95 protein-coding genes and 4 pseudogenes (2 of these 99 running past the window's edge) are annotated in these 114,757 nt (G+C 73.2%); 52 read left to right on the top strand and 47 right to left on the bottom strand.

What is annotated here, in order from left to right:
• From SVTN_RS35080 to SVTN_RS35070, 3 genes are all read left to right on the top strand, one after another.
• Positions 1-951, top strand: partial view of a fumarate reductase/succinate dehydrogenase flavoprotein subunit gene (locus SVTN_RS35080; RefSeq protein WP_041134568.1) — the end only. 1,779 nt of this gene lie to the left of the window's left edge; the window shows 951 of its 2,730 coding nt (coding positions 1,780-2,730); its start codon lies off the left edge, out of view; its stop codon occupies positions 949-951.
• A gap of 93 nt (positions 952-1,044) precedes the next feature.
• Positions 1,045-1,866, top strand: a complete 822-nt coding sequence (locus SVTN_RS35075; protein WP_342669699.1) for a VOC family protein — start codon at positions 1,045-1,047, stop codon at positions 1,864-1,866.
• Between the two features lie 144 nt (positions 1,867-2,010).
• Positions 2,011-2,967, top strand: a complete 957-nt coding sequence (locus tag SVTN_RS35070) for an SMP-30/gluconolactonase/LRE family protein (protein ID WP_041132700.1) — start codon at positions 2,011-2,013, stop codon at positions 2,965-2,967.
• Positions 2,968-2,985: 18 nt separating this feature from the next.
• Here SVTN_RS35070 and SVTN_RS35065 read toward each other — a convergent pair whose 3' ends face one another.
• Together SVTN_RS35065 and SVTN_RS35060 are read right to left on the bottom strand one after the other, a co-directional pair.
• Entirely contained in the window at positions 2,986-4,170 is a 1,185-nt protein-coding gene (locus SVTN_RS35065) for a M20 family metallopeptidase (RefSeq protein ID WP_041132699.1), read from the bottom strand.
• A complete protein-coding gene (locus tag SVTN_RS35060; RefSeq protein WP_078908626.1) occupies positions 4,167-5,612 on the bottom strand; it encodes an MFS transporter in 1,446 nt (481 codons plus the stop codon). Before SVTN_RS35060 ends, SVTN_RS35065 begins: the two co-directional genes overlap by 4 nt.
• 128 nt (positions 5,613-5,740) lie before the next feature.
• On the opposite strand from SVTN_RS35060, the gene SVTN_RS35055 reads away from it, so the two are divergent.
• Complete coding sequence (locus tag SVTN_RS35055; RefSeq protein ID WP_245727759.1) at positions 5,741-6,874, top strand: Lrp/AsnC family transcriptional regulator; 1,134 nt, start codon at positions 5,741-5,743, stop codon at positions 6,872-6,874.
• Between the two features lie 223 nt (positions 6,875-7,097).
• Here the strand turns inward: SVTN_RS35055 and SVTN_RS35050 are convergent, their stop codons facing one another.
• A complete protein-coding gene (locus SVTN_RS35050; RefSeq protein WP_041132697.1) occupies positions 7,098-8,567 on the bottom strand; it encodes an MFS transporter in 1,470 nt (489 codons plus the stop codon).
• Positions 8,568-8,693: 126 nt separating this feature from the next.
• Between SVTN_RS35050 and SVTN_RS35045 the strand changes: the two genes are divergently transcribed.
• The 3 genes from SVTN_RS35045 (at position 8,694) to SVTN_RS41270 (ending at position 12,110) form a co-directional block, all read left to right on the top strand.
• A complete protein-coding gene (locus tag SVTN_RS35045; RefSeq protein ID WP_041132696.1) occupies positions 8,694-9,149 on the top strand; it encodes a MarR family winged helix-turn-helix transcriptional regulator in 456 nt (151 codons plus the stop codon).
• A 73-nt stretch (positions 9,150-9,222) separates the two neighbouring features.
• A complete protein-coding gene (locus tag SVTN_RS35040; protein WP_159026551.1) occupies positions 9,223-10,278 on the top strand; it encodes a helix-turn-helix transcriptional regulator in 1,056 nt (351 codons plus the stop codon).
• Between the two features lie 131 nt (positions 10,279-10,409).
• Entirely contained in the window at positions 10,410-12,110 is a 1,701-nt protein-coding gene (locus SVTN_RS41270; protein WP_052499475.1) for a PLL family lectin, read from the top strand.
• A gap of 81 nt (positions 12,111-12,191) precedes the next feature.
• Here SVTN_RS41270 and SVTN_RS35030 read toward each other — a convergent pair whose 3' ends face one another.
• On the bottom strand, positions 12,192-12,560 hold the full coding sequence (locus tag SVTN_RS35030; protein WP_041132694.1) for a YrdB family protein: 369 nt from the start codon (positions 12,558-12,560) through the stop codon (positions 12,192-12,194).
• 398 nt (positions 12,561-12,958) lie between these two features.
• Here SVTN_RS35030 and SVTN_RS35025 point away from each other — a divergent pair, with 398 nt between their 5' ends.
• The 3 genes from SVTN_RS35025 (at position 12,959) to SVTN_RS35015 (ending at position 17,595) form a co-directional block, all read left to right on the top strand.
• Positions 12,959-14,725 carry a S8 family serine peptidase gene (locus SVTN_RS35025; protein ID WP_041132693.1) on the top strand — a complete coding sequence of 589 codons (1,767 nt, stop codon included), beginning with the start codon at positions 12,959-12,961 and terminating at the stop codon, positions 14,723-14,725.
• A gap of 254 nt (positions 14,726-14,979) precedes the next feature.
• Positions 14,980-15,882 (top strand): AurF N-oxygenase family protein, encoded by a 903-nt coding sequence (locus SVTN_RS35020; RefSeq protein WP_041132692.1) that lies wholly within the window; start codon positions 14,980-14,982, stop codon positions 15,880-15,882.
• Positions 15,883-15,933: 51 nt separating this feature from the next.
• Entirely contained in the window at positions 15,934-17,595 is a 1,662-nt protein-coding gene (locus SVTN_RS35015; RefSeq protein WP_041132691.1) for an FAD-dependent oxidoreductase, read from the top strand.
• A 113-nt stretch (positions 17,596-17,708) separates the two neighbouring features.
• Here SVTN_RS35015 and SVTN_RS35010 read toward each other — a convergent pair whose 3' ends face one another.
• Positions 17,709-18,287 carry a type-2Aa cytolytic delta-endotoxin gene (locus SVTN_RS35010; protein ID WP_041132690.1) on the bottom strand — a complete coding sequence of 193 codons (579 nt, stop codon included), beginning with the start codon at positions 18,285-18,287 and terminating at the stop codon, positions 17,709-17,711.
• 89 nt (positions 18,288-18,376) lie between these two features.
• The gene (locus tag SVTN_RS35005; protein WP_041132689.1) at positions 18,377-19,192 is read right to left on the bottom strand and encodes a LysR family transcriptional regulator substrate-binding protein; all 816 of its coding nucleotides are present in this window, start codon (positions 19,190-19,192) and stop codon (positions 18,377-18,379) included.
• Positions 19,193-19,256: 64 nt separating this feature from the next.
• Between SVTN_RS35005 and SVTN_RS35000 the strand changes: the two genes are divergently transcribed.
• The 4 genes from SVTN_RS35000 (at position 19,257) to SVTN_RS34985 (ending at position 22,371) form a co-directional block, all read left to right on the top strand.
• Positions 19,257-19,658, top strand: a complete 402-nt coding sequence (locus SVTN_RS35000) for a DUF5997 family protein (RefSeq protein WP_063782361.1) — start codon at positions 19,257-19,259, stop codon at positions 19,656-19,658.
• A gap of 85 nt (positions 19,659-19,743) precedes the next feature.
• Positions 19,744-20,703: a universal stress protein gene (locus SVTN_RS34995; protein WP_041132687.1), complete on the top strand. Its 960-nt coding sequence runs from the start codon at positions 19,744-19,746 to the stop codon at positions 20,701-20,703.
• Between the two features lie 268 nt (positions 20,704-20,971).
• Positions 20,972-21,472 carry a nucleotide triphosphate diphosphatase NUDT15 gene (locus tag SVTN_RS34990; protein ID WP_041132686.1) on the top strand — a complete coding sequence of 167 codons (501 nt, stop codon included), beginning with the start codon at positions 20,972-20,974 and terminating at the stop codon, positions 21,470-21,472.
• 98 nt (positions 21,473-21,570) lie between these two features.
• A complete protein-coding gene (locus SVTN_RS34985; RefSeq protein WP_041134565.1) occupies positions 21,571-22,371 on the top strand; it encodes a VOC family protein in 801 nt (266 codons plus the stop codon).
• Positions 22,372-22,413: 42 nt separating this feature from the next.
• Here the strand turns inward: SVTN_RS34985 and SVTN_RS34980 are convergent, their stop codons facing one another.
• On the bottom strand, positions 22,414-24,003 hold the full coding sequence (locus SVTN_RS34980) for a hypothetical protein (protein ID WP_041132685.1): 1,590 nt from the start codon (positions 24,001-24,003) through the stop codon (positions 22,414-22,416).
• Between the two features lie 99 nt (positions 24,004-24,102).
• Positions 24,103-25,044, bottom strand: a complete 942-nt coding sequence (locus SVTN_RS34975; protein ID WP_245727758.1) for a transposase — start codon at positions 25,042-25,044, stop codon at positions 24,103-24,105.
• A gap of 379 nt (positions 25,045-25,423) precedes the next feature.
• On the opposite strand from SVTN_RS34975, the gene SVTN_RS44480 reads away from it, so the two are divergent.
• Complete coding sequence (locus tag SVTN_RS44480) at positions 25,424-25,801, top strand: hypothetical protein (RefSeq protein ID WP_162494304.1); 378 nt, start codon at positions 25,424-25,426, stop codon at positions 25,799-25,801.
• A 301-nt stretch (positions 25,802-26,102) separates the two neighbouring features.
• Here SVTN_RS44480 and SVTN_RS34965 read toward each other — a convergent pair whose 3' ends face one another.
• The 3 genes and pseudogenes from SVTN_RS34965 to SVTN_RS42690 form a co-directional block, all read right to left on the bottom strand.
• Positions 26,103-26,492 (bottom strand): hypothetical protein, encoded by a 390-nt coding sequence (locus tag SVTN_RS34965; RefSeq protein ID WP_041132683.1) that lies wholly within the window; start codon positions 26,490-26,492, stop codon positions 26,103-26,105.
• Positions 26,493-26,531: 39 nt separating this feature from the next.
• Complete coding sequence (locus SVTN_RS34960; RefSeq protein WP_041132682.1) at positions 26,532-26,807, bottom strand: hypothetical protein; 276 nt, start codon at positions 26,805-26,807, stop codon at positions 26,532-26,534.
• A gap of 501 nt (positions 26,808-27,308) precedes the next feature.
• Positions 27,309-27,428, bottom strand: a pseudogene (locus SVTN_RS42690) (cold-shock protein); the annotation flags it as partial.
• A 127-nt stretch (positions 27,429-27,555) separates the two neighbouring features.
• Here SVTN_RS42690 and SVTN_RS41260 point away from each other — a divergent pair.
• From SVTN_RS41260 to SVTN_RS41250, 5 genes are all read left to right on the top strand, one after another.
• The gene (locus tag SVTN_RS41260; RefSeq protein ID WP_052499474.1) at positions 27,556-28,002 is read left to right on the top strand and encodes a hypothetical protein; all 447 of its coding nucleotides are present in this window, start codon (positions 27,556-27,558) and stop codon (positions 28,000-28,002) included.
• Between the two features lie 245 nt (positions 28,003-28,247).
• Positions 28,248-29,180, top strand: coding sequence for a WD40 repeat domain-containing protein (locus SVTN_RS34950; RefSeq protein WP_052499473.1), 933 nt, complete (start codon positions 28,248-28,250; stop codon positions 29,178-29,180).
• A 24-nt stretch (positions 29,181-29,204) separates the two neighbouring features.
• Positions 29,205-30,260 (top strand): hypothetical protein, encoded by a 1,056-nt coding sequence (locus SVTN_RS34945; RefSeq protein WP_159026548.1) that lies wholly within the window; start codon positions 29,205-29,207, stop codon positions 30,258-30,260.
• 1 nt (position 30,261) lies between these two features.
• Positions 30,262-33,096 (top strand): toxin glutamine deamidase domain-containing protein, encoded by a 2,835-nt coding sequence (locus SVTN_RS41255; RefSeq protein ID WP_052499472.1) that lies wholly within the window; start codon positions 30,262-30,264, stop codon positions 33,094-33,096.
• Between the two features lie 7 nt (positions 33,097-33,103).
• Positions 33,104-34,813 (top strand): YrhB domain-containing protein, encoded by a 1,710-nt coding sequence (locus SVTN_RS41250; RefSeq protein WP_078908622.1) that lies wholly within the window; start codon positions 33,104-33,106, stop codon positions 34,811-34,813.
• Between the two features lie 4 nt (positions 34,814-34,817).
• On the opposite strand, the gene SVTN_RS34925 is transcribed toward SVTN_RS41250, so the two are convergent.
• Positions 34,818-36,566 carry a serine/threonine-protein kinase gene (locus SVTN_RS34925; protein WP_052499470.1) on the bottom strand — a complete coding sequence of 583 codons (1,749 nt, stop codon included), beginning with the start codon at positions 36,564-36,566 and terminating at the stop codon, positions 34,818-34,820.
• A 261-nt stretch (positions 36,567-36,827) separates the two neighbouring features.
• On the opposite strand from SVTN_RS34925, the pseudogene SVTN_RS45875 reads away from it, so the two are divergent.
• Positions 36,828-36,920: pseudogene (locus tag SVTN_RS45875) on the top strand (carboxymuconolactone decarboxylase family protein); the annotation flags it as partial.
• Positions 36,921-37,137: 217 nt separating this feature from the next.
• On the opposite strand, the gene SVTN_RS34920 reads toward SVTN_RS45875, so the two are convergent.
• A complete protein-coding gene (locus tag SVTN_RS34920) occupies positions 37,138-38,070 on the bottom strand; it encodes a transposase (protein ID WP_245727754.1) in 933 nt (310 codons plus the stop codon).
• 198 nt (positions 38,071-38,268) lie between these two features.
• On the opposite strand from SVTN_RS34920, the pseudogene SVTN_RS34915 reads away from it, so the two are divergent.
• Positions 38,269-39,063 (top strand): annotated as a pseudogene (locus SVTN_RS34915) (IS701 family transposase); the annotation flags it as partial.
• A gap of 534 nt (positions 39,064-39,597) precedes the next feature.
• On the opposite strand, the pseudogene SVTN_RS43425 reads toward SVTN_RS34915, so the two are convergent.
• A pseudogene (locus tag SVTN_RS43425) lies at positions 39,598-40,121 on the bottom strand (hypothetical protein); the annotation flags it as partial.
• 149 nt (positions 40,122-40,270) lie between these two features.
• On the opposite strand from SVTN_RS43425, the gene SVTN_RS34900 reads away from it, so the two are divergent.
• Positions 40,271-40,936, top strand: a complete 666-nt coding sequence (locus SVTN_RS34900) for a response regulator transcription factor (RefSeq protein WP_041132676.1) — start codon at positions 40,271-40,273, stop codon at positions 40,934-40,936.
• Between the two features lie 202 nt (positions 40,937-41,138).
• On the opposite strand, the gene SVTN_RS34895 is transcribed toward SVTN_RS34900, so the two are convergent.
• The 8 genes from SVTN_RS34895 to SVTN_RS34860 all read right to left on the bottom strand — a co-directional run bounded on the left by SVTN_RS34895 (position 41,139) and on the right by SVTN_RS34860 (position 49,029).
• Complete coding sequence (locus SVTN_RS34895; RefSeq protein ID WP_245727753.1) at positions 41,139-42,308, bottom strand: sensor histidine kinase; 1,170 nt, start codon at positions 42,306-42,308, stop codon at positions 41,139-41,141.
• A 154-nt stretch (positions 42,309-42,462) separates the two neighbouring features.
• Positions 42,463-43,839 carry an FtsX-like permease family protein gene (locus SVTN_RS34890; protein ID WP_041132674.1) on the bottom strand — a complete coding sequence of 459 codons (1,377 nt, stop codon included), beginning with the start codon at positions 43,837-43,839 and terminating at the stop codon, positions 42,463-42,465.
• The gene (locus SVTN_RS34885; protein ID WP_041132673.1) at positions 43,836-44,588 is read right to left on the bottom strand and encodes an ABC transporter ATP-binding protein; all 753 of its coding nucleotides are present in this window, start codon (positions 44,586-44,588) and stop codon (positions 43,836-43,838) included. The genes SVTN_RS34890 and SVTN_RS34885 overlap by 4 nt, the downstream gene beginning before the upstream one ends.
• A gap of 89 nt (positions 44,589-44,677) precedes the next feature.
• On the bottom strand, positions 44,678-44,872 hold the full coding sequence (locus SVTN_RS34880) for a hypothetical protein (RefSeq protein WP_041132672.1): 195 nt from the start codon (positions 44,870-44,872) through the stop codon (positions 44,678-44,680).
• A gap of 195 nt (positions 44,873-45,067) precedes the next feature.
• Positions 45,068-46,207, bottom strand: a complete 1,140-nt coding sequence (locus SVTN_RS34875; RefSeq protein WP_041132671.1) for an acyl-CoA dehydrogenase family protein — start codon at positions 46,205-46,207, stop codon at positions 45,068-45,070.
• Positions 46,204-47,385, bottom strand: coding sequence for an acyl-CoA dehydrogenase family protein (locus SVTN_RS34870; RefSeq protein ID WP_041132670.1), 1,182 nt, complete (start codon positions 47,383-47,385; stop codon positions 46,204-46,206). The genes SVTN_RS34875 and SVTN_RS34870 overlap by 4 nt, the downstream gene beginning before the upstream one ends.
• Positions 47,382-48,350 carry an NADPH:quinone oxidoreductase family protein gene (locus tag SVTN_RS34865; RefSeq protein WP_041132669.1) on the bottom strand — a complete coding sequence of 323 codons (969 nt, stop codon included), beginning with the start codon at positions 48,348-48,350 and terminating at the stop codon, positions 47,382-47,384. Before SVTN_RS34865 ends, SVTN_RS34870 begins: the two co-directional genes overlap by 4 nt.
• A gap of 91 nt (positions 48,351-48,441) precedes the next feature.
• Positions 48,442-49,029: a helix-turn-helix domain-containing protein gene (locus tag SVTN_RS34860; RefSeq protein ID WP_041132668.1), complete on the bottom strand. Its 588-nt coding sequence runs from the start codon at positions 49,027-49,029 to the stop codon at positions 48,442-48,444.
• A 168-nt stretch (positions 49,030-49,197) separates the two neighbouring features.
• Between SVTN_RS34860 and SVTN_RS34855 the strand changes: the two genes are divergently transcribed.
• Positions 49,198-49,974: a VOC family protein gene (locus SVTN_RS34855; RefSeq protein ID WP_041132667.1), complete on the top strand. Its 777-nt coding sequence runs from the start codon at positions 49,198-49,200 to the stop codon at positions 49,972-49,974.
• Between the two features lie 25 nt (positions 49,975-49,999).
• On the opposite strand, the gene SVTN_RS34850 is transcribed toward SVTN_RS34855, so the two are convergent.
• The 7 genes from SVTN_RS34850 to SVTN_RS34820 form a co-directional block, all read right to left on the bottom strand.
• The gene (locus tag SVTN_RS34850; RefSeq protein WP_041132666.1) at positions 50,000-50,752 is read right to left on the bottom strand and encodes a PIG-L deacetylase family protein; all 753 of its coding nucleotides are present in this window, start codon (positions 50,750-50,752) and stop codon (positions 50,000-50,002) included.
• Positions 50,749-51,681, bottom strand: coding sequence for an SIS domain-containing protein (locus tag SVTN_RS34845; RefSeq protein WP_041132665.1), 933 nt, complete (start codon positions 51,679-51,681; stop codon positions 50,749-50,751). Before SVTN_RS34845 ends, SVTN_RS34850 begins: the two co-directional genes overlap by 4 nt.
• A 130-nt stretch (positions 51,682-51,811) precedes the next feature.
• Positions 51,812-52,939 (bottom strand): GntR family transcriptional regulator, encoded by a 1,128-nt coding sequence (locus SVTN_RS34840; RefSeq protein ID WP_041132664.1) that lies wholly within the window; start codon positions 52,937-52,939, stop codon positions 51,812-51,814.
• A 77-nt stretch (positions 52,940-53,016) separates the two neighbouring features.
• Positions 53,017-54,324, bottom strand: coding sequence for an alpha/beta fold hydrolase (locus SVTN_RS34835; protein ID WP_041132663.1), 1,308 nt, complete (start codon positions 54,322-54,324; stop codon positions 53,017-53,019).
• Between the two features lie 88 nt (positions 54,325-54,412).
• On the bottom strand, positions 54,413-54,802 hold the full coding sequence (locus SVTN_RS34830; protein ID WP_041132662.1) for a VOC family protein: 390 nt from the start codon (positions 54,800-54,802) through the stop codon (positions 54,413-54,415).
• 105 nt (positions 54,803-54,907) lie between these two features.
• Positions 54,908-55,738, bottom strand: coding sequence for an ammonia-dependent NAD(+) synthetase (gene nadE / locus SVTN_RS34825; protein ID WP_041132661.1), 831 nt, complete (start codon positions 55,736-55,738; stop codon positions 54,908-54,910).
• A 66-nt stretch (positions 55,739-55,804) separates the two neighbouring features.
• On the bottom strand, positions 55,805-56,956 hold the full coding sequence (locus tag SVTN_RS34820) for a sulfite oxidase (RefSeq protein ID WP_041132660.1): 1,152 nt from the start codon (positions 56,954-56,956) through the stop codon (positions 55,805-55,807).
• A gap of 716 nt (positions 56,957-57,672) precedes the next feature.
• Between SVTN_RS34820 and SVTN_RS34815 the strand changes: the two genes are divergently transcribed.
• Complete coding sequence (locus tag SVTN_RS34815; RefSeq protein ID WP_041132659.1) at positions 57,673-58,890, top strand: GNAT family N-acetyltransferase; 1,218 nt, start codon at positions 57,673-57,675, stop codon at positions 58,888-58,890.
• Between the two features lie 16 nt (positions 58,891-58,906).
• Here SVTN_RS34815 and SVTN_RS34810 read toward each other — a convergent pair whose 3' ends face one another.
• The 5 genes from SVTN_RS34810 to SVTN_RS34790 form a co-directional block, all read right to left on the bottom strand.
• On the bottom strand, positions 58,907-60,502 hold the full coding sequence (locus SVTN_RS34810) for a molybdopterin-dependent oxidoreductase (RefSeq protein ID WP_078908621.1): 1,596 nt from the start codon (positions 60,500-60,502) through the stop codon (positions 58,907-58,909).
• A gap of 71 nt (positions 60,503-60,573) precedes the next feature.
• Positions 60,574-61,476: an amino acid ABC transporter permease gene (locus tag SVTN_RS34805; RefSeq protein ID WP_041132658.1), complete on the bottom strand. Its 903-nt coding sequence runs from the start codon at positions 61,474-61,476 to the stop codon at positions 60,574-60,576.
• The gene (locus SVTN_RS34800; RefSeq protein ID WP_041132657.1) at positions 61,473-62,138 is read right to left on the bottom strand and encodes an amino acid ABC transporter permease; all 666 of its coding nucleotides are present in this window, start codon (positions 62,136-62,138) and stop codon (positions 61,473-61,475) included. The genes SVTN_RS34805 and SVTN_RS34800 overlap by 4 nt, the downstream gene beginning before the upstream one ends.
• A 10-nt stretch (positions 62,139-62,148) precedes the next feature.
• Entirely contained in the window at positions 62,149-62,994 is an 846-nt protein-coding gene (locus SVTN_RS34795; protein ID WP_041132656.1) for a glutamate ABC transporter substrate-binding protein, read from the bottom strand.
• A 54-nt stretch (positions 62,995-63,048) separates the two neighbouring features.
• Complete coding sequence (locus SVTN_RS34790; protein ID WP_041134559.1) at positions 63,049-63,804, bottom strand: amino acid ABC transporter ATP-binding protein; 756 nt, start codon at positions 63,802-63,804, stop codon at positions 63,049-63,051.
• Between the two features lie 215 nt (positions 63,805-64,019).
• Between SVTN_RS34790 and SVTN_RS34785 the strand changes: the two genes are divergently transcribed.
• Positions 64,020-64,478 (top strand): Crp/Fnr family transcriptional regulator, encoded by a 459-nt coding sequence (locus SVTN_RS34785; protein ID WP_041132655.1) that lies wholly within the window; start codon positions 64,020-64,022, stop codon positions 64,476-64,478.
• A gap of 96 nt (positions 64,479-64,574) precedes the next feature.
• Here SVTN_RS34785 and SVTN_RS34780 read toward each other — a convergent pair whose 3' ends face one another.
• Complete coding sequence (locus tag SVTN_RS34780; RefSeq protein WP_159026547.1) at positions 64,575-67,250, bottom strand: helix-turn-helix transcriptional regulator; 2,676 nt, start codon at positions 67,248-67,250, stop codon at positions 64,575-64,577.
• A 178-nt stretch (positions 67,251-67,428) separates the two neighbouring features.
• Here SVTN_RS34780 and SVTN_RS34775 point away from each other — a divergent pair, with 178 nt between their 5' ends.
• From SVTN_RS34775 to SVTN_RS34750, 6 genes are all read left to right on the top strand, one after another.
• Complete coding sequence (locus tag SVTN_RS34775; RefSeq protein WP_052499469.1) at positions 67,429-69,063, top strand: cytochrome P450; 1,635 nt, start codon at positions 67,429-67,431, stop codon at positions 69,061-69,063.
• 40 nt (positions 69,064-69,103) lie between these two features.
• Complete coding sequence (gene lanKC / locus SVTN_RS34770; protein WP_041132653.1) at positions 69,104-71,710, top strand: class III lanthionine synthetase LanKC; 2,607 nt, start codon at positions 69,104-69,106, stop codon at positions 71,708-71,710.
• A 170-nt stretch (positions 71,711-71,880) separates the two neighbouring features.
• A complete protein-coding gene (locus SVTN_RS34765; RefSeq protein ID WP_052499468.1) occupies positions 71,881-73,656 on the top strand; it encodes an ABC transporter ATP-binding protein in 1,776 nt (591 codons plus the stop codon).
• A 21-nt stretch (positions 73,657-73,677) separates the two neighbouring features.
• Positions 73,678-74,889: a cytochrome P450 gene (locus SVTN_RS34760; RefSeq protein ID WP_052499467.1), complete on the top strand. Its 1,212-nt coding sequence runs from the start codon at positions 73,678-73,680 to the stop codon at positions 74,887-74,889.
• A gap of 10 nt (positions 74,890-74,899) precedes the next feature.
• Positions 74,900-75,913, top strand: coding sequence for a radical SAM protein (locus SVTN_RS34755; RefSeq protein ID WP_041132652.1), 1,014 nt, complete (start codon positions 74,900-74,902; stop codon positions 75,911-75,913).
• A gap of 106 nt (positions 75,914-76,019) precedes the next feature.
• Positions 76,020-77,369 (top strand): carboxyl transferase domain-containing protein, encoded by a 1,350-nt coding sequence (locus SVTN_RS34750; RefSeq protein WP_041132651.1) that lies wholly within the window; start codon positions 76,020-76,022, stop codon positions 77,367-77,369.
• A 69-nt stretch (positions 77,370-77,438) separates the two neighbouring features.
• Here the strand turns inward: SVTN_RS34750 and SVTN_RS34745 are convergent, their stop codons facing one another.
• The 3 genes from SVTN_RS34745 to SVTN_RS34735 form a co-directional block, all read right to left on the bottom strand.
• Entirely contained in the window at positions 77,439-77,765 is a 327-nt protein-coding gene (locus SVTN_RS34745) for a hypothetical protein (protein ID WP_041132650.1), read from the bottom strand.
• 64 nt (positions 77,766-77,829) lie between these two features.
• On the bottom strand, positions 77,830-78,300 hold the full coding sequence (locus SVTN_RS34740) for an ATP-binding protein (protein ID WP_052499466.1): 471 nt from the start codon (positions 78,298-78,300) through the stop codon (positions 77,830-77,832).
• Between the two features lie 136 nt (positions 78,301-78,436).
• A complete protein-coding gene (locus SVTN_RS34735; protein ID WP_041132649.1) occupies positions 78,437-79,645 on the bottom strand; it encodes a serine hydrolase domain-containing protein in 1,209 nt (402 codons plus the stop codon).
• Between the two features lie 191 nt (positions 79,646-79,836).
• Here SVTN_RS34735 and SVTN_RS34730 point away from each other — a divergent pair, with 191 nt between their 5' ends.
• The 3 genes from SVTN_RS34730 to SVTN_RS34720 all read left to right on the top strand — a co-directional run bounded on the left by SVTN_RS34730 (position 79,837) and on the right by SVTN_RS34720 (position 82,420).
• Positions 79,837-80,238, top strand: coding sequence for a hypothetical protein (locus tag SVTN_RS34730; RefSeq protein WP_041132648.1), 402 nt, complete (start codon positions 79,837-79,839; stop codon positions 80,236-80,238).
• Positions 80,239-80,360: 122 nt separating this feature from the next.
• Complete coding sequence (locus SVTN_RS34725) at positions 80,361-81,755, top strand: MFS transporter (protein WP_052499465.1); 1,395 nt, start codon at positions 80,361-80,363, stop codon at positions 81,753-81,755.
• Between the two features lie 128 nt (positions 81,756-81,883).
• Positions 81,884-82,420: an SgcJ/EcaC family oxidoreductase gene (locus SVTN_RS34720; RefSeq protein ID WP_041132647.1), complete on the top strand. Its 537-nt coding sequence runs from the start codon at positions 81,884-81,886 to the stop codon at positions 82,418-82,420.
• Here the strand turns inward: SVTN_RS34720 and SVTN_RS34715 are convergent.
• The 3 genes from SVTN_RS34715 to SVTN_RS34705 are packed head-to-tail and all read right to left on the bottom strand — an operon-like array spanning position 82,383 to position 85,043.
• Positions 82,383-83,819: a sensor histidine kinase gene (locus SVTN_RS34715; RefSeq protein WP_041132646.1), complete on the bottom strand. Its 1,437-nt coding sequence runs from the start codon at positions 83,817-83,819 to the stop codon at positions 82,383-82,385. The two genes, SVTN_RS34720 and SVTN_RS34715, sit on opposite strands and share 38 nt — an antisense overlap.
• Positions 83,816-84,493: a response regulator transcription factor gene (locus SVTN_RS34710; protein ID WP_041132645.1), complete on the bottom strand. Its 678-nt coding sequence runs from the start codon at positions 84,491-84,493 to the stop codon at positions 83,816-83,818. The genes SVTN_RS34715 and SVTN_RS34710 overlap by 4 nt, the downstream gene beginning before the upstream one ends.
• 58 nt (positions 84,494-84,551) lie before the next feature.
• On the bottom strand, positions 84,552-85,043 hold the full coding sequence (locus tag SVTN_RS34705; protein WP_041132644.1) for an SAM-dependent methyltransferase: 492 nt from the start codon (positions 85,041-85,043) through the stop codon (positions 84,552-84,554).
• Positions 85,044-85,374: 331 nt separating this feature from the next.
• On the opposite strand from SVTN_RS34705, the gene SVTN_RS34695 reads away from it, so the two are divergent.
• The gene (locus SVTN_RS34695) at positions 85,375-87,189 is read left to right on the top strand and encodes an FAD-dependent monooxygenase (RefSeq protein ID WP_052499770.1); all 1,815 of its coding nucleotides are present in this window, start codon (positions 85,375-85,377) and stop codon (positions 87,187-87,189) included.
• Here SVTN_RS34695 and SVTN_RS34690 read toward each other — a convergent pair.
• Together SVTN_RS34690 and SVTN_RS34685 are read right to left on the bottom strand one after the other, a co-directional pair.
• Complete coding sequence (locus SVTN_RS34690) at positions 87,166-88,815, bottom strand: glycosyl hydrolase family 8 (RefSeq protein WP_041132642.1); 1,650 nt, start codon at positions 88,813-88,815, stop codon at positions 87,166-87,168. The two genes, SVTN_RS34695 and SVTN_RS34690, sit on opposite strands and share 24 nt — an antisense overlap.
• A 108-nt stretch (positions 88,816-88,923) precedes the next feature.
• Positions 88,924-89,976 carry an AI-2E family transporter gene (locus SVTN_RS34685; RefSeq protein WP_041134552.1) on the bottom strand — a complete coding sequence of 351 codons (1,053 nt, stop codon included), beginning with the start codon at positions 89,974-89,976 and terminating at the stop codon, positions 88,924-88,926.
• A 209-nt stretch (positions 89,977-90,185) separates the two neighbouring features.
• Here SVTN_RS34685 and SVTN_RS34680 point away from each other — a divergent pair, with 209 nt between their 5' ends.
• Complete coding sequence (locus tag SVTN_RS34680) at positions 90,186-90,884, top strand: hypothetical protein (RefSeq protein WP_159026546.1); 699 nt, start codon at positions 90,186-90,188, stop codon at positions 90,882-90,884.
• Positions 90,885-90,909: 25 nt separating this feature from the next.
• On the opposite strand, the gene SVTN_RS34675 is transcribed toward SVTN_RS34680, so the two are convergent.
• Complete coding sequence (locus SVTN_RS34675) at positions 90,910-91,140, bottom strand: acetylxylan esterase (RefSeq protein ID WP_041132640.1); 231 nt, start codon at positions 91,138-91,140, stop codon at positions 90,910-90,912.
• Between the two features lie 263 nt (positions 91,141-91,403).
• Here SVTN_RS34675 and SVTN_RS34670 point away from each other — a divergent pair, with 263 nt between their 5' ends.
• The 7 genes from SVTN_RS34670 to SVTN_RS34640 all read left to right on the top strand — a co-directional run bounded on the left by SVTN_RS34670 (position 91,404) and on the right by SVTN_RS34640 (position 102,866).
• Positions 91,404-92,486, top strand: coding sequence for a phytanoyl-CoA dioxygenase family protein (locus tag SVTN_RS34670; protein WP_041132639.1), 1,083 nt, complete (start codon positions 91,404-91,406; stop codon positions 92,484-92,486).
• Positions 92,468-93,781, top strand: a complete 1,314-nt coding sequence (locus SVTN_RS34665; RefSeq protein ID WP_041132638.1) for a DUF6271 family protein — start codon at positions 92,468-92,470, stop codon at positions 93,779-93,781. Before SVTN_RS34670 ends, SVTN_RS34665 begins: the two co-directional genes overlap by 19 nt.
• Entirely contained in the window at positions 93,778-95,457 is a 1,680-nt protein-coding gene (locus SVTN_RS34660; protein ID WP_041132637.1) for a condensation domain-containing protein, read from the top strand. Before SVTN_RS34665 ends, SVTN_RS34660 begins: the two co-directional genes overlap by 4 nt.
• Before the next feature lie 16 nt (positions 95,458-95,473).
• Positions 95,474-96,709 carry an MFS transporter gene (locus SVTN_RS34655; protein WP_041134551.1) on the top strand — a complete coding sequence of 412 codons (1,236 nt, stop codon included), beginning with the start codon at positions 95,474-95,476 and terminating at the stop codon, positions 96,707-96,709.
• A gap of 100 nt (positions 96,710-96,809) precedes the next feature.
• The gene (locus SVTN_RS34650; protein WP_245727752.1) at positions 96,810-97,787 is read left to right on the top strand and encodes a hypothetical protein; all 978 of its coding nucleotides are present in this window, start codon (positions 96,810-96,812) and stop codon (positions 97,785-97,787) included.
• A 220-nt stretch (positions 97,788-98,007) separates the two neighbouring features.
• Positions 98,008-99,870, top strand: a complete 1,863-nt coding sequence (locus SVTN_RS34645) for an HSP90 family protein (RefSeq protein ID WP_041132636.1) — start codon at positions 98,008-98,010, stop codon at positions 99,868-99,870.
• A 2-nt stretch (positions 99,871-99,872) separates the two neighbouring features.
• On the top strand, positions 99,873-102,866 hold the full coding sequence (locus tag SVTN_RS34640) for a hypothetical protein (RefSeq protein ID WP_041132635.1): 2,994 nt from the start codon (positions 99,873-99,875) through the stop codon (positions 102,864-102,866).
• Positions 102,867-102,906: 40 nt separating this feature from the next.
• On the opposite strand, the gene SVTN_RS34635 is transcribed toward SVTN_RS34640, so the two are convergent.
• The gene (locus SVTN_RS34635) at positions 102,907-103,707 is read right to left on the bottom strand and encodes a sulfite exporter TauE/SafE family protein (RefSeq protein ID WP_041132634.1); all 801 of its coding nucleotides are present in this window, start codon (positions 103,705-103,707) and stop codon (positions 102,907-102,909) included.
• A gap of 84 nt (positions 103,708-103,791) precedes the next feature.
• Between SVTN_RS34635 and SVTN_RS34630 the strand changes: the two genes are divergently transcribed.
• Positions 103,792-104,559, top strand: coding sequence for an AraC family transcriptional regulator (locus tag SVTN_RS34630; RefSeq protein WP_041134549.1), 768 nt, complete (start codon positions 103,792-103,794; stop codon positions 104,557-104,559).
• A gap of 144 nt (positions 104,560-104,703) precedes the next feature.
• Entirely contained in the window at positions 104,704-105,204 is a 501-nt protein-coding gene (gene tpx / locus SVTN_RS34625) for a thiol peroxidase (RefSeq protein ID WP_041132633.1), read from the top strand.
• A 119-nt stretch (positions 105,205-105,323) separates the two neighbouring features.
• Here the strand turns inward: tpx and SVTN_RS34620 are convergent, their stop codons facing one another.
• Entirely contained in the window at positions 105,324-105,734 is a 411-nt protein-coding gene (locus tag SVTN_RS34620) for a Fur family transcriptional regulator (protein ID WP_041132632.1), read from the bottom strand.
• Between the two features lie 197 nt (positions 105,735-105,931).
• On the opposite strand from SVTN_RS34620, the gene katG reads away from it, so the two are divergent.
• The 6 genes from katG to SVTN_RS34590 all read left to right on the top strand — a co-directional run bounded on the left by katG (position 105,932) and on the right by SVTN_RS34590 (position 114,669).
• Complete coding sequence (gene katG / locus SVTN_RS34615) at positions 105,932-108,157, top strand: catalase/peroxidase HPI (RefSeq protein ID WP_041132631.1); 2,226 nt, start codon at positions 105,932-105,934, stop codon at positions 108,155-108,157.
• 213 nt (positions 108,158-108,370) lie between these two features.
• Positions 108,371-111,163, top strand: a complete 2,793-nt coding sequence (locus SVTN_RS34610) for a hypothetical protein (RefSeq protein WP_041132630.1) — start codon at positions 108,371-108,373, stop codon at positions 111,161-111,163.
• Positions 111,164-111,375: 212 nt separating this feature from the next.
• The gene (locus tag SVTN_RS34605) at positions 111,376-111,891 is read left to right on the top strand and encodes a toxin-antitoxin system HicB family antitoxin (protein ID WP_041132629.1); all 516 of its coding nucleotides are present in this window, start codon (positions 111,376-111,378) and stop codon (positions 111,889-111,891) included.
• Between the two features lie 96 nt (positions 111,892-111,987).
• The gene (locus tag SVTN_RS34600; protein WP_041132628.1) at positions 111,988-112,830 is read left to right on the top strand and encodes a DUF4097 family beta strand repeat-containing protein; all 843 of its coding nucleotides are present in this window, start codon (positions 111,988-111,990) and stop codon (positions 112,828-112,830) included.
• A 61-nt stretch (positions 112,831-112,891) separates the two neighbouring features.
• Positions 112,892-113,887 carry a daunorubicin resistance protein DrrA family ABC transporter ATP-binding protein gene (locus SVTN_RS34595; RefSeq protein WP_041132627.1) on the top strand — a complete coding sequence of 332 codons (996 nt, stop codon included), beginning with the start codon at positions 112,892-112,894 and terminating at the stop codon, positions 113,885-113,887.
• Positions 113,884-114,669: an ABC transporter permease gene (locus SVTN_RS34590; protein WP_041132626.1), complete on the top strand. Its 786-nt coding sequence runs from the start codon at positions 113,884-113,886 to the stop codon at positions 114,667-114,669. The genes SVTN_RS34595 and SVTN_RS34590 overlap by 4 nt, the downstream gene beginning before the upstream one ends.
• 85 nt (positions 114,670-114,754) lie before the next feature.
• On the opposite strand, the gene SVTN_RS34585 is transcribed toward SVTN_RS34590, so the two are convergent.
• Positions 114,755-114,757, bottom strand: the 3' portion of a protein-coding gene (locus SVTN_RS34585; RefSeq protein ID WP_041132625.1) for an SOS response-associated peptidase. The gene runs 732 nt beyond the window's last position; the window shows 3 of its 735 coding nt (coding positions 733-735); its start codon lies beyond the right edge, outside the window — the gene reads right to left on this strand; its stop codon occupies positions 114,755-114,757.

Below are 114,757 nucleotides of genomic sequence, written 5' to 3'. Positions count from 1 at the left end.
CCAGCGGCCTCGACGACCTCGGATCCCCGCCCGGCCGCCGCCGACGCGCCGGCCGAGGCTCCCGCGCCCGCGGGACCCCACCCCCGGCTGCTGCGACTCCTCGCGCTCGTCGAGGACTCCCCCGGCCTGGAGGCGCTCGGCCCGTATCTGGACGACGCCGATCCGGCGGTGCGGGCGGCCGCCGTGACCGCGCTCGGGGAGACCGCGCCGGCCGGGGCGGGACCGGCGCTCGCGGCCCGGCTGCGGGACGGCGCGGCGCCGGTCCGGGCCGCGGCCTCGGCGGCCCTGCGGGAGCTGGTCGAGGTGCTGCCCGCCGAGCCGGCGCTCGGGGACGGCCTCCGGGAGGCCCTCGGCGTGCCCGATCCGGCCGTGCGCGCCGCCGCGCTCGACGTCCTGCGGGCGCTGCGGCTCGGGGACGCCCCGCTGTACGCGGACGCGCTCGGCGACGCCTCCGTGGAGGTACGCGTCCAGGCCGTACGGGCGCTGGTCTCGGTGGACGCGGTCGCGGAGCTCGCGCGGGCCGCCGCCGACCCGGCGCGCGAGGTCCGGGTCGCGGTGGCCCGTGGTCTCGCGGCCGTACGGGCTCCCGCGCCGGAGCCGCTCGCGCCGCTGCTCGACGATCCCGACCCGCTGGTCAGGGGCGCCGCCCTGGCGGCGCTCGCGGGCACCGGCTGCCCTCCGGCGTACGCGGCGGGGGCGGGGGCGGCGCTCGGCGACGGCGCCTGGCAGGTGCGGTCCGGCGCGGCGACCGCGCTCCGGGCCGCGGCGCCGGGCCTCGCCGTCCCCGCGCTCGCGGGGGCGCTCGCCGATCCGAACGCGGACGTGCGCAAGGCGGCCGTCCTGTCGCTCCTGGCCCACCGGGCCGAACCGGCTGCGCGCGCGGCGCTCGCCGGAGCGGCCGACGACCCGGACGCCGATGTCCGCGCCTACGCCTCCCGCGCGGCCCGCTGAGCCGTTCGGCGTACCCGGGGTGTGGTGGTCGGCGGGGCGGGGAAGGGGCGCACGGACTCGGGACGACGAGGAGACGACGAGGAGGTGGTGCCGGTGTCGGGGCCGACGACCGGGGACGTGATGGGAGCACCGTGCTGGCTGAACCTGTCCGCGCACGATCTGGAGGCGGCGCAGCGCTTCTACGGGGCCGTGCTCGGGTGGACGTTCCGGCGGGGCGCCTTCGGCGAGTCGTACATGGTGGGTGAGCGGGACGGGGTGCCGGTGGCGGGGATCGCGGCGGTGTCCGCGCAGCCGGCGGGGCCGGTGGCCTGGACGGTGTTCTTCGCCGTCGACGACGCCGACGCGGCGGTGGCGCGGATCCGGGAGCGCGGTGGCACGGTCGGGGTGGGGCCGCTGGCGTATCCGCCGCGGGGCCGGGCGGCGCTCGCGACGGATCTGGAGGGTGCGGTGTTCGGCGTGTGGGAGGGGCGTCTGGTCTCGCGCTGGCACGTCGGGGAGCGGCAGGCGCCGGCATGGGTGGAGCTGCACACCCGCGACGCGTTCGACGCGGCCGTGTTCTACGGCGGGGTGCTCGGCTGGGCGGACGAGAGCCAGGGCGGCACCGAGGTGTCGTACGAGCACGAGGGGGTGGTGCTGCGGCGCAACGGCCAGGCCGTCGCCCGGCTCGACAGCGGCCCGGTCGAATCCGAGTCGCCCCGCCCGGAGTTGCGGCCGCGCTGGCTGGTCCGTTTCCGGGTGCGGGATCTGGAGGCGGCGCGGGAGGCGGTCCTGGCGCACGGCGGGTGGGTGGTGCCGGGCGGCGAGTGGGCCGGGGTGCGGCCGCCGGGCGGCGACGACGAGCGCCGTCTTGTGGTCCGCGATCCGGAGGGGGCGCTGTTCGCCGTGGAGGCGGAGGAGACGGAGGAGACGGGTTGATCCGGCTCGCGGGCGCGCGCCGCGCCATGTGATCCACAGCTCTCCGTTCGGAAGCTCCTTGTGTGACTGAAGATGATCCTGCAATTCTCATCTAGCACAGGATCAGGTTCGGCACAGGCGATGGCTTCACGAAGGGAAGGGCCCATGAGCGGCGAGCGCCCCGAGCTGTACGAGATGTTCGACGAGCGGTTCCTCACGGGACGGTGCATGTACGGGGACGACCACCTCGAAGTCCTCCACACGGGCTGCCGTTGGGCCGAGGGGCCGATATACCTGCCCGCCTGGAGGCAGTTGATCTGGAGCGACATCCCGAACGACCGGATGCTGCGCTGGGACGAGGAGACGGGCGCCGTCGCCGTCTTCCGCCGCTCGGCCGGGCACAGCAACGGCAACACCCTGGACCGCGAGGGCCGGTTGATCTCCTGCGAACAGGGCAACCGGCGCGTGACGCGCACCGAGCACGACGGCACGGTCACCGTGCTCGCAGACCGCTGGCAGGGCAGGCGCCTGAACAGTCCGAACGACGCGGCGGTGAAGTCCGACGGCTCGATCTGGTTCTCCGATCCGGACTTCGGCATCACCAGCGACTACGAGGGCCATCGCGCGGAGAGCGAGATCGGCTCCAACAACGTCTACCGGATCGACCCCGACAGCGGAGAAGTACGCCTGGTGGCCGACGAGTTCGCCGCGCCGAACGGTCTGGTCTTCTCCCACGACGAGAAGCAGCTCTTCGTCTCCGACACCCGGGCGGGCTTCATCCGGGTCTTCGACGTGCGCGAGGACGGCACGCTCTCCGACGGCAAGGTCTTCGCCGACGCCTCGGCCCGCGAGGAGGCCCGCTTCGACAACCTGCGCTTCGACGCCGACGGCCGTCTCTGGGCCGCCGCCATGAGCGACGGGGTGCACTGCTACGACCCCGACGGCACCCTGATCGGACGGCTGAACATCCCGGAGCCCGTCGCCAACATCTCCTGGGGCGGAGCCAAGCGCAACCGTCTCTTCATCGCCGCCCAGACCAGCCTGTACTCGGTGGTCATGAGTGCCACGGGCACCCACCCGACCGGCCCCGGCCGCCGCCCCTGGTTGGGCGCGGCGGCCTGAAGTCCGTTCGGCCGGCGGTCAGTTCGCGGCGGCGCGGGCGGCGACTCGGGCGAGGAGCCGCTCGCGCTGGGCCGGGTCGGTCGCCAGGTCGATCGCGGTCCACGCCATGGCCAGGCCTCCGTCGAGGACGGCACGGTCGGCAGCGGCCGTGGTGCCGTACCGGGTGAAGTCCGGGTGGTGCATGATCGTGTCGCCGCAGTCGTACCCGATGGACGGGTGGATCGTCGGGACGACGTGCGAGACGTTCCCCATGTCGGTCGAACCACCGCGCACGTCGGGGTTGTCGGGGAGGACGGTGCGGCCGAGGGCCTCGGCGGCGGCCTGGTAGCTCCGGCCCATCGCGAGGTCCTGGCGGAGGTCGGCGTAGTCGTTGCCGACGGTCTCCAGGAGGAGCTCGGCGCCGGTGGCGAGGGCGCCGGCCTCGAAGCAGGCCCGTACCCGTGCCTGGAGTTCGGCGAGCTCCTCGCTGGTACGGGCGCGGACGTCGTACGTCGCGGTGGCGCGGGCCGGAATGACGTTCGCCGCGTCGCCGGCCGAGGTGACGACGCCGGAGACGACGGCGCCGGGGACCATCTGCTGGCGGTGGGCGGCGATCGCCACCTGGGCGATCATCATCGCGTCGGCGGCGTTCACGCCCCGGTGCGGCATCGCGGCGGCGTGCGCGGGGACTCCGGAGTACGCGACGGAGAGGCTGCTGATGGCGAGGGTGGTGAGACCCACGGTGTCCTGCGGTGCGGCGTGCACCATCATGGCGGCCGCCACGTCGTCGAAGGCCCCGGCGCGGATCATGTCGACCTTGCCGCCGCCCGACTCCTCGGCGGGGGTGCCGAGGAGCGCGACGGTGATGCCGAGGTCGTCGGCGAGCGGCGCGAGGGCGAGGGCGGCGGCCACGGACGCCGAGCCGTTGACGTTGTGGCCGCAGGCGTGGCCGATCCCGGGGAGCGCGTCGTACTCGGCGCAGATCGCGACGACCAGGTCGCCGGTGCCGGCGGTGGCGCGGAAGGCGGTGGGCAGCCCGTACGCCCCGCGGGTCACGTCGAAGCCGGCGCGCTTGACGAGGTCGGTGATGCGGCGGGCCGCGCGGTGCTCCTCGTAGGCGAGTTCGGGGTCGGCGTGCAGGGCGTGGCTGAGCCCGATGACCGCGTCCTGGTGGCGGGTCAGGGTGGCCCGGCTGTGCTCGCGGGCCGTGGTGGTGGTCGTCACTGGTGGTCCTTGGACGGGGTGCGGTAGAGGAGGGACGCGGCGCCGCCGACGAGGGAGATCACGACGCACACCACCCACGAGGTGGTGTAGGCGCCGAGGTCGGGCAGGGTGTGGCCGGCGGGGGTGTGCCCGGCGAAGACGGTGAGGACCGCGGCGGCGCCGAGCGAGCCGCCGACGTTGATGAGCAGCTCGTTGATGCCGGAGCCGACGGAGGTCCGGTCGTGGGGGACGGACTCCACGGCGAGCGTGCGCGTGGAGTGCTGGAGGAAGCCGCTGCCGAGTCCGGCGAGCGCGGTGCCGAACAGGAAGACCGGCGCGGAGGCGTGTGCGGCGAGGGCGATCACGTATCCGACGGCCATGAGGCCGGAGCCGGTGACGAGGGTGAGGCGGTCGCTGATCCTGGCTGCCACGGCGGGGGCGGCGAGGGCGCCGAGGGCCATGGCGAGGAGGTTGGGGAGCAGTCCGAGGCCGATCGCGATGGGGTCGTAGCCGAAGCCGTAGCCGGTCTCGGCGGGGCTCGTGCCGAGGAAGACGGAGTGGGCGACCTGGAGGCCGATCATGCAGAAACTGAAGGTGAGCGTCACGACGGACACGACGACCACATTGCGCCGACGGAACATCCGGACGTCGATCATGGGCGCGGCGGTACGGAGTTCCACGAGCACCCACAGGGCGGTGAGGAACACGCCGCCGATCAGGGTGGCGAGGGTCCGGGTGGAGGTCCACTCCCAGCCGGGTGTGCCGCCGAGACCGAGCGCGAGCATCAGGGCGACGAGGCCGAGGGAGAGCAGGACCGCCCCGGTCCAGTCGACGGAGCCGCCGGGGCGGTCGTCGGACTCGGGCAGCAGGGGCCAGGTCACGGCCAGCGCGAGGCTCGCGCCGATGGCGGGCACCCAGAGGGCGGCGGTGGGGCTGTCGACGGTGGAGGCGATGAAGCCGCTGGACAGCAGGCCCAGGCTGAGGCCGCCGATCAGCGCGGCGACCATGAGGCTGATGCCCCGGCGGCTCTCCCCGTCGCCGCCGTCGGGGCGGTTGCGGAGGATGCCGACGAGGAGCGGGAAGAAACCGGCGAAGGCGCCCTGGAGGATCTGGCCGGCGAGCAGCATCGGGAAGGAGCGGCTCAGCCCGACGAGGACGGAGCCGGCGAGGACGATCGCGAGGTTCCAGCGCAGCAGCCGGCGGTGGCCGTAGAGGTCGCCCATGCGGGCGAGGACCGGGGTGAACGCGACGCTGGCGAGCAGGTTCGCGATGCTGATCCAGTTCAGGTCCGCCGCGGTGACCTTGAGGGTGTCGGTGAGGCCCTTGAGCAGCGGGGAGAGGAAGCCCTGGGTGATGCCGCTGGAGAGCTCGACGAGCGCGACCGAGGCGATGACCGCGCCTGCGGGCACGGGACGTACGGCTCTTCTTCGTACGGGGGCGGTGCGGGTACCGGCGTCCGTCATACGTACTACCTCTTCGGGAGGGCCGCGTGGGCTCGATGGGGAGGGGGGCCGCCCGGCGGGTGGGGGTGCGGGGGCGGAAGATGCACCACAATGTGGCGAGCGAGCGGCACTTCGGGCAAGAGTTGACCGTGAAGACGGCCGAATGCGGCAGGGGGTGGGGGGCTCTCGGCGGATTCGGGCACGAGGAGGTCGAGCGGGACGCCTTCGGGCAGGCCCGCGACCGGGAGGAGCAGAGGGGAGGAGACGGGATGACGACGGAGCGGGCGGCGCGGCACGGAGGCGGTGGCGGTGGCGGTACCGGCGGCGGCCTGGACGCGCTCGACCACGGGATCCTCAAGGTCCTGCACCGTGACCCCCGCGCACCCTTCGCGGAGGTCGCCGCGGCCGTCGGGGCGCACGAGCGGACCGTCGCGCGCCGCCTGGAGCGGATGACCGCCGACGGGCGGGTCGCGTTCGCTGCGGCGCTGATCCCCGAGTACCGGTACGAGGGGGTGACGGCCGAGATCGCCGTACGGTGCGCGCCGGGCCGCGTCCACGAGGTGGCGCTGACGCTCGCCGCCCTGGACGAGACGCGGTCCGTGGAGGTCGCCACCGGGGCGCTCGACGTGTTCGTCGAGCTCCACGCGGCCGACCACGACGCGCTGCTCACCCTCGTGGACACGGTGATCGGCCGGCTCGACGGGGTCGTGGACATCCACTCGGCGATGGTCCTCCGGCTGCTGCTCACGGCCAGCGACTGGGCACCGTACGACGACGAGCCCACGGACGTGCGGCGGCACGCCATCGAGGGCACCGCGCTCCCGGAGCCGCCGGTCGTGGACGAGCTCGACCGGCGGCTCGTCGAGCTCCTGCGGCGCGACGCCCGCATGTCGACGACCCGCCTGGCGCGGGAGCTGAGCGTCGGCGAGACGACGGCCCGGCGGCGCCTGGCCCGGCTGACGGCCTCGCACGTGCTGCACCTGCGGCTGCACGCCGATCCGGCGGTCCTCGGCTACCCGGTGGAGGCGCGGTTCCGGCTCGGGGTGCCGCACCGGGAGCTCGATCCCGCGATCCGGCTGCTCGCGCGGGAACCGGCCCTGCGCCATCTGGTGGTGACGAGCGGCGGGACGAGCCTGCTCGGGTATTCCAGCCACCGCGACACCCGGGACTTCCAGGAGTTCACGGCCCGGGTCTTCGCCCGCCTGGAGGGCGTGACGTCGACGGAGACGGCGCTGCTGATGCGTACGTACAAGAGGGCGGGGTTCACGGCGGTCCAGGGCTGACCGCACGAAGGACCGGGCACCCGCGAGGGCCCGACCGGTCGCGTTCCGGCGGCCGCCGGACGGGCCCCAGGGCCCGGACACCCGGGAAGGCCCCGCTGGTCGCGTCTCCGCGGCCGGTCGGGGCCTTCCCGGGGTTCGGCGGGTGCCTCCGTGGTCCGCCCGCCGGACGGGGTGGCGCCGCCGCGGGGCCGTCCCCACGTACCCCGCGGCGCGCCGGTCGCCGTCAGGCGGTGGTGGCCTCCGAGGCCGCGTGCGGGCCGGTCTCGGGGGCGGCCCCCCGGGCGTCGGCGGGAGCAGGTGCCGCGGCCTTCGCGGGGATCAGCGCGGCGACGACCGCGGCCACGAGGCCGACGCCGCAGCCGATGAGCATCGCGACGCGGAAGCCGTCCTCGGAGGGCAGGGCGTGGCCGCCGAGGACGGTGGTCATCTGGGCGAGGACGACGCCGATGACGGCGGCCGAGGCGGAGGTGCCGATGGAGCGCATCAGGGTGTTGAAGCTGTTGGCCGAGGCGGTCTCCTCCTGCGGCACCGCGCCCATGATGAGCGCCGGCATGGCCCCGTACGCGAGTCCGACGCCCGTGTTGCAGATGAGGGTCACGGTGAGCAGGCCCCAGGTGGAGCCCATCAGGGCGAGGGAGGAGCCGTAGCCGGCGGAGATGACGAGCGCGCCGACGGAGAGCGTGACCTTGGGGCCGCGGGCGGCCGAGAGCTTGGCGCCGAGGGGCGCCAGGATCATCATCATGAGGCCGGCGGGTGCCATCCAGAGGCCCATGGCCATCATCGACTGCCCGAGGCCGTACCCGGTCGCCTCGGGCAGCTGGAACAGCTGGGGGACGACCAGGGACTGCGCGTACATCGCGAACCCGACCAGGACCGAGGCCGCGTTCGTCATCAGGACGACCGGGCGGGCGGTGACCCGCAGGTCGACGAGCGGGTCGCGGGTGCGCAGCTCCCAGGCGCCCCAGGCGAGCAGCACGACGGCCGCGACGGCGAACAGGCCGAGGGTGGTGGCGCTGCCCCAGCCCCAGGTCGCGCCCTTGGACACGGCGAGCAGCAGGGCGACGAGCCCGACGCCGAGGCCGAGGGCGCCCGGCAGGTCGAAGCGGCCGGGGGCGGCGGCGCGGCGGCCGGCGGGGGCGACGCGCCAGATCAGGAGGCCGACCAGGAGGCTGAGTCCGGCGGCGACCCAGAAGAGGACGCGCCAGCTGGCGTTCTCGGCGACGGCGGCGGAGAAGGGCAGGCCGAGGGCGCCGCCGACGCCCATGGAGGCGCTCATCAGGGCGATGGAGCCGCCGAGCCTCTCGGGCGGGAGGATGTCGCGGAGCAGGCTGATGCCGAGGGGTACGACGCCCATGCCGAGGCCCTGGAGTCCGCGTCCGACGATCATCGGGACGACGGAGGAGGCGAGCGCGCAGACGATCGAGCCGGCCACGAGCGGGATCACGGAGACGAGCAGGACGCGGCGCTTGCCGAGGGTGTCGCCGAGCCGGCCGGCGACGGGGGTGGCGACGGCTCCGGCGAGGAGGGTGGCGGTGATCACCCAGGAGGCGTCGGATGCGCTGGTGTCGAGCAGTCTCGGGAGGTCGCCGATGAGCGGCACCACCAGGGTCTGCATGAGTGCGGCCACGATGCCGGCCATGGCGAGGACGCCGACGACGCCGCCGGGGCGGGCGTCGGGCTTGGAGCCGTCCACGAGTTCTCCCTCGGTACTTCTTCGGTACTTCTTCGAAGTTCGATGCTTGTGCATCATGCACATCGATTGCAGCATGCACAAGATATGCATGATGCATATAGGCTCGGGACGGGAGAGAATGCCCTCATGGACAAGCCCACCCACCTGGTCGAGTTCGAGAGCATGCTGATCGGACGGCACGCCCTCCTGTACGGGCCCCGCTCCCGGGCGGCAGGCGGCCAGCTCGACCGCAGCGCGTACGTGCTCCTCACCCGCATCCGCATGCACGGGCCGATGTCCATCGGGCAGCTCAGCGAGGCCTTCGGCCTGGACGCCTCCACCCTCAACCGGCAGACCGCCGCGATGCTGCGCGCCGGAGTCGTGGAGCGCATCCCCGATCCGGACGGCGGCATCGCCCGCAAGTTCCGCATCACGGAGGAGGGCGAGCGCCGCCTGGAGGCCGACCGGGCCTCGAACGTCGAGGGTCTGGAGCGGGTGATGGAGGACTGGTCACCGGAGGACGTGACCCGCTTCGCCGCCTACCTCGAACGCTTCAACCGGGACATCGAGCGACTCGAAGGCCGCCCCTGGCCCAGGCCCTGACCAGGACCGTCAGGGGGGCGAGGGCCGGTCGGGCGGCAGGCGCGGCAGCGGTGCCGCTGAGACAATGACCTGCGTGGGCCTGACGTTCTTCGACGACGAGCGGCTGGCGCGGGACGTGTACGCGGCGGTGAGCCTGAGCGCCGGCGGCGAGGATGCCGCCGCGGGGATCTCCCGACTGCTCGCCCCCATCGTCGCGCACGACGCGCTCTGCCTGCGGGGCACCGATCCCGTCCTCGGCACCGAGCTCTGCTGGTTCAGCTTCTGGCACGGGTACGAGCCCGCACTGGCCCTCGCCCTCCTCACCCACCGCATCGCGGGGGCGGGCGAGCGCCGACCGGTCGGCACCGCCCGGACGGACAGCGCCGTCGCCGTCGTCGGCGGGCGGTCGCACGACCGGGAGGCAGACCGGATCCTCGCCGCTCACGGGGCGGGCTCGGAGCTGTGGCTGAGGCTCGCGGACCCGCGCGGGACCTGGGGAGAGCTGCGGTTGCTGCGCGCCTCGGGCGGGCGGCGGTTCGGCGAGGACGAGGCCCGGCGGGCCATGCGGCTCGCGCCGGCCCTGCTGGCCGTCCTCCGGCGCTACGGGACGTCCGGCCCGCTCTGTCCCGCCCCGGATGCTCCGGTCCTGCCCGCCGGAGTGGCCGTCGTGGGCGCCGACCACCGGGTCAAGGCGGTCAGCCCGCAGGCGAGGGCATGGATCGAACACGTGGTGGCGCGGAGCGAGCCCGCCGTCGCGGCGGGGGCGTCCGACGCCTGGTTCCGAGCGCTGTCGCTCGCCGCCCGGGCCCGGCACGATGCCCCGGGCCCGTTGATCTGCATGCCGCCGGCGCGCTGCGGCAGGTGGTTCACCGCCCAGGCCGAGCCCCTCGGCGAGGACGGTGCCGGCGATGTCGCGATCATCCTGCAAGGGGCGACCGGAGACACGGTCACGCCGTCCTTCTGTGCCTGGTACGGGCTCACGCCCCGGGAACGCGAGATCGTCGGCGAGCTCCGGGACGGGTCGCCCGTGAAGCGGATCGCCCGGCGCCTCGGGGTGTCCCCGTACACGGTCAACGACCACCTCAAGGCGGTGTTCCGCAAGACGGGCGCGGAAGGCCGCGACGAACTCGTCGCCGCGCTGTACCGCTGACGACGCCGGCTCTCCGGCCCCTGTCCATCCCCAATGTCAGGGATCCTCTGCGGCCCGGCCCCGGCGCACGCTGGAGGTCGGGTCCGAACGAGCCCCTTGTGGGCCTGTTCCCTCCGGAGAGGAGTGATCGTATGGGTACGTGGAACGCCGACTGGTTCACGGTGCCGGGTGCGGCCGTGTTCGACACAGGCAGGCAGATCACGTCGGTGTCTCGTTCCGAGGAGAACGTCGACCTGTTCGTGGTGGGCAACGACAACCGGGTGTGGTCGCAGTTCTGGAACGCACAGGCCGGATGGAACCCGGACTGGTTCGCCGTACCGGGGACGGCCGTGTTCGGGGAGCAGCCGGTGGCGGCCGCGGCGCGGGACGAGGAGCACCTCGACCTGTTCGTGGTCGGCAACGACAACCGCGTGTGGTCGCAGTTCTGGAGCACGCAGGCCGGATGGCACTCGGACTGGATGCCCGTCCCCGGCGCAGCCGTCTTCGACAAGCAACCGGTCGCGGCCGTGGCCAGGGACGCCGACCACCTCGACCTCTTCGTCGTCGGCAACGACAATCACGTCTGGTCGCAGTTCTGGAACGCACAGACCGGATGGAACCCGGACTGGATGCCCATCCCCGGCGCAGCCGCCTTCGACAAGCAGCCGGTCGCGGCCGTGGCCCGGGACAAGGATCACCTCGACCTCTTCGTGGTCGGCAACGACAACCGCGTGTGGTCGCAGTTCTGGAGCGCCCAGGCCGGATGGAACTCGGACTGGATGCCCATCCCCGGCGCAACCGTCTTCGACAAGCAGCCGGTGGCGACCGTGGCCCGGGACAAGGATCACCTCGACCTGTTCCTCATGGGCAACGACAGCCGCGTCTGGACGACTTACTGGGGCGCCGACGGCGGCTGGAGCGCGGACTGGTTCCCCGTACCGGGAAGCGCCGTCTTCGAAAAGGGCCGCCCCGTCACGGCGTCCTCCCGGGTCCCCGGGCACCTGGACCTGTACGTCGTGGGGAACGACAGCCATGTCCGGACGACCTACTGGAGCGCCGAGACGGGCTGGGCCGCCGACTGGTTCGCGGTGCCGGGGCAGGCGGTCTTCGACAAGCGGCAGCGCGTGACGGCCGTGTCCCGCCGGGGCAACCACATCGACCTCTTCGTCCTGGGGGCCGACCACCATGTGTGGTCGACGTACTGGCACCACCGCACTCTGCAGTTCCGGCTGCGGTACTTCATCGAGAAGGAATCGACGGACGACCTCCTGCAGGGCGGTGACGACGAGGTGTACGTCTCCGCGCTCGGCATGGACTCGGCATCGGTCGTGGCACGACCGGACGGCACGTACGGCGCCGACGTCCTGAGGGGCGGCGAGATCGGTGACGTGTCCAGCGACGACGTGCGGGACCCCTGGCGCGACCGTCCGCACGTGCTCATGGAGTTCGACATCGACAGGCCCGGCCCCTGGCCCCGGTCGTACACGACCACCCTGCTGGTGATCGAGCACGACGACGGCGACCTGAGGAAGGGGTTCGACACGCTCTACGGCGCCTTCGGCACACAGATCAGGGACGCCGTCGTGAAGGCCGCGAGCACGACCGGGGCGGTCATCGCCGGCCCCCTCGTCGCCGGGGCGATCGGCGCACTCGTCGGCGACGTCTTCGACGCGGTGAACGAGAAGATCAGGTCCGGACTGGCGGACGAGTCCTTCACGCCGATCCCGGTCACGCTCCATGTCGACGGCCCGGAGCGGTTCGCGCGACACGCTTCCGCGGAACGCCAACTCACCCAGAAGGTCGAGCAGTTCGGAGGGTCCTACGAGATCCTCTACGACTGGCACGTCGGCTGACGACGGGAGGAGGCCTGCCCGTCACACAGGCGCCCGGCCGGGCTTCCCGGCCGGGCGCCTGCTCCCGGTTCAGGGAGTCGATCAGGCGTCGCGATGCATCGCGGCCTGCCGGTCCGCCGTCGCCAGGGCGGTGTTGACGAGCGCCACGGCGGCGAAGACGACGGCCCACACCGGCCGGTCGACGCCGAGGAGCGCGAGCGCCGCCGCGCCGAACACCAGGGCCTTCACGGCCAGAACACCCGCGAGCGGCACCCGGAACCGCGCCTTGGGCGCGGCGAACAGGCCCCAGACGACGGCCGCGACGGCCGGCGCGGCGACCGCGAGCAGCAGCCGGAGCGCCACGTTCTCCGCGCTGTCCCACCCCCACCAGGCCAGTGCGGCCAGGGCGGCGAGTTCGAGCAGGAACGCCAGGCCTTCGTTCAGTACGTGCAGCGGCGCGGGCAGTTTCATCGGAAGCCTCTCGACGTCGATCACGCGTGCGGCCGCCCGCGACCGCCCGAGTATAGAAACCGCTTCCGCCGGAAGTCTTCACCTCCGGCCCCGGCGGCAGCGCACGGCAACGGCACCTGGGACAACAACGGCGGCTCCGACTGCGCGATCGGCACGGCGGGCCCGTACCTGAAGCAGGAGCAAGGCCCGACGAAGGGGCGAAGGAACGGAAATCGCCCTCTCGTCGGCATGTTCAAGTCAAGATTTTGTTACACGAACGGGCTTGTCGGACAGAAGACTTCCTTCCGCCCCGCCCGTCTGGGATCTTGCGTCCACCCCACACATCACAGGGCCCGGCCGGCGCCACCCGCGCCACCGGGTCATCGGAGGACGCATTGTTTTCCCACATATCCGGCCGCATGAGACTCGCGGCGACGGTTCTCGGTACGGCTCTCGCGCTCGCGGGACCCGTCTCCCTCGCCCAGGCCGCCCCGCTCGACAACGAGCCGCTCGCGACCTTCACCGCGAACGCCCGGACCAACACCGCGGCCCCGGCCGCCTGGGCCGCCGGCACCCGCGCCTACCTGGTCATCACGGCCCCGGGCGACACCACCGCCGTCCGCACCGCCGTCGCCGACAACGGCGGCTCGGTCTTCGCCTCGTACGACGCGATCGGCGTGATCGTCGCGCACTCGACCTCCGCCTCCTTCGCCGCCACGATGCGCGGCGTCGCCGGCGTCCAGAAGGTCGGCGCGACCCGTACCTCCGATGTCCCCGCCGACGCCTACAACCCGGCGCTCCCGGCCAACCCGGCGCAGGCCACCGCACCGACGACGGAGCCCGTCCGCTCGGACATGACCCAGATCAAGGCCGACCAGGCCTGGGCCGTCAACCCCGGCTCGTCCACGGTCAAGGTCGGCATCCTGGACACCGGCGTGGACGACCAGCACCAGGACCTGGCGCCGAACTTCAACGCCGCCGACTCGGTCTCCTGCGCGTACGGCAAGACCGACACCCGCGTCGGGGCCTGGCGCGACGTCGACCAGCACGGCACCCACGTCGCCGGCACGGTCGCGGCCGCCAAGAACGGCAAGGGCGCCATCGGCGTCGCGCCGGGCGTGAAGATCTCCTCGGTGCGCATCGCCGAACCCGGCAGCACCCTGTTCTACGCGGAGAACACCATCTGCGGCCTCGTGTGGGCCGGTGACCACGGCTTCAAGGTCACCAACAACAGCTACTACACGGACCCGTGGCAGTTCAACTGCCCGAACGACCTCGACCAGGCGGCCATCCTGGAGGGCGTGGGCCGCGCCCAGGCCTACGCCGAGAGCAAGGGCTCGCTCCAGGTCGCGGCGGCCGGCAACTCCAACGTCGACCTGGCCAACAAGACCACCGACACGTCGAGCCCGAACGACTCGACGCCGGTGACCCGGACCCTCACCAACGACTGCCTCGACATCCCGGCCGAGCTGCCGGGCGTCGTCACGGTCGCGGCGAACGGCACCAGCGGCACGTCCAAGGCCTCGTTCTCGAACTACGGCAGCAACGTCATCGAGGTCTCGGCCCCCGGCGAGTCCGTCTACAGCACCGCCCCCGGCGGCAAGTACGCCACGCTGAGCGGCACTTCGATGGCTTCCCCGCACGTGGCGGGCGTGGCCGCGCTGCTCGCCAGCGCCAACCCGGCGTACACCCCGGCGGACATCCGGGCGAAGCTCGGCGAGCAGGCCACCGACCTGGCCTGCCCGGCTGACGCCCGCTGCACCGGCACCACGGCGAAGAACAGCTTCTTCGGCGAGGGCCGCGTGGACGCCCTGAAGGCCGTCGGCGGCTCCACCCCGCCGGCCGGGGCGTACTTCGAGAACCTCACGGACTACGCGATCGCGGACAACTCCACGGTCGAGAGCCCGATCACGGTCAGCGGCGTCACGGGCAACGCGCCGGCCACCCTCAAGGTGGGCGTCGACATCAAGCACACCTACATCGGTGACCTGAAGGTCGACCTGGTGGCCCCGGACGGCACCGTGTACACGCTGCACAACCACACCGGCAGCGGCACGGACAACATCCTCCAGACGTACACGGTCAACGCCTCGGCGGAGGTCGCGAACGGCGTCTGGAAGCTCCGCGTGAACGACAACGCGAGCCAGGACACGGGCAAGATCGATGCCTGGAACCTGACCTTCTAGTACGCAGGACCAACCTGACCTTCCAGTACGCAGGACCAACCCGGCCTTCCAGTACGCCGGGACCCGGGGAACGGGGCCGGAGCCGCCATGGCTCCGGCCCCGTTCGCGTACCCGCGGTAAGTTCGCGGGCAAAAAGTCCGTACCGAGGGGTAGGCCTCCCGGGGGCCCTTGCTATACGTTCCGTCTAACAAGCTTGCTAGACGTGATGTCTAACAAGCGCCCGAGCCGCACACGCGACCCCGAGGAGCCGCACCATGGCAAGCAGCACCGTTCGCCCGGACCACGAAGACGACGACGTCGCCGCGCGGCTGCTCCTGTCGGCCGCGAAGCTCTCCTACGACCCCGCCGTCGAGGTCGACTGGGACACCCCCCTCGACAAGGACTTCCACGGCCAGAGCCCGGAGTGGAACAGCCTCTACGGCACCGCCTACTGGAACGAGATGACCGAGGAGCAGCGCAAGGAGCTGACCCGTCAGGAGTCGGCCTCGGTGGCCAGCACCGGCATCTGGTTCGAGATGATCCTGCAGCAGCTGATGCTCCGCGACATCTACCGCATGGACCACACCGACCCCCGGTTCCAGTGGGCCCTCACCGAGATCGCCGACGAGTGCCGGCACTCCATCATGTTCGCCCGGGGCTCCCAGAAGCTCGGCGCGCCCGGCTACAAGCCCAGGCGGGCGGTGCTCGAGCTCGGGCGCCTCATGAAGACCGTCGGCTTCGGCGAGGCCGCGTACGCCGGGATCCTGGTCGCCGAGGAGGTCCTCGACGTCATGCAGCGCGACTGGATGCGCGACGAGCGGGTCGTCCCCTTCGTCCGCACCATCAACAACATCCACGTCGTCGAGGAGTCCCGGCACATGAAGTTCGCCCGGGACGAGACGCGCCGCCACCTCGCCCGCGCGAGCAGGCCGCGCCGCCACTTCCAGGCGCTCGTCGTCGCCATCGCCGCGTACTACATCATCACCAGCCTGGTGAGCCCGGAGGTGTACGTGCGGGCCGGACTCGACCCCGAGCGCGCCCGCCGCGAGGCCGCCGCCAACGAACACTACAAGGCGCTGCTCCGCGCCAGCTGCGCCGGACTGATGGAGTTCCTCGCCGACGTCGGGATGCTGACCCGCCCCGCGCTCTTCTTCTACCAGCGCGCGCACCTCCTCTGACCCGCCGCCCCCGTCCCCCGGATCCGAGCCGAGCTGAGCTGAGCCGACGCCATGACCTACGCCATCACCCAGACCTGCTGCAACGACGCCACCTGCGTCGCCGTCTGCCCGGTCAACTGCATCCACCCGACGCCCGACGAGCCGGACTTCGGCACGACGGAGATGCTGTACATCGACCCCAAGTCCTGCATCGACTGCGGCGCCTGCGCCGACGCCTGCCCGGTCGACGCGATCTTCCCGGCCGACCGGCTCACCGCACGGCTGCGGGAGTACGAGGGGATCAACGCCGCCTACTACGCGGACCGCGAGCCCGCTCCGGTCCTCGCCTCGCCGACCTTCCACCCCTGGGGCGAGCCGGACTTCGACCGCTCGATCCCGGCCGACTTCGCACCGATCCGCGTCGCGATCGTCGGCACGGGACCGGCCGGCATGTACGCCGCCGAGGACCTCCTCCTGCACACCAACGCCGAAGTGACGCTGATCGACCGGCTGCCGGTCGCCGGCGGTCTCGTCCGCTACGGCGTGGCACCGGACCACCCGGCGACCAAGGGAGCCGGGGAGACCTTCGCCCGCTTCCACGCCCACCCCCGGGTCCGCATGCGGCTCGGCGTCGAGATCGGCAAGGACGTCACCCCCGGCGAACTCGCCGCGCACCACGACGCGGTGGTCTACGCGGTGGGCGCCCCCTCCGACCGGCGGCTCGGGATCCCCGGCGAGGACCTGCCGGGCAGCGTCTCGGCGACCTCCGTCGTCTCCTGGTACAACGCGCACCCGGAGACCGGCGCGGACGCGGTGCGGCTCTCCGCCGGGCGGGTCGTCGTGGTCGGCAACGGCAACGTGGCGCTCGACGTCGCCCGCGTCCTCGTCACGGACCCCGACTCCCTCGCCCGTACGGACATCGCCGACCACGCCCTCGCCGCCCTGCGCGACACCCGGGTCCGGGAGGTGGTGCTGCTCGGCCGCCGTGGCCCCGAGGACGCCGCGTACACGAGGTCCGAACTGCTCGCCCTGAAGCACCTGCCCGGGGTGGACCTGGTCGTCGACGACCGGGATCCGCGCACCGGCGCGGCGATCGACGCGGCGGAGTCCGGGGCGAAGGCCGCACTCCTCCAGGGCGTGGCCCGGGAGGCGGTGGACTGGACGCGGGCGCCCGCTCAGGACCGGCGCCGGATCGTGCTGCGCTTCCACTCCGCCCCGGTCGAGGCGCTCGGCACCGACGCCGTGCGGGCGGTCCGGGTGACGGAGGACGGTTCGGCCTCGGGGACGGAGATCGGGGCGGGGCTTCTCGTCCGGGCCATCGGCTACCGGGGCGTGCCGCTCGCGGGGCTGCCGTTCGACGAGGCGACCGGCACCGTGCCCCACGAGGCGGGGCGGGTGGTGGGGCTGCCCGGCAGCTATGTCGTGGGCTGGATCAAGCGGGGGCCCTCCGGGGGCATCGGGGCCAACCGGGCCTGCGCGGAGGAGACGGTCGGGACGCTGCTCGCGGACGCGGTCGCCGGGGCGCTGCCGAAGCCGACGGGCAGCTCGCAGGAGTTCCGGCGTCTCGCGCGGAGCCGCAGCGGGCGGGGGCTCGTCGACGCGCGCGGTCTCGCCTCCATCGACCGGGCGGAGCGGGCGCGGGGCCGGGACGCGGGGCGGCCCCGGGTCAAGCTCGCCACGGTGCCCGAACTGGTCGCGGCGGCGCGGGGCAGGCGGCTGCGCCTGCCGGGCTGAGCGGTTCCTCCGGCTGGGATCCGGCCCGGGACGGCGGGCCGGTACGAGGCCGGTACGAGTCGGCCGTACGGGGTCGGCCGTACGGGGTCGGCCGTACGGGGTCGGCCGTACGGTCAGACGGAGACGCTCAGGGCCTGGCGGAGCACGATCGCGTTGAGCCGCACCGCGAAGGGCACGGTGTCCGTCAGGGCGAGCGCGAGGGTCTCGGCCTTCGGCAGCTCGACGGTCACGTCGACGCAGAAGGCCAGGGCGTACATGTGGTCCCCGGTCTCCTCGTCCTGGAGGGCGAAGAACAGGTCCCGGTAGAAGCGGGTGCGGTCCCCGGACTCCTCGTAGAAGGAGAGTCCGGGCTGCCCCTCCTGCGCGGCGAGCCCGGTGAAGGCCTGGACGAGCTCCCGCTCGACCGTGGCCCAGAAACCGGCCTCCGCGCACTCCTGCGGCAGCGCCTGGCGGACGGCCTCCTTGAGGGAGAGGACCATGACGAGGACGGGGGCGTGCTCCTGGAGCCCCCAGCCCCGGACCATCTTCACCACGTCGCTGTCCGGGACGGCGGAGGCCGCCCGGTGGATCGCCTCGAAGTCGAAGTTGACGGTCGCCGGGGCGATCGCCTCCTGGAACACCCGGTCGATGGACCGGGCCTGGTCGAGGTGGTCGGGTGCCACCTCGACGACGGTCCTGAAACTGGCGGCCAAAGCTCCTCCTGTGTGATCTCGGTGATCAGGAGGGGTCAGTATGCCGAGGCGCGGAGGGCCGGGCTCCGGGCGTCCGCCGTGCGGACGGTTCAGCCGCGGCCGCGGCGCGGCTTCCCGCTCCGGCCGGAGCCTCCGGTGCCCTTGCGGGACGCCGAGGGCTTCCCGCCGGTACGGGAACCACCGCCCGGCTTCCCGCCGGTGCGGGAGCCGCCGCCGGGCTTCCCGGACCGTGCCGGCTTCTGCTCCCTGGGCTGCTTCTGGCCCTTCTTCTCCTCGGCGCGGCGCCCGCGGGTGCTGTTCACGGTGCGGCCGCGGACGATGCCGATGAACTCCTCCACCAGGTCGGGCGCCTCGTCCGCCTTCGGCCACGACAGGCCGACCCGGGACTGCGGGACGTCGACGAGGGTCCGGTAGGTGAGGTCCTTGCGGTGGTGCAGCCGGGCCAGCGACTGCGGGACGGCGAGCACGCCGACGCCCGCGGCGACCAGCTCGATCGCGTCGGCGGTCGTCTCCGGGCGCTCCATGGCGGGGCGGCCGGGCGGCTGCTCCCAGCCGAGGGTGTCGTCGAGGGGGTGCAGGACGAGCTCGTCGGCGAGGTCCTCCGCCGACACCTCCTCCACCGCCGCGAACAGATGGTCCTTGGGGACGACGACGACCGTCGTCTCCGTGTAGAGCGGGATCGCGCTGAGGTCGTCCCGGTCGACGGGCAGCCGGACGAGGCCCGCGTCCGCGGTGCCCTCCCGGAGCGCGCCGAAGGCCTCGGCCGGCGTCACGGCGAGGAGGGTCAGGGGCACGTCGGGCAGGCGCTCGTTCCAGATCCGCACCCACTTCGCGGGTGTCGCTCCCGGCACGTAGGCGAGCCGGAAGGAAGGGGAGTCAACGGGGGAAGCGTCCGAGCCTGTCACCCCGCCAGGTTACCGGTAGCCGCCGTGGTCGGAGCTCGGCCACATGCTCGATACCCTTGACACCATGACGTCGCACCAGAACACCCAGACGATGAAGCCCGCGACCGCGGCGAAGAAGCTGGGTGTGTACCTCGAGGCCACCCCCGCAGAGTTCCAGGAGGGTGTCGTCTCGCGCTCCGAGCTGGCCGAGCTCCAGGCCAACCCGCCCGCCTGGCTCCAGGAGCTGCGCGAGAAGGGTCCGCACCCCCGCCCGGTCGTCGCCAACAAGCTCGGCGTCTCCATCGCCGGCCTCGCGCGCGGCGGGATCACCGAGCCGCTCACCACGGAGCAGATCGACGCGATCAAGCAGGAGCTCCCCGAGTGGCTGAAGAAGGAGCGCGCCACCCAGTCGGAGGTCCGCAAGGAGACCGTCCGCATCAAGGAGCGCGACGCCGAGCGGGCGCGCCGCCGGCAGCAGGGCGCCTGACCCTCCCTCTCCCACGCCGGTCCGGTCCGAAGCCTTTCGGACCGGACCGGCGTGGCGTTTCTCCGCATGAGGGAGTCATCTCCTCATGAGTGACACCAGCACCGCGTACGAGCCGGCGGTCGTCGTCGGCGTGGACGGGTCGGAGCACAGCCTCCGGGCCCTGGAGTGGGCGCTGAGCGCCGCGGAGGGCCTGGGCGCGCCGCTGGTGGTGGCCCATGTGCGGTCCGAGGCCCTTCAGCTCGGCGCCGCCCGCATCGCCTCCCTGGGTACGGCGGGTACGGCGCCGGAGCTTCCCGACACGGTCGTGCAGGCCGTACGGACGGTGGTGGAGGAGCGCGGGCACCGCGTTCCGGTGCGGTACGAATCGCTGGACGGGTCCGTGACGGACGCCCTGCCGGCGGTGGCGCGGGGGGCGCGGCTCCTGGTGACGGGTTCCCGGGGGCACGGCGGCTTCGCGAGCCTGCTCCTGGGTTCCACCAGCCGGACGCTGGCCATGACGGCGCCCTGCCCGCTGGTCGTCGTCCCGCACGAGGCGCGCGCCGCCGCCCTGGAGGACGGGGCGGAGGCGGGCCGGGTGCTGCTCGGGCTGCACCCGGAGGAGACTCCGGACGAGGTGGTGGGCTTCGCCTTCGAGGCGGCTCACCACCGGGGCGTACCGCTGGAGACGGTGACGGCGCTCCGGCTGCCGCCGTCGCAGGCCGCGCTCCTCGCGGCTCCTTCGCCCGCGCTCCAGGTGCCGCCGCCGCTGCCCCTCGCGGACGACACGCAGGATCTCCTTGAGGAGGCCGGGCGGGAGCAGGAGGAGCGGCTGCGGCCGTTCGCCGCGCGGTGGCCGGGGGTGGAGCTGGTGCCGGTGGTGGTGCCGGGGGACGCGGCGGGCCGGCTCGTGGAGGGTTCGCAGGACGCGGGTCTGGTGGTCGTGGGGCGGCATCACCGCCACCACCTGGGGTCCCTGCTCATCGGTTCCGTCGCCCACGCGGTGCTGCATCACGCGCACTGTCCGGTGGCGGTGGTGCCGCCCGCATCCGCAGAACCCCGGACATGACAGTCCCCGGCGGTCCATGTCGGTTCGCGCGGTCGTCGGCCGTCGCCGACGGCTCCGTGCCCGACCGGCCCCGCCGGGGGCCTGGCCAGAGCCTGGATCAAAGTCACGCGGGCCTTCGGACGTCTCCGTCGGCGGGTGCGGCTCTCTCCGGTTATCCGGTGTAAGAACGAGTGTCCTCCCTTTTTCACCCGTTTCAAGAGGTTTCCTCCTTTTTATTACGCGATCGCGTGTCGGGGTGCGTGTCAGCGGCGCCTGGTAGACAGGGCCCATGACGACCGCAGATCACGCCGCCACCGCCCGCCGCAATCTCCAGCCGCCGTCCGCCGGAGCCTCGCTCGGCGCGGGGATCGTGGTGCTCGACGGGGCGGGCCGGGTCCTGCTGGGTCTGGACCGCTCCGGGGTGTGGGAGCTGCCGGGCGGCAAGGTCGAGCCGGGCGAGTCGATCGAGGAGGCGGCGGTGCGCGAGCTGGCCGAGGAGACGACGCTCGTCGCGGAGGCCTCCGACGTGGAGGTCCTCGGGCTGCTCCTGGACACCGTCACCTCCACGCGGCTGACCCGGATGACGGCGGCCACGGTCGTGCGCGGCTTCCGGGGCGTGCCCGCCGTGGCCGAGCCGGAGAAGATCGAGCGCTGGGAGTGGACGGACCCGGACCGGCTGCCGGAGGCCCTGTTCCTGCCGTCGGCGCAGGTGCTGCGGATCTGGCGGCCCGGGCTCCCGATCCCCGGCGGCCCGTTCCACCGCTACGCCCTGGGCCGGCTGCCCGACTGACCCGACCGGTGGCGGTGCGTCACCGAGCGGGCCCCGGCGAGCGTGGCTAGCGTGGCCGGAGGAGCTACGTCATCGAAGCGGAAGTGGGAGTCACCGTCATGGCCGCACGACCTGAAGGCACGCCGGTCTGGACCGACGCGATGTTCACCGACGTCGAGGGCGCCAAGGCGTTCTACGGCGATGTGCTCGGCTGGACCTTCGGCGAGTCCTCCTCGGAATTCGGCAACTACACGCAGGCGTACAAGAACGGCAAGGCGGTCGCGGCCGTCGTCCCGCCGATGCCCGGGCAGGACGGGGAGCCGCAGTCGGCCTGGTGTCTGTACTTCGCCTCGCCGGACGTCGCGGCGACGGCGGAGAAGATCCGGGGCGCGGACGGCACCGTCCTGATGGAGCCGATGCAGGTCGGCGACTTCGGCTCGATGTGCATCGCCCAGGATCCGGCGGGCGTCACGTTCGGTGTGTGGCAGGCGGGCGAGCACGAGGGCTTCGAGCTGGAGAACGAGCCCGGCGCGTACGCCTGGGCCGAGGTCTTCACCCGGGAGCCGGCGAAGTCCGACGCCTTCTTCACCGAGGTCTTCGGCTACGGCTCCAAGAAGATCAAGGACGAGCACATGGACTACCGGGTCTTCGACCTCGGCGGTCCGCAGCCGGTGCTCGGACGGATGGTGATGTCGGCCGAGGACTTCCCGGCGGAGATCCCCTCGTACATCCAGATCTACTTCGCCGTCGACAACTGCGACCTGGCCGTCGAGCGGGCCGAAGCCCTCAAGGGGAAGAAGGTGTTCGGGCCGATGGACAGCCCGTTCGGCCGGTTCGCTGCGATCGTGGACCCGCAGGGCGCCGCGTTCGCGGTGATCGACGAGAGGACGACCGTCGGGGACATGCCCGAGTTCGAGTGAGCGGTACGGCGCGGCGCCCCGGTGGCGCCGCGCCGCCGTGCGTCAGGCGGTGTCGCGGACGGCGACGATGCCGTTGAATACCCCCACGTACGCGGTGCCGTCGGGGCCGATGGTGATCGGCGCCCAGTTGTTGTCGTAGGACAGGCCCGTGCCGGTGAAGCGGGAGAAGGCGCGCTGTCCGGTGCGGAAGTCGACGGCCGTGAGGTACCAGGCGTCGATGCCCCAGAAGTTGGGGCGCTTCTCGTAGAAGTAGAGCAGGCCGTTGGCGGTGGACAGCTTCGGGACCGTGGACGGCGAGCGGACGTCGCTCTCCCAGACGGTGTCGCAGCCGCTGCCGTCGGCGCGGACGTCGATCCGGGCCGCGCCGCCGACGACGCTGCGGCCGAGGAGGAGCGTGCTCGGGTTCTCGTAGCCGTAGTTGTTCTCGACGACGAGGCTGTTGCCCCAGCTGATCAGGGAGTTGTCGGTGGTGGACGCGCCGGATCCGAAGACGGGCACCTTGCAGACGAGCCGCTCGGCCGCGGGGACGCCGGCGCCCCGGCGGTAGACGAGGACGTTCATGCGGTCGTCGGCGTTGTCGGTGATGGCGACGTACTGGTCCTCGGTGCCGAAGAGGTCGGGGGTGGTGCCCGAACCCTGGTTCACCGAGCCGGGCTTGGTGCCGGTCCCCCGGTCGTACGTCTCGCGCCACTGGACGCGGGGGACGCCGTCGGCGTCGGCGCGGAAGCTGTACAGGGCGTGGTCGGTGACGATGGAGACGCCGTCCTCGGCAACGGAGAAGGAGTTCTGGATCTCCTCGCCGTCGAGCCGGATCGCGCGCAGGGCGCCCGTCGCGGGGTCGACGGTGCCGACGCGGCCGAGGCGGGTCACCCACCAGATGCGGCCGTCCCAGTCCGGCATGACGGAGGTGACGGGGTCGCAGACGCCGCTGGGGAAGAGGTTGGTCCAGCTGACGCAGTCGTGCGGGACGAGGGAGGTGAGGTCCCAGTCGTTCTCGACGGCGAACTCCCAGGACCCGTCCGCCTTCTGACGGTGGGCGATGCGCAGCACGTGCTGGCGGGAGTCGGCGAGGACGACCCGGTCCCGATTGTCCAGGTAGAAGTAGGCGCCGCCGGAGGTGTCCTTGAAGATCTTCTCGAAGTCGAGGCGGGTGATGGCCTCGACGGTGGAGGAGCGCTGCGGCAGCTTGTACTCGGCGAGGGTGCCGAGGGTGCGCGGGTCGAGGAGCTTCAGGAGGAAGCCGCTGAAGGTGCCGCAGACGGTGACCAGGCGGCCGGCGGCGTCGAAGGTGACGGTGGCGCACTCGCCGCCGACGGCGGCGATCTTCTCGCTGGAGACCTCGGGGTCGCGCCCGAGCGGCCCGGACCAGGGGTAGGTGGCGCTGCCGGCGCCGTCGGCGTGCATGCCGCTGCGGCCGTTGGGGGCGAGATACGGGTGCTGGACGGGGCCCTTGCCGGGGACGGGCCGAGCGGTGGCGGGGGCGCCCTCGTAGTGGTCGACGAAGCGGAACCCGGGGGCGAGGGGTATCTCCGCGGCCTGGGCGACGGGTGCGGCGCCCGTCAGGAGGGTCGCCGCGAGCGCGGTGATCAGCGCGAGCGCGCGTGCTCGTCTGCGGGGCGGTGGGGTGGTCAAAGCGGCTCCTCGGGGTCCTGACGGGTGTCGCGCCGGCGGCCGACGCTAGGCCCGAGTCCGTGAAATGTACATGGCACCGCTCTGTGTTTCACGGGCAGTTCACGATGCTGAAACGATCAAGGTCGGAGGCTGGAGATCTCGTCGAAATGCGGCGCCCCGGAGCCCTGGGGAGAATCTGGGGAGAATGCGCGACCCTGTGGAGTGAACGGCTGACCGCCCGGCCTGCGACTTGTGGTCGGCGAGCGCGTGCTCGACGGTGATGCGTTTCGATGAGTGGTTGCGCCGGGCTTCTTCTCTGGCGGCGTGTACGTGCGGCAAAGCGATCTTGTTCGGTTTTCTGGGCGGCGTGATCGCCCGGCCAGGATGGTCGCATCTGAGGCCGAGGTATCCGTCGTCCAGAAGCACTTCCACGTCTGGGAAGTGCTGGAAACAGATCCCGATGCGTTCGTTGCGTGCAGCGGTCGCATCGTGCATCCGCCCCGGTCGCAGGGCATCGACCCAGAGCGTGCGGCCATGGTGGTCGGCGATGACGGTGGCCTTCATGGTGTTCCGCTTCTTCTTGCCCGACACGAACGCCCGCCGACCGCCCCGGCCCGCGGTGGGCCTGCGGACCAGGACCTCGGTGGCGTCCAGCCGCAACCGGACCCCTTCGGCCTGGGCGTAGGCGAAGACGTCTTCCAGCGTCCGCAGTCGCAGCCCGGGCCGTTCCGGGACGGCAAATCCTCTCCCGGCCAACAGACGGCGCACCTCACCGACCGCCCGAGTCATGGTGGAACGGTCCACTTCGTAGAGGAGGGCCAGGACCGCGTGCGGGAGGTCGTGACGCAGGTGGATGAGCGTGGCGACAAGCCGGTCCACGAACACCAGCCGATGACGGGCGCCGGCCCCCGGCGCCCTTTTTCTGGCGCCGCCTCGAGCCTGGTGCCGGCGGCCTTCGACCCCGGCCACCCACGGCCTGGCCAACTCTGCCACCAGCGACGACAGATGACTCCTCGAGACACCTGTGAACAACGGATGCGCCAGGACCGAACGATCCACCATGCCTTCCACCAGCAGAGCACGCCACCCGCTATCACGCACCAACTCGTTAGAGCAGGTCGGCGCCCGGACGGAGGACGTCCGCATAGATCCGGGCGCGCATCGCCGTCGGCTACCAGGACTTGCGGGCATGTCATGCAGGCTTGCGTATTCGAGGAGGTGCCCAGTTGAGCGACCTGAGTCGTTGTCTGGGCGAGGCACTGGGCCTGATGGGGACCAGACCTCCTGGGGAGCGGCTCTCCCGTCGTACGGATATCCGCATGTCATGCAATAGTTCTATATAAAAGCAATTTGAGCGAAAGTCGGACAACCGTGTGACCGATATGGGAGGCTGCTGCGCGCGGCGGCGCACAACGCGCGCAGCCGTCACTGGGGAGGTCGTATGCGTGGATCACTGTTGCGGAAGTCCCGAGCCGTACTGGCGGGCTCGCTCATGGCGCTTGGGGTCGTCGGCCTGGGCGCCGCCCCGGCCAGCGCCTGGTCGGGCGGGAATGTCTGGGTCAACTTCGGCAGCTGGAACTGTCCGGCGGGCGGATCGGTCGTCGGCGTCTACTGGGCGGTGGACACCTACTCGAGCGGTCCGGCCGGCGGAGACTGGGGCGACAACGTCATCTACCCGCGAGTGCGGGTGGGAACGGGGGCGTACAACACCCTGAGCTACCAGACGATGTGCAAGAAGTGGGGCTGGTACACCTACCGCGGTGTGGTGTCCCAGCGCACCCTGACACCGTACAAGTCGGGCCTGAGCTATACCTACTGACCGGGGGGACGGACCGGCGGCGGCCCCCCTTCCAAGGGGGCGCCGCCGCTCTGTCGTTCAGCGCCTCGAGGTCGGGGTGTGGCCCCCCACCCCGGACAACGGACACCCTGACGGCGCTGCGGGCGCTGGACCGCTGCGGCCGGAACGCTGGCCGGTGGGCAGCGCTCGCCGCCTCGATGAACTTCCAGTACGACGACGAGAAGCTCACCTTCGGACAGCTCCTCGATTCCCTGGATGCCGCATCTGCCGATGCACAGACCTCCTGACGGGCCCGTTCGGCGCGGGACGGCTTCACCTGCGGTCAGGCGTCGGGGTCGACTTCGGGGTGCGTGAACCGTAAGGGCTTGCCCAGCGACCGGGCGTAGGTGATTTCGGCGCGGGTGCTGTCTCCGATGTAGTCGCCGACGACGAGCACCTCATCAGCGAGCCGGATCTTCGCCCGGTGCAGGTCGTCGAGTCGAACCTTCAGCGCCTCAGCCTCGACCGGGTCGGACCAAAGTTCGTGGGGCGACTTCATGTCGATGCCCGGCTTGACGACGATCTTCCCGGCTCTGGTCTCCCGCAGATCGGCCTCATTCATCTCAGTCATGAAGCGGGTGGAGCCGCAGATCACGACGATACGCGGAAGGCTCAACAGCTTCTTCGCGTCGGCGAGCTTCTCCTCGGGGGTGAACGGCTGCGGGTGTGACACGGGCTCCTCCCGGTGGTGCGGACCAGGCCGGCTACTTCCTCATCCCCACAGCATCGTCTCTGAAGCGGCCGTCGCCCCCACGCCCGGGTCTCGGGGGATGTAGGCGAACGTCCCCTTCCAGACCACGGTCCGGTCGTCCGGAAGTTCGACGTCGGCAATCCGGCGCACGACCTGACGCAGGAAGTGCCAGTCCTGTGCCAGGTTGGACAGCACCGACCAGCCCGGCACGGTTTCGGCATCCAGCCGTGCCAGCTGCTCGCGTACCCTTCCTGCGGCGTGTGCGGGTTTGCCCCGGAGCAGGTGGCGGACGTTCACGCCCCCCAGCCGTGCCCAGTTCATGCCCAAGCAGACCAAGACTCTGTACGGGCAGTGGAAGACCGAACATCCCGACCGCGGCCCACAGGCCGCCGCGTTCACAGTGGCCCGCACCGACTCGGTGCGGGCCGTTCCTCCACTCAAGGACCAGCCGGAGGGGGAAACCGGCCGGCCCCACATATCCAGAGCGCCCCCAAGCGCTCAAGACCCGCATGCCCCCGACCCCGTGATCCACACCCCGCCCTCTCGGGTACCGGACCGGACTCCGGCCCCGCTTCCGCTGCCCCGGCACCGGCGACCGGGAAGGCCTGTGCCGATCGAGGAGTCCTCGACGGGGTTCCGCGACGCGATTGAGTTGTTCGCGCCGCCTACATTTCTGACCCGTCACGGGAAGCACGCCGGGTACTGGCCGTTCGCACGGCGTTTGCCGACGGCCCTTATCGGCCACTGGAACCGAGGCGCTGCATCTGCTGTGGTTCTGCCGACGGGGTCTGGGGCGGGTCAGGCGAGGTTGATGTTCTCCGCCTGCGGGCCCTTCTGGCCCTGGGTGACGTCGAACGTCACGCTCTGGCCTTCGCGGACGAACTGTTCTACGCCGAAGGCATCCGGGCCGTCGGCATCGACCGGGTGATCGCGGAGAGCCGCGTCGCCAGGTCGACGATGTACGTGCACTTCCGCACCAAGGAAGACCTGGTGGAGGCCTATCTGCGGCGCCGCCCGAGACCCGGCCGGCGACCCGGCCGCGCGGGTGCTCACCGTCTTCGACCTCTTCCACGAGACGCTCTCGAAACCCGCCTACCGCGGCTGCCCGTTCACCAACGCCGCCGCCGAGTATCCCCACCACGAGGGCATCCAGGCCGTCATCGAGTACCACCGCAGTTGGCTCCCCGGCCTCTTCTCCCGCCTCCTTCGACCACTCGGCGCACCCGGCGACCTGGTCGCCGGCCTCGTCCAGCTCTGCGACGGCGCCATGACCGCCGCACACCTCGACCACTCCGGGACCAGCGCGAAAACCGCGCGCGACTGCCGAGCTGCTGCTGGCGGCCCGGCTGCCGTCACCCGCCTGACAGCTGCCGGACGCCGTGAGGGCGAGTGGGTACGTCTCGTGGCCGTACGACTCCGGCCCGGAGGCAGGCTGCGCCACTCGCGGCGGACGATTTGCGGACGGTTTGCGGACGGTTTGCGGTCCTTTTGAGGGGGAGTAGCGTCGATAGAGGTAGTGGCTCGCCGAGCGGAGGCGGCAGGCCGGCAGTGGGGTGCGCGCGGGGGGGTGGCGCGGGACATGCCGTGCGGAGCCCGGGACCGGCCAGAACTGTGGCACACCGGCAGGGAGTTGACATGGGACCGCCTCCCGCAGCGCAGGAGAGCGGGTGGGCGCCGCCTCCGGGGCCACCCCCGGGGCCGGCTTCAGGGCCGCCTCCCGGGCCGTCGTCGGGTGAGGTGCGCAGCTTCACGGGGCACACGGACGCGGTGACCTGTGTGGTGTTCTCCGCGGACGGACGGTATCTGCTGAGCGGCAGCGACGACGGCAGTCTGCGGCTGTGGGACGTGGCCGGCGGGACCGAGATCCGCGGGTGGGCGGCCGAGGAGAGCGGGGTCAGGTGCGCCGCGCTGTCGCCGGACGGCAGGCTCGCGGTCTCCGGTGGGGACCGGGGCCCCGCGCGGCTGTGGGAAACGGCCGGAGGAACGGAGATGCGGCGCTTCGAGGGCCAGGATTCCGGCACGTCGGCAGCGGCGTTCTCCCCGGAGGGGCGGCTCGTCGCCACCGGTGGCGGGGACGGCACCGTGCGCTGCTGGGACCCGGCGACCGGGCAGGAGCTGCGCCGCCTCCTCGGCCACACCGCCGACGTCACGTCCGTGGCGTTCTCGCCCGACCGGCGCCTGGTGCTCTCCGGCGACGCGAAGGTCGAGAACGGCGACGACCATGTCCGCCTGTGGGATCTGCAGGAGGGCCGGGAGCTGCGCCGGTTCGGCGAGCGGCTCTTCGTGGTCACCGCCGTCGCCTTCTCGCCCGACGGCCGGCTCGCCTTCGCCACCACGATGGACGCGCGGCTGCTTGCGTGGACCGTGGCCGACGGCCGCGAAGCGGGCCGGTTCAGGGTGGGCACCGGGAACGTCCTGTGCCTGGCCGTCGCCCCGGACGGCCGCCGGCTGCTCACCGGCAGCGGCTCCGACTTCTACGAGACGGACCGGGCCACAGGGCTCGGCACCGACAACACCGTGCGGCTGCTGGACGTCTCCGGCGGCCGCGAACTGCGCCGTTACGACGGGCACACCGGCAACGTGTCCGCCGTGGCGTTCGCCCCCGACGGCCGCCGCGCGGCCTCAGCGGGCGCCGACCGGACCATCCGCCTGTGGGACGTCGCCCTCTGACACACATCCGTCCAGGGAGACCGGATGACAGCACACCCCCCGAGAGCACGCGGCGCACCGGCGATTCCGGTCCCGGGGCCGGCCGCCGGGCCGGCAGCGGCGTCCTCCAGGGGGCTGGCCGCCGTGTGCGCCGTCCTCGGGCTGCTCCCGGTGGCACCCCTGCTGGCGTGGGCGTACGGGCTCGGGGCGTTCGCCGTCTGGTTCTGGGCGGTGACCGTGCCGAGCCTGCTGCTGCTCGCCGTCATCGGCGTGGCGACCGGCCGCTCGGCCCGCCACCGCCGGCTGCACAACGCACTCGTGGCGGGCACCGTCGGCGGGCTGCTCGGCACCTTCGCCTACGACGCGTTCCGGCTGCCGTTCCTGCTGACCGGGCACCGCCTGTTCGCGCCGATCGACTCCTACGGTGTGCTCATCCTGGGCGCCGACTCGTCCAGCCCCTGGACAGGGCTGGCCGGCTGGGTCTTCCATTTCGGCAACGGCATCGGATTCGGCATCGCCTACGGAGTCGTCGCGCGCGGCCGCCGCTGGTACTGGGCGCTGCCCTGGGGGATGGCCATCGAGACCCTGGCCGTGGCCACGCCTGTCGCGGGCGTCTACGCGCTGCGCGGTACCGGGCTGCTGGTCATCGCGTACGGCGGGCACCTGGCGTACGGCGTGCCGCTCGGCATGCTGGTCGCCGACCCCGAGCACACGTCGCGCCGTCTCCGCGAGGTGAGCACCCACACCACGGCATACGCGCTGCTCGGCGTCCTGGTGGCCCTGGTGGTCTGGCAGCGTCCGTTTGTGACGCCGGCCCCGGTCCGGGCGGGCGAGCAGGTGGCCCCCGGGCCCAGCGCGATCGTGGCGAACGGCCGGTTCTCCCCGCAGTGGCTGCGGGTGCCGCCGGACGGCTGCGTGAGCCTGCGCAACGACGACGCGGTGACGTACGCGCTGTCCGGGGCCGGTACGTCGCCGGCCCCGCGCCTCGAACCCGGCAGGACGACGCGGGTGTGCTTCGCCGGGCCCGGTGTGCTGCGGGTCCGTACGTCCGGGCGGCCGTACTCGGGTGGATTCGTGATCGTGGACAGGGCGGAGGGATGAGATGACTGTTCCTGCTCCGCAGCCGCAGACGGCGCCCCCGGGCGCGCGGCAGGTCGTCCGGCAACTGCCGCGCTGGCTGCACGACCATGCGCTGACCGCCGTGGTCACCGCGGTGGTGGGCGGCCTCTTCGCCTACATCAGCAACGTCTGGCTCATCGCCGTGCGCTACGAGGGGACGCAGGTGCCGTCCGGGTCCCCCACGACCAGCAACGGCAGCTTCTTCCAGGGCGCCCTGTTCTGGGCCCTGTTCAGCGCCGTGATCTTCGGGGTCGCCGGCTACTGGCAGGCGGTGGGCACGTCCACGTTCCTGGCCGGCCTGCGCGGGCTGCCCCGCGCCCTGGCCGGCCTGGTACGCGGCGACCGTGCGGCGTACGTGCACCTGCTCTGGGGTGCGGCGGTCAGCATGCTCGCCGCCGTGGTCCTGTCGCCCTCGGTGGGCGCGGTCCTCGCGATCGGCCTGCTCGCCGTCATCCCCGGCGTCATCGGCAGCATCCTGTCCAGCGGGATCCACCAGATCTGGTCCTCGCTGGTCAGACGGATCGCCCCCACCCGGCACCAGAAGGTCACCGGAATCACCGGCATGACCGTGGGCCTCCTCGGGTCGGCCGCCGCGCTGCTGGTCGCCTTCTTCGTGGCGCAGACGTGGGTCAAACTGATGCTGGCCGGGGTGTGCGCCGTGCTGGCGATCGTGATCGCCACGTTCGGCCGGCCCGCCGCCGCCGCGATGATCCTGCTGCTGCTCGGGGTGGCAGCCGGGGCGTACCAGCTGACGGACGCGACGCCCGCCTTCGCGGACGACGGCGGGTGGACCGAGTGCAAGGGAACGCCCTGGCTGGACTGCGATGGCAGCAAGGCCGTGCTGGTCAACTCCGCCATCGGCGCCGCCGTCGCCGCCGTGGGCTCCGTCATCGGGACCTTCGCCGGCTGGCTGTCCGGGGCCTTCAGCGGGTTCACCGGCGGCGGGCCCCCGGGCGGCGGCCCCTCCGGGGAGTCCCCGCCGGGCGCCGGGCCGCCGGCTCCGCCGACGGAGACAGCCCCCTCGGCGGGGCTGCCCGGCCTGCCTCCGCTGCCCGGTCTGGAGCCCGTAACGCTCGGGGCACCGCTGCCACCGGGGCCGGAGGCGGCGACAGGGGAACCCGGGGCCGGAGCGGAAGGGGAACCCGCGCGGAAACCGGCTGCCGGGCAGCCGGAGGCGCCGCCCGGTCCCGGCGGGGACCGCATCCCCGTCGACGCCTCGATCCGCGCGCGCCTGCACCAGATCGACCTGGAAACCCCCGACCCCCGCAACCCCGCATACGGCCAGATCCAGGACCTGATCGCCGGCATCGACCCCACGAAGGGGCTCACCCCACAGCAGCTCGCCACCCTGCAGCAGCTGGAAGGCCAGCACGACGCGGCATACCAGGCCAACGTGCAGAAGCTCAACGTCGAGCGGCAGGCGATCGCGGACAAGGGCATGGTCGACCTCGTCGACAAGATGCAGAAGGGCCGCAAGGAGGAGCAGGAATACACCGAGTACGTCAAGACCCTCAACCGGATCGAGAACCGTACGAACGTCCTCAACGACCTCATCGGCAAACTGCCGCCCAGCCAGCAGGAAGCCGCGAGCCGGGTTCTGACGAAAATCCAGGAGGGCCCGCCCGGCACCGACAAGGAAGGACAGATCCGCAACCTCACCAGCGTGGTGTTCCAGCAGGCCCAGGGCAAGGCGGAAGCAGCCGCGGCAGCCGCCGAGGGCGACATCGCGAACCTCGACGCGTTGGCGGCGACCGCCAAGCAGGCCGCAGCCCAGGCCGTGCTCGCCGCGCTGCCCGGCGCTGCCGTCGCCGCCGGACTGGCCACGGCCGCCCAGGTGGGGGCGATCTCGCTCGCCGCCGGAGTCGTCCGGGGAGCCACGACAGCCGTCCAGGCGGCCACGACGGGCTATGCCCAGGGCGGAGTCTCCGGAGCGATCTGGGGGACCACCAAGGCAACCATGCCGGTGAACGCCGTCCAGGCCACCGTCGACCTGGCCCACGGGAAGGGCAGCCTGGTGGACGTCGCGATTGGCGTCGTGCAAGACGTGGGCAACGTGGCGACGCTCGTCGCGGTGGGAGCGGGGCTGCGCAACATCCTCCCGGGCACCGCCCCGTCCGTACCGAAGCCGGTCGTCCCCAAGGCGGCGGCGCCCCCGCCGCCCTCAGTGCAGCCTGCCGCTCAGGGACCCAAGCTGTTCGGCGCCGGCGGGACACCCAAGGGGGGTGGCCCCCCCGCGCAGCCCCCGGGTTCGGCGTGGGTACCGCAGACCCCCTCAAAGGTCCTCGGCCAGGAGGGAATCAAGGACATCAAAGGGTTTCTGCGGGGCACCAATCCCACCTCGTCGAGCAAGAATCTCGGATACACGAAGGAGAGCTTCTACGACGCCAAGGGAAACCAACTGCCCATGGACCGGCAATTTCCGATCACCACTGACATGAACTGCAACAACACGGTCGCCGCGGTCGAGGCAAGACTCAAGGGTCAGTTCACGCCACCCGCCCCGCCCAGCGTGGGGAAACCGATGCACGAGACGCCAGCGTATTACGGAAAAACGGAAGCCGATATCAAGCTGCTGTCTTATCAGGGGAAGACCACGGTGATAAAGGCCCGGCTGGACATGCAGAAGGAGGTGCAGGCGTGGGGTCCTGGATCGCGGGGCATCGTGTTCGCCGACCGGCCGGACAACCTCCCCGGCCACCAGTTCAACGTGGTCAACGACGGTGGGGTGGTGAAATTCCTCGACGGCCAGAGCGAGAGCCGTGCGCAATTCGCGGGCAAAGGGTACAGCGAATACTGGCTGCTGAAGACGTCGGAGTGATGAAGCCATGATCGAGTTTGCGGAAGCGCGCCAGTTGGCTCTGGACTACGTGCAGAACCTATCGGCCAGTATGCAAACAGAATTGGTTCTCGTAGACGACGCCATCAGGGACGAGGAAGGGGTCTGGCTCTTCATTTTCGATTCCCGCGCACACCTGGAGAGCGGGGACATGCGGGACAAACTGGTGGGGGTGGGTCCTATCGTCGTCGTCAAGGAGACCGGAACCCTGCATCCGCTGGGCAGCGGCACACCGGTCGACGACGCTCTCGAAGCGCTGCGCTCACCGTCCGATGCCACAGCGATCCCCACGACCGCCACTGCGCCTCCGGCGCCGATCCCCATGGGCCTCACCCGGACCGTCGCCCTGGACCGGGCCGAGCTCGACGCGGTCGTCCGGTACGCAGGACTGCCGCCACCGGCGGTGCTCTCGCCGCTGTCCGACATGTCCACCGACGGGGCCGACGGCAGCACGGCCCGCGATCCCGCCGAGCTGCTGCGCGATTTCCGGGAGCTGCCGGAGGCCACCACACGCACCGCGCTGCTTCCGCTGGCGATCCCCGACCGCGTGGTGGACGCACGGGCAGCCCTGTTCGACGGCGCACCGACCCCGTGCCGGCTGTACGCATCACGCCGGGCCGGTGATGTCTTCACGGGCCTGCGGCCCGCTTTCGACCATGACTACGAGCTGCTGGCTCCGTACGTGGCGGACGATCTGGCCGAGTGGGTTCAGTCGCAGGTGCAGTTCTCGGCCGCGGCGCCGATACCGCCGCCGGAGGAGGAGATGGGCGCCGAGCAGCTGGCCTTCCTCCTCACGCTGATCGACGCCTACAAGACCCGTTTCTTCCGCTCGTTCACCGGACGCCGCCCGCTGCCGACGCCCATCGCCCTCTCCCTGGCCGACGTGCTGGAGGCGCAGAACGACGCCCTCCTCGTCGCCGACCGGCGCTGGCTCACCCGTGCGGTCACGGAGCTTTTCGCGCTACTCGTCCATCCGGGCGGACGCACCGGTGTGGGCCTGCCGCTCGTCACGCAGGAGATCGCCGAGCGGGAACTGCGCCGGTACACGGACGCCGGGCACCTGGCGCGGACGGGAACCGCCGCCTCGCCGCGCTACGAGCCCTCGCTCGCCTTCACGGTGTTCGCCAGCACGCTGTTCACCTGGACGAGTTCCCTGTCGCTGCATGACATCCAGCTGACCGGATGGGAGCGGGGCCGGGCCACGGGCCAGGAGGAACTGCTGGTCTTCATCGTCACGCAGCCGGTCCTGTGGACCATCCTCAGCGATGGCCTCACCCAGGCACCGGACGACTGGTCCCGGGTCCGCTTCGCCCTGCGGTCGCTCAGCCTGGCGGACGCGGCAGTGCTGGCCGGCGACTTCCTGCGGCCGCTCCCCATGGGACCGCTGCCCGACGAGGTCTACGCACCGGCCCCGGCGCCCGCCCTGGCCACGACCACGGCCCGCGAGGCCCCCGGTCCGGCGAGCGGGCCGCCGGCCCCGCCGCCGGACCGGGGGCCGGTCTGGCGGCCCACGCACCTGGTCCCCGAAGGCGGGATGCGGGCCTGGGCCGAACCCGACCCTGCCGGTGAACCGGTGGCCCGCATCGATGCCGGCGTCGAGCTTCAACTGCTGGAACGTGCCGGTGACTGGGTCCATATCGTCTGCAACAACGGCTGGTCCGCTTGGGTCGACGGCCGCGCGGTGGAACCGCTTCGGTAGGTGCTCACGTGAGGCTGAAGGTACTCAGCGCCGTGTCGAAGACCTGTCGGCCCGCCGCCCACTCGCCCTCCGGGTATCCGACGTAGATCAGGTGCTCGGTGCCGTCCGGGGTGACGAAGGACTGGTCGATCGCGTGCCGCAGCCCGAACTGCTCGGCGTTCCAGCTGAACTCCCACAGAGCGCCCGGGTAACCCTGGTAGGTGTTGGCCCCGAGGACGAGCCGTCGGTAGTCGCGGAAGTTTCCGACGGTCTGCTCCAGCCCGAGGAAGTGATCCAGGGAGTTCTGTGGCGCGTTGGGGTTCACCGCGAAGCGGAGCAGGTGGGTTCCGTCGTCCGGCGAGTAGTTGACCTGCCCGCTCGTCACGCTGCGCGTCCAGCCCTGTGGCACGGCGACGCGGAAGCCGGCCGGGTCGCTGGCCCATTGGTACCCGGCGGGCGGCGCCGGGGTCGCCGGGGGCTGCGCGCGGGTCGCCGGCGGCTGCGCGCGGGTCGTCGGGGGCTGCGCGGGGGTCGTGGGGGGCTGCGCGCGGGTCGTCGGGGGCTGCGCGGGGGTCGTGGGGGGCTGCGCGGGGGTCGTCGGGGGCTGCGCGGGGGTCGTCGGCGGCTGCGCCGGCGTGGTCTGCGGCGGTTGGGTGGGCGACGGGGTCGGCGAGGCGGGCGGCTGCGTCGGCTGGGTGGTGCCGACCGGGGGCTGCGCGGTCTTGTCCTGGCCGTTGTTGTACAGCGCGACCCCCAGTCCGCCCCCGGACAGGAGCAGTACGAGCAGCGCGACCGTGACCAGCAGCGCGGTACGCCGCTTGTGCCCGCCGTCGGCCGGCGTCGTCGGCACGGTCGGGCTCTCCCCGCCCGTGTACGGGCGGACCGGCGTCGACGGCGTCGACGGCATCGACTCGGTGGGCATATGTGCCCGCTCCGCGGCGGCCGACGGCGCGGGCCCGGGGCCTGCGGCCGACAGCTGGGTGGGCGGGTGCGGTTCGGCCGCCCGCAGGGGCGTGCCCAGCACGGACCCGGACGCCACCGCGGCCAGCACGCGCCGCGCCTGGTCGGCCGTCGGACGCGCGTGCGGGTCCTTGCGCAGCAGCGCCTCGATGACCGGGCCGAGCGGACCCGCACGGCGCGGTTCGGGCAGCGGGTCGGCGACCACGGCATGCAGGGTGCTCACCGCCGACGGACGGCTGAACGGTGACCGGCCCTCCACGGCGGTGTACAGCGTGGCGCCCAGCGACCACAGGTCGGAGGCCGGACCCGGGCCGTCGCCGGAGATCTGCTCGGGCGCCAGGTAGTCGGGCGAGCCCACGACGTCACCCTCGCGCGTGTAACGCGTGGAGCCCTCGAACGCCGCGATGCCGAAGTCGCTGAGCACCACGCGGCCGCCCTGCTCCAGCAGCACATTGGCGGGCTTGACGTCCCGGTGGACCACCCCCCTCTTGTGCGCCTGCTCCAGGGCGGACAGCACCTGGGCGCCGACCCGGGCGGCGTCACGGGGCGGCAGCGGGCCGTCCGAGGCGATCACGTCGGCGAGCGCCCGTCCGTCGATCAGCTCCATGACGATCCACGGCCGGCCGTCCTGCTCCAACACGTCGTACACGGTGACGACGCCGGGGTGCTTGATCCGTGCCGCCGCCCGCGCCTCCTGCTCCATCCGCGACTGCAGCACGGCGAGCTCATCGGCCGACAGCCCGCCGACGTTCAGCTCCTTCACGGCGACATCCCGGTCGAGCACCACGTCATGAGCCCGCCACACCGTGCCCATTCCGCCGCGTCCGAGCCGGTCCCCCAGCACGTACCGCCCGCCCAGAACGTGTGGCTCGTGCGGGCTCCCCCCGCCTGGAGCCGGTCCGGATCCGTCCTGTGTGCTCACCGCTCACCCCTAACGGAATCCTGTTTCCAGTCTCCCGCGGCCCGTACGGGGTGACCACCGCTGGGATCAGGCGCGTGCCGAAGGCTCCGCGGTTCAGACGCCCCAGGTGCGGGAGCACAGGACGAGGCGGTAGCCGTCGGGGTCGGCGACCAGCTGCCGGCCCTGATCTTCACCATCAACACCTGGAACCGCGTCGCCATCAGCACCGCCAAGATCCCCGGCACCGACGAGCGCGCGGCCCGGTAACCGAACCAGCGGCCGCAGCGCCCGGACCGGCCCTCCTGACAGTGCCGCCCGTTCCGTTGCGGCCCGGCGGGACCGCCGAGCAGCTCACCGACCAGCACGCGCTCGCCTGACCACCCAACCCGGCAAAGGTCGCGGTTACAGCCGACTACGTCGACGACCTTACGAGCTCCTGCACGGTAAGCGGTGAGACGCCGAGGCCCTCAGCGGGGCTTGGCCATCACACCTGCCGTGCCGGGATCAGGTCCGCGGTCTGCTGGTGGGACAGCAGACCAGCGACGGCTTGCACGGTGTCGCTCATGTGCTCGCGGCGGCCGAGGTGGCGGGCCAGCGCCCGCCAGTTCTTCAGGTGTGCAATGCCATGCTCGACGCGGATACGCCGCGAGGAATGCGCCTTGCGCTGCCGCTCGTGCATCTCCTCGTACCAGTCCGGGGCATTCTTCTTGAACTTGCGGTGCGGTGGTGTCACCACACGCCCTCCGGTCTGGGCTCCCAGGCCCTGATAGCCGGCATCCGCAAGGATCTCGGCTGCCGGGCCGCCCTCCAGGAGCCTGGCCAGCCCTGACTGGCGGGCATGGGTGATGTCCGCGCAGCTGCCGTGCTGAGTCGGGCTGCAGAAGAGCATCCGGCCGTCGCCATCCATGACGACCATGGTCTTGACCGCGTTCTGCTTGCTCTTGCCGGAGATGAACTTGTCCCGGTCTTTGCGTCCGGCAGCCGGGCGCCTGACTCGAATCTCGGTGCCGTCGATGATGCCGGTCTTCCCGCTGGCGCCGAGATGATCGATGACCCCGGCGAGGGGCCGCAGCCGCACTCCGCGGCTGATGGTGCAGCCTCGCTCGGCCAGAAGAGGCCGCACCTCACCGATGGTCCGGGTGATGGTCGAGCGGTCGACGCCGAACCAGCAAGCCGGCACGTCGTGTGTGACGGCGTGCCGGAGGTGCACGAGCGTGGCCAGGAGACGGTCGACGAACACCAGCTGGTGCTTCGCGCCAGCACCCACCGCCCGCTTCCGTGGCCGGGACGCGAGCTTGGCCTGGTGCTGCTCGTGCCACAACGGGCCCACCTCAGCGATGAGTTCAGCGATCACGTCGGCCGACAGGCCGGTAATCCTCCGGTCGCTGATGATCGCTGCACGAGACACGTTCCCCATCACACGACGATGATCAACGATCAGAAGCTCGACGGCTCACCGCTTACCGTGCACGAGCTCGTTAGTACTGCAACGGTGTTTGCCGTGACGGGTGGCCAGGTCGATCATTGGTGTGGTCATGGGTGGGGAACATGCCGGTGCCCGGTCGTGGGCGGGTGAACTGAAGGCTCTGCACGAGCGGTTCGCGCACCGTTTCGCCAGGTCGGCGTCTTCCTCGCCGATGCCACCGGCCGCGGCCGCACCCTGCTCGACCGGCGTCTCTACCTGCCGGCGTCCTGGATGGACGACCGGGAACACTGCCGACGGGCTGGCATCGGCGACACGGTCGTCTTCGAGACGAAGGTCGCCATCGCCCGGGTCATGGTCCGCCGAGCGGTCGCGGAGAAGATCCCGTTCGGCTGGGTGACCGCGGACGCCGGCTACGGCCACTCCAAGAGCTGGCGGAGCGAGCTGGAGCGGGCGGATGTCTTCCACGTCGTGGCCACCACCCCGCACGACACCGTCGTGACCCGCTGGGCCCTGGACCACCCCGTCCACAACCTGTTCCACGATCTGCCCCGGCAGAAGTAGAAGCGCCGCTCGTGCGGGAACGGCGCCCACGGGCCCCGCGTCTTCGACCGGGCGCGGGTCGAGGTCCGGCCCCGGCACCGGGAGGACCGGCGGCACTGGGTGATCGCCCACCGCAGTGTGAGCCGGCCCGAGGAGATCTCCTCCTGCCTCGCCTCCTGCCCCACCGACACCACCCTCGACCAGCTGATCTGTGTCGCCGGGGCCCGCTGGGCGGTCGAGGAATGCTTCCAGAGCGCGAAGCAGGAATGCGGCCTGGACCACTGCCAGGTCCGCCGCTGCCCCGGCTGGCACCGTCACATGACCCTGGCCATGGCCGTCCACACCTGCCTGACCGTCCTGCGGGCCCGCGAGCTGGACATGGGCAAAGCAGAAACGGATCCTCCCGGCTCATCCACCTCAGCCTCGCCGAGATACGACGGCTGATCATCCGCCTCACCAACCGACGCCCCGCACCCGTCGAGCACATCCTGCACTGGTCACACTGGCGCCGACGACGTCAGCACCAGGCCCGCACCAGTCACTACAAACGACGCGGATACAGTCCCTGACCTGGCCATCAGTCACATCAAACACCGTTGCAGTACTAACCAGCGAGGCTCCTCCGGGAGCATGCTCATGAACCCACGACACGCGTTCGGACAACAACCGAGGACGACCCGCCCTGCACGGCAAGGGCACGGACCGTTGGACACCTACCGAAGGCTCCCGCCGAGACAGACCGTTCAGAACACGCACGACACGATCGCGCTCCTCCCCTGACACTGTGCGTAGCCGCTCCTCCGAGCCGAGAACCAGCCTTGACCAGGGGCTGCGCTCCTGCCGAAGCAGTGCCGGCCGGGGAGAATCTGGGGAGAATCAAGCCGCCTCGGGGAGCGTCTGGGGAGAATCGACCGCGTAAGGCGGTGTCCTCGTGAAAGCTCCGGAAAGGAGCAAAGTCGCAGGTCAGCGCCCCGAGGGCGAGGACTTCTTGAAGATCTTCTCGAAGTCGAGGCGGGTGATGGCCTCGACGGTGGAGGAGCGCTGCGGCAGCTTGTACTCGGCGAGGGTGGCCAGGGTGCGCGGGTCGAGGAGCTTCAGGAGGAAGCCGCTGAAGGTGCCGCAGACGGTGTCCAGGCGGCCGGCGGCGCGGCGTCGAAGGTGACGGTGGCGCACTCGCCGCCGAGGGCGGCGATCTTCTCGCTGGTGACCTCGGGGTCGCGCCCGAGCGGCCCGGACCAGGGGTAGGTGGCACTGCCGGCGCCGTCGGCGTGCATGCCGCTGCGGCCGTTGGGGGCGAGGTACGGGTGCTGGACGGGGCCCTTGCCGGGCACGGGCCGGGCGGTGGCGGGGGCGCCCTCGTAGTGGTCGACGAGACGGAACCCGGGGGCGAGGGGTATCTCCGCGGCCTGGGCGACGGGCGCGGCGCCCGCCAGGACGGTCGCCGCGAGCGCGGTGATCAGCGCGAGCGCGCGTGCTCGTCTGCGGGGCGGTGGGGTGGGCAAGGCGGCTCCTCGGGGTGGGGGTGTGTGCGTCGCGCCGGCGGCTGACGGTAGGCGGGAGCAGAGGAGAAGTACATGGAACTGCGCCTGCTTTCATGCGCCGTTCACGAGCGGTCCGAAAGGCGCCCCGGGACGGGGCCGATAATGGTGGGGTGACCGAACGATCCCTGCGCGTGGTGCTGGCCGAGGACTCCGTCGTCCTGCGGGACGGGATGGTCGAGCTGCTCGGCGCCCGCGGCTGCGAGGTGGTGGCCACCGCGGGGACGGCGGCCGAGCTGCTCGCTTCGGTGGCCCGGCACCGGCCCGACGTCGCCGTGGTGGACATCCGGATGCCGCCCACCCACACCGACGAGGGCATCCGCGCCGCGGTGGAGATCCGGGCGACCGCGCCCGAGGTCGGCGTCCTCGTCTTCTCCCAGCACATCGAGACCGCCTGGGCCTCCCGGCTCCTCGCGGCCGGGTCGACCGGCGTCGGGTACCTGCTGAAGGAACGCGTCGCCCGGACCTCCGAGTTCATGGACGCGCTGCGCCGGGTGGCGGACGGCGGGACGGCGCTCGACCCGGAGGTGGTCGACCGGCTGGTGCACGGCGACCGCACCGGCCGGGTGGACGGCCTGACACCGCGCGAGCGGGAGGTCCTGGAGCTGATGGCGCAGGGGCACTCCAACCGCTCCATCGCTGCGCGGCTCGTGGTGTCGGAGCGGGCGGTGGAGAAGCACGTCGCCGCCGTCTTCACGAAGTTCGACCTGTCGGCCACGGAGGCGGACAACCGGCGGGTGAAGGCCGTGCTCGCCTACCTGTCCGAGACGGGCGGCTGACGGGCCGTACGCGCTTGCCGCGCCAGAACCGGCTGCTGACGGTCCGCACTCGTCCGCCTCGCCGAGACCGGCGGCTGACGGACCGTACGCGCCCGCCTCGCCGAGACCGGCGGCTGACCGGCCGTACGCGCCCGCCTCGCCGAGACCGGCGGCTGACCGGCCGTACGCGCCCGCCCCACCGGGGCCGGTGGATGACGGGCCGTCACAGCGTCGCGGGCAGCTCGGCGGTGACCTCCGTCGGCCCGCCCGGCGGGCTGTCCACCCGCAGGGTGCCGTCCACCGCCGCGAGCCGCTCGGCCAGGCCGGCGAGGCCGGTGCCGCCGCCGGGTGTCGCGCCGCCCCGGCCGTCGTCACGGACCGTCAGCCGCACCCGGCCGTCGCGCACGGTGGCCGCGAGCAGGGCCGTGCGCGCGCCGCTGTGCCGGGCGATGTTGGTGAGCAGCTCCGCGGCGCAGAAGTAGACGGCCCGCTCGATCGCCTCGTGCGGGCGTTCGGCGAGGTCGAGCCGGAGGGTGACGGGGACGGGCGAGGTGGCGGCGAGCCCCGGCAGTGCCTCGCCGAGACCTCCGTCCAGGGCCACGGGGTGGATGCCCCGGGTGAGCAGCCGCAGCTCGGCGACGGTCTCCTCGGTCTGGCCCCGGGCGCGGTCGAGCAGGGTCCGCAGTCGGGCGAGGTCCGGGCCCGTGGCCGGATCGAGCGCGTCCTCGGTCAGCGAGAGGGTGATGGCCAGGGCCACGAGCCGGGCCTGGGTGCCGTCGTGCAGGTCGCGTTCCAGGCGGCGGAGCCGGTCGCTGTTGTCGGCGAGCAGTGCGGCGCGGGCCGCCTCGAGCTCGCGGACGCGGCGCTGGGTGCGGACGGGCCCGAGGAGCAGTGCCGCGAGCCGCCGGTTCGCTCCGCTCACCGCTCGCAGGACGCCGGGCGCACCGGCGAGGAGGGCGAGGCCGAGCAGGACGGAGGCCGCGTTCAGCCAGGCTCCCGGCGGGGAGTCGGGTTCCATCAGGCGGCCCCAGAGCGGAAAGCCGATCAGCCATCCGCACCCGAGGGGCAGGACCACCGCGGCGGCGAACCCGAGCACGCCGAGCGGCAGTCGCAGGACCAGGTACAGCAGCGTCCGCCAGGCGACCGGGTCGGTCAGGACGGCACGCCCGCGGGCGAGGAGGCCGTCGGGGCGGGGAGGTCCGGCCGGCGCCTCGACGTGCTCGCCGAGCAGAGCACGGACCAGGCGCCGGTGCGGCACGCCGAGGCCGCGCGCGCCGAGGAGCGCGACGACCACGAACGGCAGGCCGAGCACGGTGAGCGAGAGGAGGGTCCCGGCGTACAGGACGGCCAGTGCGTACGTGCCACAGAGCACGGCGACGGGCAACCCCACCACGGCGAACACCCACTCACCCGCACGGACGGAGAAGTACCGCCGCGGCACGGATCCGGGTCCGGGTCCGGGTCCACCGCCGGGCTCGGACCTGGGCTCGGCCCGAGCCCCAGACCCGGACCCGGACTCGGGCTCGGGCGTCGGCCCGCCGTCGGGGTCAGTCACGGGTGCCGCCCGCCAGTTCCGCCGCCGGGCCCCGGACCGCGTGCAGGCCCGCGCCGAGGGTTCCCGGGACGGTCAGTGCGGCCGCGCCCGCGACGATCCAGCCGCAGGCCGTGGCCGGGACGGACGGCAGCGGGGAGCCGGTCGCCGCCGTGCTGAACGCGGCCGTGGCGAGGGCGGCGACCGCGGCGCCGAGAAGGACGCCGACCGCGGTGGTCAGCGCGGCCTCGGCGGTCAGCATGCGCAGCAGCTGGCGCCTGGTCGCCCCGACGAGCCGCAGCAGGGCGAACTCGCGGCGCCGCTCCCCGGTGACGGCGATGACCGTGTTGATCGTGGAGACGGCGGCGAAGCCGGTGAGCAGGGCCAGTTCGGCCTGGCGGAGCCAGACGTCGGTGGCGGAGGTGGCACTGGTCGTGCCGGCCGCGTGCTCGGCGGTACGTGTCATGATCATCATGGTCGCCGACAGGCCCACGAGCAGCGCCACCGGCACCATGGCGGACGTCAGCCGCCGGGCGTATCCGCGCAGATTGGCCTGGGCCAGCCAGCCCGTACCGGGCATCAGCACCCGCATCGGCGCGCCCAGGAGGGCCACCAGGGCGCGCGCCGCGAGCGGCCCCGTCAGGCCGACCGCGACGAGCAGCACCAGTGAGCCGAACAGCGCCGCCTGCCCCGCCTTGTCCAGCTCCTCCGCCGGCCGTGTCGCGGCGAGCCGCAGCAGCAGGCCGCCGCCCGCCAGGGCGCAGACGCCGGCGAGCAGGCGCGGTGCCCCGGTCCGGCCCTGCTCGGTGCTGGTCGCGGTGAGTGCGGCGGCGGGCGCGATCCGGGAGATCCGCCGGACCGCGACGGCCGATGCCGCGAGCCCGACGACGAGCGTGATCGCCACGGCGACGAGTGCGGGCAGCGGTGTCCCGGGCACGCGCAGGTCCGGCGCGGCCATCCCCCGCTGCTGCAGGGCGACGAGGAAGTGGTGGGCGGCGTACCTCCCGGCGAGCGAGCCGGGCGCGGCCACGAGGAGTGCGGTGACGAGGAGCTGGACGCGGACCAGGCGCCGTACCTGTCGGGGGGTGGCCGCGATGGTGCGCAGGAGCGCCAGTTCGCGGTGCTGTCGGCGGAGCGCGAAGCCGATCGCGTTGACGACGACGAAGAAGGCGACCAGGACGGCGATCTCGCCGAAGGCTCCCGCGATCACCATCGGCCCGGGCCCCGCCACCGCCGTCCTGCGGACGGCCTCGGGGGCGGTGGCCTCGGCGGCGAACAGCGAGCCGAACAGGGTGGTCGTGGCGACGAGGAGGAAGAGGGCGACCGCGAGTCCGGTGAAGGCGGCGGGACGTCGGCGCAGCTGTCCGAGGGCGAGGGAGGGAACGGCGCTCATCCGCCGAGCCGGCCGAGGCGTGCCGCGACCTCGGCGGCGGTGGGACGGGTCAGTTCGTCCACGACGAGGCCGTCGGCGAGGAGCAGGACCCGGTCCGCGTATCCGGCGGCGACGGGGTCGTGGGTGACCATCACGCAGGTCCGGCCGTCCCGGTCGACCTGGGAGCGCAGCAGGGCGAGGACCTCGTGGCCGGTGGCCCGGTCGAGCGCGCCGGTCGGTTCGTCGGCGAAGAGCACGCTCGGCCGGGAGACGAGCGCGCGGGCGATGGCCACGCGCTGCTGCTGGCCGCCGGAGAGCTGTCCGGGCCGGTGCCGTTCGCGTCCGGCCAGGCCGACCCGGTCGAGCGCTTCGAGGACGCGGTCGCGGTCCGGCCGGATGCCGGCGAGCCGGCCGGGGAGCTCGACGTTCTGGGCGACGGTCATCGCGGGCATCAGGTTGAACGCCTGGAAGACGAAGCCGATCCGGGTGCGCCGGAGCTCGGCCAGCTTCCGTTCCGGCAGGCCGGTCACCTCGGTGTCGCCCCACCGGACGGTGCCGCGGGTGGGGCGGTCCATTCCGGCGAGGCAGTGCAGCAGGGTGGTCTTCCCGGATCCGGACGGGCCCATCACGGCGGTGAAGGTGCCGGGTTCGAGGGCCACCGACACGCCGCGCAGGGCGTGCACGGTGGCGGGGCCGCGCCCGTAGGAGCGGTGCAGGTCCTCGGCGCGGGCGGCGGTCTCGGTGCGTGTGTACGTCGTCGTCTCAGCCATGCCCTCATCCTCGGCGGGCAGGGCGGGGAGGGTCGATCGTGCTCGCCCCCGGATCGGGGGTGTGGATATCCGAACCCCCGGCGGGGGGATCAGGGCTTGAGGCTGGAGACCACGTTGGCGGTGGCGGCGACGCCGTTGTGGATGGTGGGCGCCATGCTGGTGCCGGCGAGGAAGAAGCCGAGCAGGGCGCAGACGAGGGCGTGCGTGAGCTTCAGGCCGCTGTTCCGCACGAAGATCACGGCCAGTACCAGCAGCAGCACCACGACAGAAATGGAAACGGCCATCGCTCTCACGTCCCTCCGTCGCCGCACGGGAATTGCGGCGTTCGGCGGACAGTGTGGCGGAACGCCCGGTCCGTCCGGGCGTATGGCGGGGCGGCCATACGGGTGAGATTCGGCCAGGGCGCGGCGGGCAGGCGGTCCTTCCCCGTGCAAAGGGGCGCGGACGCGGCGGCCCCTTGCCCAGGGGCCGCCGCTCCGTCACGCGGGCGCCGGGAGGTCCATCAGGGCGGCGATCGCGTCCTGGTGCCGGCCCGTCGAACCCAGCGCGATCTGGTCGGACTTGGCCCGCTTCAGCGCCAGGTGCGCCGGGTGCTCCCAGGTCATGCCGATGCCGCCGTGCAGCTGGACGCACTCCTCGGCGGCGCGGACCGCGACCTTGGAGCAGTAGGCCTGGGCGACCGCGACGGTGAGCGGGGCGTCCGGGCTGCCGGTGGCGAGGGCGTCGGCGGCGGCGCGGGCCGCGGCCCTGGCCCCGACGACGTCCAGCCAGAGCTGGGCCATGCGGTGCTTCAGGGCCTGGAAGGAGCCGACGGGCCGGTTGAACTGGTGGCGCTCGCGGGTGTACCGGACGGTCTCCTCCAGGCACCGTTCGGCGAGCCCGAGCTGCTCGGAGGCGAGCAGTCCCGCCCCGGCGAGCAGTCCGCGCCGGACGGCCGTACGGGCCGCGTCGCCGTCGGCGAGTCGCGTGCCGGTCCCGGGCCGCGTGGTGACGCGGGCGAGCGGGCGGGTGAGGTCGAGCGGGGTCTGCGGCTCGACCGTCGCCTCCTCGGCCGGTACGGCGTACAGGCCGTCGGCGCGCGGGACGAGGAGGACGTCGGCGGCGACGGCGTCGGCCACGCCCGCGACCGTGGAGGCGGGCAGCGGCCCGGCGTCGGATGCGGCGGACGGGGACGGTCCCGCCTCCGGCGCTCCGGGCGGGAACGGCTCCGCGTCCGGCGCGGTCGACAGCGGTACGGCGAGGACCGCGACCTTCCGTCCGCTCGCGAGCTCCGCCAGGAGCTCGACGGCCGGGCCGCCGCCCTCCCCCGCCAGGCCGAGCAGCGTCTCCGTGGCCACCACCGCGCTCGTGAGGTACGGCAGTGGGGTCACCGCGCGGCCCAGCTCCTCCAGGACCACGGCGGCCTCGCGATGGCTCGCGCCCTGGCCGCCGAGCTTCTCGGGGACGAGGAGCCCGGCGGCTCCGATGTCGCCCGCGAGGGACTTCCAGAGGCCGGGGACGTACGGATCGTCCGTCTCGATCCGGTCGAGCAGCACCTGGTGGCCGGCCCGGTCGGCGAGCAGGGCGCGCACCGTCGCCCGCAGGTCGTCCTCGGTCTCGGAGTACAGCAGATCAGTCATCGCGCGAGGTCCTTCCAGGCGACGTCCTTGTCGTTGCGGGGCTCCGGGGGCAGGCCGAGGACCCGCTCGGCGACGATGTTGAGGAGCACCTCGCTGGTCCCGCCCTCGATCGAGTTGCCCTTGGAGCGGAGGTAGCGGTAGCCGGCGTCGCGGCCGGTGAAGTCGACGAGCTCGGGGCGACGCATCTCCCACTCCCCGTACAACAGGCCCTCGTCGCCGAGGAGTTCGACCTCAAGGCCACTGATGGCCTGGTTGAGCCGGGCGAAGCCGAGCTTCATCGCGCTGCCCTCGGGTCCCGGCTGTCCGGCGACGAGCTGCTGGCGGAGGCGTTCGCCGGTGAGCCTGGCGACCTCGGCGTCGACCCAGAGGTCGAGGAGGCGGCGGTGCAGCTCGTGGGTGCGCAGTTCGGGGCGCTCGCGCCAGGTCGTGGCGAGCTTCCCGATCATGCCGCCCTCGCGGGGGATGCGGGCGCCGCCGATGGAGACCCGCTCGTTCATGAGGGTGGTCTGGGCGACCCGCCAGCCGTCGCCGACCTCGCCGAGGCGGTGGGCGTCGGGGATGCGGACGCCGGTGAGGAAGACCTCGTTGAACTCGGCCTCGCCGGTGATCTGGCGCAGCGGCCGGACCTCCACGCCGGGGTCGGTCATGTCGCAGACGAAGTAGGTGATGCCCCGGTGCTTGGGCGCGTCCGGGTCGGTGCGGGCGATGAGGATGGCCCAGCGGGCGATGTGGGCGCTGGAGGTCCACACCTTCTGCCCGTCGATCACCCAGTCCTCGCCGTCGCGTACGGCGCGCGTGCCGAGCGCGGCGAGGTCGGAGCCGGCGCCGGGCTCGCTGAAGAGCTGGCACCAGACCTCCTCGCCGACCCAGAGGGGCCGCAGGAAGCGGGACTTGACCTCTTCGGAGCCGTACGCGAGGAGGGTGGGGGCGGCCATGCCGAGGCCGATGCCGATCCGGCGCGGGTCGTTGTCGGGGGCGCCCGCGGCGGCGAGTTCGGCGTCGACGACGGCCTGGAGGGCGCGGGGCGCGTCGAGGCCGCCGAGGCCCACGGGGTAGTGCACCCAGGCGAGTCCGGCGTCGAAGCGGGCCTTCAGGAAGTCGGTGCGGTCGGTCGTGGCCGGCGGGTGCTCGGCGAGCAACTGCCTGACCCGGCTGCGGAGTTCCTCGGCGTCGGTCATGCGTGGGCTCCTTCCGGGAGGACGACCAGGCGGCCGGTGGTGGTGCCGTCGGCGACGCGCTGGACGGCGTCGGCCGCGAGGGCGAAGGGGACGCGCTCGCCGATGAGCGGCTTGACGATCCCCTTCGCCGCGTAGGCGGTCAGGGTCTCGTGGCAGCGGGCGATCGAGGCCGGGTCCTTCGCCGCGTACAGGCCCCAGTGGAGGCCGAGGATCGAGTAGTTCTTCACCAGGGCGTGGTTGAGGGCGGGGGCGGGGACGGTGCCGCTCGCGAAACCGACGATCACGATCCGGCCCTCGAAGGCGACGCACTTGGCGGACTGCTGGTAGGCCTCGCCGCCGACGGGATCGTAGATCACGTCGGCGCCCCGGCCGCCGGTGGCGGCCTTGACGGCGGCGACGACGTCCTCGGAGCGGCGGTCGATCACCAGGTCGCAGCCGAGGGCGCGGGCGACGGCGGCCTTCTCCTGGCCGCCGACGACGCCGATGACGGTGGCGCCGGCCGCCTTGCCGAGCTGGACGGCGGCGCTGCCGACGCCGCCCGCCGCCGCGTGGACGAGGAGGGTCTCGCCCTCCTGGAGGTGGGCACGGCGGTGCAGGCCGAACCAGCCGGTCTGGTAGCCGATGTGCAGCGCGGCGGCCTCGGCGTCGTCGAGTGCCTCCGGGGCGGGCAGGAGCCCGGCGGCGTCGGCGAGGGTGTACTCGGCGAAGCCGCCGTGCGGGAGGGCGGCGGTGGTGATGACCCGGCGTCCGTCCTCGGTCTCGGCGCAGACCTCGACGCCGGGGGTGAAGGGCAGCGGGGGCCGCACCTGGTAGTGGCCGCGGCAGAGCAGCGCGTCGGGGAAGTTGACGTTCGCGGCGCGGACCCGGAGGAGGACCTGACCGTCGCCGGGGGTGGGCGGTTCGACCTCCTCCCGGCGCATCACCGCGCCCGGTTCGCCGTTCTCGTGCACACGCCATGCCTGCATCCGGAATGCCTCCTCCGTACCGAGCGGTCGGTGGCATACTAAGCGGTCGCTTGCTCGCAGCGGAACCGGGTCGGCCGGACTTCTTGCCGGGTCAGCCGGACTTCTTGGGGCGCGCCCGTACGTGCATGCGCTCCCCCTGCGGCCCGTACAGGCTGAGGAACTCCACCGGCCCGTCCTCGGTCGGCCCGAACCAGTGCGGGACGCGCGTGTCGAACTCGGCCGCCTCGCCGGCGGTCAGGACGACGTCGTGCTCGCCCAGGACGAGCCGGAGCCTCCCGGAGAGCACGTACAGCCACTCGTACCCCTCGTGCACCCGGGGTTCCGGGTTCTCGTGCGCCTTCTCCTGGATCACCTTGTACGCCTGGAGCCCGCCGGGCTGCCGGGTCAACGGGTACATGGTCCGGCCGTGGCGCACGATGGGCTTCGCCTTGACCCGGGGGTCGCCGACCGGCGGGGCGCCGACCAGCTCGTCGAGGGGGACCTGATGGGCGCGGGCGAGCGGCAGGAGCAGTTCGAGGCTGGGCTTGCGCTGTCCGGACTCCAGCCGGGAGAGGGTGCTCACGGAGATGCCGGTGGCGGCGGAGAGCTCGGCGAGGGTCACCCCGCGGTCGCGGCGGACACGGCGGAGCCGGGGGCCGACCTCGGTCAGGACGGCGTCGATGCGGTCGTCTTCGGTCATACGGCAATTGTTGCAGAAACGGCAAGATTCCTTGCCGATCGGCGAGGCGAACCGTCGCCCGGCCGGATGAAACGCGGCGGCTGGGGCTGCGCCGCACGGGCCCGCGGGCGAGGATCGGCCATGGTGACCACATTCGGCCACGGACGACGCAAGGACGGGACACCACCCATGCTCGGTACGCAGTTCACCAAGGGCTCCCCCAACTGGATCGACCTCGGCAGCCCGGACACCGATGCCGCGGCCGCGTTCTACGGCGCGGTCTTCGGCTGGGACTTCCGGTCGGCGGGCCCGGACTCCGGCGGCTACGGCTTCTTCCAGCAGGACGGCGCCACGGTCGGGGCCCTGGGACCGCTCGACGAGGGCGCGCACAGCGCCTGGACGGTGTACTTCCAGACCCCGGACGCGGACGCCACCCAGAAGGCCGCCGAGGAGGCGGGAGGCACCGTGCGCGTCGAGGCCTTCGACGTCATGGACGCGGGCCGCATGGCCTGCCTGACCGACCCGGCCGGCGCCGAGTTCGCCGTCTGGCAGCCGGGGACGGTGAAGGGCCTGGAGCGGACCTCCGCCCCCGACACCCTCCTCTGGGCCGAACTGCACGTCCCCGACCCGGAGTCCACGCTCGCCTTCTACCGGACCCTGTTCGGCTGGCGCTGGTCGCTGATGGAGGCGCCCGGCATCACCTACCGGGTGATCTCCACCGCCGAGGGAGACCAGGAGGAGGCCTCCTTCGGCGGCGTCGCCGAGGTCCAGAACGAGGGAGATCCCTCGCGCTGGATCCCGTACTTCACGGTGGAGGACCCCGACGCGACCTCCCGCACGGCCCAGGGCGGCGGCGGCTCGGTCGTCCTGCCCGCCGCCGACATCCCCGACGTCGGCCGCATCGCCTGGCTCGCCGACCCCTTCGGCGCGGTCTTCGCGGTGATGAAGCCCATGCCGAGGGCCTGATCCGCCGCGAATCGTCGGACGGGCCCTAGCGGGCGAAGAGTTCGAACGTGACCGCCGGGCGGTCGCCGAAGCGGGCCGATGCGCGGGACGTCGCCGTGGTCAGGAAGTCGCGGACGTACTTCTCCGGGTCCTCGTCCGTCAGGGCCTCGATGTAGGCGCGGTGGCAGAGGAGGGAGCGGATCGCGCGGTCCAGGCCGGGGGTCGCGTCGATCGCGTGGGTCGGCGTGCTGGAGGCGGCGACCGCGACCCAGCGGACGCCGTTCCAGGGCTCCAGGCCCTGGTCGGTCAGTTCGGGGAAGATCCAGCGGTTGCCCGCGTCGGCGGCCGCGTCGAGGGTGGCGCGGCCGACGGCCAGGTGGTCCGGGGTGTTCCAGGGGGCGCCCGGGCCGCCGCCCCAGGTGTCGCGGTGGTTGAGGGTGATCACGAGCTCCGGGCGGTGGCGGCGGATCGCGGCCGCGATGTCGCGGCGCAGCCCGAGACCGTACTCGATCACGCCGTCGCGGTGGTCGAGGAACTCGACGGTGTCCACGCCGACGACGGCCGCGCTGTCCCGCTGCTCCTGCTCGCGGATCGGGCCGCAGAGGTCCGGGGCGAGGGTGTCGATGCCGGCCTCGCCGCGGGTGGCGAGGACGTACGTGACCTCCTTCCCCGCGTCCGTCCAGGCGGCGACGGCCGCCGCGCAGCCGTACTCCAGGTCGTCGGGGTGGGCGACGACGGCGAGCGCGCGCGTCCAGTCGCCGGGCATCTCCAGGAGCTCCTGGGCATCCGTGTCGATCATGAGCGCAGGATACGGGTCGCCTCCGACACGGTGGGGCGGAACGCTCCGGCGAGGATGACCGAGCGCGAGATGTGCCGCGGGCGGTCGGGGTTGAGGCCGCGCCGGGCCGCGAGGGCGACCGCGAGCCGCTGGACGCGGACGAGGGCCGCGACCGGGTCGATCGCGTCGGCGGCGAACAGGGCGCCCGTGGACTCCACTTCGTCGCGGAGGCCGGAGGGCTCCGGGCCGATGCAGCAGACCAGGCTCGCCCGGTCGCTGATGGTGATCGGGCCGTGGCGGTACTCCATCGCCGCGTACGACTCCGTCCAGGCGCGGGCCACTTCGCGCAGCTTGAGCGCCGCCTCGTCGGCGAGTCCGACGGTCCAGCCGGTGCCGAGGAAGGTGAACTGGCCGCGTCGCTCCCAGGCGGCCGGCAGCTGCTCGTACAGGACGAGTTCGGCGTCGGCGATCGCCGGGCCGAGGTCCACCCCGAGCCCGGCGCGCAGGAGTTGGAGGGCGGTGGTGGCGAACCGGGTCTGGACGACGGAGCGTTCGTCGGCGAAGCCGAGGTCGACGATCCGGTCGGCGAGCCGTCCGGCGGGGCTGTCGGGGACCCCGGTGACGACGAGCGTCGGGACGCGGCCCGCGGCGCCGGCGAGCAGGTCCACGACCTCCGTGGTGGTGCCGGAGCGGGTGAGGGCGACGATCCGGTCGTAGCCGCGGCCGAGCGGGGTCGTGTCGGAGGCGGGGAACGCGTCGGTCTCGCCCGCGCCGAGGGACTCCCGCAGCGCCGCGTAGGCGCGGGCGATGAAGTACGAGGTGCCGCAGCCGACGACCGCGACGCGCTCGCCGCGGGCCGGCAGCAGGCCGGTGTCGCGGTCGGCGATCTCGGCGGCGCGGCGCCAGCAGTCGGGCTGGCCGGCGATCTCCGCGCTGACGTGGGTGCTCATGGTCCGGGTCCTCTCCTCGTGGGTCCTCGCGGGTCCCTCGTGGGTCCCTTGTGGGCCCTTGTGGGTCCCTCACGGGTCCGGACCGAGTTGTATCCGTGCGCGACCAGAGCACACCATGAGCAATCCGTACTCACTGCTTGGACTTTTGCGCCTCCCGCGCCCGGCCGCCGCAGGAGGCGCGGACCACGAGCCTCGGTCGCAGCTGCACCTGGTGCAACGGGGCCGCGTCCCCCTCGGCCAGTCGTCGCAGCAGGATCTGCGCGGCGAGGCGGCCCAGCTGGTACTTGGGCGGCGACACGGCCGTCAGCGGGGTCTCCGCGACGTCCGCGAACTCGTTGTCGTAGCTGATCAGGGCGAGGTCCTCCGGCACCCGAAGGCCGGCCCGGCGGGCCGCCCCGAGCATCAGGGCGGCCTCCCGGTCGCCGAAGCAGAGCGCGGCGGTGACGCCGGAGGCGCGCAGCGCGGCGAGAGCGAGGTCGGCGCGGTCCGGGTCCCAGCGGGCCATCACGTCCCGCTCGTACGCCGGGGCGGGCAGTCCGAGGTCGGCGAGGGCGCGGGCGAAGCCGGACTCGATGGGGGCGGTGGTGGGCGCGTCGGTGCGGGCGACGAGCCCGAGCCGCTCGTGCCCGAGGGCCCGCAGATGGCGCACGGCGTCGTAGGCGCCGCCCTCGTGGTCGGTGCACACGTGCTCGGTGGGGTCGCCGGGGCCGTGGGCGGCGAGCCGGCGTTCGACGAGGACGGCGGGGACGGGCAGGGCGAGGAGCTCCTCGGCGCGCCGTCCCGGGTCGGTCGCGGTGTGCAGGCTGGGTACGAGGAGGAGGCCGTGGACCCCGGCGGACAGGAGCCGTTCGACGGCGGCGTCCTCCTCGGCGGGGTCGTAGTGCGAGCAGGCGAGGACGAGCCGGGCGCCGGCCGCCGCGAGTTCCTTCTCGATGCCCTGGAGGACGCGCGGGTAGTAGAAGGTGGTGTCGGGGACGAGGACGCCGACGATCCGGCGGTCGGCCCGGTCGCGCTCGGGGCGGTGGGCGGCGAAGGTCCCCGCGCCCTGGCGCCGTTCGACGAGGCCGAGGGCGACGAGGTCCTCGTAGGCGCGGCGGACGGTGGTGACGGACAGGCCCGTCTCGGTGGCGAGCGCGCGTTCGGTGGGCAGCTTGCTGCCGGGGGGCCAGGTGCCGTCGAGGATGCCGCGCCGCAGCTCCGCCATGAGGGCCCGGAACTTCAGCTCCCGGCCGGACGCCGGTGTCTCGCGTGCCGCCATCCGGGCCCCTTGCTCCCTTGCTGATCGATTGCGCGCCGAATCCTATGCCCGAACGGTCGGAACGTGATCCCGTGCGATCAGATCTCGCTCCTGGCGAGGGAGAGCAGCCGGTCGAGGACGCGCGGCCCGCCGGCCCGCACCCCGTCGTGCTCGAACTCGTCGGTCACCCAGGTCCGCAGGCCGCGCACGGCGCGCGCGGTCTCCAGGGAGTGGGCGGTGTCGACGTACATGTCGTCCTGGTAGACGGCGGCCGCCACCGGGACCTGGTTGGCGGCGAGCCGCTCGGGGTCGTACAGCGGTTCCCAGTCGGTGCGCGCGGCGAGCAGTTCGGCGGTCTCGCGGAGCGGGCGCAGGGCGGGGTCGGTGGTGAAGTGCCAGGGATGGACGGTCTCGCCGGTGAAGAGCAGCGGCGCGCCCTCGGCGAGCGCGGTGCGGGCGTCGAACTCGGGGTGCTCGGCGCGGACGCGCTCGGCGGCCCAGTCGGTGGGGCCCTGCCCCTGGGCGTAGATGGCCTCGTGGAGTACGGCGTACAGCGGGTGTCCGGCGTACGAGAGGTGCGCCTGGACCTGCTCCAGGAAGGCGTCGGAGAGCGCGGGCCCGCCCGGGGTGGGCACGAAGGCGCCCTCCAGGAGCAGATGGAGCTGGTGGGTGCCGTCGCCGGAACCGAGGAGGATGCCGAGGGACTGGAAGGCCTCGACGGTGAGGAGACCGCCGCCGGGGAGGGTGACCTCGTGGTCGATGAGGTGGGCGGCGATCGCGTTGACCCGTTCCGCGTCCTGGGGGTGGCGGGCGAAGTGGGCCTCGTTCTTCCGCCGGATACGGGGGTAGGCGGCGCGGTAGACCTCGTCGGCGGTCGCGTACAGGGAGGGCAGGCCGCCGGTGACGAGGACCCGCTCCAGGCCCTCGGGGGCGGTGGAGAGGTAGTGGGTGGCGCAGAAGCCGCCGAAGCTCTGGCCGAGGACGGTCCAGGGGGCGCCGTCGGTGAGGCGGCGGCGGATCAGCTCGCAGTCCTTGACGATGGAGTCGGCGCGGAAGTGCGCCAGGTACTCCGCCTGCTCGGCCGGGCCGCCGCGCAGCGGCAGGGTCTGGCGGTTGGCCGGGGTGGAGCGGCCGGTGCCGCGCTGGTCGAGGAGGAGGACGCGGAACTCCTTCACGGCGCGGCCGAGCCAGGCCTGCGGGCCGATGAAGCGGCGGGCGCCGAAGCCGGGCCCGCCCTCCAGGTACACCAGCCAGGGAAGCTTCTCGCGGCCGGATCGGTCCTTGTCGGCCGCGACGACCTCACGGCCGAAGACCTCGATGCGCTCGCCGTCGGGGCGGGCGTGGTCGAGGGGGACGGGGAAGCGGTGGTCGGTGAGGACGAGGCCCGGCTGGCGGTAGGTGGTCAACGCTGCTCCTGCTCCTGTTCGTACCCCCCGCGGGAACAGTGGATCACACGGCGGGGAGGCTTTCCGGGACGGGAACGTGCCGTCGCGGTCAGCCGGTCGAGAGGACCGCGATGATGTTGCCCGCCGGGTCCGTGAACCAGGCGACGGCGGGGCCGTGCCCGTCGCGCACGACGCCCTTCTCGTCGGCCTCGAAGCCGGGGTAGCGCTGGAAGGTCACCCCGCGCCCCACCAGCTCGTCGACGGCCCGGTCGATGTCGTCGACCTCGAAGTTGAGGATCGTGAAGGTGGCCGGGGTGTGGTTCTCCTTGGGATAGACGAAGACCCGCGCCCCGCCGGGCAGGACGAGGTTCAGCATCCGCATCCCCTCCGGGCCGCCGGTCTCCTCCACCCTCAGGCCGAGGACGTCGCCGTAGAAGTCGCGCGCGGCGTCGAGGTCGTCGACCGAGAAGCCGCTGTACGCCGTGGTCTCGCCGAACATGGCGCGCTCCCTTCCGGGGGCCCGGTGCCCGGGCACCCCTTCCAGGATCCTCCGACTGTGCCGCGCCGTCCGCTCAGAGGCTCAGGACCTCAGGACCTCAGGAGCTCAGGGCGCGATCGGCAGCTGCCGCTTGTGCTCGGTGAGCTCGTAGCGGCGGACGATCGTGGCGTACGCGGTCTCCGCGACCGGCTTCCCCTCCAGGAAGTCGTCGATGTCGTCGTAGGTGACGCCGAGCGCGTCCTCGTCGGCCTTGCCCGGGTCGAGGGTCTCCAGGTCGGCCGTGGGGGTCTTCCACACGAGCTCGGTCGGGGCGCCCAGCTCGTCGGCGATCGCGCGGACGCGCCGCTTGGTCAGGCCGGTCAGCGGGACGACGTCGGCGGCGCCGTCGCCGAACTTGGTGAAGAAGCCGGAGACGGCCTCGGCGGCGTGGTCGGTGCCGACGACGAGGCCGTCGTGGGCGCCGGCGACCGCGTACTGGGCGATCATCCGCTGCCGGGCCTTGATGTTGCCCTGCACGAAGTCCTGGTGGTGGGCGTCGCGGAAGGTCGTCCCGCCGGCGAGGCAGGCCTCCAGGGCCGCGTCGCTGGCCGCCTTGACGTCCACGGTGAGGACCCGGTCGGCGCGGATGAAGCCGAGGGCGGTCTGCGCGTCGTGCTCGTCGGCCTGGACGCCGTACGGCAGGCGCATCGCGTAGAAGGTGGCGTCGTGACCGGCCGCGCGGGCCCGCTCCACGGCGACCTGGCAGAGCCGGCCGGCGGTGGTGGAGTCGACGCCGCCGCTGATGCCGAGGACGAGGGAGCGAAGGCCGGTGGAGGTGAGCCGCTCGGTGAGGAAGGCCACCCGGCGCTCGATCTCCGCCTTCGGGTCGAAGGTCTCGGCGACCTGGAGGTCCCGGGCGATCTGCAGCTGGAGGGCGGTGGACGCCGGGTCGGTCACGAAAGTCTCCTCGTCAGGGTCGGTCGACGGTGCACCCGCCGGCACGGGGGTGCACCGGGGTCGACTCTACGCGCCGCCCGCTCGGCCGACGGACGCGTCCGGGGTGCAGAGCACCTCGACCCGCTGGACGAGGTTGTTGGCGAAGCCGCCGCGGTTCCAGGGCGGGGTCAGCGGCTGGACGTTCCCGGCGGCGTCGGTGGCCCGCACCGTCAGGTGGCGCAGTCCCGGCGTCGCGGTCCAGGTGGCGTGCCAGGCGGACCAGGCCCACGGGTGCGCCGGGTCCCGCTCGATCTCGGCGTCGGCCCAGGCCGCGCCGCCGTCCTCGCTGACCTCGACGCGGGTCACCGGACCGTGCCCGGACCAGGCGCGCCCGGCGAGCGCCACGGGGCCGGGGCGCACGACGCGGGTGCGGGACATGAAGTCGGGGAAGCCGGGCGGCACCATCAGGGCCCGGGGCGCGATGAGGGTGACGGGCTCCCCCGGTTCGCCCGCCTCCCGGCGCAGGCGGTAGGCGACGCTCTGCTGGAAGCCGGTGTACGGGGCGTCGCTGAGCGTGATGTCGTGGAGCCACTTCACGTGCGCCATGCCGTACCAGCCGGGGACGACGAGCCGGAGCGGGCTGCCGTGCTGCGGCGGCAGGGGCGCCCCGTTCATCGCGTACGCGACGAGGACGTCCCGCGCCGGGTCGGCGGCCGTCGCCAGGGGCAGGCTGCGGCGGTAGTCCTGCTCGACGCCCCGCTCGACGCCGTGGTCGGCGCCGGTGAACACGGCCTCGACCGCGCCCTCGGCGATGCCCGCCTCCGCGAGGAGGGCGGCCAGCGGGACACCGGTCCAGTCGGCGGTCCCGACGGCCTCGACGAGCCAGGGCTGGCTGACGGGGCGGGGGGTGAGCCGGGCCCGGCCGTTGCCGGCGCACTCCAGGGTCACCCGGCGGGTGACGGCGGGGCGGGCGCGGAGCGCCGCGAGGTCCAGGGCGAGGGGGCGGAGGACCCGGCCGCCGACCGTGAGCCGCCAGCCGTCGGCGTCGGTGGCGGGGATGTCGTAGTGCAGGAGGACGTAGTGCAGCCCGGGCGGGGTGACGTCGTACCGCAGGGCCTCCAGGGGCAGTCCGTGGTTGCGGGCGGCGAGGGCGAGCTCCTGCGGGGTGACGCCCTCGTCGGGGGCGGCCAGGCGGGCCGGTGTGCTGATGTCGGTCAGACCGGTCAGGGATCCGTCCATGCGTTCATCGTCCGCCGGGTCGGGGGGCCCGGCACGTCGGGCCCCGCGCCGGGCCGGACCGTTGTGGGCCGCGCCCCCGCCGGGCCCGGTCGCGGGCCGCGCCCTCGCCGCACCCGCCAGGGCGGCGCCCCGCCGTCCCCGTTGTGGGCAATCGTTCCGCTGGGGCGGAACGGGTGGGCACAACGGACCCGCGCCCGCCGGCGCCCGAGGCTCCCACGCCTGAACCCGCACCACGTCGTGCGGCGCCGCTGGGGTGCGGGTCCAGGCTCGGAACGCGGAGGCGCCGCTGAAGGGCGCCGTCCCGTGTGCCCACCCGTCCCGCCCCAGCGGGACGATTGCCCACACGGCGGGTGGGCGACGCCCAGCCCAGGCGCGGGCCCACGGGCGGGGCCGGGGGCGATGCCCGGTCCGGCGCGGGCCACACGGGGCGGGGCGAAGCCCCGGGCGGGGGCGACGCCAGTCGGGCGCGGGCCCGCACGGCGGGCGGCGGAGGGCACCGTCCAGCACGGGCGCGGGCCCCACACGGGGCGGGGCGAAGCCCCGGGCGGGGGCGACGCCCAGCACGGCGCGGGCCCCACACGGGGGCGTCGTCCAGGTGGGTGTGGGGTCGCGTGGGTAGGGGGTCGTAATTCGGTTGCCCCGGTCGCGCCCTGGCGCTGCACTGGGCGAGGCCCCGCCGATCGTGGGGCCGTCGGACAGGGGAGGCCGCAGTACCGATGGACATCCGTCCCACCACCGCCGACGATCTCGGCGTCTTCGTCGACACGCTTCACACCGCGTTCGCGCGCTTCCCGGAGACCCCGGCCGAGGACGGCAGCGGGGTCTGGTGGTCGGCGTTCGAGATGGACCGCGGCCTGCTCGCGCTGGCGGAGGACGGGCGGCCCGTCGGCACCGCCGCCGCGTACTCCTTCGAGCTCACCCTGCCCGGCGGGGCCGTCGTCCCGGTCGGCGGGGTGACCGCCGTCGGCGTGCTGCCCTCGCACCGGCGCCGGGGCGTGCTCAGCGCGATGATGCGGCATCAGCTCGCCGAGCTGCGGGCGCGCGGGGAGTTCCTCTCCGTGCTGCTCGCCTCCGAGGCCCCGATCTACGGCCGCTTCGGGTACGGGCCCGCGACCTACACGGGGCGGCTGACGGTGTCCCGTCGCCGGGCCGCCTTCGACCTTCCCCGCGCCTCCGGGACGGACACCGGCTCCGGCTCCGTCGAGGTGCTGCGGCGCGCCGAGTGCGGGGAGGTCCTGGAAGAGGTCTACGACCGGTACCGCCGCGCGCAGCCCGGCGCGCTGTCCCGGCCGCACCGCTGGTGGGAGCGGGGCGCCGGGCAGCCCCCGGTCGCTCCGGCGCCGCGCCACGTCGCCGTCCACCGGGACGCCGACGGGGTTCCGGACGGGTATGCCACGTACTCGCTCGGCGATGGCGACACCCTGACGGTCGACGAGACCATCGCCGTCGACGACGCCGTCTTCACGGCCCTGGCCCGGTTCCTGCTCGGGCACGACCTGGTCGACCGGGTCGTGTTCAAGCACGTCCCGTCCGATCACCCGCTGCGCTGGCAGCTCGCGGACTTCCGGGCCGGCGAGGTGGGCGGTGACACGGACTGGCTCTGGGTGCGCGTCCTCGACGTCCCGGGTGCGCTGACCGCGCGCGGCTGGTTCGCGGACGGCGAGCTCGTCCTCGACGTCGACGACCCGTTCCTCGGCGAGCGCGGCCGCCACCTGCTGACCGTCCGGGACGGCAAGGCGGAGTGCGTACCGACGGACCGGGAGCCGGACCTGTCCCTGGACGTGCGGGACCTGGGCTCGGTGTACCTCGGTGGTACGGCTCCGAGCACGCTCGTGCGCGCCGGGCACGTCCGGGCCCACCGGCCGGGTGCGGCCGCCCTCGCCGACGCCCTGTTCCGCGGCGAGCGCGCCCCGCACTGCCTGCACTGGTTCTGACCGCCCGTCGGCATGCTCATCCCTTGACCGTCACCTCCACCGAGTGCCACCCCTGTGCCCCGTTCGGCATCGTGTCGGTGCGGCGTTCCGGCTGGGTGGTGCCGGTGCCGTCGGTGGCGCGGACGGTGAGGGTGTGCCGGCCGGGGGTGGCGGTCCAGGGGTGGACCCACTCGCGCCAGGTGTCGCTGCCGTCCGCCGCGCCGAGCCGGGCGTCCTGCCAGGGGCCGTCGTCGACCCGTACCTCGACCCGGCGGATGCCGCGGTGCTGGGCCCAGGCGACCCCGGCGACCATGACGGTGCCGGCGGCGGGGCGGGAGAGGGCGCGCGGGGTGTCGATGCGGGACTGGGTCTTGACGGGGGCCTGCGCCGCCCAGCCGCGCGGGACCCAGTAGGCGTCGTACGCGTCGAAGGTGGTGAGTTCGATCGACTCGATCCACTTGCAGGCGGAGACGTAGCCGTAGAGGCCGGGGACGAGCATGCGGACGGGGAAGCCGTGGGCGAAGGGCAGGGGTTCGCCGTTCATCCCGAAGGCGAGGAGGGCGTCGCGGCCGTCCATGACGGTCTCGACGGGGGTGCCGATGGTCATGCCGTCGACGGAGCGGGCCACCAGCTGGTCGGCGGGGCCGCCCTCGGAGGGCGGGCGGACGCCGGCCTCGCGGAGCAGGTCGGCGAGGCGTACGCCGAGCCAGCGGGCGTTGCCGACGTAGGGGCCGCCGACCGGGTTGGAGACGCAGTTCAGGGTGATGTCCCGTTCGAGCACCGGCCGGGCCATGAGCTCCCGGAGGGTGACGGTGCGTTCCTCGCGGACGCCGCTGCCGTGGATCCGCAGCCGCCAGTGGTCGGCATTGACCTTGGGGACGATGAGCGCGGTGTCGACGCGGTAGAAGTCGCGGTTGGGGGTGAAGAAGGTGCTGATGCCGGGGACGTCGAGCTGTGCTCCGGCGGGCACGGCCGGTGCGGGGGACGCAGGCCGGGGCAGGCGCAGGGCCTCGCGGGAGGCGGCGGCGTTCTCCTGTACGGGGGTGCCGACGGCGCGGCCGATGGCGGCGGCTCCGGTCGCGGCGAGTCCGGTGGAGGCGGCGACGATCAGGAAGCCGCGCCGGTCCGCCTGAGCGGTTCCGGGCCTCGGGGTGAGGAGGCGGCCGGTCAGGACGTACAGGAGGAGCGCGCCGGCGGCGGCTCCGACGAGGGAGGGGACGGCGTCCATGGCGGATTCGGAGTCGGGGCGGGTGACGGCGGCGAGGGCCCCGAGGACGCCGAAGGCGGCGACGGCCGCCGCGCCGAGCAGCCGGTGGCGCAGGGCGAGCAGCCCGACCCCGAGGGCGAGGACGGCGAGGATGAGCAGGATGCCGAGCTGGAGGACGGTCTTGTCGTTCTCGCCGAAGGCGCGGATCGCCCATTCCTTGAGGGCCGCCGGGGTCCGGTCGACGACGGTGCCGCCGACGGCCACGACGGGGCCCGCCTCGGGGCGTACCCAGAAGGAGACGACGTCCGCTACGGCCAGGGAGACGTACGCCGAGACCAGGCCGCCGAGCGCGGCGAGGAGACGGTCGGTGCGGGTGGGTCCGTGGCGTTCGGGGTGGGGCTCGGGCGCGGTCCTGGTGGCGTTCATGGTCGCTATTTCGGCACACCCGGCCGTACGGATGGGCCGCATCACCCGTATGGATCTCCGTCGTATGGGTCTCAGTGCGTTTCCGGGTGCTCGCCCGGTACCGCCAGGTCCTCCACCGCTTCGACGCCGACGACCGCGCCGGTGGACTTCTTGCCGCGCCGCAGGCGGCGTTCGAGCCAGGAGGCGAAGGTGGTGAGGGCGAAGTTGAGGGCGACGAAGATGACGGCGACGACGGTGAAGCAGGCGATCGTGTTGGCGCCGTAGTTGGCGCTCATCGGGCGTACGGAGGCGAGGAGTTCGGAGAAGCCGAGCATCGCGCCGCCGAGGGCGGTGTCCTTGACGATGACGACGAGCTGGCTGACGAGGGCGGGCAGCATGGCGGTGACCGACTGCGGCAGCAGGACGTACGTCATGGTCTGGCCCTTGCGCATGCCGATGGCCTTGGCCGCGTCGGTCTGGCCGGTGGGGAGGGCGAGGATGCCGGCGCGGACGACCTCGGCGAGTACGGAGGCGTTGTAGAGGACGAGTCCGGTGACGACGGCGTACAGGGGGCGGGTGTCCGGGCTGATCTCGGTGAACTCGGAGTAGGCGGCGTTCGCGAAGAGCATCAGGATCAGGACGGGGATGGCCCGGAAGAACTCGACGACGGTGCCCGCCACGGCCCGGACCGAGCGGTGGTCGGAGAGGCGGAGGATGCCGAGGAGCGCGCCCAGGGGCAGGGCGATGACCATGGCGAGCGCGGCGGCGATCACGGTGTTCTTCAGGGCGGGCAGGATGTACGTCTCCCAGACGCGGGCGTCGGTGAAGAAGGGCGCCCACTTGGACCATTCGAGCTGGTTCTTGGCGGCGAGGCTCGCCACGACCCACCAGATCACGGCGGCGAGGCCGATCAGGAACAGCAGCGTCCAGAGGAGGTTGCGGCGTCGGGCGCGCGGGCCGGGGACGTCGTAGAGGACGGTGGGCCGGTCCTTCACCGCTTCACCGCCACCTTCTTGGCCACCCAGCCGAGGAAGAGGCCGGTGGGCAGGGTGAGGCAGAGGAAGCCGACGGCGAAGATCGCGGAGATGAGGAGGAGCTGGGCCTCGTTCTCGATCATCTCCCGCATCAGCAGGGCCGCTTCGGCGACGCCGATGGTGGCGGCCACGGTGGTGTTCTTGGTGAGGGCGATGAGGACGTTGGCGAGGGGGCCGACGACGGAGCGGAAGGCCTGCGGGAGCACGATCAGGCGCAGGACCTGGGGGAAGTTGAGGCCGATGGCGCGGGCGGCCTCGACCTGTCCGAGGGGGACGGTGTTGATGCCGGAGCGGAGGGCCTCGCACACGAAGGCGCTGGTGTAGGCGATGAGTCCGAGGACGGCGAGCCGGAAGTTGATGGTGGTGAACCGGTCGGCGCCGAGGGTGACTCCGAGGGTCTGGAAGAGGCCGAGGGAGGTGAAGACGATGATGACGGTGAGGGGGATGTTGCGGACGATGTTGACGTAGGCGGTGCCGAAGCCCCGCATGAGGGGGACGGGGCTGACGCGCATCGCGGCCAGCAGCGTCCCCCAGACGAGGGAGCCGATCGCGGAGTAGACGGTGAGCTGCACCGTCACCCAGAAGGCTCCGAGCAGGTCGTACCCCTGGAGGAAGTCGAACACGGCTGCCTGCTCACTGGACGACGACGCCGATCTTCGGAGCGGGCTCGTTCTTGTAACCGGCCGGACCGAAGTTCTTGTCGACCGCCGCCTGCCACGAACCGTCGGCGACCATCTTCTCCAGGGCCTTGTTGATCTTGGCCTTGAGCTCGCTGCCCTTCTGGACGCCGATGCCGTAGTTCTCGTTGCTCAGCTTGAAGCCGCCGAGCTTGAACTTGCCCTTGAACTCGGGCTGCGAGGCGTATCCGGCGAGGATCGAGTCGTCGGTGGTGATGGCGTCGATGACGCCGTTCTCCAGGCCGGTGAGGCACTCGGAGTAGCCGCCGTACTCCTGGAGCTGCGCGTTCGGGGCGATCTTCGTCTTGACGTTCTGCGCGGAGGTGGAGCCGGTGACCGAGCAGAGCTTCTTGTTGTTCAGGTCGGACGGCTTCTTGATCGAGTTGTCATCGGCCCTGATCAGGACGTCCTGGTGGGCGAGGAGGTAGGGGCCCGCGAAGTCGACCTTCTCCATCCTCTTGGGGGTGATCGAGTACGAGGCCGCGATGAAGTCCACGTCGCCGCGCTGGAGCAGGGTCTCGCGGTCGGCGCTCTTGGCCTCCTTCCACTCGATGTCCTTCGGGTCGTGGCCCAGCTGCTTGGCGACATAGGTAGCCACGTCGACGTCGAAGCCGGTGTACTTCCCGTCGGGGGTCTTCAGACCGATGCCGGGCTGGTCGAACTTGATGCCGATGGTGATCTTGCCTCCGTCGTCGCGGAGCACACCGCCGGCCGCGCCGTGCGCGAATCCGGCGGAGGTGAAGGAGAGGACGACGGCCGCGGCAACGGCGACGGTGGCCCTTCTGGTCCTGAGCGGGTTCATGAGGATCACCTCTGGGGCTGCTGATCGGGCGACCGACCACACGGCGGCCGCGGCTCAGTGGTGGAGGATCTTGGACAGGAAGTCCTTGGCGCGCTCGCTGCGCGGATTGCTGAAGAACTCGTCCGGGGTCGTCTCCTCGACGATCCTCCCGTCGGCCATGAAGACCACGCGGTTGGCGGCGGAGCGGGCGAAGCCCATCTCGTGGGTGACGACCACCATCGTCATGCCGTCCCGGGCCAGTTGCTGCATGACCTCCAGGACCTCGTTGATCATCTCCGGGTCGAGCGCGGAGGTCGGCTCGTCGAAGAGCATCACCTTCGGATCCATCGCGAGGGCGCGGGCGATCGCCACGCGCTGCTGCTGACCACCGGAGAGCTGGGCGGGGTACTTGTCGGCCTGGGAGGCGACGCCGACCCGGTCGAGGAGGGCGCGCGCCCGTTCCTCGGCCTTCTTCCGCTCCTTCTTGCGGACCTTGATCTGGCCGAGGGTCACGTTGTCGAGGACGGTCTTGTGCGCGAAGAGGTTGAAGGACTGGAAGACCATGCCCACGTCGGCCCGCAGGGCCGCCAGTTCGCGCCCTTCGGCGGGCAGTGGCCGCCCGTCGACGACGATCTCGCCCGCGTCGATGGTCTCCAGGCGGTTGATCGCCCGGCACAGCGTCGACTTCCCCGAGCCGGAGGGCCCGATGACGACGACGACCTCGCCGCGGTGGATCGTGAGGTCGATGGACCGGAGGACGTGCAGGGGGCCGAAGTGCTTGTCGACCCCGCGCAACACGACGAGCGTGTCGCCGCCGTCCGGGACGGGCATGGCACCCTCCAGGGTCACGCCCCCGCTTGCCGCTCCCTCCCCACGTTCATGCTCCGCCCTCCGCCCGGCGCGCGCACTCCGGACGGAGGGTGTACGGAGGGTGTCCGCGGGACCACCCTTCGCTTCGGCACCCGGTCGGCCGGTCAGGATCCTGCACGTGGGGACGGGCGGGCCCACACTGGGGGTGGGAGCCGAGTGTGCGAGGAGGGCCAGCCATGACGAGAGACGCGCCCAAGGTCAGCACGTTGCCGCCGGAGCACCGGGAGCGCCTGATGGCCTTCGCCGAGGACGTGTACTTCGAATCCGGCGACCGTCTGTTCGAGGAACAGCAGCACGCCGACCGGTTCTGGATCGTCAAGACGGGCGCGGTGACCCTCGACGCGAAGGTGCCGGGCCGGGGGGCACCCGTGATCGAGACCCTGCGCCACGGGGAGCTGGTCGGGCTGTCCTGGCTGTTCCCGCCGTATCTGTGTCAGTCGGGGGCGGAGGCGATGACGCCGGTGCGGGCGTACGAGTTCGACGCCCCGGCCGTCCGGTCGATGTGCCACACGGACCCGGAGTTCGGTGCGTCGGTCATCTTCTGGGTGGGGTCGATCCTGGCCCACCGCCTCCATGTGACCCGGGTCCGGCTCCTCGACCTGTACGCGCCGCACGGGAGCGGCATCCTGGCCTGACCGGCACCGTGGGCCCGACCGGCACCGTGCGGGCGGCACGGCGCCGGTCACGGCTGGCGCCCAGGGCCTGTCCGACCCTGAGCCGCCGGACAGGCCCTAGACCAGCAGGACGTCCGCCAGGTCCGCCCGGCCCGTGACGCCGAGCTTGCGGTAGATCCTGCCGAGGTGGTTCTCCACGGTCCGCACGGACAGGACGTACGCCTCGGCGATCTCCCGGCTCGTACGGCCGCGGGCGGCCATCAGCGCGATGTCCCGCTCCCGGGCGCTCAGCGGCACCGCCGCCGAGGCTCCGGCCAGCGCCGGTGTGGCCGCCTCCTGGCAGCGGCCGCGCAGCGCGAGGGCCCGGGCGGCGGCACGGGCGGCGCTCGCGGCGCGGTCCCGGCGCCGCCACGCCCCGGCGGCCTCCCCGAAGGCCTCGGCCGCGTACAGGTGCAGGCCGAGCGCGGCCATCCGCTCGGCGACGGCCTCCAGAGCCGCCGGATCGGGTCCGCCCGCCGGGGCCACCGCCGCCGCGTGGGCGGCCCGGACCTCCGCGAGCGAGCCCTGGACGAGCGCGGTCGCCGCGGCCAGTTCGGCGGCGACGCCTCTGCCCGCCGATCCCCAGCGCAGGACGTCATGGAGGAGCGCCGTCGCGACGGTGGCCTCGCCACGGGCGAGCGCCGCCCGCGCGGCGCCGAGCATCAGCTCCCGCGCGGGGCCGTCGGCCCCGCGCAGCAGAAGGACCCAGCCGTGGGCGCGGAGCGTGTCGGGCTGGCAGAGCGGGCTGTACGGAGGGCCGGCGGGCGTCAGCGCCTCCGCCTCCGGTGCGAGGCGGCCCGTCTGGGCCGCGGCGAGGACCAGGCCGGCCAGGGCCCGCTGCTCGGCGAAGGCCTGTCCGCAGAGCCGGGCGAGTGCGCGGGCCTCGCGGAAGTGGGCCAGGGCGTCGGTGACGAGGCCGCGTTCGAGGGCGATGCGGCCCCGGACCCAGGCGAACCAGACGGTGAGCGCGGGGACCGCGTCCCGCATCGCCTCCTGCCCTTCGAGGGCGGTGCGTTCCGCCTCGTCGAGGCGGCCCGACTCCAGGAGGGCCGCCGCCACGAGGTAGAGGCTGCGGGCCGGGTAGTAGGCGGTCCACCGGTCGGCGAGCCCGCTCTGGACGGCGTAGGCGTGGCGGCCGGTGCGCACGGCCTCGTCGACGCGCCCCGCGGAGAGCCGTACCCGCAGGTGCGCCTGCAACAGCAGCACGTCCGTCTGGGTCCACGCGCCGCCGGCGTCCTCGCCCCCGGGTTTCGGGTCGGCGCCCTCGGCCAGGGCCAGGACCGCGGCGGCCTCGTCGTTGCGGCCCACGGCGCTCAGCAGCCCGGCCCGGCAGGCCGTGAGCGCGGGCCGGACCCCGACCCGCCCGGCGGCCCGGTCGAGGACCCCGAGGGCGGCGAGGGCGTCGCCGAGGCCGTAGAGGTGGTGCTGGGAGAGGGCCGCGGCGGCGGACTCGACCTCGCCGGGCGTACGGGCCTCGCCGAAGGCCCGTTCGAGGACCGGGATGCTCTCGCCGAACTCGCCGCGCTGGCCGAGCCCTTCGCCGAGCAGCAGTCCGGCCACGACGTGGGGGCCCTGGGTCAGGGCGGCCCGGGCGAGCCGGCACATGGTGTCGACGTCGCCGTCGTCCAGGGCGTGCCCGGCGGCGCGGACGAGCAGCTCGGGGTCGGCGGTGCCGGTGGCGTCGAGCTCCCACCGGGCGAGCGCGAGCGCGTCGCCGTGCCGCCGCGCCCCGTGATCCCGTACGCGTCCGGCCTGTTCGAGCAGGAGGGAGCGGGCGAGGAGGCGGGGCGTGCCCCGGCGGAGCAGCAGGGCGTGCCAGGGGTGGGCCAGCTGGACCCGTCGGCGCCGGTCGTCCTCGGTGACCGTGACGAGCCGCTCCTCCTCCAGGTCGGCGAGGGCCTCGGGCGTCACCCTCGCCAGGGCGTCGGCGAGCCCGAGCGGGCCGCACAGGGCGAGCAGCCTCAGCAGGGTGCGCCGGTCCTCCGGGAGCGCGCGGAAGCGTCCTTCGGCGGGGGCGTCGAGCAGGGTGTCGTCCAGCGGTCCGGTGAGGCACCACACCTCGTCCACGGGCCGCAGGGTGCCCTCCCGTACGGCGGCGCGCAGGATCTCCCGGGTCCACAGCGCATTGCCCCGCCCCGCCTCCCACAGGGCCCGTACGGCGGGGGCGGAGACGGGGGCGCCGAGCGTGTCGGCGAGGAGGCGCGCGGTGGTGGCCCGGTCGAAGGGGCCGATGCGGAGGTGCTCCACGGCGTCCTGGTGCCAGAGCGAGCGCAGGGCCTCGGGCCACTCGGCGTCCTGCGGCAGGGTGGCGACGAGGAAGAACCCGGTGGCCGCGTCGGCGGCGAGCGCGGACAGCAGGGTCAGCGAGGAACCGTCCAGGTGGTGGAGGCCGTCCACCAGGAGCAGGGTGCGGGGCCGGCCCGCCGGGGCGGCGAGCAGCTGCCGTAACTCCTGGAAGTGGCGGCCGAGTTCGCCGGGGAGCGCGGGGCCGGTGAGATGGGGGGCGAAAGCGGCGAGGGGGACGTGCGAGGCCGCCTCGCTCACCGGGAGCCGCACGGTCCGGTGGTGGGCGGCGGCCTCGTCGGCGAACTCGGCGGCCAGCCTGCTCTTTCCGACGCCGCCCTCCCCCGTGAGGACGACGCCCCGGCAGCCGGGCCTGCGCAATCCGCCGCGCAGGCGCTCCAGTTCGGCGTGGCGCCCGGTGAAGGGCAGGGGGCTTCCGCCGGCGGGCAGGGGTCTTCCGTCAGCCGTCACCGGCGTCCCCACCCCCTTCTCCGCCCTTGTGTCGCTTGTCCGTTGAGTAGGTGTCCGCCGGGGTTTGAGTAGGTGTCCACTCTGTCGCGGTTCCCCCCGGCGGCGGAGGCTATGCGACAGGCGGGCAGCACGACCGAAAGCCCGCCGGTCGTCGGAAGTGCTTCGGGGGGAGTACGCCATGAGCGCCGTGCGGGCGTCGGGGGGATCCGGGGAGCTCGTGCTCCTCGGAGGCTGTACGGGCACGGGTCTCACCGGTCCGGAGTCGCTCGCGGTACGGGGCGGCTGGCGGGTCCGGACGCTCTCCCCGGCCACGGGGGACGGGGAGGGCTCGTGGGCCGCGCGGCTCGCCGACTTCCTGGCGTCGCCGGACAGTCCGGACCGGATGGTCCTGGTGGCGGAGGGCCGGGCCTGCGGGGCGGTGTTCGCGCTCGCGGACCGGCATCCGGAGCGGGCGGCCGCCGTGGTGGCGCTCGCGCCGGAACCCTCGGCGGACGTGCCGGCGCCCGGTCTCGCCTGTCCGGTCCTGGTGCTGCCGGGTCCGGCGGAGGAATCCGGGCGGGCCGTCGAGCGGTTCCTCGCCGACTTGAGCACGAGGCCGGCGGAGGAGGCCCGTCCCGTAGGGAACCGGGCGCTCTCCCCCGCGGACCTGCACGAGCCCTCGGTCATGCGCCGGTTCGCCGAGGCCGGGCCGGTCCACCGGCTCGCCTCGGCCGGCTCCGTACCGACCTGGGTCGTCACGGGGTACGAGGCCGCCCGGGCGGTCCTCGCGCATCCCGGCCTCCGGGGGGACACCGCGACGACGGCCGGATACCGGCCGCAGCCACCGGAGCTGGCCTCCGTCCACCCGGGCGACGCCGACACGGTCACCGTCGACGCCGGCGAGCACGCCCGGCTGCGCGGGCTCGTCGAGCGGCACCTCACCCCGCAGTGGACCGACTCGCTCCTGCCCCGGCTGCGGCGGGTCACCGACGGGCTCCTGGACGGGCTGCCCCGGGACCGGGAGGTCGATCTGGTGGCCGCGTTCGCGGTCCCGCTGCCCGTGGCCGCGCTCTGCGAACTCCTCGGCGTACCGGAACCGGACCGGCCGTACCTCGCCGACTGGCTCGTCCGCCGGGTCCCGACACCGCCGCCCGCCGCGCACGAGGACGTCGACGCCTACCTGGCCGGTCTCGTCGCGGAGCGGCGGAAGCGGCCCGCCGACGACCTCCTGAGCAGGATGTGCGAGGCCGTCCACGACGAGGACCTGATCGCGGCGGCCCGGCTGCTGCTCGTGTCCGGGGCCCGGCCGACGACGACGCTCCTCGGGAACGGCGTCGCCGCGCTCCTCGCCGACCGCGACCGGTGGCGGCTGCTCACCGGGGACCCGGACGCCGTCGCCGGGCCGGTCACCGAGGAACTGCTGCGCCGTGTCACCCCGTACCCGGTGGGGTTCGCGCGCCGGGCCGTCGCGCCGGTCGAGGCGGCCGGGGTCCGGATCCCGGCGGGGCACCGCGTCCTGGCCTCCCTGACGGCCGCGAACCACGACCCGACCGTGTGCCCCGCGAACCACGACCCGACCGTGTGCCCCGGGGAGCACGACGGTCCCGACCCGGGCCGCGCCCCGCACCCCCACGCCTCCTTCGGCCACGGGCGGCACGCGTGCCTCGGCGCCGGCTTCGCCCGGGCGGTGGTCCGCACGGCGCTCGGGACGCTGGCCGGCCGGTTCCCCGGCCTGGACCTGGCGCCCGGCACACGGGAGCTGCACTACCGCAGGAGCCGGGTGCGGTACCTGCTCGCGCTGCCGGTCCTCCTTGGACCCGAGCACCGCCCGTAAAGCCCTCTGCCCTTCCCCTTCTCGCACGGGAGACGTCCGCATGGAAGCCACCACGATTCCGGAGCTGATGGCCTACTGTCAGGCCGATCCGGCCTTCTTCGAACCGCCGTGGCACATGCGGGACGAGGACAGTCTGTTCGCGGCCGGGAAGCGGCCCTGCCCGCCCGGATGGCGCCGCCGCGCCAACGGCCTGTGGACGGTCGTCGAGCCCGAGGACGGTCACCTGCCCGAGCAGGGCTGGAAGATCCACGTGTCGGCCACGGCCGCCGACGCGGACACCGTGTGCGACCTCGTGTCCGAGTTCTGCCTCGCCCGGGGTGTCACCTTCAAGTTCCTCCGCAGCGGGGCCGCGCTGCGGCTCCTGAACAGCAAGTACGCCGACCGGGGCGGCAGCGGCAAGCTCCTCACCCTCTACCCGGCCGGCGACACCGTGCTCGCCGAGCTCCTTCCGGAGCTCGCGGCGCTCCTGAAGGGCTTCACCGGCCCGTACGTCCTCAGCGACGTCCGGTACGAGGACTCCCCCGTGTACGTCCGGTACGGCGCGTTCGTCCCGCTGACGTACACGGCGCCCGGCGGCGAACTCGTGTACGCCGTGCGGGCGCCGGACGGCTCGCTGGTGCCGGACCGGCGCGACCCGGTCTTCACGGTGCCGGAGTGGGTGACGGTCCCGGAGGTGCTGCGCGCCTCGGTCGAGCGCCGCACGGCGGGCGGGGAGGAGTTCCCGTACCTGATCGAGAAGTCGCTGCACTTCTCCAACGGCGGCGGGGTCTACCTGGCCCGGGCGCGGGACGGCGGGGGTTACGTCGTCCTGGTGGAGGCCCGGCCGCACGCGGGGCTCGACCGCGACGGCGCCGACGCCGTCGCCCGGCTCACCCGGGAACGGGAGGTCCTGGAACGGCTCGACGGCCTCGACTGCGTGCCCCGGGTCCTCGGCCATCTGGTCGTCTGGGAGCACCACTTCCTCGTCGAGGAGTACGTCGAGGGCGAGACGCTCCTGGAGGAGGTGTTCGCCCGCTATCCGCTCGGCAGTCCCGAGCCCTCGGCCGAGCGGCTCGCCGAGTACACCGCGTGGGCGACCGGTGTCCTCGCGAAGGTGGACCGGGCGCTGATGGCCGTCCACGCGCGCGGGGTGCGCTTCGCCGACCTGCACCCGGCGAACATCATCCTGCGCCCCGACGGGCGCGTGGCCCTGATCGACTTCGAGATCGCCGGCGACCTCGACGACCCGAAGCCGCCGGCGCTCGGCGCGCCCGGTTTCACCGCACCCGAGGGCATGTCCGGGCGGGAGGCCGACGAGTACGCCCTGAACTGTCTGCGGCAGTGGATGTTCCTGCCGATCAACCCGCTCCAGGAGCGCGACCCCGTCAAGTACGCCACCCTCACCGACGTCATCACCGCGCACTTCCCGCTGCCCGAGGGCTTCGGTGCCCGTCTCGTCCGCAAGCTCGGCGAGGGCCGTGAGCCCTTCGGCGAGGACACCGCGGCCCGGCTGCTCGCCGGGGCGCCCGAGGACTGGCCCGCCGTCCGGGACGCGCTCGTCGCCGGCATCCGTGCGAGCGCGACCCCGGGGCGTACGGACCGGCTCTTCCCCGGCGACCCCCAGCAGTTCGGCACGGGCGGCATCGGCGTCGCCTCCGGAGCCGCCGGGGTGCTGTGGGCGCTGCGTCAGACGGGCGCCGACGTGCCGGAGGAGTACGGGGAGTGGCTGGCGGCGGCCGTGCGGCGGGTGAGGGAGCCGCGCCCGGGACTGATGGACGGCCTGCACGGCGTGGCGGCGGTGCTCGACGCGCTCGGGCGCCGCGACGAGGCCCTGGACGTGCTCGACCGTACCCGCGCGCTCCACGCCGGTCTGCGGGCACCCGGACTGCACTCGGGTCTGGCGGGCGCCGGGCTGGGCCTGCTCGGCTTCGCCTCGCTCACCGGCGACGGGGAGCTGCGCGCGGAGGCCCTCGACATCGGCGAGACGCTCGCGGCGGAACTGGGACGCGAGAGTTCCCCGATGTTCCCGCCGACGGGGCGCGTGGGGCTCGAACACGGGCTGACGGGCGTGGCGTACTTCTTCCTGCGGCTCCACGAGCTCACCGGCGACCCCCACCACCTCGACCTGGCGCGGACGGCGCTGCGCCGCGAGACGGACCGGGGGCAGTTCCTCCCGGACGGGGGCTTCCGGCTCCTGTACGGCAACCGGCACCTGGTCTACCTCGGTCCCGGCAGCGGCGGTCTCGCGCTGGTCCTCGCCCGGTACCTCGCGCGCGTGCCGGACCCGACGGCCCCTGAGGCCACGGAGTTCGCGCGGGTCGTCGCCGGGGTGCGGCACGCCTGCCGGGCGCCTTTCGTCCGCCATCCCGCGCTGTTCATGGGGCGGGCGGGCATCATCACCACCCTCGGTCTTCTCGACGTGCCCGAGGACCGGCCGCACGTGCACGAGCACGTCCGCCGGCTGTCCTGGCACGCCGTCTCCCACGAAGGCCACCCGGCCTTCCCCGGCAACCAGCTCCTGCGCCTGTCCATGGACCTGGACAGCGGAAACGCGGGTGTGCTCGTTGCCCTCGGCGTCGCGTTCGAACGGAACGCGTCGATCGTCCCCTTCCTCGATCTGCGGGCGCCCGCGACCGGGGAGCCGTCCACGGCACACGGAAGGAGGTGAGAGAGATGGCCTGCGTTCTCCAGCTGCAGTCGCTCGGCGAGGCCGAGTCCGCGCACCCGTGCAACAGCATCGTGACCTCCTACAAGGGCACCTGCTGACGGGTCCGGTGCCGGGGCCCCCACGGCGGCCCCGGCACCGACACACCCTCCCGACCCGCTTCGAGGAATCCCGTGAACACACCGCCCCGCCCCGACCTCCCTCCCGAGGAGCCCACGGCCTCCGTCCGGCGCGTCCTGCTCGACCACATCCGACCCTCCTGGCCGGCGCTCGCCCTCGGCGGTCTGCTGAGCCTGGTGACCGCCGCGGCCGGTCTGACGATCCCGCTCGTGGCCGAGCGGCTCATCGACGGCCTGACCCACGACCGGCCCCTCGACGGCGTGCTGTTCGCGATGGGGGTCCTCGTCGCCGTCACCGCGCTCGCGGGACCGGTCGCGCAGTACGTGCTGCGCCGGGCCGCCGAGACGGTCGTCCTCACCGCGCGGCGGCGGCTCTCCTCGCACCTCCTGCGGCTGCGGATCGGCGAGTTCGACCGGACCGAGCCCGGCGACCTGATCGCCCGGGTCACCTCCGACACGGCGCTCCTGCGGCAGGTCACCACCGACGCGCTCGTCGGCACCGCCACCGGGGCGCTCACCCTCGCCGTGACCACGGTGCTGATGTGCCTGCTCGACCCGGTGCTCACCGGCGTGACGCTCGGCGTGCTGCTCCTCGCCGGCTGGGTGGTCCGCACGGTCATGGTGCGGGTCAACGAGGCCGGGACCGCCGCCCAGGAGTCGGTGGGCCTGGTCGGGGCGGCCCTGGAGCGGGCGCTCGGCGCGCTGCGCACGGTGAAGGCCTCCGGCGCGGAGGACCGGGCCGAGGCCGCCGTCCACGAGGCGGCCGAGTCCTCCTGGCGGGCCGGGGTGCGGGCGGCGAAGTGGCTCGCGCTCGCCGGGAACACCGCCGAACTCGCCGTGCAGACCGCCTTCTTCACCGTCCTCGCGATCGGCGGCAGCCGGGTCGCCTCCGGGGCCCTGGACGTCGGCCGGCTCATCGCCTTCCTGATGTACGTGTTCTACCTGGTGCCCGCCGTGCAGCAACTCGTCGGCGGCGTCAGCCAGTACCAGCTGGGGGCGGCCGCGGTGAACCGCATCCGGGAGACGGAGTCCCTGCGCGCCGAACCGAAGGGCCGGGGACCGGAGCCGGAGCCCGTCGGCTCCCCCGTACCGGCCTCCCTGGAGTTCCGGGACGTGCACTTCCGCTACGGTCCCGAACTGCCGCCCGTGCACCGGGGGGTGAGCTTCTCCGTGCCGTCCCGGGGCACCACGGCCTTCGTCGGACCGTCCGGCGCGGGCAAGACCACCCTCTTCTCGCTCCTGGAGCGCTTCTACGAGGCCTCGGCCGGCAGCATCCTCCTCGACGGGCGCCGCCTGGACAGCTGGGACCTGCGGGAACTGCGCTCCCTCATCGGTTACGTGGAGCAGGACGCGCCCGTCGTGTCCGGTTCCCTGCGGGAGAACCTGCTGCTCGGGCGGCCCGGCGCGAGCGGCCCCGAGCTCGACCGGGTCCTGCGCACGGCCCGCCTCGACGAGCTGGTGGAGCGCCTGCCGGAGGGCCTCGACACGCTGGTGGGGCACCGCGGCACCCGGCTCTCCGGCGGTCAGCGGCAGCGGGTGGCGATCGCCCGCGCGCTCCTTCGCCGCCCCCGGCTGCTGCTCCTGGACGAGGCGACGTCCCAGCTGGACGCGGTGAACGAGGCCGCGCTGCGGGACACCGTCGCCGACGTCTCGCGGACCACGACCGTCCTGATCGTGGCGCACCGGCTGTCCACGGTCGCCATGGCCGACCGGATCGTCGTGCTCGACGGGGGTGTCGTACGGGCCGTCGGCACCCACGCCGAGCTCCTCGCCGGCGATCCCCTCTACGCCGAGCTGGCAGCGACCCAGTTCCTCGAACCCACCGCCTGAACCCCGAAGGAGATCCGCCCGATGGAATGCCCGTACGCCGGATCCGTCCGACTGCCCGTGATCGGGGCGGAGATGCTCAGGGACCACGCGGCCCTGACGCGGCTGCGCGAGAGCGGCACGGTGGAGGTCAGCCTCGGCGGCCGCGAGGACGGTCTGATGGTCACCCGGTACGAGGTGGCCGCCGCCGTCCTGGTCGAGCCGGCCCTGCGCGGCGAGCACCCGCTGGCCGTGTCCATGCGCACCGGCGCGGACGAAGAGGCCTGCGACGAGGAGCAGTTGTTCTTCCTGCCGACCGAGGAGCACCTCAGGCTGCGCCGCACGGTCTCCCGCCGGCTCACCCACCGCCGGGTCGCCGGGCTGGTCCCGCGCGTCCAGCGGGAGGCCGATCTGCTGCTCGCGGCCGTGCCGCCGGGCGAGGCCGTCGATCTGGTGCGGGTGTTCTCCCGGCCGTTCCCGGTCGCGGTGCTCTGCGAACTCCTGGGCATCCCCCGGGAGGAGCGGGGGTACGTCCGCGACTACCTGTACGGCTGGGTCGCGGAGTACGGCGGGGCGAGCACCGTCACGGAGAGCGCGGGCCACGCGCTGTCCCGGTATCTGAAGGAGCTGATCGGGGAGCGGGCGGAGGAGCCCGGGGACGACCTGATCAGCGCGATGCTCCGGCAGGGCGGCGAGGACGCCGGGCTGCTTCGGGAGGACGCCCTCGCCGCCGTCCGGTTCGTCCTCGTCGCGGGCCACCGCCCGGTGACCCGGCTGATCACCGACGGTCTGGAGCTGCTGCTCCGGCAGCGGGAGCACTGGGAGCGGCTGCGGGCCGAGCCCGGCCGGCTCGACGCCACCGTGGAGGAGCTGCTGCGCCACGTCACCCCGACGACGCTCGCGTCCCGGTACGCGGAGACGCCGACCGAGGTGGACGGCGCGGCGCTGGCCGACGGCGGCGGGGTGCACTGCGCGCTCGCGGCCGTCAACCGGGATCCGGAGCGCTTCGAGGACCCGGACCGCTTCGACCCGGACCGGACGCCCAACGCCCACCTGGCCTTCGGGCTCGGGCACAAGCACTGCCTGGGCTCGGCGCTCGCCCGCGCCGAGCTCCGGGTCGCCTTCGGCACCCTGCTCGCCCGCTTCCCGCGCCTCGCCCTCGCCGATCCGGCCCCGGGCGCCGAGGAGGAGCCGGAGCGGCGACGCCTCTGGGTGGTCCTCGACCCGGACGGCGACCACGACCCCGTACCGCACTGAAGGAGCCGACGTGGAGATCCCCGACCACCCGCTGGAAGTCCTGTGGGACATCACGTACGCCTGTCCCCTGCGGTGCACGCACTGCTACTCGGAGTCCGGGCGGCGCCCGGCGCGCCGGCTCTCCGGTGCGGACATGCTGCGGGCCGCCGACGCGATCCTGGCCCTCGGGGCGGAGGGCGTCTGTCTGGCCGGGGGCGAACCGCTGCTCGTGCCGGAGCTGTTCGCGGTGGCGGAGCGGTTCACGGCCGCCGGGGTGCCGGTGTCGCTGTTCACCAGCGGCTGGACGCTCGACCGGGCGTCGGCCGAGGCGGCCGTCGGCGCCTTCTCGGCGGTGAGCGTGAGTCTCGACGGGGCCACGGCGGAGGTCCACGACCGGATCCGCGGCCGGCGCGGCTCCTTCGACCGGGCGGTGGCCGCCCTCGGGCTGCTGACCGAGGGCGGCGGCGCCACCGTCGGCGTCGACTACGTGGTCATGCGGAGCAACGCCCCTCAGGTCGAGGAGTTCCTGACGACCGTCGCACCCCGGTTCCCGGGCCTCGGGCAGGTGTCGTTCGGGGCGGTCGTCCCGGAGGGGCTCGCCAGCCGGGCGGGTTTCGCGGAGCACGAGCTGCTGTCCGAGGAGCAGGTGCGGCTCCTGGGCAGTGCGGAGTACGGGCGGCGGCTCCAGGAGCTCGCGCCGCCGGGCGTCCGGGTGACCACCACCGACAACCTGGCCCTGCAGATGCGTCCGGACCTGATCGGGGCGGGCGTGTGCCTGCCCGTGCTCCAGATCGAACCGGACGGCGCGGTGCGGGCGATGGCCGCCTACGAGGGGACCGTCGGGAACGTGCTGACGGATCCCCCGGCGGAGCTGTGGCGGCGGGCCGTCGCCCGCTGGCACGACCCGTTCGTACGGGAGACCCTGGCGCCGGTGCGGACCATGCGGGAGTGGGCGGAGGCCACCCGGGCGATCGACCTCCGCTTCGGCACGGAGGCCGACCGGCAGCGGATCGCCCGCCGCCCGGCCTTCGTCCCGCGCGGCTGACGGCTACCGGGCGGTACGGTGGAGGTGCGGCACGGCACGATCCCGTACGCACCCGAGCACCGCACCGTCCCGTACGCACACTCCGGCGAGGAGCGGCGAGGCCCGCATGAGCGACCCGACGACGGCACGCGAGGCGATCGCCCTCGTCACCGACGACTTCAGCGAACTCCCCTTCACCGAAGGCCCTTTGACCGGTGACGGGCCGATCGGCTGGCCCGGGTACTCGGCCGCGCACGCGCGTGCCGCCGACCGCACCGGCGAGACCGAGTCGGTGGTCTGCGGCACGGGCACGGTGGGCGGGGTGACGGCGGTACTGGTCTCCTTCGAGTTCCGGTTCCTCGGCGGGTCCCTCGGGGAACGGACCGGCGCGCGGGCCGCCGCCGCCCACGCCCTGGCCCGGGAACGACGCCTCCCCGTGGTCGTCCTGCCGGCCACCGGCGGCAGCCGGATGCACGAGGGGATGCGCGCCCTCCTCCAACTCCAGTACCTGGCCCGCGAGTCGGAGCTCACCCGGGCCGCCGGACTGCCGCAGATCGCCGTGCTCCGGGATCCGACGACGGGCGGCGGCTGGGCCACGCTCGGCGCCGGCTCCGATGTCGTCCTCGCCCTGCCCGGCGCCCAGGTCGGCTTCGCCGGCTCCCGCGTACGGCCGGCGGACGCGGACCCGGCCGCGTACACCGCGGAGGCGCAGCTCGCCCACGGTCACCTCGACGCGATCGTGCCTCCCGGCGCGCTGCGCGAGACCCTCGGGCGCTGGCTCTCGCTGCTCGTCCGCCCCGCCGAGGGCCCGGTCGCGCCGCCGTACGCGCTCGGCGACCCGGGTGCGCCGCCCGCCGCGAGCGGCCGGGAGGCCGTGGCGCGGGCCAGGCACCCGGACCGGCCCCGGGCCGCCGCGTACCTCGACGCCCACTTCACCTTGCGCGAGGAGATCTCCGGCGACCGCTGCGGGGGCGTCGACCCGGGCATGCGGTGCGGCTTCGGGCGGCTCCCCGACGGCCGTACCGTCGCCTACGCGGCCCAGTGCGGCACCGCGACCCGCCCGGCGGGCTTCCGCACGGCCGCCCGGCTCGTACGCCTGGCCGACCGGCTCGGGATCCCGGTGCTCACGCTGATCGACACCCCCGGCGCGGCGAACGACCCGGCGGCGGAACGCGCGGGCGCGGGGACCGCGATCGCCGACCTGTTCGCCGCCGTCGCCTCCGCCCGCACCCCGCTCACCTCACTGCTCATCGGCGAGGGGGGTTCGGGCGGCGCCCTCGCCCTCGCCGCCCCGGGCAACACCTGGGCCACGCCGGACAGTTACTTCTCCGTCATCGCGCCCGAGGCCGCCACCGCCATCCTCAAGCGAGCCCCCGAGGAGTCGGCGACCACCGCCGACCAGCTGCGCCTGCGCCCCCGGGACCTGGTGGACCTGGGCGTCGTCCGGGGCGTCGTGAAGGAGCGTCCCAGGGCCTGATCCGACGGGAATCGTCGGACAGGCCCGGGGCCTGTCCGACCCTGATCCGCCGGACAGGCCCGAGGGTTCTCACTGATCGCCCAGGGCCCGCTTCAGTTCGGCCTTGTCCATCGAGGAACGGCCGTGGATGTTGCGGCGCTGCGCCTCGGCGTACAGCTGGTCGTACGTCGGACCCTCCGAGCCGCTGTGCGAGCGCTTGCCGCCGCGGCGCGAGGAGGACATGTCCTGCGTCGAGCTCTTGCTCGCGGTCTTCGACTCGCCGGACCGCGCCCGCTCCTTGTTCACCGTGCGCGCGGCGATCTCCTCGGCGCGCTTCTCGCTCTCGCCCCGATCCAGCGCGCTCTCCTTGATGTGCTCGTACTGCCGCTCCCGCTTGGCGTTCGATCCGCGCGGCATGATCCGCTCCTCTCCGTCCGGAAACGACCACCCCCTGTGCGGCGGCTGCCCGCACCGGCGGGATCTATTCCGGTCGGCCCGTCCCCCTTCCGGTCGGGCGGCCGACCTCCAGCCACACCACCTTGCCCACGGCCCCCGCGCCCTTGTCCCGGCTCCCCCAGTCGCCGGCCAGCCGGTCCAGGACCATCAGGCCGTGCCCGCCGGGCAGTGCGGGGGAGCGGGAGACCCGCACGCGCGGATGCTCCGGGCTGGCGTCGGACACCTCCACGCGCAGCCGCCCGTCCCCGTGCCGCAGGACGAACTCCTCGGGGCCTCCGGCGTGCAGGCAGGCGTTGGTGACCACCTCGGACACGAGGAGCAGGACGTCCTCGACCCGCTCCTCCGCCTCCTCGCTGTCCGCCGGGATCCACCCCCAGTCGGCCAGCGCCTCGGCCGTGAAGTCCCGGCAGCGCGAGACCACCCCGCGCGTCCCGTGCAGCACGAGCCTGCGGACCTGGTGCGGGGGCCCGGCATCGCCGTCGTCACCGCCTCCCACTCGCCCACCTCCTCCCCACCAGTTTCGGACAGGTGGCCACAAAGAGCGAAGCCGAGGGCTGGAGGGGGTGGGGCGCCAGGGCCGGTCCGGTCCGGTCCGGACCGGACCGGACCGGCCCTGATCCGCCGGACAGGCCCTAGCGGGGCTGGACCGCGCCGTCGTAGACGTGGTCCGGGGTCACGATGGCCGTGATCGCGCGGGCGAGGGGCGTCGACGGCTCCTGGCCCTGGCTGGTGATGTCCGTGTTGATCATGATGACGAGCGTGGCGTCCCGCTCGGGCAGGTAGACGGTCACCGTCTCGTACCCCGGGATCGAGCCGTTGTGCCCGATCCAGCCGTTGGCGTCGAAGACGCCGAGGCCGTAGCTGAGGCCGGGGTGGCCCGTCGGCAGCGTCCTGAGCCGCTGCGCCTGCGTCTCGGGGCTGAGCAGCTCACCGGTGGCGAGGATCTTCGCCCAGCGGCGCAGGTCGTGCTGGTCGGAGATCATCGCCCCGGCCGCCCAGGCCCAGCTGGGGTTCCAGTCGGTGGAGTCCACGACCGCGCCGTTGAGCGTCTGGTTGGTGTAGCCGCGGGGGTGCGGCTCGGGGAACTCGGGCCCGCTCGGGAGGAACGTGTGGCGCAGGTGGGCCGGCCGGAGCACCCGGTTGCGGAGGAACCGGTCGAGGGGCTGACCGCTGACCTTCTCGACCACCAGGCCGAGGAGCACCAGGTTGGAGTTCGAGTACTCGAACCGCGCGCCCGGCTGGAAGGTGTTCTTGTGCTTGAAGCCGTACGCGAGCGCCTCCTCCGGGGTGAAGAAGCGCTGCGGCTCGCTGAGCAGGTCGTGGATGAAGCCGGGGTCGGAGGTGTACGGGAAGAGGCCGCTGCGCATCTCGGCGAGGTGGCGCAGGGTGATCCGGTGCCCGTTCGGCACTCCGTGGACGTAGCGGGCGATGGGGTCGTCCAGACGGATCCGGTGGTCGTCGACGAGCTTCAGGAGCGCGGTGACCGTGAAGGTCTTGGTCTCGCTGCCGATGCGGATGAAGCCGTCGGTGGACATCGGCTCGCCGGTGACCTTGTCGGCGACGCCGGTCGCGCGGACGTAGCTGCCCCGGCCCGGCATCCAGAGGCCGACGGCGACGCCGGGGATGCCGGCCTGCTTGCGGACGTCCTCGATGGCCTTGTCGAGCCGGGCGGTCAGCTCGGGGCCGAATCCTCCCGGCGGGCAGTCGTCCTCGCCGTGCGTGCCGACGGCGGCGGGGCTCGCGGCGTGGACGGCGGCGGCGGGCGTCGCCGTCATCGGCGCGAGGACGGACGCCACGAGCAGCGTCGCGGCGAACAGCCGTCGGGAGGGGGTACGTCGCATGTCGGGGGCGCCTCTTCCGGGTCACGAGAGCTTCGGGAGGGCCACATCACCACCGGGGGCCGACGCGAGGGCCCTCCCCTCCGGTGCGTGCGCGGCGAGTCCACCCGTACGGGGCCACGCGGATAACCGGGACGGCCGCAGGGGCCGGATGCCGGAGAATGACACCCCGACTACCTGGAGACGAAGGAACGATGACGCTGAACGAGGGCCGACGGGTGAAGCTGGCGGTGGATCTCCGTCTTGGGCAGGTCGTCCCGGACGGCGAAGACGCCTCCGGGACCGGGGCCGGGACGGGAACCGGGGCCGGGTTCCTGGCTCTCGCGGCCGGCGTCGAGGGCACCGTCGAGCGGGTGGACGAGGACCGGCCGCAGAGCCAGGAGGTCCGCGAGTACGAGCGCCTCAAGTCCCTCCTGGACGACTTCGGCCACCAGATGCCCCCGGGCAGCAGGCGGCAACTGGAGGAGCAGGTCGGCTCCCTGGAACCCGCGTGGACCGCGCACCAGGAACGCAAGCTCCGTCTGACGGTCCGCGTCCGCTTCGACAACGGCTTCGTCCTCGACGACGCCCCCGGAGACCTCTTCACCTCCGCCTGAGTGCCCTTTGCAGCACCTTTTCGCGGCATCTTTTGCGGTCTTCGCAAAATTCTTTGCCGCTCCCCTCCCCCGGTCCGAGTCTGGGCAGCGTCAGCTTCCGGCTCGTCGAAGGGGGAACTCACGTGCTCACCACATCCCGGACCGCTCCGCCACCCGCCCCGCTGAGCGCGCGCCGCCGCTGGACGGTCCTCGCGGTCTGCGCGCTCAGCATGTTCCTGGTGGGCGTCGACGCCACCATCGTCAACGTGGGACTGCCCGAGATCGGGCGGGGCCTCGACGTGGGCACCCGCGGGCTCGAATGGGTCGTCGACGCCTACACCGTGGTGATGGCCAGTCTGCTCATCGTCTCCGGCGCCCTCGCCGACCGCCTCGGGCGCCGCCGGGTCTTCCGGTGCGGGCTGCTCGTCTTCGGACTCGCCTCCCTCGTGTGCGCCCTCGCCCCGTCGCTCGGTGTGCTCGTCGCCGCCAGGGCCGTCCAGGGGATCGGGGCGTCGATGCTGAGTCCGGTGGCCCTGGCGATCGTGGTGAACGCGATGCCCGACCCGCGAGAACGGGCACGGGCGATAGGGGTGTGGGCCTCGGTCTTCGGGCTGAGCATGGCGGCGGGCCCGGTCACCGGTGGGGCGCTCATCGCCGCGTTCGGCTGGCGCTCGGTGTTCTGGATCAACGCGCCGGTGGTGGTCCTCGCCCTCGTCCTGGTCGCCCTGTTCGTACCGGAGTCCCGTGGGGAGCGCGCCCGTCGCCTCGACCTGCCGGGGCAGGTGCTCCTCACCGTGGTGCTCTTCCTGACCGTCGGTCTCCTCATCGAAGGCCCCCGCATCGGCTGGACGTCGCCCGTCGCCCTCGCCGGTTACGCGCTGACGGCGGCGGCCACGGCCGGCTTCGTCCGGGTCGAACTCCGGCGCGAGGAACCCCTGATGGACCTCGGCCTGTTCCGCCGGCCGCCGTTCGTCACGGCGGTGCTCGGTGCGACGGCGGTCTTCGTCGCCCTCAACGTGACCCTGCTGCTCAGCACCCTCTACCTCCAGCAGGCCCGTGGCCTGACGCCGCTCGCGGCCGGCGCCACGACGCTTCCCATGGCGCTCGGGGCCACGCTGTGCGCGCCCTGGTCCGGCGTCCTGGTGGGCCGGATCGGGCCACGGCGGCCGCTGCTCCTCGCGGGCGGGTTCATCACCGCCGGCGGCCTGTGCCTGGTGGGCCTGGGCGGGGAAACGAGCATGTCGCTGATCCTGCTCGCCTTCCTGCTCATCGGCATCGGCTTCGGCTTCGCCAACGCACCCCTGACCAATACGGCGGTCGGCGGTCTGCCGCCGTCCCGGGCCGGGGTGGCGGGGGCGATCACGTCCACCTCGCGCCAGGTCGGCGTGGCGGTCGGCATCGCCGTCGCCGGCGGTCTCGTCGCGGGCGCCGGACCGGCCGCTCTCGCCGCCGCGACCCGTCCGGGCTGGCTGATCGTCTCGGCGTGCGGACTCTTCCTCCTCGTCGTGGCGCGCACGGCGGGGGCCCGACGCCGATAGGGCGTCTTTCCCGAGTCTTGGCCGGGCGCTTGACGTCCGCTGTACGGGTGCTGCATCGCGCGCGGCGAGAGTGGCAGCACCCGAACGCACCGGCGTTCGGGGCACGTTCACTCGCAGCAGGAGCTCTGATGAAGCGCACGTCCCGTAACCGCTCCGTCCTCGCCGGCGGTCTCGCCGTGGCAGCCCTCGGCACCCTCGTCGCCGGGGTCGGCGTGGCACAGGCCGACGAGAAGGGCCACCGGCAGGTCAAGGCCGGCGAGAACCGGCGGGCCAAGGTCTCCGAGCGGGAGATCGCCGGCCTGTTCGACCGGTGGAACGCGGCGCTGCGCTCCGGCGACCCGGAGCGGGTCACCGACCTGTACGCCGAGGACGCCGTCCTGCTGCCGACGGCCTCCCCGCGGATACGCACCGACCACGCGGGGATAGCCGACTACTTCGCGCACTTCCTGCAGAAGAAGCCGAGGGGCGAGAAGATCCGTACGGAGATCGACGTCCTGGACTCCGACTCGGCGATCGACGCCGGTCTCTACCGCTTCCACCTCACCGACCCGAAGACCGGTGTCACCAAGCCGGTCGACGCGCGCTACACCTACGTGTACGAGAAGCGCGACGGCAGGTGGCTGATCGTCAACCACCACTCCTCGGTGCTCCCGGCCGAGGGCTGATCCAGCGGGGTCCTTCGGCCGCGGTCCGCAGCACGATCCGTACGCACAGTCCGCCGCCGGGCGCGTCCCGCAGGGCCACCGCCCCGCCGTCGTCCGTGACCAGCTGCTTGACGATGGCGAGCCCGAGGCCGGAGCCCGAGCGCCCGGTCAGTCCCTGGCCGCGCCAGAACCGGTCGAAGGCGCGGGCCTGTTCGGCGGCGGACATGCCGGGGCCCTGGTCGAGGACCTCCAGGACCGCCTCCTCCGGGCCGCCCGCCTCCATCCGTACGGTGATCGTCCCCCGGTCCGGGGAGACCTCGAGGGCGTTGGAGAGCACGTTGTCGAGGACCTGGTCGAGGTTGCCGGGCCCGGCGAGGACCCGGGGCAGGTCCTCGGCGTCGCCGGTGAGGACGATGGTCACCCCGCGTTCGTCGGCGGCGGGGCGCCAGACCTTCAGCCGCTCCTCGACCAGCTCGCGCAGCGCCAGCGGTTCGGGCGCGGACACCTTGGCCTCGGCGCGGGCGAGCACGAGCAGCCCGCTGACCAGACGGCTCATCCGTACGACCTCGGCGGTGGCCTGGTCGACGTCCTCGCGGACGAACTCGTCGTCGACGCCGTCCGCGATGTTGTCGAGCGAGAGGCGCAGTGCCGTCAGCGGGGTCCGCAGCTGGTGCGAGGCGTCCGCGACGAAGATGCGCTGCGAGGCGACGAGGGTGTCGAGGCGTTCGGCGCCCTGGTTGAGGGTGCGGGCCAGGGTCTGCGTCTCCTGCGGTCCCGTGACCGGCGAGCGGGCGGTGAGGTCGCCGTCGCCGAACCGGCTGGCCATATCGTTGAGCTGGCGCAGCGGCTTGGTGAGCAGCCGGGCGACGATCGCGCCGAGTCCGGCGGCGACCGCGAGCACGCCGATCGCGAGGATCGCCCGGAAGCCCCAGATCCGCCACAGCCGGTCGCTCAGGTCGGCGGTGGCGTACCGGATGCGCACGGCGCCGACGATCCGCTCCGGCTCCCCCGCCTCGCGGGGCGCGTACACGGGTACGGTGACGACCAGTTCGGGTCCCCAGACGAGCCGGGACCCCCAGTCCACGGTGGTCCTGCCGCGCGCGAGCGCCGCGCCGAACGCCGGGTCGTCCGGGTGCTCCGGCAGGGGCAGCGGCTCCATGGCGCTCCGGCCGTCGGCGGCCACCACCTCCACGGTCCCGGGCGTCTCGTCCGCGTACGCCCCGGCCATCCGGGCGAGGGCCTGCCGGGCGGGGGCGTCGCCGTCCCCGAGGAGCAGCGCCATCGTGGTGGCCTCGCGGCGTACGGACTCCTCGGTGTCGCCGCGCAGTTGGGCGGTGAGCGTGAACGCGACCGGCACCGTGAAGGCGGCGAGCGCCACCGCCACCAGGAGCACGTAGCTGACGATGAGCCGTCTGATCACGGGCGGCCCACGGACTCCACGACCAGGCGGAAGCCCACGCCGCGGACCGCCTCGACGGTCACGGCCCCGGCGAGCTTGCGCCGCAGCGCCGCCACGTGGACGTCGAGGGTCTTGGTCGGGCCGAACCAGTTGGCGTCCCAGACGGCTTCCATGATCTGCTCGCGGGACATCAGGGCGCCCGGCTCCTCCGTGAGGAACGCGAGCAGGTCGTACTCCTTGGGCGTGAGCGCCACTTCGGCGTCGTCCAGCCACACCCGCGCCGCCTTGCGGTCGACGCTCAGCCGGGCACCGTACCGCTGGGGTCCCGTGGGCTGGTCCGCCGGCCGGACGCGGCGCATCACGGCCCGGATCCGGGCGATGACCTCGCGGACCCCGAAGGGCTTGGAGACGTAGTCGTCGGCGCCGATCTCCAGGCCGACGACCCGGTCGGTCTCGTCGCTGCGGGCGCTGATCACGATGATCGGCACGTCACCGCGCCGCCGCAGCGCCCGGCAGACGTCGAGCCCGTCGGTGTCGGGCAGGCCGAGGTCGAGCAGGACCAGGTCGTACGGGGTGGTGACGGCGAGCCCCGCCGTCCCCGTGGTGACCCACTCCACCTCGAACCCGTAGCGCAGCAGCCCGCGCCGCAGGGACTCCGCGACCGGCTCGTCGTCTTCCACCAGCAGTACACGCACGGGGCAACCCTAGTTCGGGTTCCGTACGCCGGTTCACCACCGAGTGCCGGGCCCCGGGTCAGTAGTAGTGGCGCATGATCTCGTCGGCCCAGGCGGGCTGCGTGGTCGGTCCCTGGGGGCCGAACTCCGTCATGTACGGCTTGATGTCGAGGACCGGAGTGCCGTCGACCGCGTCCAGGCCCCGGACGTGGAGGTCGAGTCCTTCCGTACGGATCAGGCGGCAGCGGGAGACGCCGAGGCGGTTGGGGCGGTTCTTGCCGCGCTGGGCGAAGATCCCGACCAGCGGCCACTCCTCGTTGCCGCGCGGGTGCCGGGCGCCGGTCTCGACGGCGTCGGGGCTCACCCGGTCGAAGTGGTAGACGATCTCCAGGTGCGAGAAGGCGTCCAGACCGGCCAGCGCCTCGGGGCCGAAGGCCTCCGCGTCGAGGCGGACGACCGACTCGACGTCCCCCCACTCGTCGTCCCGCACCTCGCCCCGACCGCCGACGACATGCCCCACCGGGTGCGCGACGATCGTGACCGGGGTGTGCTCCGCGTGCTCCTGCGCCATCGGGTTCTCGTCCTCTCGTGGCCGTGGCCGCACCCCGGCGGGGCGGGCCCCGGCACGGTACCCCTTCGCGGCGGCTACCGGGGCAGGACGATCGCGGTGGGCACCGGTCCTTCGCGCACCAGCCGGCGTCCGGTGAAGTGGTCCGCCAGGCGGAGGCGACGGCGTCCGGGAGGAGTTCCGCGATCATCCGGCGCGCTCCCCGGTGTCCTCGGCGGGAGCGATCGGTTCGAGCGTGGCCGCGACGGTACCGGCCCGGACGGCCGTACCGTCCGCCGGTCGGCCCGGGGCCGGATGGCCGTACCGCTCGCCGACCCCGCGGGCCCGGGTGACGATGGCGTACGGGAATCCGACAGGCCCTAGGGAGGCACGCGTGGCGCACCGGACCACCACCACCGACGTCCTGATCGTGGGCGCGGGCCCGGTCGGCCTGAGCGCGGCCGCCGAGCTGCGCCGGCACGGCGTGCACTGCCGGCTCGTCGACCGGCTGCCCGCCCGGCTCCCGTACGCCAAGGCCGTCGGGATCCAGCCGCGCACCCTGGAGCTCTGGGACCGGATGGGCCTGGTCCGGGCCGTCCTGGAGGCCGCCGTGCCGCTGCGCGGCCAGTTGACCTACGTCGACGGCCGCGAGGAGGGCCGCATCGAGCTCGCGATGCCTCCCGAGGTGCCGTACGGCTTCGCCGCGCTGCCGCAGTACGAGACGGAGCGGCTCCTCGAACAGTACGTCGCCCGCCTGGGGACGGTGGTCGAACGCGGTACGGAACTGGTGTCGTTCACCCAGGACCGGGACGGGGTCACCGCGCGGCTGCGCACGGCGTCCGGCGCCGACGAGGAGCTGCGGGTCCCGTACCTGATCGGCTGCGACGGCGCGCACAGCGTCGTCCGGAAGACGCTGGGTCTGTCGTACGAGGGCGGCGCGTTCCAGGAGGAGTACATGCTCGGCGACGTCGTGGCCGACTGGGACCTGCCCCATGGTTACGGCATCCGTTCCGGTCGGCGGGCGGCCGACGGTTCCACGGGCGACGTGCTGGTGTGCATCCCGCTGCCGGGGGCGGGGCGCTACCGGATGTCGATGAAGCTCCCGGCGGGGTTCTCCGCGGCCCGGGGCGCGGCCGCGCCGGACGGGGTGGCGCACGGCCCGCAGAGCGGCCGGGTGCCCGGGCTCGCCGACCTCCAGGCCGTCGTCGACCGTCTCGCGCCGCGCCCGGCGCGGCTTTCGGGACTGCGCTGGTCGTCGGTCTTCCGCATCAGCCACCGCATCGTCGACCACTACGGCCGGGGTCGGGTCTTCGTGGCGGGCGACGCGGCGCACATCCATCCGCCCACCGGCGCCCAGGGCATGAACACGGGTGTGCAGGACGCCTGCAACCTGGCCTGGAAGCTCGCGCTCGTGGTGCGGGGCGAGGCGGGGCCCGCGCTGCTCGACACGTACGACGCCGAGCGCCGTCCGGTCGGCGAGGAGGTCGTCGGCCGGACCGTGCGGCACGCCGTGCGGGGGATCGACGCCGACCCCGAGGACCGGCGGACGCTGCTCCTGCGCGAGGCGCAACTGCTCGTGAACTACCGGGGCGGTCCGCTCTCGGCGGCTCCGTACGGTCCGGAGCGCGCGCCCCAGCCGGGCGACCGGGCCCCGGACTGCGCGGGTCTGACCACGCCGATCGCCGCCTATCCGCTGCGGCTTCTCGACGTGTTGCGGGGGCGCCCGGGGCACATGGTGCTGCTGTACGGGTCGAACGGGGCCGAACTGGCCGGGGCCGCCGCGGCGGCGCGGGCGGTCGGCGGCCTGCCGGCCGTCGCGATCCTGGCGGCCGACGCGGACGAGACGGCCGGCGGGGACGAGACCGTCGGCGGGGGCGAGGGCCCCGGCGGGGACGAGGGCCCCGGCGTGGGCACGGCTGCCGACGCGGCCGCCGGGGCGGGAGCAGGGGCCGCCGCGCCCGCGGTTCCGTTCGTGCCCGTCTACCGTGACGCCGCCGGGGAGTTCGGGCGCCTCTACCTCCCCGACGGCGCGACCGGTTTCGTCGTCCGTCCCGACGGGCAGCTCGGCGCCCGTTTCCCGCTCGCGGGTACCGCCGCCGCCCTGAGTGCGTATCTCAGGGCCCTGTCCGTGCGGCGGGACACCCCGCTACGGGACCCAGTGGTTGCCTGAGGCCGTGATCATCACCTGGAGCTGGATGCTGGCCGAGAAGTAGCTGCTCGTGTCGACCGGGGTCGCCAGCATCTTGTTCCACAGGGCGTCCAGCCAGGCCTGGCTGCCCGGGTCGGTCATCGCGGCCACCGCGAACGGGGCGAAGAAGGCGGCCTCGCTGCCGGAGGAGATCTGGGTGCCGTTGAGCTTGTAGCCGACGGCGATCCTGTTCGGGTCGCCGCCGGTCTTCGTCTTGATCCAGCCGTTGACCTTCCGGGCGGCGGCGAGGGACGTGGTGTCGCCGCTGGTCACGGCGTCGTCGCCGATCCGCCACGGCGTACGGCAGGCGTTCCACCAGTACGAGCCGTCGTTGGGGTCCTCAAGGACCTGTCCGGGGGCGGGTTTGGGCGTGGTGTTCGTGTCGACGACGAAGTCGGGCAGGAGTCCGGTGCCGGAGGCGTAGGTGGACTGGAGGCGGGAGATCTGCGTCTGGTGGGCGCTGCGCACGGCGTCCCAGGTGGTGTCGCCCGAGGCCGCGCGGAAGGCGCGGAAGTGGTCGGCCATCCAGTCCGACGTACGGGTGATGTAGTAGTACTGGTCGCCCGAGCTGCTCCAGTCGCCCAGCTTCAGGAGCTTGGTCGTGGGGTTGACCTCGTCCTTCTTGATGGCGGCGATGTGCTTGAGCGCGAGGTCCTTGTAGTTGTACGTGCCGCTGCTGCCCCACTGCTTGTCGGCGAGGAGCAGGCCGTAGGCGACGTCCATGTCGCCGTCGGTGGCGCCGTCGCCTCCGTTGACGCTCTTGCAGGCGGTGTCCTGTTCGGCGGCGAGGAGGTTCGGGTTGACCGAGGACGGGTGGTCGATCTTCCACTTGACGAGACCGTCGAAGATCTTCTTGGCGTCCGGGTCGGCGCCCGCCATGGTGGCGGTGACGACCATGCCGTAGCCCTGCGCCTCGGCGACGTACGGGTGGTCGGCGTCGGGCGAGATGATCTGGTACCAGCCGTTGCCGCAGTTCTGCCGGACGAAGGCGGCCTTCCACCTGTTGTAGTAGTCGACGACCTTCTGGTCGAGCGCGGACTGCGTGCCGGTGGGCTTGAGGATGCCGGCGGCGTAGGGCTTGAGGTGGCTGCCGAAGGGGACGGCCGGTCCGCTGCCGCCCCCGCCGGTGCCGGTGGGTGCGCCGTACACCTCGAACTCCCAGAGGGAGTAGCCGTACGGCGTGCCGCGGCCCGTGCCGTACATGCGGACGTAGCGGCCGCTGCCCGAGACCGTGAGGTCGTCGGTGGCGCCGTCGCCTGCGGTGGTGGAGTAGACGTCGGTCCAGGTCGTCCCGTCGGCGGAGGTCTGGATGCGGTACGCCTTGCCGTACGCGGCCTCCCAGTTGAGCTTCACCCGGGAGATCGTGTGGTCGGCCCCGAGGTCGATCCGTATCCACTGCGGGTCGGCCCCTTCCAGGCTCGCCCAGCGGGTGGCCGTGCTGCCGTCCACCGCGAGGCCGGGCCCGAAGGCCGAGGTCTCCACGGACGAGGCCGTCACCGGCTTCCCTCCGGACACCAGGCCGTCGGCGGCCTGTGCCTGCGGCAGGACCGTCAGGGGCAACGCCAGCAGACCCGCGAGCCCGAGAAGCGAGACGCTTCGTCGACGCATGTCAACTCCCTTTCCCTCCATGGCCAATGGTTAGGAAATATTCCTAACCATTGGCGGGGAGAGTAGAGAGGCCGCCCGCCCGGCGCAAGACCCCGCGCACGGGGTGGCTCAGCCGCGCGCCTCGCGGAGCGCCGTGTACACCGACCAGACGACCGAGACCAGCGGCACGGCCACCACCGCGCCCACCACACCCGCGGCGATCGAGCCCGCGACCACCGAGATGGCCACCACCAGCGGGTGGAGCCGCACCGCCCAGCTCATGACCAGCGGGTGCAGCAGGTGCCCCTCGATCTGGCCGATGATCACGATCAGGGCGACGACGAGCCCCGCCACCAGCGGGCCCTTCGAGGCGAGCGCCACGACCGTGGCGATCGCGAGGGCGATCGGCGAGCCGACCAGCGGGATGAAGGCGGCGAGGAATTCGAGGAGGGCGAGCGGCACCGCGAGCGGCACGCCGAGGGCCCAGAGGGCGATGCCGACGAGCACCGCGTTGGTCGCGGCGACCAGGATGATGCCGTGGGTGTAGCCGGTGAAGGTGCTCCAGGCCGCGCGCCCGCCGATGGCGACGCGGTCGCGCACCGAACTCGGGAGCTGCTCCTGGAACCAGGCCCAGTGCCGGTCGCCCGAGTGGATGAAGAACACCGAGGAGAACAGGCCGAGGACCAGGGTGGCGAAGACGGCGACGACATGGCCGGCTCCGCTCACCGCCGTACTGAGCAGGGCGGACCGGTGGCTGGAGAGGTAGTCGCCGACCTTGGACTGCAGGCCGGAGAGCGTGTCCGGGTCGAGGCGGAACGGCGGCCGCTGCAGCCAGTGCTCGATCCGCCCGATGCCCTCCCGGAACTCGCGCACCAGCGTGGTCTGCTCCCCCGCGACCGCCTCGCCGACCAGCGTGAGCACTCCGAGGACGAGCGCGATGCTGACGATCAGGGTGAGGGCGACCGCCGCCGCGCGGGGCAGCAGCCGGGCGACCACGTCGGCGACGGGCCTGAGCAGCGCGGTGAGCACCAGGCCGAGGAAGACGGCCACGCCGATCTCGTGGAAACGCCCGAGCACCGCGAACAGGGCGTGGACGAGGAGGCCGACGACGAGCAGCCGCCATGCGTAGGCGGCGGCTGTACGGAGGAAGGGGGTCACCGTCGGGGGTGTGCCTGGCTGCATGGCCATCGACGTACCACCGCCGGCCCGCCGGGCCACGCCCGGGGCCCCGGATTCGCCCGACCCGGTCGCGGCATTCGCCCGACCGGCACCTTCGGGGCCGCCTGTCGTCAGGATCACAACAACGATGCGGTGAAGCCCCCGGGGCCGCGCCGTGCCCGCGGGCAGAATGGGCCCCGAATCCGGCGTCTTCACTCTCGGGGGAACGTGACGTGTCCAGACTGAACCGGTGGTGCCTCGTCCTTGCCGTGGCCGCACCCCTCGCGCTCGCGGGCTGCTCCAGCGAGCCGCCGCCGCTGGAGTTCGGCGCGGCGAAGCCCTCGGGCCCGAAGCTGGCCGCGCAGCCGGCAGCGAACGGCTCGCTGCCGCTCGATCAGTGGCCGAACGCCTGCGAGGTGCTGAGCGACACGGAGATCCGGGCGATCCTCCCGCAGGCGACCGACTTCGCGCGGGAGCCGGTGAAGGTCACGATCATCGACTTCAACCCGCTGTCGGAGTCCGCGCCCGGCACGACCGGTGACGTCCCGGCCGGCGGCTGCGAGTTCAGGTTCGGGCTGCCGTCCGAGTACGAGAGCGAGCACAACAGCAGCGTCAAGGTCACCTTCACGGCCATCGCCGATCCGGCCCTCGTGAAGCAGAACTACGCCGAGGACCTGGCGTCCGCGCGCAAGCGGGCGGGCGAGGGCACGTACAAGAAGGAGTTCCGGGACCTCGGCACCTCGCTCGGCACCGAGGGCTGCTTCCTGCCGGACGTCTCCGACGGGCCCACCTGCCACGAGGGCCCGTACCAGTTCGAGGTGAGCGGCATGTCCACCGCGGACGGCGTCGGGGAGTACCCGCAGTCGGAGCGGAACTGGAGCGAGAAGGTCCTCACCCAGGTCGTCCGGACGCTGGGTCCCCGCATGCGCTGACGGTGACGGGCCCTGGGGCCCGGGGTCAGTTGACGCCGCTCAGGAAGCGCTCCCGGACGCGTCCGAGGGTGCGGAAGTCGTCGATGGTGACCTCCTGGAGGTCGATGGAGCTGCCGGAGAGCTCCTCCAGGAGGTCGATGAACTCCAGGAAGTCCATGGAGTCGATGAGCCGCGCCTCGATGAGGTCCTCGTCGGTGTCGATCGGCCCGTCGAGACCGGGGTTCTTCTCCCGGAGCCAGGCGGTGATGGGTTCCATGGGGTCACTCCTCGTCGCAGAAGGGGTCGTCGGCCACGGCACGGCGAAGAAGTCGCCCGATGCTCCATCAGGGGCCGGACTGCGCATGGGGACAGTAAGCCAGCTCGTCGATGGTTGTCTAGACCAAAGCCGCCGCCCCGCCGAGTCCGCCGCCCCCTCAACTCGACACGCGGACGGAGCACTTGACAGAAGCTATGGTCTAAACCAATTCTTCTGGACGACGTGGCCGCCTGACCTCCGGCCACCGCCTCTGGAGGAACCCCGTGACGACACCCGCTCCGCACCGCCCCGCCCGCCGCCCCTACCTGCACCGGGCGGCTTCGGACCTGCCGTACTTCAGCGCGGACGGCGAGTCGTACCTCGCCCAGACCACCCTGCGGGAGCTGAAGAAGTCGCGGCCGCTGCGGGTGCTGTCCGAGGAGGACTTCGCCCACTGGCAGACGTACGGCTACGTCATCGTCCGCGAGGCGATCCCGGCGGAGGCGGCGCGGCGCCTGCTCGACTTCGCCTGGGACTTCCAGGGCCTCGACCCCGACCGACCGGAGAGCTGGTACGAGGACCGGCCGTTCCGCTCCGAACTGGACCAGCAGCTGCACGTGTACGGCTTCGTGGAGGCGTACCACCACCAACTGCTCTGGGACAGCCGCCAGTCCCAGCGGGTGTACGACGCCTTCGTGGACGTGTGGGACTGCGAGGAGCTGTGGGTCACCCAGGACCGGCTCAACCTCAACCCGCCCAACGTGCGCAACCGCGACCGCGCCCTGATCGAGCCCACCGACCGGGGCTTCGACATCGAGCTGCACTGGGACATCGACACCACGCTCGGCGTGCCCCCGCAGCGGGTGCAGGGGATCATCGCGCTCAACGACACGCGCCCGGAGTCCGGCGGCTTCCAGTGCTGCCCGGAGCTCTTCCGGCGGTTCGAGGAGTGGAAGCTCGGTCAGCCCGGCGACCGGGACCCCGTCCGGCCCGCCGTGGACCGGACGGAGTTCCCCGTCGTCCGCCCCGATCTGCACCCCGGCGACCTGCTGATCTGGAACGGTCTCCTCGCCCACGGCGTGGCCCGCAACACCTCGTCCGACCAGGTGCGGGCGGTCCAGTACCTGTCGATGATGCCGGCCCTGGAGGAGCACGCGAAGCTGCGGAAGTCCCGCGTCGAGTCCTGGCGGCACCTGCGCACCCCGCGCTGGAACCGCACCCTGGTCGGCGACCCCGTCCTGCACGAGTCCAAGCGCTATCCCACGGCTTCCCTGAACGAGCTCGGGAGCCGCCTCCTCGGACTCACCTCCTGGCACGCCACAGGGACAGCAGCGGGCGAGGAGTCGGCGTGCGCCGTGTCTGCCTGACCCTGCCCACCCACCGCGCCTGCCCCGACACGATCCGGGCGGTCGCGGAGGAAGCCGCCCACGGCGCCCGTCACTTCGACGTCGAGGTGCACCTGCTGATCCTGGACTCCTCCCAGGCCCCCGTCCTCGCCGGGCACCGGCAGGTGGTGGCCGCGCTCCCCCGCGTACCCGGCGTGGTCGTCCACCACCTCGACGAGACCGCACAACGGGCCTTCCTGCGCGGGGCGATCGCCCGGTCCGGGGCCGCCGAGGGCGCCGCCGGGCCGGAGCGGATGCTCGGCCTGATGCTGCCGTCCCGCGTGTCCTACGGCGCCTGCACCAACCGCGCCTTCCTGTTCGCGGAGGCGCTCGGCTGCGCGTCGGTGCACCGCAGGGACTCCGACAGCCGCTACCAGCACCTGGACGGGGAGCCGGTCTTCCCCCTCCACCACGAGCTCACGGCCCTGGGCCGGCCGGCCGCCGAGGTGGCGGGGCTCGTGTCCCGCAGCAGGCTCGACCCGGCGTACGCACACCGGCCGGTGGCCCTGGTCGGCGGTTCCTTCGTCGGCGAGATGTCCGTGGACGTCGAGGAGATCCGCAGGCTCGACCCGCTCGTGTACGAGGACGTCATCGGCCTGTCCGTACCGGACGGCTATCCGGAGATCTGGCGGAGGAACCTGATCACCGAGTCGTTCCGGGGCGCCGGGACCGCCGCGTACACCGGTGACCTGACCACGCTCACCACCGTCAGCCCCACGCGCGTCGACATGTGCAACATCGCCCTCGCCCGCGAGGTGTACGGCCGGGTGCCGCTGCCGCCCGCCACCGACACCATCGGCAGCGACTACTTCCTCCTGCACCTGGTCCACGACGCCCGGCTGCCGGGCGTGCTGCACAACCGGCACATCGTCAACTTCCACACCGGCGAACGGCGTTCCGACAGCGGATTCCTCGCCTACCAGCTGCGGTTCGCGAAGTTCCTGCTCGCGGCCCCGCACCTCCACTCCGTGTACGCCGGGACGACGGCGGCCGGCGAGTCGCTGCTCGACACCGGGGGCGGGCTCCGCGCCTCCGCCGTCGCCGACCTCGTCCGGGAGAGCACGCGCCTCGACCCGCTGGAGAACGCCGAGCGCCTCGACGTCGTCGAGCGCTCCTACCGCAAGCTCGGCGGCCGCTACGCCGAGGCGGCGGACTTCCTCGCCGCCCGCCGCGAGCGGCTGATCGACGAAGTCCGGGAGGACATGGCGGAGTTCGCCCTCCTGATCGACGCCTGGGAACCCCTGGCCCGCGAGACCGCTTCGAAGGGCATCGCATGACCAGGACGCACACGGTCACCGTCGGCTACGCGGGCGGCGAGGAGCGCCGGGGCCCCGTCACGATGGGCCAGGCCAACATGATCCGCTGCATGCTGCGGGACGAGCCCGAGCACATCAACATCCACGCCGTGTGGCCCGTGCCCGGGGGAACCCGGACGGAGGCGGCGATCGACGCGCTGCGCGCCCTGGTGGTGCGGCACGAGGCGCTGCGCACGACGTTCCCGCACGCGCCGGGCGAAGCTCCCCGCGAGCAAGTCGTGGCGGCGGAGGGCGAGTTCACGGTCACGGTCCTCGACCACGACGAGCATCCCCCGGAGGGATACGCCGACTCCGTCGCCCGCCGGAACCGTGTCGAACGGTTCCACCTGGACCGGGACTTCGGCCTGCGGATCTCCCTCGTCGCCGTGGCGGGCGCGCCCTTGTCCGTCGCCCTCGCGGCGAGCCACGCCGTCACGGACATCAGCGCCCTCTCCGTCCTGGAGGAGGACTGGCGCGACCTGCTCGCCGGCCGGACGCTCCCCGCCGTGACGGCCTTCACCCCGCTCGACCTCGCCGCCGAGGAGGCGACCCCGGGCGGGCTCCGGAAGGCCGAAGCGTCCCTGCGGCACTGGGAACGGATCATCCGCACCGACCCCCAGGCGATGTTCGCGGAGCCGGGCGCCGTGGGCACCGAGGTCGAGGCGGAGCAGCTGACGCTCCGCTCGCTGCGGGGCGCCCGGGCGCTCGCCCTCGCGGCGGAGCGCACCGGAGGCCTGCCGTCCACGGTGCTGCTCACGGCCTGGTGCGCGCTGATCGCCCACCGTGCGGGCCAGCCCTCCTGCGTCGCCGCCGTCCCGACCTCCAACCGGTTCCTGCCCCGGCTCGCCCGCTCGGTGAACACCGTGTCCCAGGACGCGCTGCTCTCCCTCGACGTGCGGGTGCCGTCCTTCGACGCGCTCCTGCGGAAGGCGTGGGGAGCGGCGCTCAACGCCTACCGGCACAGCCGGTTCGACGCGGTCCGCCTCTGGGAGGTGATCGACGCCGTCACGTACGAGCGCGGCAGCCGCTTCGCCCGCGACGTCGTCTTCAACGACGTCAGCGCGCTGCCGAGCGGGGCCACGGGGCCGGCCGAAGGGCCCGAGTTGGAAGTGGTGCGGGGGCAGGTCCAGGTGCTGCCGACCCGCGTGCTGACCTTCGTCCACGAGACGGCGCCCGTGCTCCGGCTCGGGCTGTGGGTCGACCCCGCGCTGTTCACGCCGGACGAGGCCGAGGGCTTCCTCACCGGTCTGGTACGGCTCCTGGAGGCGGCCGCGACCGAGGACGTGCCGCTGGCGACGCTCACCGAGGTGACGGGCGTGAGGCCGGTCGAGCGCGGCGCGGAGTGGCGCCGGGTGGACGGCTCGTGGGTGTCGCCGTCCGAGGTGGCGGACGTCCTGAGCGGGGCGCTGGGAGGCGTACCCGTACACGTGGCTCCGGACGCGGACGGCCTCGTGGCGTTCCTCGCCTCCGGCGGCTCCCCGCTCACGCCGGAGCGGGCGCACGCGGCGCTGATGGACGCACTCCCGGGCCGCCCGGGAGTGCTGGCCCCGTGCCGGTACGTGATCGTGCGGGACGCGCCGGCGGAGGCGGACCGGACCGGTGCCTGGCTCCGGCAGCGGATTCTCACGGAAGGGGCCGGCCGGGACCGGCGCAGCTGACATGACGACGAATGACATGACGACGGGCGACGCGACCGTGGAGCAGGAACAGAACTCCCTTCCCAGCCCGTGGCGTTCGCCTCGCTTCCGGCTGTTCTTCGCGGCCCGCAGCACCTCGCTCCTCGCCGACGGCATGCTGATGGTCTCGCTCACGACCGCCGTGCTCGGCGCGGGGTACGGGGCGGCGGGCGTGGGCTACGCGCTCGCCGCGTGGATGGCGCCGATCGTCCTGCTCGTGCTGTTCGGCGGCGTGCTCGCCGACCGGTTCACCCCGCAGGTGATGATGGTCGGCGCGGACCTGGTGCGGATGGTGGCCATGCTGGCGCTCGCGGTGCTGCTCGCCGCCGGCGACCTGCGGTTGTGGCACATGATGGCGCTGCTCGCGCTCAGCGGCGCGGCGACCGCCATGTTCCAGCCGGGTCTGGCGAGCCTGGTGCCCCGGGTCGCCGAGGACATCCAGCGGGCCAACGCGCTGCTCCGGATCTCCGAGTCGATCTGCACCCTGCTCGGCCCCGGTGTCTCCGGCCTGCTCGTGGCCCACTGGAACGTCGCCGGGTCCTTCGTGGTCATCGCGGCCGCGTACGCGTGCAGCGCGCTCGGTCTCGCGCCGCTGCGGAGGCTCTGCACGGCCCGGGACGAGAGCGACGAGCCGATCCTGCGGCGCCTCGCCACCGGATGGCACGAGTTCCGGTCCCGTTCCTGGCTGTGGGGGGTCATCGCCGTGTGGGCCGTCTACGGCCTGTTCGTCTTCGGCCCGGCCCTGCCGCTCGGCGCGGCGCTGCTCACCGAGCAGCACGGCGCGAGCGGTTACGGCTGGATCGCCTCCGCCGACGGCGCCGGCACGATCGTCGGCGGACTGCTCGGGATGCGGGTCCGGCCGCGCCGCCCGCTCGTCGCGGGCGCGTGCGCCATGTTCTTCTTCTCGCTCAACCCCCTGGCGCCCGCCCTCGGCTGGTCGTTCACCGTCACCGTGCTCACCGGTGTCGTGGCGGGCTGCGGGTTCGCGTTCTGGGGCGTCATGTGGGCGACGAGCGTGCAGTCGCACATCCCCCTGGCCGTCCTGAGCCGCGTCTCCGCCTACGACGTCGCCGGATCGATCATGGTCATCCCGCTGGGCCGTGCCCTGTCCGGCCCGGCCGCCGACGGCGTGGGCGCCGACCGCGTCCTGCTCTTCTCCTCCGCCGTCGGCCTCGTGCTGATCGCCGTCATGCTCTCCGTCCCGGCCGTCCGCGCGCTGCGCAGGGCACCGTAGGGAAACAGCTGTGCGATTGTCGGTCGCGCGTGATAGTCACTACGTCCACGGGGCGGGTGATCACTGGCCGCCCCGTTCGCACACAGCAAGGGGTGGGGACATGGCTGGCTTCCGTGAATGGGGGCTCACGCTGGGGAAATGGGCGGGCCGGCCCGTGGCGCGGCTGGATGTGGACTCCGGGGATCCGGACGTCGGCCGCGTCCGGGAGGCCGCGGCGGCGGCGGACTGGAACACGGTCCGGGAGGTGCTCGAGGCACGCCCCGAGAGCGAGGGCCTCACGGAGCTCCTGTGGGCCGTCGGTGACACCGCGGGGGTGGAGCGGTGGATCACCGGGGTCCTCGAAGCGGAACCGGACGCGGCGCTGCCCCGGCTCGTGGCCGGAATCCGCCACCTGAGCTGGGGGTGGGAGGCGCGGACCGGCGCCCGCGCCAAGGACGTCACGCGCGCGCAGTTCGAGCTGTTCCACTCGCGGCTGCGCACGGCCGAGAAGTGGCTGTACGAGGCGGCCGAGCGCGAACCCCTGTGGAGCTCGCCCTGGTACTGCCTCCAGACCACCGGGCGCGGCCTGGAGGTCGGCCAGGTCGTCGCGCGGCGCCGCTTCGAGGCGACCGTGCGGCGCGATCCGCAGCACCTGGAGGCGCACCAGCAGCAGTTGCAGCAGGTCTGCGACAAATGGGGCGGTTCCCATGAGGAGATGCACGCCTTCGCGCGCGCGTCCGCGTTCGGCGCCCCGGGAGGCACGCTGCTCGGCCAGCTCGTCGCCATCGCGCACATCGAGGAGTGGCTCTCCCTCGACCCGGGCGCGGACGCCGCGTACATGCGTCTGGCCGAGGTGACGAACTCCCTGCGGGAGGCCGCCGACCACTCCTACCGGCACCCGGACTTCGTCCGGCGGGGCGCCTGGCTCCAGGTCCTCAACACCTTCGCGCTGGCCTTCTCGCTGGCCGGGGAGCGGGACTCCGCCCGGGAGTGCTTCCGGGCCACCGAGGGGCGTGTCACCAAGTTCCCCTGGTACTACCTGGACGGCTCCGACCCCGCCGCGGCCTACCGCAAGCAGCGTGCGGCGGCCGGTCGCTGAGCCGGAACGCTCCGCCACCGCCCGCCCGCGCGCCGGACAGGCCCTCCGGCCCCGAGACCGCCGACACCCGTCCGGTCCCGAGACCGCCGGCACCCGTCCGGTCCCTGGACCGCCGACACCCGTCCGGTCCCGGGACCGCCGGCCCCCCTCGTACCGCTTCCTTCCGCTTCCCGCCCGTGCCCTTCCCGGCCCGGGCGCACCCACCGAAAGCTTCCCTCAGGTGCACCCTTCCGAGTCCGCCCACACGTTCCAGGTCGACCTGCGCGGCCTGGTCGACCTGCTCTCCCACCACCTGTACTCCAGCCCCCGCGTCTACCTGCGCGAGCTGTTGCAGAACGCCGTGGACGCCATCACCGCCCGGCAGGCGCTCACGCCCGGCGCGCCCGGCACCATCACGGTCCGCACCGGTGAGACCCTCACCGTCACGGACACCGGCGTCGGCCTGACCGAGGCCGATGTGCACCGGTTCCTCGCGACCATCGGGCGCAGCTCCAAGCGGACCGCCGACGGTGCCCTGGACGGGGCGGGCCTGGACGCCGCCCGCGGGGAGTTCATCGGCCAGTTCGGCATCGGTCTGCTCGCCTGCTTCGTCGTGGCCGACGAGATCACGGTGGTGAGCCGGTCCGCGGCCGATCCGTCGGCGCCCGCCGTCGAGTGGCGCGGCCACTCCGACGGCCGCTACACCATCCGGACCCTGCCTGCCTCGGCCGTGCCCGAGCCGGGCACCACCGTCCGGCTCACCCCGCGCGCGGACAACGCCGAGTGGACGAGCCCGGAGCAGGTCGTGTCCCTGGCCCGCCACTACGGCGGTCTGCTGCGGCACGAGGTCACCGTCGTCGGCCCCCGGGGCGAGACCCACCGGGTGAACGAGGCGCCGCCGTGGGAGCGGGAGCACCGTTCCCCGCTGGCGCGCCGCGAGGCCCTCACCGCGTACTGCAAGGACCTCTTCGGCTTCGCGCCGCTCGACAGCGTCGAGCTGGACCTGCCGGCGGCCGGTCTGCGCGGTGTCGCGTACGTGCTGCCGACGGCCGTCAGCCCGGCGCAGCGGGCGGGGCACCGGGTGCACCTCAAGGGCATGCTGCTGACCGACCAGGCGCCCGAACTGCTGCCGGAGTGGGCGTTCTTCGTCCGGTGCGTGGTCGACACGACCACTCTGCGCCCGACGGCGTCCCGGGAGGCGCTGTACGAGGACGGCACGCTGTCCGCCGTACGGGACGCGCTCGGCGACCGGATCCGCGACTGGCTCACCGGGCTCGCCGCCAGCGACCCGTCTCTGCTCCACCGGTTCATCGACACGCACCACCTGGCGGTGAAGGCGCTCGCCCGCTACGACGACGAGCTGCTGCGGATCGTGCTGCCGTGGCTGCCGTTCGAGACCACCGACGGCAACGTGACCCTGGAGGAGTTCGTGCGGACGCATCCGACGGTCCTGGTCGCGCGCAGCGTCGAGGAGTTCCGTCAGGTCGCGCCGATCGCCTCGGCCGCGGGTCTGGGCGTCGTCAACGGCGGCTACACCTACGACCGCGACCTGGTGCACCGGCTGCCCGAGATCCGTCCGGGCACGGCCGTCACGGACCTCGACCCGGCCACGGTCACCGCCCATCTCGACGCCGTCGACCCGACCGCCGAGCTGCGGGCCGCGGCCTTCCTCGCGATCGCCCGCGAGACGATCGCGGTGCACGACTGCGACGTCGTCCTGCGCGACTTCCAGCCCGTCACCGCGCCCGCGCTGCTCCTGGACAACCGGGAGGCGCGCCACGAGCGGACCAGGTCCGGGCTCGCCGCCGACAGCGACGGCCTGTGGGCCGACATCCTCGGCTCGCTGCGCCAGGAGACCCCGCGCGCCCAGCTCGTCCTGAACCACCTCAACCCGCTGGTCCGGCAGGCGATCACGATCGCCGAGCGCGGGCTCGCCGTGACGACCGCCGAGGCCCTCTACGGTCAGGCGCTGCTGCTCAGCCGCCGGCCGCTGCGGGCGAGCGAGAGCGCGCTGCTCAACCGGGCCTTCATCGGTCTGCTCACCCACGCCATGCACCACTCCGGCCCGGACGCCGCCGGCACCGAGCCCCGGAAGGAACTGTAGAGATGCTGGACACCCCCGAGGCCGTCGTCGAGGCGCTGCGCGCGAACCACGACCGTCCCCACGGCCTGCAGCGGACCGTCACCGCCGAGGAGCTCGTCGAGGCCGCCGAGGCCTTCGAGAAGCCGGACACGCTGGTGACGGCCCTCATCGAGCTGATGACGGCGTACGTGTTCACCGGCGAGCACCGCAAGGCGCCCGTCGCCTTCGCCCGGCTGCTCAAGCTGTGGGACTCCGCCCCCGAGTCGTTCAGCCAGTGGGAGGCCCACCAGGTCTTCTGGAGCTTCAAGTGGGTGACGACCTCCCTGCTCCAGGTGCCCGAGATGCCCCTGGCCACCGTCCAGGGCTGGGTCGACCAGATGCGCGACCGGTACGAGAAGGCCGGGCACGGCATGCAGCCGGTGGCCGCGATGCGCTACCACATCGCGCTCCACACCGGTCTGGGCGTCGACGACGCCTACGACCTGTGGGCCACCCGCCCCCGGACCGAGCTGAGCGACTGCGAGGCCTGCGAGACCCGGCACTTCGCCCTGCGCCAGGTGGCGGCGGGCGAGGACGCCGACGCGCTGGACACCTGGCAGCCGGTCTTCGGGCACGTCCAGACCTGCGCCGAGGAGCCGCAGGCCAGCCAGGCACAGGCGCTGCTGCCGCTGCTGCGCCTCGGCCGCACGGACGAGGCCCGCTCGCACCACCTCACCGGCTACCGGCGGGTGCGCGGCAACACCGGCATGCAGGAGGAGGTCGGCCTGCACCTGGAGTTCTGCGCGCTCTCCCGCAACGAGGGGCGCGGTCTGGAGATCCTCGCGGAGAACCGCCCGCTGTTCGAGGCGACCGGCGCGCCGCTGGCCCACCTGCACTTCCTCACCGGCGTCGAGGTGCTGCTCGCCCGGCTCGTCGAGGACGGGCACGCGGACACGCCCGTGGCCGGCCCGCCGGGCCGGAACTGGACCGCGGACGGGCTCCTCGCCCACGTCCGCGCCGAGGCGGACCGGCTCGCCGCCGCCTTCGACGCGCGCAACGGCACCTCGGCCATCGGCGACCGGCGCGCCGCGCGCCTCGCCCGGCGCCCGCTGCTCGACGAGCCGCTGCCGCTGGGCCTCCGGGCGTCCGTCGGCCGGACTCCCGCTGCCGGCGCGAGCACGGTGCCCCCGACCCGTACGACCGCCACCGCACCGGAGGTTCCCGAGGACTTCGTGGAGCTGGTGCGCGAGGCGCGGCGCATGGCGCGCGTGGGGCATCCCGGGGACACCCGGCTCTGGTCCCGCATCGAGGAGCGTCTCGCCGACGGCTCCGCCGCCCACGACGACCGGCTCGGCCCGGAGGACCTGCTGCGGGCCGAACTCGCCGAGCAGCGCGGGTACGTGCTCACGCGGAAGGACCGGGACGCGGAGGCGATCGCCGAACTGGAGCGGGCCGCCGTCCTCTACGAGGGCGTCGGGATGCCGTGGCACGCGCTGTCCGCCCGCAGCCGCGCCCTCGCCTGGGCGACCGCCTCCGGCGCGACGGAGGGCTCGGCGCCGCCGGACGCCGAGGCGGTCCGGTCCGGCCTCGACGAGATCCTGCGCGAGGCGGAACGCCTCAAGACCGAGGCGCCGTTCACGGGTGAGGCGCCCGGGGAGGGCGAGGCCGTGGCCGGTGAGGACGCGGCGCTCGGCCGCCGGCTCGCGTACCTGGCCGTGCTGTACTCCCGCACGTTCGCCGCGTACCAGGAGGTGGTGCGGACGTTCCCGGAGGTCTCCGCCGCCGCCCTGGAGCGGTTCGAGGAGTCCACCGGCACGATGCGCGCCGAGGCGGAGCGCCTGTCCCTCCCCCACCACGTCGCCCATGTGCGTCAGTTCGTCGCCGAGGTCGCCGGGCGGCGCGGTGACATGGCCCTCGCCGAGGCGGAGCTGCGCGCCGCTCTGGAGGACAACGAGACGGCGGAACGCCCCTGGCGGAACGGGCGTCCGCGCGCCCTGCTCGCCCAGTTCCTCCTCGCCCGGCAGGAGCCGGCGGAGGCGATGGAGCTGCTGCACCGGGCGATCGCGGACGCCGTGCGGTACGACGACGCCGACTTCCCGATGGCACCGACGTACTCCCTGCTCGGCCACGCCTCCACGCACCTCGGGGACACCGCGGGCGCCGTGCGCCATCTGTCGGAGGCGGCCGCGCGGTTCGACCAGGACGGGGCCGCCGACGAGGCCACCGGCGTACGGCTCCAGCTCGCCGACGTACTGGGCCGCTCGGGGCAGCAGGCGGACGCCGTCGCCGTACTGGAGTCCGTGCTCTCCGACGAGGCGTCCGCCTCGATCGGCGCGCGGCCGCTGGCCCAGGCGCGGCTGAACCTCGCGCGCGGGCTGCGGGAGCTCGAGGAGCACCTGGCCGCGGCCGAGGAGTTCCTGCGGCTCGCTGACACCGTCGCCGGATGGGAGGACCCCGGCTCGATCCTCACCCTGGTGGCGGCCGAGGCGGCGACCACGCTGGCGCTCGCCGGCCGCTGGCACGCGGCGGACACCGCGTACGAGCGCGCGCTCGCCGCGCACGCCGAGGCGCCGCACCCGCCCCTGATCACGCACATGATGCGCGAGTTCGCCCGGCTCACCATGGCGGCCCGGGAGGCCGAGGGCCTCGACGCCGCCCTGGAGCACCTGACGCGGGCGGACGCGCTCCTCGCCGCCGTACCGGAGGACACCGAGGACTTCGCCGTCTGGTACGAGAGCGGCGAGGTGCACTACCGCCGGGCCCGTGTCCTGGCGGAGGCGGACCGCTTCCCGGAGGCCCTCGCCGAGGCGGAGGCCGCGATCGCCGCCCACGAGCGGGGCGGGGAGGAGGGAGAGGTGCCGCGCGCCGAGGCGGTGCGGATCGCCGCCCTGATCGAGGGGAACGGTCTCGGCCGGATCGAGGAGGCGGCCGCCCGGCTTGTGACGGCGGCCGCGCGCTGCCGGAAGGCGGGCCTGCCCGAGGCCGCCGAGATCCTCGACGCCCTGCGGCAGGACTACCGGACCCGCGCGCGGAGTTGACGGCCCCGGCCCGCCGCCCCGACCCGTCGGGGCGGCGGGCTCAGGGTCCGGTGAGCACCATCGCGAGGGCCACCAGGGCGAGCAGTCCGAGGTACGCGCACGCGTGGACGCGGTCCGGGATGCGGGGCGGGCGGCGGCGCAGGACGGCGATGACCGGCAGGGCGCCGAGGAGCAGCGCCCCCGCCGCGTACGGGTCGACGAGGCCGACCAGGCCGGTGCCGGTGGCCGTGGCGGCCGGGGGCGGGGAGCCGGCGAGGGAGACCGCGACGGCCGGGAGCGCGACGGCCAGGGTGAGCGGGTTGGCCAGGGCCGTCGCCACGCGCATGGGGTGACCGGCCCGGCGCATCGCGGGGACGGTCATCACGCTGCCGCCGACCCCGAGGAAGGCGGCGACCGCACCGATCGGGGCGCCGGCCGTGGCCGGCAGGCCCCGGGCCGGCTCCGTGCCCGGCCTGCTCGCGGTGCGCAGGAAGCCGGGCCGGAGCAGCAGGTCGAGAGCGGTCAGGGCGGTGTACGCGACGAACGCCCAGCGGGCCAGGGCCGGCGGGGCGAAGCGGGAGGCGTACGCCCCGGCGCAGGCGCCCGCCGCGAGCAGGGGCAGCAGGGCGCCGCTGCCGCGCAGGGCGAGGAGCACGGGCCGTGGGGTGACGGCGGTGGCGAAGGCGGCGTTCACGAGCATCACCAGGGCCGAGGTGGCGGTGGCCACGGGGATGGCCGCCGTGCCGAGGGCGGCGTCCGCCCACACCACGACCGGGACCGCCACGAACCCGCCGCCGAACCCGAACAAGACCGTCGTCGCCCCGGTGAGGAGCCCGATCGCCATCAGCATCACCACGTCCATGGGTCAAGACCATCAGGTCGACGAGGGTTCCCGCATGCGATGGTCGGCAGCATTCCTTCGCGTCTCGGCCAGTACCGTGGGCGGGTGAAGAACATCCCGCTGGACGACGTCGACCACCTCGACCGGGCCGTCCTGCCGATCGGCACCGACTATCCGGCCGGGCGGGTCCTCGACTGGCACGAGCACCGGCGGGCGCAGTTCCTCTACGGGGCGACCGGCGTCATGGTCGTCGACACCGCCGACGGCACGTGGACGGTCCCGCCCGAGCGGGCCGTCCTGATCCCGGCCGCCACCCCGCACCGGGTCCGGATGCTGGGCGTGAGCACGCGCAGCCTGTACGTGGAGCCGGGCGCCGTCCCGTGGTGGCCGGCCCGCTGCACGGTCGTGGACGTACCGCCGCTGCTGCGCGAACTGCTGCTCGCGGCCGTCGAGTTCGCGGCCGACTACAGCCTGTCGGGCCGGGAGGGCGCCATCGCGACGCTGCTCCTGCACGAGATCGCCGCGCGCTCCCCGCTGCCCTTCCACGTCGCGATCCCCGCCTCCGGGGACCTCGCGGCGCTGTGCCGGGAGTACCTGGCCGCCCCGGACGCCGGTGTCACCAACACCGACTGGGCGGCCAGGACCGCCCTGAGCGAGCGGGCGTTCACCCGGCGCTTCCGTACGGAGACGGGCGAGAGCCCCGCCGTCTGGCGGTCCCGTGCCCGTCTCCTCGCGGCCGTGCCCCTGCTGCGTACCGCGACGGTCAGCGAGGTCTCGGGCCGCCTCGGGTACGCCTCCCCCGCCGCGTTCACTGCCGCCTTCACCCGGGCCTTCGGCACACCGCCGTCCCGCTTCTCGGCGGGCCGGGGCTGAGGCCTCCGGCCGGGCGGCACGTCGGAAGATCCTGCCGGTCGGAACGTCCGGCCGGGGAGGGTCGCGGCAGCCCGTGTCGTGCGGGCGGGCCCGCCTTCCGTACGATTCCCCCCGTTGCCACTCATACGTCTGAAGGAGATCCCCATGGCCCAGGTCACGCTGAAGGGCAGCCCCGTGCAGGTCAACGGTGCTCTGCCGGCCCCCGGCAGCCAGGCCCCCGACTTCACTCTCGTCGCCGAGGGGCTGGCGGACAAGTCGCTCAAGGACTTCGCCGGTCAGCGCAAGGTCCTCAACATCTTCCCGAGCGTCGACACCCCGACGTGCGCCTCCTCGGTCCGCGCGTTCAACGAGAAGGCCGGGCAGCTGGACAACACGGTCGTCCTCTGCATCTCCGCCGACCTGCCCTTCGCCCAGGCCCGTTTCTGCGGCGCCGAGGGCCTGGAGAACGTCAAGAGCCTCTCGACGCTCCGCGGCCGTGAGTTCCACACCAACTACGGCGTGGAGATCGCGGACGGTCCGCTGGCCGGTCTGACCGCCCGCGCCGTCGTCGTCCTCGACGAGAACGACACGGTGCTGCACGCGCAGCTCGTGGGCGAGATCGCCGACGAGCCGAGCTACGACGAGGCGCTCGCCGTCCTGAAGTAGTCCGCAGCGCGGCAGAACACAGAGCAGAACCCAGAGAGGGGCCCTCCACCGACGTCGGTGGAGGGCCCCTTTCGTACTCCGGGGCCCCTCGTACTCCGGAACCTCTCGCGCTCCGGGGCTCAGGCGCAGCCCGGGCACAGCCCCCGGTACGTCACGTCCGCCTTCGACACCGTGAAGCCGAATCTCTCCGCGGGCGGCAGGACGGCGAGCGGGTCCCCCGTCGGATGGACGTCGCGGATGATCCCGCAGTTCGAGCAGACCAGGTGCTGGTGCGGCCGGTGCGCGTTCGGGTCGTAGCGCTTGGCCCGCCCGTCCGTGGAGAGTTCCACGACCTCCCCGAGGGCGACCAGTTCGCCGAGGGTGTTGTAGACCGTCGCCCGCGCGATCTCCGGCAGGCGCGCCACCGCGCGCGCGTGGACCTCGTCCGCCGTGAGGTGCACATGATCCCCGGCCAGGACCTCCGCGACGACGCGGCGCTGGGACGTCATCCGCCAGCCACGCGCGCGCAGTCGCTCCAGCAGGTCACTCATGTCTCACCTCGGCGGCATAGCAAACTTGGGGTTCATCTTGACTTGGACACTGTCCATCGTAGGATCGGTTTCGTAAATGGCCAAGGGACAGGAAGACTCCAGCACGGCGGGAGAAGCACACGTGACACCCGCGCCAGGCCCGTCCGCCGAAACGCACTTCCTGAGCACAGTGATCCGCCATGTCCGGAAGGATTCCCATGTCTGAGAACCACGACGCAATCGTCACCGACGCGAAGACGGAGGGCGCAGGCGGCTGCCCCGTCGCGCACGGGCGTGCCTCCCACCCCACCCAGGGCGGCGGCAACAGCCAGTGGTGGCCGAACCGGCTGAACCTGAAGATCCTCGCCAAGAACCCCGCCGTGGCCAACCCGCTCGGTGAGGACTTCGACTACGCGGAGGCCTTCAAGGGCCTCGACCTGCCGGCCGTGAAGCAGGACATCGCCGAGGTCCTCACCACCTCGCAGGACTGGTGGCCCGCCGACTTCGGCCACTACGGCCCGTTCATGGTCCGCATGGCCTGGCACAGCGCCGGCACGTACCGCATCAGCGACGGCCGCGGTGGCGCCGGCGCCGGGCAGCAGCGCTTCGCGCCGCTGAACAGCTGGCCGGACAACGGCAACCTGGACAAGGCGCGCCGTCTGCTGTGGCCGGTGAAGAAGAAGTACGGCCAGAGCCTCTCCTGGGCCGACCTCATGATCCTCGCGGGCAACGTCGCCCTGGAGTCGATGGGCTTCGAGACCTTCGGCTTCGCCGGCGGCCGCGCGGACGTGTGGGAGCCCGACGAGGACGTCTACTGGGGCCCCGAGACCACCTGGCTCGGCGACGAGCGCTACACCGGCGACCGCGAGCTGGAGAACCCGCTCGGCGCGGTGCAGATGGGCCTCATCTACGTCAACCCGGAGGGCCCCAACGCCAATCCGGACCCGATCGCCGCGGCCCGCGACATCCGCGAGACCTTCCGCCGGATGGCGATGAACGACGAGGAGACCGTCGCCCTCATCGCCGGTGGCCACACCTTCGGCAAGACCCACGGCGCCGGTCCCGCGGACCACGTGGGCGCGGACCCGGAGGGCGCCTCCCTGGAGGAGCAGGGCCTCGGCTGGAAGAGCACCTTCCGCAGCGGCAAGGGCCCGGACGCCATCACCTCCGGCCTGGAGGTCACCTGGACCACCACGCCGACCCAGTGGGGCAACGGGTTCTTCAAGAACCTCTTCGAGTACGAGTACGAGCTGACCAAGAGCCCGGCGGGCGCCCACCAGTGGGTGGCCAAGAACGCCGAGGCGATCATCCCGGACGCGTACGACCCGGAGAAGAAGCACCTCCCGACGATGCTCACGACCGACCTGTCGCTGCGCTTCGACCCGGTCTACGAGCAGATCTCGCGCCGCTTCTACGAGAACCCGGACCAGTTCGCGGACGCCTTCGCCCGCGCCTGGTACAAGCTCACCCACCGCGACATGGGCCCGATCGTGCGCTACCTCGGCTCCGAGGTCCCGTCCGAGGTGCTGCTGTGGCAGGACCCGCTGCCGGCCCGCTCGGGCGAGCTCGTCGACGCCGCGGACATCGCCTCCCTCAAGGAGAAGATCCTCGGCTCGGACCTCACGGTCACCCAGCTGGTCTCCGCCGCCTGGGCCGCCGCCTCCTCCTTCCGCGGCAGCGACAAGCGCGGTGGCGCCAACGGCGGTCGCATCCGCCTGGAGCCGCAGCGCAACTGGGAGGTCAACAACCCGGACGAGCTCGCACAGGTGCTGCGCGTCCTGGAGGGCATCCAGGAGTCCTTCAACTCCGCGCAGAGCGGGGACAAGCAGGTCTCCCTCGCCGACCTCGTCGTCCTCGCGGGCGTCGCGGCGGTCGAGAAGGCGGCCGCGGACGGCGGCCACGCCGTCGAGGTGCCGTTCACGCCGGGCCGTGTGGACGCCTCCCAGGAGCAGACGGACGTCGAGTCCTTCGCCGCCCTCGAGCCGGCCGCGGACGGCTTCCGCAACTACCTGGGCAAGGGCAACCGCCTCCCGGCCGAGTACCTGCTCGTCGACAAGGCGAACCTGCTCACCCTGAGCGCGCCCGAGCTGACGGTCCTCGTCGGCGGTCTGCGCGCCCTGGGCGTGACCCAGCCGCAGTCCTCGCTCGGTGTCCTCACGGAGACGCCCGGCAAGCTGACGAACGACTTCTTCGCCAACCTGCTCGACCTGGGCACGGAGTGGAAGTCCACCTCCGCGGACCAGACCGTGTTCGAGGGCCGTGACACGGCCACCGGCGCGGTCAAGTGGACCGGCAGCCGGGCCGACCTGGTCTTCGGCTCCAACAGCGAACTGCGCGCGCTGGCCGAGGTGTACGCGAGCGACGACGCGAAGGAGAAGTTCGTGAAGGACTTCGTGTCGGCGTGGGACAAGGTGATGAACCTGGACCGGTTCGACATCGCCTGATCCGCATCACCGGGGCCGGCCCGGGTGGCTTCCACGCCACCCGGGCCGGCCCTTTTTCGCGCCGCCATCCGGCCGATGACGCCTTTCTGACGCCGCATGAGACAACCGACGGCCGTCCCTCACCGTCCTCACGACACGAGAGGGGCACCGGGGAAGCCGGGAGACCGGCCTCCTCCCGGTGCCCCGACGAGACCGATCGTGAGGAAGACCGCTTTGATACGTGTCACACGCGGCGTGACCACCGCCGTGGCATTACTCGCACTGACGGCGGCATCGCCCTGGCCGGCGTCCGCCCAGCCTTCGCCCGCGTCACCGCCGACGGCCCCGGGGAGCCGCTTCGACGGTGTCACCCTCCCGGAGGGCTGGCAGATCACCGGGGACGGTGCGGGCAGGCAGCTGGTCTGGACGTCGCCCGAGCGCATACCCGTGGGCGACGCCCGGATCGAGTTCCGCGCCGGAGACCGGCTCCTCGGCCACCCGCTCCCCCGCCCGGACGGACGCTCCTACGCCCTGCCCCTCGGCGGCATCCGGCTCGACGAGGGCACGGAGCTGCGGGTGACGGCCGGCGGACGGCGACTCGACGCGACGGGCCGCGCCGGCGCCGCCACCGAGCGCCCCCTCGCCCCCGCCGCCGCGAACCCGGCCCCGCTGCCCGCGAACCCGGTCGACCCGGGAGTCCCGGGCCCCTACCGGACCGTCAGCGGCGAGTACGCCCTCAGGTCCGTACGACTGCCCGGTCTCCCGCAGCCCGTCGAGATGCGCGCCACGGTGGTCGGCCCGACCGGAGCTCCGGGGAAGCGGCCGGTCGCCCTCTTCCTGCACGGCCGCCACGCCACCTGCTACACCCCGGGCACGGAGGACGTCCGGCTCACCTGGCCCTGCCCGGCGGGCACCCGGCCGATCCCCAGCGAGCAGGGCTATCTGCGCGCCCAACGGCTCCTGGCCTCCCAGGGGTACGTGACGGTGTCCGTCGCCGCGAACGGCGTCAACGGACAGGACGGGGACCTGGAGGACGCCGGAGCCCAGGCCCGCTCATCCCTGGTCCGGCTGCACCTCGCCCGCTGGGCCGACTGGGCCGCCGACCGGGCCTCGGCCCCGGCGGCCGTACGGAAGACCGCGCCCGCCGACCTCTCGCGGGTGCTCCTCGTCGGGCACTCCCGGGGAGGCGAGGGCGTCAACCGGGCCGCGCTCGACAGCCTGAACCCGCCGCCCGCCGCCCAGGACGGCTACCGGGGCCCCGTACGGTGGAAGATCCGCGGCAACGTCCTGATCGGGCCCACGGTGTTCGGCCAGAACCCGGCGCCCGACGTGCCCTCCACGACCATCCTGCCGGGCTGCGACGGCGACGTGTCCGACCTCCAGGGCCAGATCTACGTCGACGGCACCCGCGGCGTCAGCAAGGGCGCCGCCCTGCACAGCGCGGCCTACGTGATCGGCGCCAACCACAACTTCTTCAACAGCGAGTGGACTCCGGGGCAGGCGAAGGCACCGGCCATCGACGACTTCTCGTCCGACGACGGGATCGACCCGGTCTGCTCCCCCGGCACGGCGACCCGGCTGACGGCGACGCAGCAGCAGGCCGTCGGCGCCACCTACATCGCGGCGTCCGCCCGGCTGTTCGTCGGCGGCGACGACGCGGTCCGGCCGCTGCTCGACGGCACCGGCCGCCGCGCGCCCTCGGCGGGCCCGGCGCGGGTCCTCACCCACGCCGTCGGCGCCCGCCGCACGCCCGCGTTCCTGCCGGGCTCCTCGGTCACCGTCTCCGGCGGCGGCCGGCTGTGCGCCCAGGTCGACCCCGACGCCACGCGCGCGTGCCTGTCGCCCGAGGAGGGCTGGTCGCCGCACTTCGCGTACTGGGAGACGTCTCCCGAGCCGGGCCGTGACGCGGTCGCGATGAAGTGGACGGGCCCGGGAACCCCGGTCACGGTCCGCCCGTCCCGGCCGGTCTCCCTCGCGGGCGCCGAGTCCCTGGCGCTGCGCGTGATCGTCCCGCCCAACAGCGCCGGCACCGAACTGGACGTCACCCTGACCGACGCCTCCGGCCGCCGCGCGCAGCTGGGCCGTCCCCGCGTCGACGGACTGCCGGGTAGCCCGCGCACCGCCGCGTACTGGGGCCGTGAGGTCCGCGTACCGCTGTCCGCCGCGGCACGGGCGGGCCTGGACCTGAAGCGGATCGACACCCTCCGGCTGACCCCGCGCGGCGGCGCGGGCCGCGCCTGGCTCATGGACGCGTGGGGCTGGCGTCCCGGCACTCCGGCGGTGAACCCCTCGCCGCTGACGCGCGTCGACCTCGGCCGCCTGACGGTCGCGGAGGGAGACTCCGGGGTCCGGACCTACCGGGTGCCGGTGACGGTCTCCGGGCAGGGCAGCGGGCAGGTCCGTCTGTTCGTCCCGGTGCCGGGCACCGACCGGTTCGCGTCCCGCACGGTGACGGTGCGGCCGGGGCACCATGACATCGACGTGCCGGTGGAGGTACGGGGCAACACGCGCTACGGCTACGACGTGCCGCACGACGCGCTCGTCAAGGCGGTGCGCGGCACCGTCGTCGGAGCGCACCGGGGCGGCGTGACCGCCCGGAACGACGACCCCATGCCGACCATGCGCCTGACGCCCGTCGCCGACGACGTCACCGAGGGCTCGGCGCTGACCTGGAAGGTGACGCTCTCCGCGCCGGCCGATGCCGAGCTCTCGGGCGAGATCCTCCTGAAGCCGGTGACCGGCGGCCCGGAGCTCTCCACGGCGGACGTCGACCCGGCCTGGCTCGAGGCGCAGTTCGGCGAGGTGCCGCATCCCGCGAGGCCGCTGTCCGGGGTGTCGGAAGGCGGCACACGCCTGTGGCTGTCCGTCCCCGCCGGCGAGACGACCGTGCAGGTGACCGTCCCCACCGTCAGGGACGGGGTGGCGGAGCCGGCGGAGTCCCTCCGGGCCGCGCTGTCCACCTACGACGATCACTGGGAGCCGGTCCCGGGCCCGGAGTTCACGGGCAGGGTGCGCGACGCGGCATGAGCTGACGCGCCATCGTGGCGCCACATGACACCATCCGGTGCCATGTGGCGCCATTTCGCGTCACCGGCAGCAGTCACGCACTCGTGACACCACAGCCATCCAGCAAGACATCGTCACGTTTACGCAGGTCAGAGCGGCCACGAACGGATGGCGCCACATCGACCCCAGTCCAACGCTTGCACATGGCGCCAGAGTGGTGCCATGATGACGTCATGGACCTCACCCCGTATGTCGACACCCTCCGCCGCGAACTCGCGGTGGCCGCCGAAGCCGGCGGCGAAGAGGCACGCGAGCTGGCCGAGCGGCTCACCGCCCCCCTGGAGTCGGCCGCCCGGCTGACCATGCTCAACGTGCTCTCCGCCGCGACGGACGAGATCACCCGTGAACTCGCCCCCGGTTCGGTCGACGTACGGCTCCGGGGCCTCGACCCCGACTTCGTGGTGACGCTCCCGCCCACGGGCGGCGCCCCCGCGGAGCCGGAGGCCGCCACCGAACCGCTTCCGGCCCCGGCTCTCGCCGAGGGCGACGAGGGCGGCACCGCCCGCGTCAATCTGCGCCTGCCGGCCCACCTCAAGACCCGCGCCGAGGAGGCCGCGGCCCGCGAGGGCCTGTCGGTCAACGCCTGGCTGGTGCGGGCCGTGTCGGCCGCGGTCGGCGGCGGCACCCGGCCGCGTACGCCGGAGAAGTCCCAGACCGTCGGACAGAGCATCACGGGCTGGGTGCGCTGACCGCGCCTCCGCTCGCACCATCTCACCCGCACCACTTCACCCACACCACGTCCCACCTGCGGGGACGACCTGAAGACTCAAGAGGACGGGACAGCCATGCCTTCTTTCGACACTCCCGCACCGATCTCGGTCACCGCCTACGTCTACGCCGGCTCCCTCCAGTTCGTCGCGAGCGACCGCCTCGACACCGTCGTCGAGGTGCGGCCCCGCAACCCCAAGAAGGACCTGGACGTACGGGCCGCCGACCAGACCGAGGTCACCTGCACCGGCGGCGCCCTGACCGTCACCACGCCCAAGGCCAATCTGCTGGGGCGCGGCGGCACGGTCGACGTGACGGTGGAACTGCCCACCGGGTCGCGGATCGACATGACCGGCGCCGCGTCCGCCCTGATCGGCGAGGGCCGGCTCGGCGAGGTCCGCGTGAAGACCTCGGCCGGCGACGTCCGCCTCGACACCACCGGCCCGCTGCACCTGACCGCGTCGCACGGCCAGACCACCGTGGAACGGGTCGAGGGCACGGCCGAGATCACCAGCAGCACCGGCAACCTGCGCGTCGGCACCGTCGACGGCCACGCCGTCCTGAAGAACTCGCACGGCGCCACGACCGTCGGCACCGTGACCGGCGAACTGCGCGTCAGCGGCGCCAACGGCAGCATCGACATCGCGCGCGCCGAGTCGTCGGTCACCGGCACCTCCACCAACGGTGCCCTTCGCATCGCCGAGGTCTGCCGCGGCGAGATCCAGCTGGAGACCTCCAACGGCTCCATCGAGATCGGCATCCGCTCGGGCACCGCCGCCTGGCTGGACGTCAACTCCAACCGCGGGCACGTACGGAACACGCTGTCCGCGTCCGAGGCCCCGGAGGAGACCGAGGAGACCGTCAAGATCCGCGCGCGGTCCAACTGGGGCAACATCGACATCCGCCGCGCCAAGGCCTGAGCACCGCCACCCGAAAAGCCCCCTCTCCCCCTCACCCTTCACCCTTCATCAGGAGGGCCCCATGCCTTCTTCTGTCATGCCCATGCCCATGCCCAGTCAGGCGGACGGCCGTCCGTCCCCGGCCGCCGTCTCCGCCGTCGGCCTGCGCAAGTCCTACGGCGACAAGGTCGTCCTCGACGGCATCGACCTGCACATCCCGGAGGGCTCGATCTTCGCCCTGCTCGGCCCGAACGGCGCGGGCAAGACGACCGCCGTGAAGATCCTGTCCACCCTCATCACCGCCGACGGCGGCCAGGCCCGGGTGGCGGGCCACGACCTCACGGCCGAAGCACAGTCCGTCCGGGCCGCGATCGGCGTGACGGGCCAGTTCTCCGCGGTCGACGGCCTGATCACGGGCGAGGAGAACATGCTCCTGATGGCCGACCTGAACCACCTCTCCAAGCAGGAGGGCCGCCGGGTCACCGCCGAACTCCTGGAGCGCTTCGACCTCACGGAGGCGGCCAAGAAGCCGGCCTCCACGTACTCCGGCGGCATGAAACGCCGCCTGGACATCGCGATGACCCTGGTCGGCAGCCCGCGGATCATCTTCCTCGACGAGCCGACCACCGGCCTGGACCCGCGCTCCCGGCACAACATGTGGCAGATCATCCGCGAGCTGGTCTCCGACGGGGTGACGGTCTTCCTCACCACCCAGTACCTGGAGGAGGCCGACCAGCTCGCCGACCGCATCGCGGTCCTGAACAACGGCAAGATCGCGGCGGAGGGCACGGCGGAGGAACTCAAGCGCCTGATCCCCGGCGGCCACATCCGCCTCCGCTTCACGGACCCCGACGCCTACCGCGCCGCCGCCACCGCACTCACCGGCGCCGCGAGGGACGACGAGGCCCTCGCCCTCCAACTCCCCAGCAACGGCACTCAGCGCGAACTGCGTTCCGTCCTCGACTGGTTGGACTCCGCAGACATCGAGGCGGACGAACTGACCCTGCACACCCCGGACCTGGACGACGTCTTCTTCGCCCTCACCGCCACCGCCCAGCCGAAGGAGGCTGTCCGATGAGTTCGCTCTCCCTCGCCGCCCGCGACACGTCGACGATGCTGCGCCGCAACCTCCTGCACGCCAGGCGCTATCCCTCCCTGACCCTGAACCTCCTCCTGACCCCGATCATGCTCCTGCTCCTGTTCGTCTACGTCTTCGGCGACACGATGAGCGCGGGCATGGGCGGCGGGGACCGCTCCGACTACATCGCCTACATCGTCCCCGGCCTGCTCCTGATGACGATCGGAACCACGACCGTCGGCACGGCGGTCTCCGTCTCCAACGACATGACGGAGGGCATCATCGCCCGCTTCCGCACCATGGCCATCCACCGCGGCTCGGTCATCACCGGCCACGTCATCGGCAGCGTGCTCCAGTCGGTCATCAGCGTCGTCTTCGTCGGTGCGGTCGGCGTCGCCATCGGCTTCCGCTCCGTCGACGCCACGGCGCTGGAATGGCTCGCGGCCTTCGGCCTCCTGGTCCTCTTCGCCACGGCCCTGACCTGGATCGCCATCGGCATGGGCATGGTCAGCCCGAACGCCGAGGCCGCCAGCAACAACGCGCTGCCGCTGACCTTCCTGCCGCTGATCTCCAGCACCTTCGTCCCGGTCGACCAGATGCCCGGCTGGTTCCAGCCGATCGCCGAGTACCAGCCCTTCACCCCGGCCATCGAAACCCTCCGCGGCCTGCTCCTCGGCACCGAGATCGGCCACAACGGCTGGCTCGCCCTCGCCTGGTGCCTCGCCCTGACCACCCTCGGCTACTTCTGGTCCAAGTCGGTGTTCAACCGAGACCCCAAGTAGGAGCAGCCACCCCGTCGTCGTCGAGCGCCCCGGCCGCCTGGGCCGCGAGGCCGGCGGCGACGAGGCGTCTCCAGCGGCGGTCCGGTCA

Source organism: Streptomyces vietnamensis (assembly GCF_000830005.1).
In the GTDB taxonomy this organism is placed as follows: Bacteria; Actinomycetota; Actinomycetes; order Streptomycetales; family Streptomycetaceae; genus Streptomyces; species Streptomyces vietnamensis.
This window is presented reverse-complemented; position numbering and strand designations above follow the sequence as displayed.

What these genes read in the sequence shown, in the direction of transcription:
- SVTN_RS34815 (WP_041132659.1), top strand. Translation starts at nt 57,673, where the DNA reads ATGGACATCCGTCCCACCACCGCCGACGATCTCGGCGTCTTCGTCGAC.
- SVTN_RS34975 (WP_245727758.1), bottom strand. Translation starts at nt 25,044, where the DNA reads ATGGTGGATCGTTCGGTCCTGGCGCATCCGTTGTTCACAGGTGTCTCG.
- SVTN_RS34995 (WP_041132687.1), top strand. Translation starts at nt 19,744, where the DNA reads ATGAGTGACACCAGCACCGCGTACGAGCCGGCGGTCGTCGTCGGCGTG.
- SVTN_RS34785 (WP_041132655.1), top strand. Translation starts at nt 64,020, where the DNA reads ATGACGAGAGACGCGCCCAAGGTCAGCACGTTGCCGCCGGAGCACCGG.
- SVTN_RS34865 (WP_041132669.1), bottom strand. Translation starts at nt 48,350, where the DNA reads ATGCAGGCATGGCGTGTGCACGAGAACGGCGAACCGGGCGCGGTGATG.
- SVTN_RS34830 (WP_041132662.1), bottom strand. Translation starts at nt 54,802, where the DNA reads ATGTTCGGCGAGACCACGGCGTACAGCGGCTTCTCGGTCGACGACCTC.
- SVTN_RS34605 (WP_041132629.1), top strand. Translation starts at nt 111,376, where the DNA reads ATGGACCTCACCCCGTATGTCGACACCCTCCGCCGCGAACTCGCGGTG.
- SVTN_RS34820 (WP_041132660.1), bottom strand. Translation starts at nt 56,956, where the DNA reads ATGGACGGATCCCTGACCGGTCTGACCGACATCAGCACACCGGCCCGC.
- SVTN_RS34870 (WP_041132670.1), bottom strand. Translation starts at nt 47,385, where the DNA reads ATGACCGACGCCGAGGAACTCCGCAGCCGGGTCAGGCAGTTGCTCGCC.
- SVTN_RS34590 (WP_041132626.1), top strand. Translation starts at nt 113,884, where the DNA reads ATGAGTTCGCTCTCCCTCGCCGCCCGCGACACGTCGACGATGCTGCGC.
- SVTN_RS34750 (WP_041132651.1), top strand. Translation starts at nt 76,020, where the DNA reads ATGAGCGACCCGACGACGGCACGCGAGGCGATCGCCCTCGTCACCGAC.
- tpx (WP_041132633.1), top strand. Translation starts at nt 104,704, where the DNA reads ATGGCCCAGGTCACGCTGAAGGGCAGCCCCGTGCAGGTCAACGGTGCT.
- SVTN_RS34620 (WP_041132632.1), bottom strand. Translation starts at nt 105,734, where the DNA reads ATGAGTGACCTGCTGGAGCGACTGCGCGCGCGTGGCTGGCGGATGACG.
- lanKC (WP_041132653.1), top strand. Translation starts at nt 69,104, where the DNA reads ATGGAAGCCACCACGATTCCGGAGCTGATGGCCTACTGTCAGGCCGAT.
- SVTN_RS35000 (WP_063782361.1), top strand. Translation starts at nt 19,257, where the DNA reads ATGACGTCGCACCAGAACACCCAGACGATGAAGCCCGCGACCGCGGCG.
- SVTN_RS35030 (WP_041132694.1), bottom strand. Translation starts at nt 12,560, where the DNA reads ATGAAACTGCCCGCGCCGCTGCACGTACTGAACGAAGGCCTGGCGTTC.
- SVTN_RS34840 (WP_041132664.1), bottom strand. Translation starts at nt 52,939, where the DNA reads ATGGCGGCACGCGAGACACCGGCGTCCGGCCGGGAGCTGAAGTTCCGG.
- SVTN_RS34720 (WP_041132647.1), top strand. Translation starts at nt 81,884, where the DNA reads ATGAAGCGCACGTCCCGTAACCGCTCCGTCCTCGCCGGCGGTCTCGCC.
- SVTN_RS34660 (WP_041132637.1), top strand. Translation starts at nt 93,778, where the DNA reads ATGACCAGGACGCACACGGTCACCGTCGGCTACGCGGGCGGCGAGGAG.
- SVTN_RS34925 (WP_052499470.1), bottom strand. Translation starts at nt 36,566, where the DNA reads ATGGGCACGGTGTGGCGGGCTCATGACGTGGTGCTCGACCGGGATGTC.
- SVTN_RS34880 (WP_041132672.1), bottom strand. Translation starts at nt 44,872, where the DNA reads ATGGCCGTTTCCATTTCTGTCGTGGTGCTGCTGCTGGTACTGGCCGTG.
- SVTN_RS34855 (WP_041132667.1), top strand. Translation starts at nt 49,198, where the DNA reads ATGCTCGGTACGCAGTTCACCAAGGGCTCCCCCAACTGGATCGACCTC.
- SVTN_RS35025 (WP_041132693.1), top strand. Translation starts at nt 12,959, where the DNA reads ATGAGACTCGCGGCGACGGTTCTCGGTACGGCTCTCGCGCTCGCGGGA.
- SVTN_RS34655 (WP_041134551.1), top strand. Translation starts at nt 95,474, where the DNA reads ATGACGACGGGCGACGCGACCGTGGAGCAGGAACAGAACTCCCTTCCC.
- SVTN_RS34850 (WP_041132666.1), bottom strand. Translation starts at nt 50,752, where the DNA reads ATGATCGACACGGATGCCCAGGAGCTCCTGGAGATGCCCGGCGACTGG.
- SVTN_RS34635 (WP_041132634.1), bottom strand. Translation starts at nt 103,707, where the DNA reads ATGGACGTGGTGATGCTGATGGCGATCGGGCTCCTCACCGGGGCGACG.
- SVTN_RS34760 (WP_052499467.1), top strand. Translation starts at nt 73,678, where the DNA reads ATGGAATGCCCGTACGCCGGATCCGTCCGACTGCCCGTGATCGGGGCG.
- SVTN_RS34795 (WP_041132656.1), bottom strand. Translation starts at nt 62,994, where the DNA reads ATGAACCCGCTCAGGACCAGAAGGGCCACCGTCGCCGTTGCCGCGGCC.
- SVTN_RS34990 (WP_041132686.1), top strand. Translation starts at nt 20,972, where the DNA reads ATGACGACCGCAGATCACGCCGCCACCGCCCGCCGCAATCTCCAGCCG.
- SVTN_RS34730 (WP_041132648.1), top strand. Translation starts at nt 79,837, where the DNA reads ATGACGCTGAACGAGGGCCGACGGGTGAAGCTGGCGGTGGATCTCCGT.
- SVTN_RS34860 (WP_041132668.1), bottom strand. Translation starts at nt 49,029, where the DNA reads ATGACCGAAGACGACCGCATCGACGCCGTCCTGACCGAGGTCGGCCCC.
- SVTN_RS34810 (WP_078908621.1), bottom strand. Translation starts at nt 60,502, where the DNA reads ATGAACGCCACCAGGACCGCGCCCGAGCCCCACCCCGAACGCCACGGA.
- SVTN_RS35020 (WP_041132692.1), top strand. Translation starts at nt 14,980, where the DNA reads ATGGCAAGCAGCACCGTTCGCCCGGACCACGAAGACGACGACGTCGCC.
- SVTN_RS41255 (WP_052499472.1), top strand. Translation starts at nt 30,262, where the DNA reads ATGACTGTTCCTGCTCCGCAGCCGCAGACGGCGCCCCCGGGCGCGCGG.
- SVTN_RS34640 (WP_041132635.1), top strand. Translation starts at nt 99,873, where the DNA reads ATGCTGGACACCCCCGAGGCCGTCGTCGAGGCGCTGCGCGCGAACCAC.
- SVTN_RS35060 (WP_078908626.1), bottom strand. Translation starts at nt 5,612, where the DNA reads ATGACGGACGCCGGTACCCGCACCGCCCCCGTACGAAGAAGAGCCGTA.
- SVTN_RS35015 (WP_041132691.1), top strand. Translation starts at nt 15,934, where the DNA reads ATGACCTACGCCATCACCCAGACCTGCTGCAACGACGCCACCTGCGTC.
- SVTN_RS34845 (WP_041132665.1), bottom strand. Translation starts at nt 51,681, where the DNA reads ATGAGCACCCACGTCAGCGCGGAGATCGCCGGCCAGCCCGACTGCTGG.
- SVTN_RS44480 (WP_162494304.1), top strand. Translation starts at nt 25,424, where the DNA reads ATGCGTGGATCACTGTTGCGGAAGTCCCGAGCCGTACTGGCGGGCTCG.
- SVTN_RS34595 (WP_041132627.1), top strand. Translation starts at nt 112,892, where the DNA reads ATGCCTTCTTCTGTCATGCCCATGCCCATGCCCAGTCAGGCGGACGGC.
- SVTN_RS41250 (WP_078908622.1), top strand. Translation starts at nt 33,104, where the DNA reads ATGATCGAGTTTGCGGAAGCGCGCCAGTTGGCTCTGGACTACGTGCAG.
- SVTN_RS34775 (WP_052499469.1), top strand. Translation starts at nt 67,429, where the DNA reads ATGAGCGCCGTGCGGGCGTCGGGGGGATCCGGGGAGCTCGTGCTCCTC.
- SVTN_RS34735 (WP_041132649.1), bottom strand. Translation starts at nt 79,645, where the DNA reads ATGCGACGTACCCCCTCCCGACGGCTGTTCGCCGCGACGCTGCTCGTG.
- SVTN_RS34745 (WP_041132650.1), bottom strand. Translation starts at nt 77,765, where the DNA reads ATGCCGCGCGGATCGAACGCCAAGCGGGAGCGGCAGTACGAGCACATC.
- SVTN_RS35045 (WP_041132696.1), top strand. Translation starts at nt 8,694, where the DNA reads ATGGACAAGCCCACCCACCTGGTCGAGTTCGAGAGCATGCTGATCGGA.
- SVTN_RS35070 (WP_041132700.1), top strand. Translation starts at nt 2,011, where the DNA reads ATGAGCGGCGAGCGCCCCGAGCTGTACGAGATGTTCGACGAGCGGTTC.
- katG (WP_041132631.1), top strand. Translation starts at nt 105,932, where the DNA reads ATGTCTGAGAACCACGACGCAATCGTCACCGACGCGAAGACGGAGGGC.
- SVTN_RS34885 (WP_041132673.1), bottom strand. Translation starts at nt 44,588, where the DNA reads ATGGCTGAGACGACGACGTACACACGCACCGAGACCGCCGCCCGCGCC.
- SVTN_RS34890 (WP_041132674.1), bottom strand. Translation starts at nt 43,839, where the DNA reads ATGAGCGCCGTTCCCTCCCTCGCCCTCGGACAGCTGCGCCGACGTCCC.
- SVTN_RS34650 (WP_245727752.1), top strand. Translation starts at nt 96,810, where the DNA reads ATGGCTGGCTTCCGTGAATGGGGGCTCACGCTGGGGAAATGGGCGGGC.
- SVTN_RS34945 (WP_159026548.1), top strand. Translation starts at nt 29,205, where the DNA reads ATGACAGCACACCCCCCGAGAGCACGCGGCGCACCGGCGATTCCGGTC.
- SVTN_RS34705 (WP_041132644.1), bottom strand. Translation starts at nt 85,043, where the DNA reads ATGGCGCAGGAGCACGCGGAGCACACCCCGGTCACGATCGTCGCGCAC.
- SVTN_RS34875 (WP_041132671.1), bottom strand. Translation starts at nt 46,207, where the DNA reads ATGACTGATCTGCTGTACTCCGAGACCGAGGACGACCTGCGGGCGACG.
- SVTN_RS34600 (WP_041132628.1), top strand. Translation starts at nt 111,988, where the DNA reads ATGCCTTCTTTCGACACTCCCGCACCGATCTCGGTCACCGCCTACGTC.
- SVTN_RS34790 (WP_041134559.1), bottom strand. Translation starts at nt 63,804, where the DNA reads ATGCCCGTCCCGGACGGCGGCGACACGCTCGTCGTGTTGCGCGGGGTC.
- SVTN_RS34690 (WP_041132642.1), bottom strand. Translation starts at nt 88,815, where the DNA reads ATGCGTCGACGAAGCGTCTCGCTTCTCGGGCTCGCGGGTCTGCTGGCG.
- SVTN_RS34685 (WP_041134552.1), bottom strand. Translation starts at nt 89,976, where the DNA reads ATGCAGCCAGGCACACCCCCGACGGTGACCCCCTTCCTCCGTACAGCC.
- SVTN_RS34695 (WP_052499770.1), top strand. Translation starts at nt 85,375, where the DNA reads ATGGCGTACGGGAATCCGACAGGCCCTAGGGAGGCACGCGTGGCGCAC.
- SVTN_RS34920 (WP_245727754.1), bottom strand. Translation starts at nt 38,070, where the DNA reads ATGGGGAACGTGTCTCGTGCAGCGATCATCAGCGACCGGAGGATTACC.
- SVTN_RS41270 (WP_052499475.1), top strand. Translation starts at nt 10,410, where the DNA reads ATGGGTACGTGGAACGCCGACTGGTTCACGGTGCCGGGTGCGGCCGTG.
- SVTN_RS34985 (WP_041134565.1), top strand. Translation starts at nt 21,571, where the DNA reads ATGGCCGCACGACCTGAAGGCACGCCGGTCTGGACCGACGCGATGTTC.
- SVTN_RS34675 (WP_041132640.1), bottom strand. Translation starts at nt 91,140, where the DNA reads ATGGAACCCATCACCGCCTGGCTCCGGGAGAAGAACCCCGGTCTCGAC.